Annotated in this window: 103 protein-coding genes (2 of these 103 only partly in view); 50 read left to right on the forward strand and 53 right to left on the reverse strand. The window is 67.5% G+C overall.

Features of this window, described 5'->3' with window-relative positions:
- The 7 genes from pdxA to J0A90_RS14690 form a co-directional block, all read left to right on the forward strand.
- Nucleotides 1–680 carry the 3' portion of a 4-hydroxythreonine-4-phosphate dehydrogenase PdxA gene (gene pdxA / locus J0A90_RS14660; protein WP_207031552.1) on the forward strand. The gene continues 394 nt to the left of window position 1, outside the view, so 680 of the gene's 1,074 nt are visible here — the last part of the coding sequence; its start codon lies beyond the left edge, outside the window; the stop codon is at nt 678–680.
- A gap of 70 nt (nt 681–750) precedes the next feature.
- Nucleotides 751–1,572, forward strand: coding sequence for a 16S rRNA (adenine(1518)-N(6)/adenine(1519)-N(6))-dimethyltransferase RsmA (rsmA, locus tag J0A90_RS14665; protein WP_207031550.1), 822 nt, complete (start codon nt 751–753; stop codon nt 1,570–1,572).
- Nucleotides 1,569–1,952 carry a Co2+/Mg2+ efflux protein ApaG gene (apaG, locus tag J0A90_RS14670; protein WP_207031548.1) on the forward strand — a complete coding sequence of 128 codons (384 nt, stop codon included), beginning with the start codon at nt 1,569–1,571 and terminating at the stop codon, nt 1,950–1,952. The genes rsmA and apaG overlap by 4 nt, the downstream gene beginning before the upstream one ends.
- A 69-nt stretch (nt 1,953–2,021) precedes the next feature.
- Nucleotides 2,022–2,855, forward strand: a complete 834-nt coding sequence (locus tag J0A90_RS14675; protein WP_207031546.1) for a symmetrical bis(5'-nucleosyl)-tetraphosphatase — start codon at nt 2,022–2,024, stop codon at nt 2,853–2,855.
- A 20-nt stretch (nt 2,856–2,875) separates the two neighbouring features.
- Nucleotides 2,876–3,202, forward strand: coding sequence for a thiosulfate sulfurtransferase GlpE (gene glpE, locus J0A90_RS14680; RefSeq protein ID WP_207031543.1), 327 nt, complete (start codon nt 2,876–2,878; stop codon nt 3,200–3,202).
- Nucleotides 3,203–3,210: 8 nt separating this feature from the next.
- Nucleotides 3,211–4,350, forward strand: coding sequence for a polynucleotide adenylyltransferase (locus J0A90_RS14685; protein ID WP_207031533.1), 1,140 nt, complete (start codon nt 3,211–3,213; stop codon nt 4,348–4,350).
- A 38-nt stretch (nt 4,351–4,388) separates the two neighbouring features.
- Entirely contained in the window at nt 4,389–5,012 is a 624-nt protein-coding gene (locus J0A90_RS14690) for a hypothetical protein (protein WP_207031531.1), read from the forward strand.
- 102 nt (nt 5,013–5,114) lie between these two features.
- Here the strand turns inward: J0A90_RS14690 and J0A90_RS14695 are convergent, their stop codons facing one another.
- Nucleotides 5,115–6,461, reverse strand: coding sequence for a gluconate:H+ symporter (locus J0A90_RS14695; protein ID WP_207031529.1), 1,347 nt, complete (start codon nt 6,459–6,461; stop codon nt 5,115–5,117).
- A gap of 411 nt (nt 6,462–6,872) precedes the next feature.
- Here J0A90_RS14695 and J0A90_RS14700 point away from each other — a divergent pair, with 411 nt between their 5' ends.
- Complete coding sequence (locus J0A90_RS14700; protein WP_207031527.1) at nt 6,873–7,418, forward strand: gluconokinase; 546 nt, start codon at nt 6,873–6,875, stop codon at nt 7,416–7,418.
- 21 nt (nt 7,419–7,439) lie between these two features.
- Here J0A90_RS14700 and J0A90_RS14705 read toward each other — a convergent pair whose 3' ends face one another.
- The 8 genes from J0A90_RS14705 to J0A90_RS14740 all read right to left on the reverse strand — a co-directional run bounded on the left by J0A90_RS14705 (nt 7,440) and on the right by J0A90_RS14740 (nt 17,089).
- The gene (locus J0A90_RS14705; protein ID WP_207031525.1) at nt 7,440–8,450 is read right to left on the reverse strand and encodes a LacI family DNA-binding transcriptional regulator; all 1,011 of its coding nucleotides are present in this window, start codon (nt 8,448–8,450) and stop codon (nt 7,440–7,442) included.
- Between the two features lie 173 nt (nt 8,451–8,623).
- Nucleotides 8,624–9,643: a LacI family DNA-binding transcriptional regulator gene (locus J0A90_RS14710; protein WP_207031523.1), complete on the reverse strand. Its 1,020-nt coding sequence runs from the start codon at nt 9,641–9,643 to the stop codon at nt 8,624–8,626.
- Between the two features lie 150 nt (nt 9,644–9,793).
- On the reverse strand, nt 9,794–11,419 hold the full coding sequence (locus J0A90_RS14715) for a glycoside hydrolase family 13 protein (protein WP_233076816.1): 1,626 nt from the start codon (nt 11,417–11,419) through the stop codon (nt 9,794–9,796).
- A gap of 50 nt (nt 11,420–11,469) precedes the next feature.
- Complete coding sequence (locus tag J0A90_RS14720; RefSeq protein ID WP_207031520.1) at nt 11,470–12,765, reverse strand: ABC transporter substrate-binding protein; 1,296 nt, start codon at nt 12,763–12,765, stop codon at nt 11,470–11,472.
- Nucleotides 12,762–13,886 carry an ABC transporter ATP-binding protein gene (locus J0A90_RS14725; protein WP_207031518.1) on the reverse strand — a complete coding sequence of 375 codons (1,125 nt, stop codon included), beginning with the start codon at nt 13,884–13,886 and terminating at the stop codon, nt 12,762–12,764. Before J0A90_RS14725 ends, J0A90_RS14720 begins: the two co-directional genes overlap by 4 nt.
- 72 nt (nt 13,887–13,958) lie before the next feature.
- Complete coding sequence (locus tag J0A90_RS14730) at nt 13,959–14,801, reverse strand: carbohydrate ABC transporter permease (RefSeq protein WP_207031516.1); 843 nt, start codon at nt 14,799–14,801, stop codon at nt 13,959–13,961.
- Complete coding sequence (locus J0A90_RS14735) at nt 14,798–15,784, reverse strand: carbohydrate ABC transporter permease (protein WP_370635800.1); 987 nt, start codon at nt 15,782–15,784, stop codon at nt 14,798–14,800. The genes J0A90_RS14730 and J0A90_RS14735 overlap by 4 nt, the downstream gene beginning before the upstream one ends.
- A gap of 39 nt (nt 15,785–15,823) precedes the next feature.
- Nucleotides 15,824–17,089 (reverse strand): ABC transporter substrate-binding protein, encoded by a 1,266-nt coding sequence (locus J0A90_RS14740; RefSeq protein WP_207031514.1) that lies wholly within the window; start codon nt 17,087–17,089, stop codon nt 15,824–15,826.
- Nucleotides 17,090–17,562: 473 nt separating this feature from the next.
- Between J0A90_RS14740 and J0A90_RS14745 the strand changes: the two genes are divergently transcribed.
- Nucleotides 17,563–19,152 (forward strand): carbohydrate porin, encoded by a 1,590-nt coding sequence (locus tag J0A90_RS14745; protein WP_207031513.1) that lies wholly within the window; start codon nt 17,563–17,565, stop codon nt 19,150–19,152.
- A gap of 140 nt (nt 19,153–19,292) precedes the next feature.
- Here the strand turns inward: J0A90_RS14745 and J0A90_RS14750 are convergent, their stop codons facing one another.
- From J0A90_RS14750 to J0A90_RS14770, 5 genes are all read right to left on the reverse strand, one after another.
- The gene (locus J0A90_RS14750) at nt 19,293–20,219 is read right to left on the reverse strand and encodes a lysine exporter LysO family protein (RefSeq protein WP_207031510.1); all 927 of its coding nucleotides are present in this window, start codon (nt 20,217–20,219) and stop codon (nt 19,293–19,295) included.
- A gap of 90 nt (nt 20,220–20,309) precedes the next feature.
- Nucleotides 20,310–20,993, reverse strand: a complete 684-nt coding sequence (locus J0A90_RS14755; RefSeq protein WP_207031508.1) for a hypothetical protein — start codon at nt 20,991–20,993, stop codon at nt 20,310–20,312.
- Nucleotides 20,994–21,111: 118 nt separating this feature from the next.
- Nucleotides 21,112–22,395, reverse strand: coding sequence for an MFS transporter (locus tag J0A90_RS14760; RefSeq protein WP_207031506.1), 1,284 nt, complete (start codon nt 22,393–22,395; stop codon nt 21,112–21,114).
- Between the two features lie 214 nt (nt 22,396–22,609).
- A complete protein-coding gene (locus J0A90_RS14765) occupies nt 22,610–23,545 on the reverse strand; it encodes a glyoxylate/hydroxypyruvate reductase A (RefSeq protein WP_207031504.1) in 936 nt (311 codons plus the stop codon).
- Between the two features lie 42 nt (nt 23,546–23,587).
- Entirely contained in the window at nt 23,588–24,994 is a 1,407-nt protein-coding gene (locus J0A90_RS14770) for a PLP-dependent aminotransferase family protein (RefSeq protein ID WP_207031502.1), read from the reverse strand.
- A gap of 199 nt (nt 24,995–25,193) precedes the next feature.
- On the opposite strand from J0A90_RS14770, the gene doeA reads away from it, so the two are divergent.
- The 3 genes from doeA (at nt 25,194) to J0A90_RS14785 (ending at nt 28,110) form a co-directional block, all read left to right on the forward strand.
- Nucleotides 25,194–26,393 (forward strand): ectoine hydrolase DoeA, encoded by a 1,200-nt coding sequence (doeA, locus tag J0A90_RS14775; RefSeq protein WP_207031500.1) that lies wholly within the window; start codon nt 25,194–25,196, stop codon nt 26,391–26,393.
- A 167-nt stretch (nt 26,394–26,560) separates the two neighbouring features.
- The gene (doeB, locus tag J0A90_RS14780; RefSeq protein WP_207031490.1) at nt 26,561–27,640 is read left to right on the forward strand and encodes a N(2)-acetyl-L-2,4-diaminobutanoate deacetylase DoeB; all 1,080 of its coding nucleotides are present in this window, start codon (nt 26,561–26,563) and stop codon (nt 27,638–27,640) included.
- Entirely contained in the window at nt 27,637–28,110 is a 474-nt protein-coding gene (locus J0A90_RS14785; protein WP_207031481.1) for an Lrp/AsnC family transcriptional regulator, read from the forward strand. Before doeB ends, J0A90_RS14785 begins: the two co-directional genes overlap by 4 nt.
- A gap of 151 nt (nt 28,111–28,261) precedes the next feature.
- Here J0A90_RS14785 and J0A90_RS14790 read toward each other — a convergent pair whose 3' ends face one another.
- Genes J0A90_RS14790 through J0A90_RS14805 form a run of 4 tightly spaced genes read right to left on the reverse strand, consistent with a single transcriptional unit; the run spans nt 28,262 to nt 32,551 of the window.
- Nucleotides 28,262–29,650 (reverse strand): MFS transporter, encoded by a 1,389-nt coding sequence (locus J0A90_RS14790; RefSeq protein WP_207031479.1) that lies wholly within the window; start codon nt 29,648–29,650, stop codon nt 28,262–28,264.
- Nucleotides 29,651–29,684: 34 nt separating this feature from the next.
- Nucleotides 29,685–30,695, reverse strand: coding sequence for a PDR/VanB family oxidoreductase (locus J0A90_RS14795; RefSeq protein ID WP_207031477.1), 1,011 nt, complete (start codon nt 30,693–30,695; stop codon nt 29,685–29,687).
- A 28-nt stretch (nt 30,696–30,723) separates the two neighbouring features.
- Nucleotides 30,724–31,443 (reverse strand): GntR family transcriptional regulator, encoded by a 720-nt coding sequence (locus J0A90_RS14800; protein ID WP_207031475.1) that lies wholly within the window; start codon nt 31,441–31,443, stop codon nt 30,724–30,726.
- Between the two features lie 13 nt (nt 31,444–31,456).
- Nucleotides 31,457–32,551, reverse strand: coding sequence for an aromatic ring-hydroxylating dioxygenase subunit alpha (locus J0A90_RS14805; protein WP_207031473.1), 1,095 nt, complete (start codon nt 32,549–32,551; stop codon nt 31,457–31,459).
- A gap of 410 nt (nt 32,552–32,961) precedes the next feature.
- Here J0A90_RS14805 and J0A90_RS14810 point away from each other — a divergent pair, with 410 nt between their 5' ends.
- From J0A90_RS14810 to J0A90_RS14835, 6 genes are all read left to right on the forward strand, one after another.
- On the forward strand, nt 32,962–34,425 hold the full coding sequence (locus J0A90_RS14810; RefSeq protein ID WP_035470819.1) for an NAD-dependent succinate-semialdehyde dehydrogenase: 1,464 nt from the start codon (nt 32,962–32,964) through the stop codon (nt 34,423–34,425).
- A gap of 230 nt (nt 34,426–34,655) precedes the next feature.
- Nucleotides 34,656–36,056: an aminotransferase gene (locus J0A90_RS14815; RefSeq protein ID WP_207031471.1), complete on the forward strand. Its 1,401-nt coding sequence runs from the start codon at nt 34,656–34,658 to the stop codon at nt 36,054–36,056.
- Between the two features lie 177 nt (nt 36,057–36,233).
- The gene (gene eutB / locus J0A90_RS14820; RefSeq protein ID WP_207031469.1) at nt 36,234–37,220 is read left to right on the forward strand and encodes a hydroxyectoine utilization dehydratase EutB; all 987 of its coding nucleotides are present in this window, start codon (nt 36,234–36,236) and stop codon (nt 37,218–37,220) included.
- Between the two features lie 58 nt (nt 37,221–37,278).
- Entirely contained in the window at nt 37,279–38,226 is a 948-nt protein-coding gene (locus J0A90_RS14825; protein WP_207031467.1) for a cyclodeaminase, read from the forward strand.
- Complete coding sequence (locus J0A90_RS14830) at nt 38,223–38,813, forward strand: GNAT family N-acetyltransferase (protein ID WP_207031464.1); 591 nt, start codon at nt 38,223–38,225, stop codon at nt 38,811–38,813. The genes J0A90_RS14825 and J0A90_RS14830 overlap by 4 nt, the downstream gene beginning before the upstream one ends.
- Before the next feature lie 127 nt (nt 38,814–38,940).
- Complete coding sequence (locus tag J0A90_RS14835; protein WP_207031462.1) at nt 38,941–40,110, forward strand: iron-containing alcohol dehydrogenase; 1,170 nt, start codon at nt 38,941–38,943, stop codon at nt 40,108–40,110.
- A gap of 28 nt (nt 40,111–40,138) precedes the next feature.
- On the opposite strand, the gene J0A90_RS14840 is transcribed toward J0A90_RS14835, so the two are convergent.
- Nucleotides 40,139–41,263 carry an MFS transporter gene (locus tag J0A90_RS14840; protein WP_233076818.1) on the reverse strand — a complete coding sequence of 375 codons (1,125 nt, stop codon included), beginning with the start codon at nt 41,261–41,263 and terminating at the stop codon, nt 40,139–40,141.
- Between the two features lie 45 nt (nt 41,264–41,308).
- Nucleotides 41,309–42,880 carry a glucose-6-phosphate dehydrogenase gene (gene zwf, locus J0A90_RS14845; protein ID WP_233076819.1) on the reverse strand — a complete coding sequence of 524 codons (1,572 nt, stop codon included), beginning with the start codon at nt 42,878–42,880 and terminating at the stop codon, nt 41,309–41,311.
- A 155-nt stretch (nt 42,881–43,035) separates the two neighbouring features.
- Between zwf (J0A90_RS14845) and J0A90_RS14850 the strand changes: the two genes are divergently transcribed.
- The 5 genes from J0A90_RS14850 (at nt 43,036) to J0A90_RS14870 (ending at nt 49,402) form a co-directional block, all read left to right on the forward strand.
- A complete protein-coding gene (locus J0A90_RS14850; RefSeq protein ID WP_207031458.1) occupies nt 43,036–43,362 on the forward strand; it encodes a YrhK family protein in 327 nt (108 codons plus the stop codon).
- A 161-nt stretch (nt 43,363–43,523) separates the two neighbouring features.
- Nucleotides 43,524–44,915: an amidase gene (locus tag J0A90_RS14855; RefSeq protein WP_233076820.1), complete on the forward strand. Its 1,392-nt coding sequence runs from the start codon at nt 43,524–43,526 to the stop codon at nt 44,913–44,915.
- Nucleotides 44,916–45,183: 268 nt separating this feature from the next.
- Nucleotides 45,184–46,893 carry a thiamine pyrophosphate-dependent enzyme gene (locus J0A90_RS14860; protein WP_207031456.1) on the forward strand — a complete coding sequence of 570 codons (1,710 nt, stop codon included), beginning with the start codon at nt 45,184–45,186 and terminating at the stop codon, nt 46,891–46,893.
- Between the two features lie 96 nt (nt 46,894–46,989).
- Nucleotides 46,990–47,931, forward strand: coding sequence for a DNA/RNA non-specific endonuclease (locus J0A90_RS14865; protein ID WP_207031454.1), 942 nt, complete (start codon nt 46,990–46,992; stop codon nt 47,929–47,931).
- 199 nt (nt 47,932–48,130) lie between these two features.
- Nucleotides 48,131–49,402 (forward strand): PIG-L deacetylase family protein, encoded by a 1,272-nt coding sequence (locus J0A90_RS14870; RefSeq protein WP_207031452.1) that lies wholly within the window; start codon nt 48,131–48,133, stop codon nt 49,400–49,402.
- Between the two features lie 51 nt (nt 49,403–49,453).
- On the opposite strand, the gene J0A90_RS14875 is transcribed toward J0A90_RS14870, so the two are convergent.
- A complete protein-coding gene (locus tag J0A90_RS14875; RefSeq protein ID WP_207031450.1) occupies nt 49,454–50,365 on the reverse strand; it encodes a LysR substrate-binding domain-containing protein in 912 nt (303 codons plus the stop codon).
- A gap of 94 nt (nt 50,366–50,459) precedes the next feature.
- On the opposite strand from J0A90_RS14875, the gene J0A90_RS14880 reads away from it, so the two are divergent.
- The 3 genes from J0A90_RS14880 (at nt 50,460) to J0A90_RS14890 (ending at nt 53,302) form a co-directional block, all read left to right on the forward strand.
- Complete coding sequence (locus J0A90_RS14880) at nt 50,460–51,428, forward strand: DMT family transporter (RefSeq protein ID WP_207031448.1); 969 nt, start codon at nt 50,460–50,462, stop codon at nt 51,426–51,428.
- Nucleotides 51,429–51,518: 90 nt separating this feature from the next.
- Nucleotides 51,519–52,316, forward strand: coding sequence for an MBL fold metallo-hydrolase (locus J0A90_RS14885; protein WP_207031446.1), 798 nt, complete (start codon nt 51,519–51,521; stop codon nt 52,314–52,316).
- An 80-nt stretch (nt 52,317–52,396) separates the two neighbouring features.
- Nucleotides 52,397–53,302 (forward strand): AraC family transcriptional regulator, encoded by a 906-nt coding sequence (locus J0A90_RS14890; protein WP_233076821.1) that lies wholly within the window; start codon nt 52,397–52,399, stop codon nt 53,300–53,302.
- Here J0A90_RS14890 and J0A90_RS14895 read toward each other — a convergent pair.
- The 4 genes from J0A90_RS14895 to fucP form a co-directional block, all read right to left on the reverse strand.
- On the reverse strand, nt 53,220–53,831 hold the full coding sequence (locus J0A90_RS14895; protein ID WP_233076822.1) for a LysE family translocator: 612 nt from the start codon (nt 53,829–53,831) through the stop codon (nt 53,220–53,222). The two genes, J0A90_RS14890 and J0A90_RS14895, sit on opposite strands and share 83 nt — an antisense overlap.
- 79 nt (nt 53,832–53,910) lie before the next feature.
- Nucleotides 53,911–55,092: an HlyD family secretion protein gene (locus J0A90_RS14900; RefSeq protein WP_051895913.1), complete on the reverse strand. Its 1,182-nt coding sequence runs from the start codon at nt 55,090–55,092 to the stop codon at nt 53,911–53,913.
- A gap of 48 nt (nt 55,093–55,140) precedes the next feature.
- Nucleotides 55,141–56,688 carry a DHA2 family efflux MFS transporter permease subunit gene (locus J0A90_RS14905; protein ID WP_035473137.1) on the reverse strand — a complete coding sequence of 516 codons (1,548 nt, stop codon included), beginning with the start codon at nt 56,686–56,688 and terminating at the stop codon, nt 55,141–55,143.
- A 297-nt stretch (nt 56,689–56,985) separates the two neighbouring features.
- On the reverse strand, nt 56,986–58,272 hold the full coding sequence (gene fucP / locus J0A90_RS14910; RefSeq protein ID WP_207031436.1) for an L-fucose:H+ symporter permease: 1,287 nt from the start codon (nt 58,270–58,272) through the stop codon (nt 56,986–56,988).
- A gap of 473 nt (nt 58,273–58,745) precedes the next feature.
- Between fucP and J0A90_RS14915 the strand changes: the two genes are divergently transcribed.
- Nucleotides 58,746–59,471, forward strand: a complete 726-nt coding sequence (locus J0A90_RS14915) for a DUF4396 domain-containing protein (RefSeq protein ID WP_207031434.1) — start codon at nt 58,746–58,748, stop codon at nt 59,469–59,471.
- Nucleotides 59,472–59,561: 90 nt separating this feature from the next.
- On the opposite strand, the gene argC is transcribed toward J0A90_RS14915, so the two are convergent.
- Nucleotides 59,562–60,506, reverse strand: a complete 945-nt coding sequence (gene argC, locus J0A90_RS14920; RefSeq protein WP_207031432.1) for an N-acetyl-gamma-glutamyl-phosphate reductase — start codon at nt 60,504–60,506, stop codon at nt 59,562–59,564.
- A 304-nt stretch (nt 60,507–60,810) separates the two neighbouring features.
- Between argC and J0A90_RS14925 the strand changes: the two genes are divergently transcribed.
- The 3 genes from J0A90_RS14925 (at nt 60,811) to J0A90_RS14935 (ending at nt 63,234) form a co-directional block, all read left to right on the forward strand.
- Nucleotides 60,811–61,692 (forward strand): 3-keto-5-aminohexanoate cleavage protein, encoded by an 882-nt coding sequence (locus J0A90_RS14925; RefSeq protein ID WP_207031431.1) that lies wholly within the window; start codon nt 60,811–60,813, stop codon nt 61,690–61,692.
- Nucleotides 61,693–61,792: 100 nt separating this feature from the next.
- Complete coding sequence (locus J0A90_RS14930) at nt 61,793–62,764, forward strand: L-carnitine dehydrogenase (protein ID WP_207031428.1); 972 nt, start codon at nt 61,793–61,795, stop codon at nt 62,762–62,764.
- Complete coding sequence (locus J0A90_RS14935; RefSeq protein ID WP_035473125.1) at nt 62,764–63,234, forward strand: thioesterase family protein; 471 nt, start codon at nt 62,764–62,766, stop codon at nt 63,232–63,234. Before J0A90_RS14930 ends, J0A90_RS14935 begins: the two co-directional genes overlap by 1 nt.
- Here the strand turns inward: J0A90_RS14935 and J0A90_RS14940 are convergent.
- Nucleotides 63,218–64,231 carry a GlxA family transcriptional regulator gene (locus tag J0A90_RS14940; protein WP_207031426.1) on the reverse strand — a complete coding sequence of 338 codons (1,014 nt, stop codon included), beginning with the start codon at nt 64,229–64,231 and terminating at the stop codon, nt 63,218–63,220. The two genes, J0A90_RS14935 and J0A90_RS14940, sit on opposite strands and share 17 nt — an antisense overlap.
- 176 nt (nt 64,232–64,407) lie before the next feature.
- Between J0A90_RS14940 and J0A90_RS14945 the strand changes: the two genes are divergently transcribed.
- From J0A90_RS14945 to J0A90_RS14975, 7 genes are all read left to right on the forward strand, one after another.
- Nucleotides 64,408–65,103 (forward strand): HAD family hydrolase, encoded by a 696-nt coding sequence (locus J0A90_RS14945; protein ID WP_207031417.1) that lies wholly within the window; start codon nt 64,408–64,410, stop codon nt 65,101–65,103.
- Nucleotides 65,104–65,400: 297 nt separating this feature from the next.
- Nucleotides 65,401–66,105 carry an HAD family phosphatase gene (locus J0A90_RS14950; protein WP_207031415.1) on the forward strand — a complete coding sequence of 235 codons (705 nt, stop codon included), beginning with the start codon at nt 65,401–65,403 and terminating at the stop codon, nt 66,103–66,105.
- A gap of 204 nt (nt 66,106–66,309) precedes the next feature.
- Nucleotides 66,310–67,587, forward strand: coding sequence for an Nramp family divalent metal transporter (locus tag J0A90_RS14955; RefSeq protein WP_233076824.1), 1,278 nt, complete (start codon nt 66,310–66,312; stop codon nt 67,585–67,587).
- Between the two features lie 75 nt (nt 67,588–67,662).
- Nucleotides 67,663–68,091, forward strand: coding sequence for a manganese-binding transcriptional regulator MntR (gene mntR / locus J0A90_RS14960; protein ID WP_035473121.1), 429 nt, complete (start codon nt 67,663–67,665; stop codon nt 68,089–68,091).
- Nucleotides 68,092–68,565: 474 nt separating this feature from the next.
- On the forward strand, nt 68,566–70,053 hold the full coding sequence (locus J0A90_RS14965) for a SulP family inorganic anion transporter (RefSeq protein WP_207031413.1): 1,488 nt from the start codon (nt 68,566–68,568) through the stop codon (nt 70,051–70,053).
- A 105-nt stretch (nt 70,054–70,158) separates the two neighbouring features.
- The gene (locus J0A90_RS14970) at nt 70,159–71,016 is read left to right on the forward strand and encodes a universal stress protein (RefSeq protein ID WP_035473119.1); all 858 of its coding nucleotides are present in this window, start codon (nt 70,159–70,161) and stop codon (nt 71,014–71,016) included.
- Between the two features lie 74 nt (nt 71,017–71,090).
- Nucleotides 71,091–71,447, forward strand: a complete 357-nt coding sequence (locus J0A90_RS14975) for a RidA family protein (protein WP_035473118.1) — start codon at nt 71,091–71,093, stop codon at nt 71,445–71,447.
- A gap of 84 nt (nt 71,448–71,531) precedes the next feature.
- Here the strand turns inward: J0A90_RS14975 and J0A90_RS14980 are convergent, their stop codons facing one another.
- The 18 genes from J0A90_RS14980 to hexR form a co-directional block, all read right to left on the reverse strand.
- Nucleotides 71,532–72,137, reverse strand: a complete 606-nt coding sequence (locus J0A90_RS14980; RefSeq protein WP_207031411.1) for a hypothetical protein — start codon at nt 72,135–72,137, stop codon at nt 71,532–71,534.
- Between the two features lie 124 nt (nt 72,138–72,261).
- Nucleotides 72,262–73,038, reverse strand: a complete 777-nt coding sequence (gene fabG, locus J0A90_RS14985) for a 3-oxoacyl-ACP reductase FabG (protein ID WP_207031409.1) — start codon at nt 73,036–73,038, stop codon at nt 72,262–72,264.
- Nucleotides 73,039–73,128: 90 nt separating this feature from the next.
- Nucleotides 73,129–73,605 (reverse strand): hypothetical protein, encoded by a 477-nt coding sequence (locus tag J0A90_RS14990; protein ID WP_207031401.1) that lies wholly within the window; start codon nt 73,603–73,605, stop codon nt 73,129–73,131.
- 66 nt (nt 73,606–73,671) lie between these two features.
- Nucleotides 73,672–74,856 carry a beta-ketoacyl-ACP synthase gene (locus tag J0A90_RS14995; RefSeq protein ID WP_207031398.1) on the reverse strand — a complete coding sequence of 395 codons (1,185 nt, stop codon included), beginning with the start codon at nt 74,854–74,856 and terminating at the stop codon, nt 73,672–73,674.
- The gene (locus J0A90_RS15000; RefSeq protein WP_207031396.1) at nt 74,853–75,437 is read right to left on the reverse strand and encodes a DUF3261 domain-containing protein; all 585 of its coding nucleotides are present in this window, start codon (nt 75,435–75,437) and stop codon (nt 74,853–74,855) included. Before J0A90_RS15000 ends, J0A90_RS14995 begins: the two co-directional genes overlap by 4 nt.
- Nucleotides 75,434–76,693 (reverse strand): NAD(P)/FAD-dependent oxidoreductase, encoded by a 1,260-nt coding sequence (locus J0A90_RS15005; protein WP_207031395.1) that lies wholly within the window; start codon nt 76,691–76,693, stop codon nt 75,434–75,436. The genes J0A90_RS15000 and J0A90_RS15005 overlap by 4 nt, the downstream gene beginning before the upstream one ends.
- Nucleotides 76,686–79,055 carry an MMPL family transporter gene (locus J0A90_RS15010; protein ID WP_207031393.1) on the reverse strand — a complete coding sequence of 790 codons (2,370 nt, stop codon included), beginning with the start codon at nt 79,053–79,055 and terminating at the stop codon, nt 76,686–76,688. Before J0A90_RS15010 ends, J0A90_RS15005 begins: the two co-directional genes overlap by 8 nt.
- Nucleotides 79,052–79,642 carry an outer membrane lipoprotein carrier protein LolA gene (locus J0A90_RS15015; RefSeq protein WP_233076826.1) on the reverse strand — a complete coding sequence of 197 codons (591 nt, stop codon included), beginning with the start codon at nt 79,640–79,642 and terminating at the stop codon, nt 79,052–79,054. The genes J0A90_RS15010 and J0A90_RS15015 overlap by 4 nt, the downstream gene beginning before the upstream one ends.
- Before the next feature lie 50 nt (nt 79,643–79,692).
- On the reverse strand, nt 79,693–80,700 hold the full coding sequence (locus J0A90_RS15020) for a glycosyl transferase (protein ID WP_233076827.1): 1,008 nt from the start codon (nt 80,698–80,700) through the stop codon (nt 79,693–79,695).
- The gene (locus tag J0A90_RS15025; RefSeq protein WP_207031391.1) at nt 80,697–81,461 is read right to left on the reverse strand and encodes a glycosyltransferase family 2 protein; all 765 of its coding nucleotides are present in this window, start codon (nt 81,459–81,461) and stop codon (nt 80,697–80,699) included. Before J0A90_RS15025 ends, J0A90_RS15020 begins: the two co-directional genes overlap by 4 nt.
- Nucleotides 81,451–83,181 (reverse strand): AMP-binding protein, encoded by a 1,731-nt coding sequence (locus tag J0A90_RS15030; protein ID WP_207031389.1) that lies wholly within the window; start codon nt 83,179–83,181, stop codon nt 81,451–81,453. Before J0A90_RS15030 ends, J0A90_RS15025 begins: the two co-directional genes overlap by 11 nt.
- On the reverse strand, nt 83,168–83,755 hold the full coding sequence (locus J0A90_RS15035) for a hypothetical protein (RefSeq protein WP_233076829.1): 588 nt from the start codon (nt 83,753–83,755) through the stop codon (nt 83,168–83,170). Before J0A90_RS15035 ends, J0A90_RS15030 begins: the two co-directional genes overlap by 14 nt.
- Before the next feature lie 10 nt (nt 83,756–83,765).
- Nucleotides 83,766–84,032: a phosphopantetheine-binding protein gene (locus tag J0A90_RS15040; protein WP_035476021.1), complete on the reverse strand. Its 267-nt coding sequence runs from the start codon at nt 84,030–84,032 to the stop codon at nt 83,766–83,768.
- 174 nt (nt 84,033–84,206) lie between these two features.
- Nucleotides 84,207–84,896 (reverse strand): beta-ketoacyl synthase chain length factor, encoded by a 690-nt coding sequence (locus tag J0A90_RS15045; RefSeq protein ID WP_207031380.1) that lies wholly within the window; start codon nt 84,894–84,896, stop codon nt 84,207–84,209.
- Nucleotides 84,897–85,566: 670 nt separating this feature from the next.
- Nucleotides 85,567–87,063 (reverse strand): ABC transporter permease, encoded by a 1,497-nt coding sequence (locus J0A90_RS15050; RefSeq protein WP_207031378.1) that lies wholly within the window; start codon nt 87,061–87,063, stop codon nt 85,567–85,569.
- Nucleotides 87,060–87,752 (reverse strand): ATP-binding cassette domain-containing protein, encoded by a 693-nt coding sequence (locus tag J0A90_RS15055; RefSeq protein ID WP_207031376.1) that lies wholly within the window; start codon nt 87,750–87,752, stop codon nt 87,060–87,062. The genes J0A90_RS15050 and J0A90_RS15055 overlap by 4 nt, the downstream gene beginning before the upstream one ends.
- Before the next feature lie 6 nt (nt 87,753–87,758).
- Nucleotides 87,759–88,610: a putative selenate ABC transporter substrate-binding protein gene (locus J0A90_RS15060; protein ID WP_035476025.1), complete on the reverse strand. Its 852-nt coding sequence runs from the start codon at nt 88,608–88,610 to the stop codon at nt 87,759–87,761.
- Between the two features lie 139 nt (nt 88,611–88,749).
- Nucleotides 88,750–89,610: a transcriptional regulator HexR gene (gene hexR, locus J0A90_RS15065; protein ID WP_207031366.1), complete on the reverse strand. Its 861-nt coding sequence runs from the start codon at nt 89,608–89,610 to the stop codon at nt 88,750–88,752.
- Between the two features lie 235 nt (nt 89,611–89,845).
- Here hexR and zwf (J0A90_RS15070) point away from each other — a divergent pair, with 235 nt between their 5' ends.
- The 8 genes from zwf (J0A90_RS15070) to J0A90_RS15105 all read left to right on the forward strand — a co-directional run bounded on the left by zwf (J0A90_RS15070) (nt 89,846) and on the right by J0A90_RS15105 (nt 98,154).
- Entirely contained in the window at nt 89,846–91,330 is a 1,485-nt protein-coding gene (gene zwf, locus J0A90_RS15070) for a glucose-6-phosphate dehydrogenase (protein ID WP_207031364.1), read from the forward strand.
- Nucleotides 91,317–91,991, forward strand: a complete 675-nt coding sequence (gene pgl / locus J0A90_RS15075; RefSeq protein ID WP_207031362.1) for a 6-phosphogluconolactonase — start codon at nt 91,317–91,319, stop codon at nt 91,989–91,991. The genes zwf (J0A90_RS15070) and pgl overlap by 14 nt, the downstream gene beginning before the upstream one ends.
- A gap of 72 nt (nt 91,992–92,063) precedes the next feature.
- Complete coding sequence (locus J0A90_RS15080; RefSeq protein WP_207031360.1) at nt 92,064–92,729, forward strand: bifunctional 4-hydroxy-2-oxoglutarate aldolase/2-dehydro-3-deoxy-phosphogluconate aldolase; 666 nt, start codon at nt 92,064–92,066, stop codon at nt 92,727–92,729.
- 91 nt (nt 92,730–92,820) lie between these two features.
- Nucleotides 92,821–93,423: a cupin domain-containing protein gene (locus J0A90_RS15085; RefSeq protein ID WP_207031358.1), complete on the forward strand. Its 603-nt coding sequence runs from the start codon at nt 92,821–92,823 to the stop codon at nt 93,421–93,423.
- 189 nt (nt 93,424–93,612) lie between these two features.
- A complete protein-coding gene (gene hisD / locus J0A90_RS15090; RefSeq protein WP_207031356.1) occupies nt 93,613–94,944 on the forward strand; it encodes a histidinol dehydrogenase in 1,332 nt (443 codons plus the stop codon).
- Nucleotides 94,945–95,019: 75 nt separating this feature from the next.
- Nucleotides 95,020–96,384, forward strand: coding sequence for an APC family permease (locus tag J0A90_RS15095; RefSeq protein WP_207031354.1), 1,365 nt, complete (start codon nt 95,020–95,022; stop codon nt 96,382–96,384).
- On the forward strand, nt 96,381–97,166 hold the full coding sequence (locus tag J0A90_RS15100) for a carbon-nitrogen hydrolase family protein (RefSeq protein ID WP_233076831.1): 786 nt from the start codon (nt 96,381–96,383) through the stop codon (nt 97,164–97,166). Before J0A90_RS15095 ends, J0A90_RS15100 begins: the two co-directional genes overlap by 4 nt.
- Nucleotides 97,167–97,362: 196 nt before the next feature.
- On the forward strand, nt 97,363–98,154 hold the full coding sequence (locus J0A90_RS15105; RefSeq protein ID WP_233076832.1) for a 3-hydroxybutyrate dehydrogenase: 792 nt from the start codon (nt 97,363–97,365) through the stop codon (nt 98,152–98,154).
- A 34-nt stretch (nt 98,155–98,188) separates the two neighbouring features.
- On the opposite strand, the gene J0A90_RS15110 is transcribed toward J0A90_RS15105, so the two are convergent.
- From J0A90_RS15110 to J0A90_RS15120, 3 genes are read right to left on the reverse strand one after another with little or no spacing between them, the layout of a single operon-like run.
- The gene (locus J0A90_RS15110; RefSeq protein WP_207031350.1) at nt 98,189–99,382 is read right to left on the reverse strand and encodes an acetyl-CoA C-acetyltransferase; all 1,194 of its coding nucleotides are present in this window, start codon (nt 99,380–99,382) and stop codon (nt 98,189–98,191) included.
- Nucleotides 99,375–100,022 carry a CoA transferase subunit B gene (locus J0A90_RS15115; RefSeq protein ID WP_207031348.1) on the reverse strand — a complete coding sequence of 216 codons (648 nt, stop codon included), beginning with the start codon at nt 100,020–100,022 and terminating at the stop codon, nt 99,375–99,377. The genes J0A90_RS15110 and J0A90_RS15115 overlap by 8 nt, the downstream gene beginning before the upstream one ends.
- Before the next feature lies 1 nt (nt 100,023).
- The gene (locus J0A90_RS15120) at nt 100,024–100,761 is read right to left on the reverse strand and encodes a CoA transferase subunit A (RefSeq protein ID WP_051896400.1); all 738 of its coding nucleotides are present in this window, start codon (nt 100,759–100,761) and stop codon (nt 100,024–100,026) included.
- A gap of 143 nt (nt 100,762–100,904) precedes the next feature.
- Between J0A90_RS15120 and J0A90_RS15125 the strand changes: the two genes are divergently transcribed.
- The gene (locus tag J0A90_RS15125; protein WP_207031346.1) at nt 100,905–101,801 is read left to right on the forward strand and encodes a LysR family transcriptional regulator; all 897 of its coding nucleotides are present in this window, start codon (nt 100,905–100,907) and stop codon (nt 101,799–101,801) included.
- Here the strand turns inward: J0A90_RS15125 and J0A90_RS15130 are convergent.
- Genes J0A90_RS15130 through edd form a run of 5 tightly spaced genes read right to left on the reverse strand, consistent with a single transcriptional unit; the run spans nt 101,775 to nt 107,392 of the window.
- Nucleotides 101,775–102,743 (reverse strand): carbohydrate kinase, encoded by a 969-nt coding sequence (locus J0A90_RS15130; RefSeq protein ID WP_207031777.1) that lies wholly within the window; start codon nt 102,741–102,743, stop codon nt 101,775–101,777. The two genes, J0A90_RS15125 and J0A90_RS15130, sit on opposite strands and share 27 nt — an antisense overlap.
- Nucleotides 102,744–102,800: 57 nt before the next feature.
- Nucleotides 102,801–103,676, reverse strand: coding sequence for an aldo/keto reductase family oxidoreductase (locus J0A90_RS15135; protein WP_207031344.1), 876 nt, complete (start codon nt 103,674–103,676; stop codon nt 102,801–102,803).
- Complete coding sequence (locus J0A90_RS15140) at nt 103,669–104,577, reverse strand: D-hexose-6-phosphate mutarotase (protein ID WP_207031342.1); 909 nt, start codon at nt 104,575–104,577, stop codon at nt 103,669–103,671. The genes J0A90_RS15135 and J0A90_RS15140 overlap by 8 nt, the downstream gene beginning before the upstream one ends.
- The gene (gene glk / locus J0A90_RS15145) at nt 104,574–105,533 is read right to left on the reverse strand and encodes a glucokinase (protein ID WP_207031340.1); all 960 of its coding nucleotides are present in this window, start codon (nt 105,531–105,533) and stop codon (nt 104,574–104,576) included. Before glk ends, J0A90_RS15140 begins: the two co-directional genes overlap by 4 nt.
- Nucleotides 105,530–107,392, reverse strand: a complete 1,863-nt coding sequence (gene edd, locus J0A90_RS15150) for a phosphogluconate dehydratase (protein ID WP_207031338.1) — start codon at nt 107,390–107,392, stop codon at nt 105,530–105,532. Before edd ends, glk begins: the two co-directional genes overlap by 4 nt.
- 243 nt (nt 107,393–107,635) lie before the next feature.
- Between edd and gap the strand changes: the two genes are divergently transcribed.
- The 4 genes from gap to J0A90_RS15170 form a co-directional block, all read left to right on the forward strand.
- Entirely contained in the window at nt 107,636–108,637 is a 1,002-nt protein-coding gene (gene gap, locus J0A90_RS15155; protein ID WP_207031336.1) for a type I glyceraldehyde-3-phosphate dehydrogenase, read from the forward strand.
- Nucleotides 108,638–109,191: 554 nt separating this feature from the next.
- Nucleotides 109,192–109,500, forward strand: a complete 309-nt coding sequence (locus J0A90_RS15160; RefSeq protein WP_207031328.1) for a hypothetical protein — start codon at nt 109,192–109,194, stop codon at nt 109,498–109,500.
- Between the two features lie 55 nt (nt 109,501–109,555).
- Nucleotides 109,556–110,836, forward strand: a complete 1,281-nt coding sequence (locus J0A90_RS15165; RefSeq protein WP_207031326.1) for a PAS domain-containing protein — start codon at nt 109,556–109,558, stop codon at nt 110,834–110,836.
- Nucleotides 110,837–111,062: 226 nt separating this feature from the next.
- A protein-coding gene (locus J0A90_RS15170; RefSeq protein ID WP_207031317.1) for a dienelactone hydrolase family protein crosses the window boundary here: on the forward strand, nt 111,063–111,821 show its 5' portion. Its footprint extends 48 nt past the window's final position; 759 of the gene's 807 nt are visible here — the first part of the coding sequence; its start codon is at nt 111,063–111,065; its stop codon lies beyond the right edge, outside the window.

Consider the following 111,821-nt stretch of genomic DNA (forward strand, 5'->3'; position numbering starts at 1 on the left):
TCATCGAGGGCGGCCATCCGGGGTTCACCGGGCATACCGAGTATCTGCGCGATGCCTGCGGTGTCGAAGAGGTGGTGATGATGCTCGCCACGACGATCACCTCGACGAGCGCATCGATGACCGCTACCCCGGGCACGCCGCGACCGCTGCGGGTCGCTCTGGCGACCACCCATCTGCCGCTGTCACGGGTTGCCGAAGCGCTCGATGCCGCGAGCCTGGCCCGCGTCACGCGGATTCTCGCCGCCGAGCTGACCCGGCGCTTCGGCATCGCCGCGCCGCGCATCCTGGTCAGCGGGCTCAACCCCCATGCGGGTGAGGATGGCCATCTGGGCCGCGAGGAGCTCGACATCATCATTCCGACCCTCGAGCGGCTGCGCGCCGAGGGGCTCGAGCTGATCGGCCCGCTGCCCGCCGATACGCTGTTCACACCGCGCCATCTGAATGGCGCCGACGCCGTGCTCGCCATGTATCATGACCAGGGGCTGCCGGTACTCAAGTATGCCGGTTTCGGCCAGGCGGCCAATATCACCCTGGGCCTGGGCATCGTGCGTACCTCGGTCGATCACGGGACCGCCCTCGATCTCGCCGGCAGCGGCCAAGCCGATGTCGGCAGTCTCAGGGTGGCGCTGGAAGTGGCCTGCGAGATGGCTACTCGGAACCCAACTGATTCATCTCTCTAACCGAGAGGGTGTTTGCACCGCTGTTGCGCGCAGCTTTGCTGTAAACGGCCTCTGAAGGAATTCGTCGTCAATGGCTAACCCAGCCGATTATCCGCGTGGCGCGCTGCCGCGAGCCCGTAAACGTTTCGGTCAGAACTTTCTGCGCGATGCCGGCGTGATCTCGCGCATCGTGCGTGCCATCGGGCCGCGCCCGGGAGAGCGCCTGGTCGAGATCGGCCCGGGGCAGGGCGCCCTGACCGAGCCGCTGCTCCAGGCCGCCGGCGCGCTCGAAGTGGTCGAACTCGACCGCGACCTGATCCCCGGTCTGCGGGTACAGTTCTTCGCCTACCCGGATTTCGTGATCCACGAGGGCGATGCGCTCAAGTTCGATTTCCCCGCCCTGGCAGCCGCGGATGGCCGGCCGCTGCGGGTGGTCGGCAATCTGCCCTACAACATCTCCACGCCGCTGATCTTTCATCTGCTGGCGGCACGCGGCGCCGTCGCCGATATGCACTTCATGCTGCAAAAGGAGGTGGTAGAGCGTCTCGCCGCCGAGCCCGGTGGGCCCGACTGGGGCCGCCTGTCGGTGATGACCCAGTACCACTGCCAGGTGGAGTCGCTGTTCGTGGTGCCGCCGGCAGCCTTCGTGCCGCGGCCCAAGGTCGATTCCGCCATCGTGCGTCTGACGCCCCACGCCGAGCTGCCCGCCGTGGCGCATGACGAGGCGCGTTTCGCCGAGATCGTGCGCGAGGCCTTCGGCCAGCGGCGCAAGACGCTGCGCAACAATCTCAAGGGGCTGGTCGAGGCCAGTGAACTCGAGGCGCTGGAGATCGACCCCGGCCGCCGGCCGCAGACGCTGACGGTGGCGGAGCTGGTGGCCATCGCCAATCGGGTCACGGAGCGCGAGGCATGAGCGAGCTGGCCACCCAGATTCTGGTCGAGGTCGCGCCCGACTACCGTGCCGACGAGTCGGACCCGGGGCAGTCGCGCTACGTCTTCAGCTACACGGTGACGGTGCACAACCGCTCGACGCGCGAGATTCAACTGCTGTCGCGCTACTGGAAGATCACCCAGGGCAACGGCAAGGTACAGGAGGTGCGCGGCAATGGCGTGGTCGGCAAGCAGCCGGCGATCGCCGCCGGCCACAGCTTCCGCTATACCAGTCGCGCGGTGCTGGCCTCCCCGGTGGGGGTGATGCAGGGCAGCTACGGCTGCAGCGATCTCGCCAGCGGCGGGGCCTTCGAGGTCACCATCGCACCGTTCCGGTTGGCGACCCCCAATCAGGTGCACTGAGCTGCGCCGGGTGCCGGCCCATTCATCCCAGAGGGCTCCCCAGCCTGACCATCGAGAAGGACGACGACCATGGCCATGTATGCCATCGGCGACCTGCAGGGCTGCTACGCTGAGTTCGACGCACTGCTGGCGCGGCTCGACTTTTCGCCCTCCCGCGACCGGCTGTGGCTGGCCGGCGATCTGGTCAACCGTGGCCCCGGCTCGCTCGCCTGCCTGCGTCGGGTGAAGGCGCTGGAGGGCGCAGTGGAGACGGTGCTGGGCAACCACGACCTGCATCTGCTGGCGGTGGCGCGCGGTCATGGCAAGCTCAAGCGCAACGATACCCTGGCCGAGATACTCGACGCGCCGGATCGAGAGGCGCTGATGGCGTGGCTGCGCGCCCAGCCGCTGCTACTCGCCGACCCAGCCCGTAACCGGGTGATGACCCACGCCGGGCTGCTGCCGCAGTGGTCGCTGACCGAGGCTCGCGAGCTGGCGGCGGAGGCCGAGGCGGTGCTCGGCGGCGACGCGGTCGATGACTTTCTCGCCGAGATGTACGGCAACCGCCCGGCGCGCTGGTCGCCGCAGCTGGCGGGTCTGGATCGCTTGCGCAGTATCGTCAACGTCTTTACCCGGATGCGTTTCATCGACGCCGAAGGTACCCTCGACTTCAGCGCCAAGGAGGGGCTAGACAGTGCACCGGCGGGCTTCGCGCCCTGGTTCACCTATCCGCGCCAGCATCCGCGTGAGGAAGCGCTCACCCTGCTGTTCGGCCACTGGGCCGCGCTGGAGGGGCAGACGCCCGGGGCCCGGGTGCGCGCCGAGGCGCTCGACACCGGCTGCGTCTGGGGCGGCACGCTCACGGCGCTGGATCTCGACAGCGGCGAGCGTATCGCCGAACCGTCGCAGCAGCTGCGACGCTGACGCCATCTCAGAGGGGGCACATGCCACATCAATTCGAACATCTCGACGCCGCCACGCTCATCCAGTGGCTGGGCGAAGGACGCAGCCTGACCCTGGTCGATATCCGCGATCCATTGAGCTTCGCCCAGGGGCACATTCCCGGCAGCCGTCATCTGGACAACTCCAGCGCCGCCGAGCTGGTCGAACACACCCCCACCGCACAGCCGCTGGTGGTGGTCTGCTACCACGGTCACTCCAGCCAGCAGGCCGCCGCCTGGCTTGCCGGGCAGGGCTTCAGCGAGGTCTACAGTCTGGATGGTGGCTTCGTCGACTGGGCGCATCGTCATCCTGAACGGGTCAGCCGCTAGGGGGCGCCATGCACGCTGACAGTGATCCCCATCTCGCCGGTCTCGAGGTCTATCTGGTCGGCGGCGCGGTGCGCGATGCGCGCCTGGGCTGGCCGGTCGGCGACCGCGACTGGGTGGTGGTCGGTGCCAGCGTCGAGCAGATGCGCCAGCGCGGCTTCCAGCCGGTGGGGCGCGACTTCCCGGTGTTCCTGCATCCGCAGACCCATGAGGAGTACGCGCTGGCACGCACCGAGCGCAAGCGCGGCCACGGCTATACCGGCTTCGAGGTCCACGCCAGCCCCGAGGTGACACTGGAGGCGGATCTGGCGCGGCGGGATTTCACCATCAACGCCATGGCCGAAGGCGCCGATGGCGAGCTGGTCGACCCCTACGGCGGATGCGCCGATCTCGACGCCAGGGTCCTGCGTCACGTGTCGCCGGCGTTCGTCGAAGACCCCTTGCGAGTGCTGCGCGCGGCACGCTTTCTCGCTCGCTATCGTCACCTGGGGTTCACCATCGCCGGCGAGACCTTGGCACTGATGCGTCAGCTCGTGGCCGGCGGCGAGATCGCGCATCTGGTTGCCGAGCGCGTCTGGACCGAGACCGAGAAGGCCTTGGCCGAGGCCGACCCCGCGGCCTATTTCGAGACCCTGCATGAGTGCGGTGCGCTGACGGTACTGATGCCGCCGCTTGCCGACGCCACCCTGACGACGGCCCTGGCGCGGCTGGACAGCGTGCCGACCGATCTCGACGAGCCGGCGGTGTGGCGCTGGGCGCGACTCGGCGAGCACCTCGAAGCAGGCGCCCAGGGCGCGCTCAACGATGCCGTCAAGGCGCCCAACCGCTACCGTGACGCCATGCGCCAGGCGGCGCTCACCCGCGAGCTGCGCAGCCGCTGTGCCCAGCTCAAGGTCGCAGGGGCCGGTGATATCATGGCCTGGCTCGACGGCATCGACGCCTGGCGCCGGCCGGAGCGCCTCGACCCGTTGCTGGCACTGATCGCCCACGAAGACCCGGCCCTGGCCAAGGACCTCGCCCTGGCCTGGCGGCTGGCCTCTCAGATCCTGCCCCAGGCCCTGCTCGACGAGGGTCTGCGGGGGCCGCAGCTCGGCCAGGAGCTGGCCCGGCGGCGCGAGCAGACCATCCGTGAGGCGCTGGAGACGGCGTAGGTTTTCTCAGTCCGGCCGAAGATTTGTAGGGGACATAGATGGAGATGGAACCGTCCAGTTGGATAGGCGCATTGGGTCTAGTCATATCGATACTGGCGATCAGCGTGAGTTATCGACTCAGTCGTCGGTCCGAGCTGGGTTTGGCGGTCTGGACTCAGGAGTTGCGTGCTTGGTCGGGTGATGTCGTAAAGGCGCTGACTGCGGCTCGTTATGCGCTGACCAATAGCACTGGTACTACGCAAATCGATATTAGCCATGCTCAGAGCCTATCTGCGTTGATCGACATTGGTAGGCTCTATCTCCCGAATCAGGACGTCGATAAGCATGGTATCGAAAAGCCTCCCGCATACCGTGGTGACAGACACTCTGCGCTGGATCCTTTGGTTGCCTCGGTTCGTTTGTTGGAGGCCGAGCTTGAAGACCACGCGGGAGAGGCTCTTGTGCTTTGGGAGTTGCAGCGTGAATTCGTTTCTCGCGTCTCCGAAATTCTCGAGCCGCGCCTTCATAACCGAGCTATAGCGAGATTGTTGCGGCGCGGTTATGTCGATAGAAAGCGGGATCCTTCGGCGGGAGGGCTATTGCCCCAAAAGCGAAAGCGCCCAATGGGGGCGACCGCAGCTCTTTCGATGGCCAGGAAACGGGCGCGTTGCAGCGACTACTGATCTGACCGGTTTGGCTGCTGTTTTCATCCTTGGTTATCAGCATTCATATAAAAACGCCCGCGGCGATCAATCGCCGCGGGCGTTTGACGTGGTGGTTCCGGTCTAGACGAACAGGCCTACGATCAGCGCCATCACCAGACCGGTCAGGCCGATGATGGTCTCCATCACCGTCCAGCTCTTCAGGGTCTGCGCTTCGGTGAGCCCGAAGTAGCGGTTGACCAGCCAGAACCCGGAGTCGTTGACGTGGCTCAGCACGGTGGCCCCCGAGGCGATCGCAATCACGATCAGGCCGAGCACCGGGCCCGACAGGCCCAGGGTCGAGATGACCGGTGCCATCAGGCCGGCGGCGGTGATCATGGCCACGGTGGCGGAGCCCTGGATCACGCGCACCGCGGTGGAGATCAGGAACGCCAGCAGAATCGGCGGCAGCGCGCTCTCGGCCATGATGTCACCCATCACGCCACCGACGCCGGAGTCGATCAGGACCTGCTTGAACACGCCACCGGCGCCGGTGACCAGGATGATGATGCCCGCCGGTTCGAGCGCCTTGGTGGCGACTTCCATCACCTGTTCGCGGGTCATGCCGCGGCGCGTGCCCAGGCAGGTGAAGGCGAGCAGCGTGGCCAGGGTCAGCGCCACGAAGGGGTGGCCGAGGAAGGTCAGCGCGGCCAGGACCGGACTGTCCGCCGGCAGGATCACGCCGGAAACGGTGTTGAGCACGATCAGCGCCAGCGGCAGCAGGATGATCGACAGGATCAGCTTGAAGCTGGGCAGGTCGCGGGTGTCGCCCGGCTCCTTGGGCAGCTCCATGTAGTCGGGGATCTGGGCGTCGATGCGCTTGGCGATCCAGCGCCCGAACAGCGGCCCGGCGATGATCATGGCGGGCAGGCCGCAGATGGCGCCGAACAGGATCACGTAGCCGAGATCGGCGCCGATCAGCTTGGCCACCGCGATCGGGCCCGGTGTCGGCGGAATGAACGAGTGGGTCACCGCCAGCCCGGCGAGCAGCGGAATGCCGTAGTAGAGCAGCGAACGCCCGGTGCGCCGGGTGAGGGCATAGATCAGCGGCACCAGGATGATGAAGGCGACGTCGAGGAAGACCGGAATCGCGACCAGGAAGCCAGTGACCCCCATCGCCCACTGCGAGCGGTTCTCGCCGAACTTGTCGAGCAGCGTGCTGGCCAGGCGATCGACCCCGCCGGAGACCTCCAGCATCTTGCCGAACATCGCGCCCAGACCGACCACGGTGGCGACGAAGCCGAGGGTGCCGCCCATGCCTTTCTCGATGGTGTCGAGCAGCTCTTCGACGCCCATGCCGGTCGCCAGACCCACGACACCGCTGACCACCAGCAGCGCCACGAAGGCGTGCAGGCGCAGACGCATGACCAGGTAAAGAAGGACGATGATGCTCCCCAGCGCGGCGAGGATCAGAGAGGTGGGACTGTCCATGAGGATGAAAAACCCTTTGTGAGCGAAGCACCCACTGTGGCCGATGCGTCACCGAGTGTGGCCGCGGGCGTGGTGCATCCAGCACCCGCCGGGGCGAGATCCCGCGGGACGCTATGCGCCTTTGGTGGCGTTGTGCTTCGGTGTGGAGTTGGCGAGAATGAATGTTACCGGTAACAAGTTGGCGGCAACAATGCGCCTAAAGGTGTAGAGACAAGCTGCTAGGTGAGGGGTACGCCTAGGGTTCGTACGGAAAGTCAGCGAGCGCAGGTAGTTTTCGTACAAAGCCTAACAGCAGCTTTCTCAGCCGCTAGACGACGTGGTCTTACCCGGCGGCGCGCGCCGCCAGTAGAACGATTCATCAGTAGGCCGGTTCATCAGCAGACCGATTCATCAGCGAAAAGAGTCCGAGGCATGAAAACCAATCAGGGACATCGCATCGTCGTCATGGGCGTGTCGAGTTGCGGCAAGACCGAAATCGGGCAGCGCCTGGCGGCGCATCTGGGTGGGCGTTTCCTCGACGGTGACGACTACCACTCCGAGGCGAGCGTGGCCAAGATGTCGCGCGGCGAGCCGCTCACCGACGACGACCGCGCCGGCTGGCTCGCCCGGCTGAGCGAGATCCTGGGCGCGGCGCGGACGGCGGACGAGACCCTGGTGGTGGGCTGCTCGGCGCTCAAGCGCCGCTATCGCGACATTCTGCGCCAGAGCGACCCGGCGCTCACCTTCGTCTATTTGCGCGGCAGCCGCGAGCTGCTGCTCGAGCGCATCCAGTCGCGCAAGGATCACTTCTTCAAGGGCGAGGCGATGCTCGACAGCCAGCTCGCCACGCTGGAAGCGCCGGGCGACGACGAGGCGGTGACGGTGGATATCGATGCCGGCATCGAAACCGTGGTCGCGCGTGCCGCCGAGGCGCTGGCCGAGCGCTACGCCACTCAGGTCGATAGCGCCGCTTCCTGATCGGTTCGAGGACCTGACCGTCTAACCGATACTGCCGCTGCATCGCACCTCGAACCCCAGATCCTCACTGTGCGGCCGGCAGGGCTGGCCGCCGAGGCGCGCCAGCAGGCGTTCGGCGATCACCTCGCCGATGCGTCGGCGCGGGGTCACCACCGTGGCCAGGGTCGGGGTCGTCGCCTCCACGATATCGAGCCCGTTGAATCCGGCCAGGGCGAGCGCCTCGGGCACCGCCAGGCGGCGGCGCTGACATTCGAACAGCGCGCCGGCGGCCAGGTCGTCGTTACAGCAGAATACCGCCTCCAGCGCCGGCCAGCGTTGCAGCATCGACCCCAGCATCTCGCCGCCGAGTCGATAGCTCGACGGCTGCGGTGTGGTCAGACAGTACTCGGTGGACAGGTCGGCAGCGCGCAGCGCGGCTTCCCAGCCGGCCATGCGCAGCTGGGCGCGGTGGTCCATGCGCGCGCCGAGAAAACCGATTCGACGGTAACCGCGGGCGATGAAAGTCTCCGTCAGTGCCCGGCCGGCGGCGGTTTGATCGAGCCCTACGTTGATATCCAGCGGCGTCGGGGTCAGCTCCAGCGTCTCCACCACCGGCACCCCGGCGCGTCGCAGCAGCCGCTCGGCGTGTTCGGTATGGCGGGTTCCCGAGAGCACCAGGCCATCCACCCCATAACCCAGGTAGGTGTCGATCAGGCGCTCCTCCTCGAGGATCGAGTAGCCGGTATGGCCGATCAGCAACTGATAGCCGGCAGCGCGCAGGCCCTCCTCGATGCCGCGCTGGATATCCGAGAACACCGCGTTGGAGAGCGAGGGGATCAGCAGGGCCACGCTGTGGCTGCGGCCGCTGGCCAGCGCGCCGGCGGCGTGGTTGGGGATATAGCCGAGCTCGGCGCTCGCCGCCTCGATGCGCTGGCGCAGCGCCAGCGAGACCCGCTGCGGCTCGCGCAGCGCACGCGAGACGGTGATCTTGGTGACCCCGACCCGGTCGGCGATATCCTGAAGCGTGACGCGTCCCGAAGCTCGGCGCGGCATGACGATCTCCCCAGCACGGCGGCGCCCGACGCGGGTGAGCGATGAGCAACATCGCGCCCCGGGCGGTTCCGGTGATGATGGTTAGCGGTAACTTCGTGGGAGACTAGCATGACGCCGCGGCACTGGCTGTGCGGCCATGGTTGTAGCCGATCGGCTGTGTGAGGCTCCCCGCCTCAGGGTGCGCTATCGCCGATCAGCAGCTCGGTCTCCAGGGTGCGTGAGCGGCGCGGTTCGAGATCCAGCAGCATGGCGGCTGCCAGCCGACCCTTGGCCGCGCTGTCCTGGCGCACCGTGGTCAGCCGGGGTCGCCGCTGCTGACCTTCGGCGATGCCATCGAAGCCGGTGATGCGCAGATCTTCCGGCACCCGCAGCCCGCGCCGCTCGGCCAGATCGATGGCGGTCAGGGCGATACGATCGGAGAGGCAGATGAGCAGGTCCGGACGTGACGCCGCGGGCTGATCGAGCAGCGTCGCGATCACCGGCACGCAGCCGTCGTAGGTGTTCTGGTCGATATTCCACAGCGCCACGCTGTCGGGGTCGATGGCGGCCTCCGTCAGCGCCTTGAAGATTCCGTCCAGGCGCCGCCGGGTGATGGTGAGATCGGCCGACAGCAGCGCATCCAGGCCGATCTGGCCCTCGTGCGACTGGGTCAGACGCAGCCCGACGATGGCGACCCGCCTGGGCGGCTGGCGCAGGGCGTGTCGGGTCAGGGCGAGGCTGGCCGGATAGTTGTCGATGTTGACTGCCGCAATACCCGGCAGATCGATGTCGATGGCCACGGCGGGGCGCCCCGCGATCAGGTCGAGGATGTGCGAGGAGGCGCCGTGCAGGCCATAGACGATGATGCCGTCGGCCATGTCGACGCCGCCGGTGGTCTGCTCCAGGCGTCCGGGCAGCAGCATCAGCGAGTGGCCGTGCTGATCCAGCTGCGCGGCGACACCGGCGATCAGCTCGCTGGCGACGCTGTCGCTCAGGCTGTAGAAGAGATTTTCCGCCAGCAGCATGGCGATGATGCCGGAACGGCCGGTGCGCAGCATGCGCCCGCGGGAGTCGGGGCCGTGGTAGCCGAGTTCTGCAGCGGCGGCGAGAATCTCCTCGCGCCGGGCCTGGGAGAGCTGGTCGGGGCGGTTGAAGGCGTTGGAGACGGTGGCGGTGGAGACGCCGAGACGCGCGGCCACCGTCTTCAACGTCATGCGCTTGGTCGGGCTCACGCTCGCAGGCCGCAGGCGAAGCGCCGCGTCGCGTACGGCTGGCGCCGTGCACAGAGGGCCGTGGCCGGGGACATGCTCGAGTCTCCTCGTCGAGGGGGGATGACGGCCGCGGCGCCGGCCGTCATTCCAGGGTCAGGTCGCGCGCAGCCAGACCGCCGCATTGCCGGCCAGCATCGCGTCGCTCACCGCATCGGGCCGGCTCTGGGCGAGCAGCGGTGCCGCCGGCAGCGCGACCGGGGCGTCACCCAGGTTGAGCACCACTCGAACGTCACCGTTGGTCAGTACCAGCACGTCTTCACGCGGGCTCGGGGCCCACGTCAGGTCGCCCTGGCCAAGGTTATGATCGCGGCGCAGTTTGAGCAACCGCTGATATAGGCTGAGCGTCGAATCCGGCTGGTCGAGCTGACGATCGACGGCGTAATGGGCGTAGTTGTCCGGCTGCGGCAACCAGCGCTCGCCGCTGTCGTTGAAACCGAAGGCCGGCGCCTCGGCGCGCCACGGCAGCGGCACGCGGCAGCCGTCGCGGCCGCCATCCTCGCCGCCGGTGCGGTGGAAGCCTGGGTCCTGGCGGTAGCGGTCGGGCATGCTGGTGTGGTCCGGCAGGCCCAGTTCTTCGCCCTGGTAGAGATAGGCGGAGCCGGGCAGTGCCAGGGTCAGCATGATGATCGCCCGCGCCCGGCGCAGCCCCAGCGCCTCGTCGGGCTGCTCGTCGCCGATACCGATCTTCTGTGGGCGTGCGCCAGGGTTCGACAGTCCCAGACGCGAGGCGTGGCGCACGCCATCGTGGTTGGACATCACCCAGGTGGTGGTGGCGCCGACCTCACCGGTGATGGTCAGCGAGCGGTCGATGATGGTGCGCAGCTCCGAGGCGTCCCAGTGGGCGGTGAGATAGTCGAAGTTGAACGCCTGCTGCATCTCGTCGGGGCGAATGTAGCGCGCCACCCGCTCCGGCTTGAGCCAGGCTTCGGCGACCATCATGCGGTCGTCGCCGTACTCGGCCAGGATGCGATGCCAGCGGCGGTAGATATCGTGGACGCCATCCTGATCCCACATCGGGCCGCGGTTGCCGCCCTCGACCATCACCTGCTCGCCGTCCCAGTCGGGCAGGCCCGGCTGCTTGATCATGCCGTGGGCGACGTCGACGCGGAAACCGTCGACCCCACGGGCGAGCCAGAAGCGCAGCACGCGCTCGAATTCGTCACCCACTTCGGGGTTGGTCCAGTCGAAGTCGGGCTGGGCGCTGTCGAACATGTGCAGATACCACTGGCCGTCGTCGACCCGGGTCCAGGCGGCGCCGCCGAAGATGCTCTGCCAGTTGTTGGGCGGCAGTTCGCCCTGCTCGCCGCGCCCGTCGCGGAAGAGATAGCGCGCGCGAGCCGGGCTGCCCGGCGGGCTGGCCAGCGCCTCCTGGAACCACGCGTGCTCGCTGGAGCTGTGATTGGGCACTAGGTCGACGATCACCCGCATGCCGCGCTCGTGGGCACCGGTCAGCAGGCGGTCGAAGTCTTCGAGCGTGCCGAACAGCGGGTCGACATCACAGTAGTCGGAGACATCGTAGCCGGCATCGGCCTGGGGCGAGCGGTAGAACGGCGACAGCCACAGCGCATCGATGCCCAGCGCGGCGAGATAGTCGAGCCGTTCGGTGACGCCGGCGAGATCGCCCATGCCGTCGCCATTGGCGTCCATGAAGCTGCGCGGATAGATCTGATAGATGACGGCATCGCGCCACCACTGTTGCTGGGTCATGTGCTGGGTCATGCAAGACTCCTCGTCACAAGGTGGATATGGGGTCAGGGCCGGCGTGGCGATCACCACTGCCGCCGCTTGAGTCGGGTCAAGGTCTGGTCGAGGTCGGCGAGTGCCGCCGCCGGCTGGATGCGTCCGGAGAGCACCGCGTGTACGCCGTTGAAGATGGCGTTGGAGACCCGGGCATAGGCCTCACCGGTCACCGCCGAGGGGCGCGCCACCGCGTTCATCAGCACCGGGCGCAGCACGCTCATGGTGGGGTTGGCCGCCACCACCTCGGGGTCGTCGTAGAGCGCGATCCGGGTCGGATTCATGCCGTTGTTCAGGGCGTGACGGCGCTGCACATCGGCGCTGGTCATATAGTGTGCCAGCGAGATCGCCGCCTCCGGCGTGTCGGTGTAGCGCGAGACGGCGAAGTTCCAGCCGCCCAGGGTGCTCACCGAGTCGGCATCGGGGCCGTGGGGCAGCGGCGCGACGCCGATCTTGCCGCGCACCCGGCTGCCCTCACGCTGGGCCAGCGACCAGACGTAGGGCCAGTTGCGCATGAACACCGCATTGCCGCTCTGGAACACCCCGCGGGCCTCCTCCTCGGTGTAGTTGAGTACCCCACGCGGGGCGATGGTTCCGATCCAGCTCGCCGCCTCGGTCAGTGCCGCCGTGGCCCGGGGGTTGTCCAGCGTGATCGTGCCGTCGGCTTCGACGATGCGCCCGCCGCCGTAGCCGGCGATCCACTCCAGCGCATTGCAGGTCAGGCCTTCGTAGGCGCGGCCCTGGAACACGAAACCCCACATCTCGGCAGCGCCGGCGGCGCGCTCGGCCTGCTGAATGCTGGCCGCGGTGTCGGCCATCTCCTGCCAGGTCTCGGGCACCGGGCGCTGGTACTTGTCGAGCAGATCCTGGCGGTAGTAGAGCAGGCCGGCATCGGTGTACCAGGGCAGTGCCACCAGCCGGCCATCGACGGTATTGGCCTCGATCAGCGCCGGGAAGAAAGCCTCGCGCTCGGCCGGCGGCACGGCCTCGCCGAGGTCGAGCAGATGCGGTGCCAAAAGCCCCGGCCAGGCGATATCGACCATCATCACGTCGACATCCTGGGAGTGGCTGTTGAGCAACTGCTGGAACAGCGCCAGCTTCTCGGTGGTGGCGTTGGGGGTGGTCACCACCTTGACGCTGTTGCCGCTCTGCGCCGCCCAGGCGCGCGCCGCGGTGGGGCAGTAGTCGCCGTCGCCGCCGCCGCCGCAGGCGATGGCCACCTCGGCGGCCTGGGCCGTCGAGGTGGCTCCCAGCAGTGCCAGCAGGCCCAGGGCGGCACGCCAGCCGCGCGACTTGTTCACGAAAAGAGAGTGAGTGGGACCTTTCATGAGGCGGCTCCCTGCGGCTCGGAACGGGATTCGCGACGTTCGTGCGGGGGCACCGCGCGCCCGTCGCGGTCGAACAGATGGGCGTGAGTCGGATCGAAATCGAGCGTCACCCGCTGGCCGCGGCGGAACGGGCTGGGCGCCTGGGTGCGGCACACCAGCAGCTCGCCGTCATCGCGCTCCAGGTAGAGGTAGGCTTCGCTGCCGAGGTACTCGACGTTGACGATCTCGAGGCCTTCGCCGCTCTCGCTGGCGGTGGGGATCAGATGCTCCGGGCGCACGCCCAGCGTGGTCTCGCTGGGGCCACCGGCGCTCAGGGCCAGCGGCAGCGTGCGCTGGCCGACGGCGGGAATCTCCACGCGGCAGCCCTGCTCGGCATCGGCCTCGGCGGTGACCTGGATGAAGTTCATCTTGGGCGAGCCGATGAAGCCGGCAACGAAGCGCGACGCCGGGCGCTCGTAGAGCTCCCGCGGGGTACCGATCTGCTCAACGTGGCCGGCGTTGAGCACCACGATACGGTCGGCCAGGGTCATCGCCTCGACCTGATCGTGGGTGACGTAGATCATGGTCGAGCCCAGGCGCTCGTGGAGCCGCGCGATCTCGTTGCGGGTCTGCACCCGCAGCGCTGCGTCGAGGTTGGAGAGCGGCTCGTCGAAGAGCAGGATCTTGGGCTCGCGGGCCATCGCGCGGCCGATCGCCACGCGCTGGCGCTGGCCGCCGGAAAGCGCCTTGGGCAGGCGCTCCAGCAGCTCGTCGAGCTGCAGGATCTTGGCCGTCTGGCGGACCCGCTCGTCCACCGTCTGCTTGTCCTGCTTGGCCAGTTTCAGACCGAAGGCGATGTTGTCGTAGACGCTCATGTGCGGATAGAGCGCATAGGACTGGAACACCATGCCGATGCCGCGCTCAGGCGGCGTCAGATTGTTGACCCGTTGGTCGTCGATCATCAGATCGCCGTGGGTGATCGATTCGAGCCCGGCGATCAGGCGCAGCAGGGTCGACTTGCCGCAGCCCGAGGGGCCGACGAAGACGATGAACTCGCCGTTGTCGATCTGCATCGAGACGTCGTCGATCACCTGGGTGCTGCCGAAGCGCTTGTTGACTCGTTCGAGCGTCAGACCAGCCATAGTTTCTCCTACCCGAAAACGGGGAAAGCGGTAGTGGCGCAAATCAGTAGTCGCGGAAAGCATCACGGGCGTTCAGCCCTTGACGGCACCGGCGGTGAGCCCGGAGACGATCCGCCGCTGGAAGATCACCACCAGCACCACCAGCGGCACGGTGACGATCACCGAGGCGGCCATGATCGGCCCCCACGGCAGCTCGTACTGGCTGCCGCCGGAGATCAGCGCGATCGCCACCGGCACCGTGCGCTGCGAGTCGGTCAGGGTGAAGGTCAGGGCGAACAGGAACTCGTTCCACGCCGCGATGAAGGCCAGCAGGCCGGTGGTGGCCATCGCCGGCCACAACAGCGGCATGAACACCTTGGTCAGCGTGACCCAGGGCGAGGCGCCGTCGACGATCGCAGCCTCCTCGAGTTCGTCGGGGAGCTGGCGCATGAAGGTGGTCAGAATCCACACCGTGAACGGCAGGGTGAAGATGGTGTAGCTGAGGATCAGCCCGCCGGGGGAGTTGTAGAGATCGAGCGTGCGGATCACCTCGAACAGCCCCGACAGCACCGCCACCTGGGGGAACATCGACACCCCCAGCACGATCATCATCACCGTGGTGCGCCCGCGAAAGCGCACCCGGCCCAGCGCCCAGGCCGCGGTCAGACCCAGCAGCAGTGCGATGAGCACCACGCTGATGGCGACCACCACGGAGTTGCGGATCGCGGCCAGGAAGGTCGGCTGCGACAGCACCGTGACATAGTTGGAGAAGTCCAGGCTATCGACCCAGTAGCTCACCTCGAACAGCTGGCTCGACGGCTTCAGCGAGGTCACGATGGCGTAGTAGAAGGGGAAGATGGCATAGAGCACCAGCACCGCCACCAGCAGCCAGAAGCCGGTTCTCAGTGCGATGGCCTTGAGTCTGCGCAGCGTCATGACCCACCTCCCAGCTGGCGGCGTCCGAGATAGAGATAGACCACCGTGACCAGCGCGATGATCATGAACAACAGCGTCGAGGCGGCGCTGCCATAGCCCACGTCCTGGAACTCCACCAGCTGCTGGCGCGCGTAGATCGACATCGTCATGGTCGAGGTGGCGTTGGAGGTCAGCACGTAGATGACGTCGAACACGCGCAGCGCGTCCAGGGCGCGGAAGATCACCGCCACCAGCAGGGCCGGGGTGATCAGCGGCAGGGTGACGCGGAAGAACACCCGGACCGGATGGATACCGTCGACCTTGGCCGCCTCGTAGCAGTCCGAGGGCAGCATCTGCAGCGCCGCGAGGACCAGCAGGGCGACGAACGGGGTCGCCTTCCACACGTCGACCATGATCACCGCCCACATCGACAGGCTGGCATCGGCGGTCCACGACAGCGGCGCGTCGATCAGCCCCAGGGTCATCAGCAGGTGGTTGATGATTCCGAACTGATCGTTGAGCATCCACGCCCAGATCTTGGCCGAGACCACGGTGGGGATCGCCCACGGGATCAGCATCGCCGCGCGTACCAGGGTGCGGCCACGGAAGTGGGCGTTGAGCACCAGCGCCACGATCACCCCCAGCACCGCCTCCAGCGATACCGACACCAGCGCGAAGTAGAGCGTGTTCCACACCGACTGCCACCACAGCGGGTCGGCGAGGATGCCGTACCAGCCGTTGTCATAGACCAGGTAGTTCTCGAGCCCGATGAAGTTGGCGCCTTCGAGGCTCGACAGGCTGGCGTCGGTGACGCTGAACCAGAAAGTGCGCGCCAGCGGCCAGCCGGCGACCAGCGCCAGGCCGACCAGCATCGGGGTCAGGAACAGCCAGGCCGCGCGCACCCGGCGCCGACGGACCCGGGTGCCGCGCTCGCGGCGCGGCCGTACCGGCTGGGTAGTCTCCAGCGTGCCGCCCGGTGTCGGGGCGGCCGGCGTCTGCGCCATCGTGGGTTGCCGATTAGCCATGGATTGCCTCCCGGCCGCTTACCAGCGGCGCCGCTTGATGCGCTCGAGTTCGCTCTGCAGCGACGCCAGACCCTGGGCCGCGTCGACCTTGCCGGAGAGCACTTCATGCACGGTGTTGAAGAAAGCGTTGGAGACCCGCGGATACTTGTCGCCGGTCACCGCCGAGGGGCGCGGAATCGCCGAAGTGAAAGTGGTGTAGAGGGTGCCGAAGAAGGGCACCGCGGCGAGCACTTCCTTGTCCTTGTAGAGCGCCGGCAGCGTCGGGTTATAGGAGCCTTCGATGGCGCGGCGCTTCTGCTCTTCCGGAGAGGTCAGGAAGGCCACCAGGTCGGCGGCCATCTGCGGGTGCTCGCTGTAGCGCGAGACCGCCAGGTTCCAGCCGCCGAGCACCGCCGCACTGTGGCCGTCGGCGCCGCCGGCGGGCAGCGCCACCACGCCGACCTTGTCACGGATGTCGCTCTGCTCGGACTGCACCAGATCCCAGGCGTAGGGCCAGTTGCGCATGAACAGCGCATTGCCGGACTGGAATACCCCGCGCGACTCCTCCTCGGTGTAGTTGAGCACCCCCTGGGGCGAGATATCGCCGATCCAGCTCGCTGCCAGGGTCAGCGCCTTGGCCGCCTGCGGATTGTCGATGGTGATATCGCCGGCATCATTGACGATGGTGCCACCGTCGGGATAGCTGGCGATCCACTCCAGCGCGTCCACCGTCAGCCCCTCATAGGCGCGTCCCTGGAACACGAAGCCCCAGAAATCCTTGTGTCCGGCCTGGCGCTCGCCGGCCTGGACGGTGCGTGCCGCCTCGGTCAGTTGCTCCCAGGTGGTGGGCACCTCAAGGCCGTACTTATCCAGCAGATCCTTGCGGTAGTAGAGCACCCCGGCATCGGTGAACCACGGCATCGCCACCAGTCGGCCATCGACGGTGTTGTTGTCGACGATGGCCTCGAAGAAGTCATCGGTGGTGCCCTTGGGCAGGTATTCGTTGAGGTCGATCAGGTGCGGCGCCAGCATGCCCGGCCACACCACGTCGATCTGGAACACGTCGATATCACCGGAGCGCGCGTTGAGGATCTGCTGATAGAGCGAGAGCCGCTCGGTGGCGGAGTTGGGTGTCGAGACCACCTCGACGCTGTGACCGCTCTGCGCTTCCCAGCGCGCAACCCCCTCCTTGCACAGCGTGAGCTCGGCGCCGACCGCGCCGCAGGAGATGGTGAGATCGGCGGCCTGGACCTGGCCCGCGACGGTCAGGGTGGTCGCCAGCATTAGCAGAGAACGTGTTTTCATCCTGGGCTCCTGGGGAGTGCCGGTTGTTGTTGTGGGCGATCTCGTCGGTGGTCATCGCCGTGCGCCCGAGTGTCGCGGTTGGATGCGGCTCGCCTTGATCTGCGGCAATCCAGACGCGATCTTAATCGTTTAAGTTCGCAGCCAAGTTATGCCACTTGTTTGCGCCGGCTCAACCCGGACTTTGGTTGTAAAGACTTGAGAGATGAAAGGCACGATCGATAGTCGATAACCCTGACGCGAGCGCTTTAGACCTTGGTCACAGCGCCTTTTGTCGATGTTTTCATACGACTCTTAAACGTTTAAGTTCCGCCTTGCGTCACGTCTCGCAAATACCGTCACTCTTGGGCCAGGGCAGGGGACCGGAATCGGGCCCGGGAAAGACGGCGCGGCGCTCCCGCCGAGTCGGCGGACGAGTCGGAGGAGTAGCGCCCGGCGGGCGAGGGGGACGACAACAACCACAACAGGAGCATGTCATGTCCAGATCAGCGGTCGATTCGATCGAACGTTCACGCCGGCGCACGGCGCGCCAGGCAACACCGGGGTTTCGCAAGACCGGACTCGCCATCGGGGTGGCACTGGCCTCATTGGGTGCCGTCTCCGCGGCGCAGGCGCAGTCGAATCCCAGCCTGGAAGCGCGCCTGGCGGCCCTCGAAGCCAGAGTGGCCGCGGCCGAGCAGCGCGCAGCCACCGCCGAACAGCGCGCCAATCTGGCCGAGCAGAAGCTCGATTCACTCGAGGATCAGTCCCTCGACACGCGCCTCGCCGCGGTCGAGAGCCAGGCCGAAAGTCGCAGCGCCGAGGCGGCCAAGAACGCTGACGACGGTCTCTCGCTGAGCGTCTACGCCCGCTCCGGGCTGCTGCTCGGCGACGATGGCAAGAGCGCCCCCGGCGGCCCCTACCTGACTCCGGCGGGCGCCACCGGTGGAGCGGTGGGGCGGCTGGGCAACGAGCCGGACACCTATGTCGAGACCGTGCTCAACTACAACCAGACCTTCGACAACGGTGCCAAGTCGCTCTATCGCATCATGCTGGCGGATGGCACCACTACCAGTAACGACTGGACCGCCGACGAGTCGCAGCTCAACGTGCGTCAGGCGTTCGTCGAGTTCAGCGATCTGCCCAGCTTCACCGGCCCCTTCGAGAACGCCAAGATCTGGGCCGGTAAGCGCTTCGATCGCAACAACTTCGATATCCACTGGCTCGACAGCGATGTCATCTTCCTCGCCGGTACCGGTGCCGGTGTCTACGACGTGGCGGTCAACGACGACTGGAGCACCAACCTCACGCTCTACGGGCGCAGCTTCAGCGAATTCCCGGTGGTCACCAGCGAAGACCCGGACCTGACCGGCAGTACCGATGCCTTGATCCTCTCCACCAACAACTATGTCGGCCCGTTCCAGTGGATGCTCAGTGGTCTCTCCGCCAACGATAACGACGAGCGCGATACCGGCAGCAGCGCCAAGGCGGCCGACCATGGCTTCCATGGCATGCTCGCCTACCACGGTGACAGCTTCTTCGGGGTGAGCGAGGGCAATACCGTCGCCGCGCTGCTCCACGGTGAAGGGCTGGGTGCCGAGGTCAAGGCGCTGGGTTCCGACGGCAATCTGACCGACGACGCCAAGACCACGCGGCTGGCGCTCTACGGCACCACCTATGTGGCGCCGCGCTGGCGCGTGGCCCCGGCGGTGCTGGCTCAGACCAGCGAGGATCGCTACGCCAACGGCGATAGCTACGACTGGGCCACCTTCAACCTGCGTTTCGCCAACGAGCTGACCCAGAACTTCGAGATGCAGTATGAAGCCAGCTATCAGTGGATGGACCTCGATCCCAAGGGCTACAAGGGGCGCAATGCGGTGGAGGGCGGCTACACCCGCTTTACCCTGGCGCCAACCTTCAAGCCCCAGGTGGGCGGCTTCTGGCAGCGCCCGGAGATCCGCGTATTCGCCAGCTACAGCGACTGGGATAGCGAGCTCAACAACTTCGCTGGCGACGATGCCCTGGGCAAGGACAACTTCACCGGCGGGCAGTGGACCTTTGGTACGCAGATGGAGGTGTGGTTCTAGACCGAGAGCCGATCTGGCTCGAGCCCGCCCTCAGCGGCGGGCCGTGTGACCCGACACCCCGCCGGTCGTGATCGGCGGGGTGTCGCGTTTCAGACGTGCTGGGCAGCGCTGGTGGGTGAGAGGTGAAAGGCGGTGCGAGGTCAGCTGAACGAGAGCAGCAGCAGGATCAGCGGCGGTGAGAGCAGCGAGAGCAGAAAGCCGCTGACGATGGCCACCGGCACGCAGGCGATGCCGCCGTGCTTCTGGATCACCGGCAGGGTGAAGTCCATCGCCGTGGCGCCGCTGTAGCCGATCGCCAGCGGCACCGCGCCGCGGATGAACAGCGGCACCAGCAGAAAGGCCAGCAGCTCCCGGGCCAAGTCGTTGAAGAAGGCCGCTCCCCCCAGTACGGGGCCGATCTGGTCGCCGATCAGAATGCCCGACAGCGAGTACCAGCCGAAGCCCGCGGCCAGCGCCATGCCCTGATTCCAGGGCAGCGCCAGCAGCGGTGCGGCGAGCAGCCCGGCGAGCAGCGAACTCACCAGTACCACGCCGGCGATCGCCAGCCCCAGCCGGTTGAGCAGGATCTGACGCAGCCCGAGCCCTGAATTGCGCAGCTGGCAGCCGATCAGGCCGAGCAGGGCGTAGAGGGTCCAGGTGGCCAGGGTCTCGGCCTGGGCCGCCGGATGCCAGCCGAGCAGGCGCATGCCCGCGCCGAGCAGCACACCGCCGGCGACCACGGCGCACAGCAGCACCGAGCCCTTCATTGCCTGCCACTTGCCCAGCGGCGGTGCATCGTCGCCGGCGATGCGCTCGACCCGCGCCAGCGGTCGCCGCGACAGCCACCACAGGGCGAGCAGATTGAGCGGCGAGATCACCAGGAACAGGGTGGTGGCGGTGGCGCCGATGGTCGAGAGCTGGCCCAGCAGGTTCTCCATCCCGCCCAGGCCGATGCCCATCAGCAGCAGGATGACGTAGACCGAGGCGCTCACGCCGCGGTCGATGCCGCGGCGCACGCCGGCGTGTCGGACCGGTATCAGATAGCCGACGATCAGCGGCAATAGTATCCACAGCAAGCCCAGCAGCATGGCGGCCTCAGCAACATGAACAATGAAAACGGGCGCCCTGTTGGGGCGCCCGTTGACGAGTCGAAACTGTAATTCGAGACGCTAAGTCATTCAACTCCCTTCGCGCGGGAAGCTGACATCGAGCAGGCTGAGCTGACTGCGCTGCTCACCGTCGCGCACGTAGCGGCTGGCCAGCAGCAGGCCGGGCACGTCGCGGTCGAAGGTCAGGAACAGATGGCGGCCGCGCTTGTCCGGGTCGGCGTCCCAGGTATCGACGCTGACGCCCGGAAACTTGCCGGCCGGTGTGGTGACTTCCTCTTCACCGGTCACCCGATAGTAGAGCGTCTTGTCGCGTCCCTTGTGATCCTGATAGGTCAACTGACAGGGCGAGACCTGGTCGCTGCGACAGCGCGCTTCGGGGGCCGTGCGCGCGAGCTCGAACAGCGCGGTCTGGCGGTCGGGCAGACGTTTCAGCTGCTTGGCGTTCAGATGGTAGTCATCGCCGATCCCCAGCAGCGAGTAGCCCGAGGTGTAGTCGAGGGCCTGCACGTCATCGCCAGACACCGCGAAGCGCCCACGCTCCTCGCCGTGGGCGATCTTGATGCTGGCCTGCATGGCGCTCTCCCAGGTCTCGCCGTGCCGGCTCAGGCGATGGGTGATGGTGGCATCCGGCCAGCCGCTGATGGCCAGGCGGTAGTGGGCCACGAAGGGCGTCGGTGCGCTTTGCGCCAGCGCCGTGGTCGTGCCCAGCAGCAGTAGGGCGAGTGAGAGTAGCGCCGAGGTGAGGGTGGACATCGTCTTGACTCAGGCTGGAGGCTTGGCTCTGTTGATGCCGGTTTCGGCCAAAGGTTCACCTGTGCCGAGGTCGGGTGCCGCGTTTCTTGTGCACCCGGCCTTGGCAGCCTGCCCCAGATCACGCTATGGGCTTGGCCTCCTCCAGGGCATCGTCCGCTGGGTCCTCCAGCGGCTGGCCCGCCTCGTCCTGGAGCTGATAGGCGTAAGCGCCCTCCAGCCCGGCCTCCTCTTCGGGCTCCTCCTGGGCCTCGGCGATATAGCCGGGATAGAAGGGCGAGAGGATGGCAACGACGATGCCCAGCGCGGCGATCAGCGAGAAGGCGTAGGTGTAGTCGAACAGATCGATCAAGCGCCCGATCACCGGCGAGCCCGCCGCCTGGCCCAGCGCCACGGCCATGAAGGGAAACACCGGGCCGGCCGACAGACGCCCCGGCAGCAGACGGATACCGGTCATCAGATAGAGCCCGGTCAAGCTCATATAGGAGAGCCCGAAGATCAGCGCCGAAAAGAGTGTCAGCCCGGGCTGTGCCGGGTTGGCCGCCAGCAGCAGCATGCTGGCGGCGAGCATCATCAGCATCAGCGCCTGGGTGATCGGCGGATTGTTGCGGTCGGCGAGGTCGGCGACCACGGCGCCGCCCAGCCCCGCCACGCCCACCGCGAACCAGAGCCAGCCGGTGGCGCCTGCCGAGCCGCCGCCGAGGGTGATCACCAGATCGGGGGCGAAGATCCAGTATGCCGACGAGACGAAGCCCATCAAGAACGCGAACAGCGACAGGCGGATCAGACGCGACCACGGCAGCTCACCGAGCGGCGGCGGTGGGGCGGCCTCGGCGGGCGTCAGCCGCGATACCGCGGGCAGGAAGAACCAGGTGGCACACAGGCCGGCGATGGCCAGGGCGGTGAACGAGAGGTAGGCCGTGCGCCAGGCGCCGGTCATGAAAATCACCGTGGGCACGGCAACCATGATGCCGATGCTGGTGCCCGCGTTCATGAACGAGCTGACCCGCGCATGCAGGGTGCGCTTGACCACGGCCTGCATGCCTGTGGTCAGTGCCGGCATCATCAGCCCGGTGCAGATACCGCAGGAGAAGACGCCGATACCCAGGGTGATGGCGCTCGCCGCCTGGCTGATGAGCGCCAACCCGACGACACCGAAGCTGGCCGAGATCATCGCCGCATAGCGCGCGCCCAGGCGGTTGGCGAGTACCGGGGCGAAGCCGGTGGAGAGCAGGAAACTCACCAGCGGCAGCGCGCCGATCACGCCGATCGTGTAGGTGGTGAGGGCCAGGTCGTCGCGGATCTGCGGGACGAAAAGGCCGAAGGCGAAACGCGCCACGCCATAGCTGATGGCAATGAGCACCGCGCCGAACGCCGCGAAGCTGGTGCTGGAGATTGCTCTCATCGCATTCACCTCTCTAGGCGCTCGTGAACGACGCCTGACCTGTAGCCTGACCAATGCTTCGGGGGCGCGGTCGCTCAGCCGCAGCCAGCCCGAGGGGCGCTCACCGCAGTGTGGATGAGACCCGCGCTAGGGTGAAGTGCGCAGGCGTGGCTGGATTCGGCCGCGGCGCGATCGCAGTGTCGGGTGTCGTCGGTGGCTATGTTCATGGCTGTTTTCAATAGCCGGCATCGGGGTCGATGGTCTCGACCGCCTCGCCACGGGATAGCCGGCCCAGGGCCTCGGCGACCTGATCGGCGGCGGCGCCAATCGGCGTGGGGCCGGCCATGTGCGGGGTGATCAGAATGCGCGGGTGGCGCCATAGCGGGCTCTCGGCCGGCAGCGGCTCCTGTGGGAAGGCGTCGAGCAGCGCCCCGCGCAGGTGCGCGTCGTCGTCGGCCTCGCCGCTGCCGAGGGCGTCTAGCAGGGCGGTTTCGTCGATCAAGGTGCCGCGCCCGGGATTGATCAGGCTGGCCCCGGCGGGCAGCTTGGCCAGGGTCTCGCGATCGATCAGGTGACGGGTGGCCGGGGTGTCCGGCAACAGCGTCACCAGCGTCATGACCTGACCGAGCAAGGCATCGAGACCGGCATCGCCATGGTGGCAGGTGATGCCCTCGAGCTGCTTGGGCGAGCGGCTCCAGCCGTGCACGGGATAGCCGTCGGCGGCCAGCATCTGCGCTACGCGGGTACCGATCGCGCCCAGGCCGAGTACGCCGATACCCCACTCGGCCTTGTCGACCACCGGGGCCTCGCGCCAGCTCTGCGTGCGCTGCTGGCGCTGGTAGCGGTCGAAGTCGCGCTGGAAGTGGAGCACGCCGTAGCGCACGTAGTCGCCGATCAGCTCGCCCATACCGGCGTCGCGCAGCTTGACGATGGGAATCTCGCGCGGCAGTGCGGGGTTGTTGAGCAGGGCGTCGACCCCGGCACCAAGATTGACGATACCGCGCAGCCCACGCTGCTCCTCGAACAGCGAGGCCGGCGGCTTCCACGCCACCAGATAGTCGACCTGGGGGTTGCCGTGCTCGGCGCCCAGGTGGAATTGCGCCTCGGGCAGGCGCTGGGCGAGTACGTCGCGCCACTGCGCGGCGTCCTGGTGATAGATCAGTACCTGCATGTTGCCTCCTGGGCGTAGCGCCGGCGCGGGAACGCGCCCGCTTCAGTAGACGATTTCCAGCATCGGCGGCGGTGCTTCGCCGAGCAGCCGGGCGAGCACGTCGAGGGCGTGGGCCAGCCGCCCCAGGTCGCTCTCGGCGCCCAGGCTGAGACGCACGCGCTGCGGCGCCGGCGTCTGCGCGACCAGAAACGGCTGCGCGGTGGTGATCGCCACGCCCTCCTGACGCGCCTGCTGCTTGAGCTCCTCGGCGCGCCACGGCGACGGCAGCGCGATCCAGGCGTGCAGGCTGCTGGGTCGCGCATCGATGGCGTGGCCGGCCAGACGGCGAGCGGTCAGCGATTGGCGCTCGGCGAGCAGTTGGCGCTGTTCATGCGCCAGCGTATCGATCATGCCGTTGGCGAGCCAGTAGTCGGCCAGCTCGAACACCAGCGGTGTCGCCATCCAACTGGTGGCGCGCAGGCGCGGCAGGGTGTGGTGCATCTGCCCGCGGGGCACGCTGAGATAGCCGGCGCGCAGCCCGGGCACGGTGGCCTTGGTCAGGCTGGTGACATGGAAGCTCTGCAGCGGCAGGCGCGCGGTGAGCGGGGTCAGCCCGGGCGGTTCGAGCAGGGCGTGGACGTCGTCCTCGATCAGCCACACGCCGTGGCGCTCGAGCACCCGGGCGACGGCATCGCGCCGCGCGTTCTCCATGGTCGCACCGGTGGGGTTGAGCTGGGTCGGGGTGAGGCACACCGCCCGCGGGCGGTGGCGCACGATGGCCGCTTCCAGCGCCTCGGGCAGCACGCCCTGATGGTCGATGGCGACCCCGCGCAGTTGGAAGCCAAGCGTGCGCGCCAGCGAGATCAGACCGTGGTCGGTGAGCGACTCGGTGAGCACTATGTCGCCGTGCTGGACCACGGTGGCGATCGCCAGCATCAGGCCGTGGGCGGCACCGTTGCAGAGCAGCCGCTCCTCCACCTCGCCGGGCACCCCCAGGCGCTCGCGCAGCCAGGCGTCGGCACGCTCGCGCTGATGGATCAGGCCGGCGATCGGGCGGCAGGCGCCGATCACGTCGGCGTGGGCGGTACGTGCAAGCTCCGCCAGGGCTTCCCGAAAGCGCAGATGGTGGGACGGCAGACACACCGGATGGGCGATCGAGAGATCGATCAGGCTGTCGTCGGCGAGGGTGGCCGGTGCGCGCAGGAACTCGTTTTCGGTATCGCCCTCGGTATCGCGAATCCAGGTGCCGCTGCCGACCCGGGCCTGCACCAGGCCGCTCTTCTCTGCCTGCTCGTAGGCCCGGGATACGGTCTGCACGCTGACCCCGAGGGTCTCCGCCAGCTCGCGGTGGGTGGGCAGTCGGGTACCCGGCGAAATGGCGCCGTGGCGCAGCGCCTCGGCCAGGGCACGGGCGATCGCCAGATACTTCGGCCCCTGGGTCGATAGATAGGGTGTGAGGTCGATTGTCATGATGCAATAAAGCCTTTGACGCCAGGACGCGCGACGATGCTACTATCGCCCTTGATGCATTGACCGCTAATTGTCCTGATTTTTGCGAGAATCGATCATGACAATTTCACATCCGGTCGGCAAGCGGTAGGACAGGCCGGTGCTAGGCGCGCTGGCAGCCTGCGTCCTGATAATTCGGTCCCGTTAGTCGAGTGGCTCCATGTTCCAGGTTTCCCTGCCTTTTTCGCGTGAAGAGTACGCCAGCCGTTTGCACAAGGTGCGCGTGTCGATGGCCAACCGTGGCCTCGATGTGCTGATCGTCAGCGACCCCTCCAATATGGCCTGGCTGACCGGCTACGACGGCTGGTCGTTCTATGTCCATCAGTGCGTGCTGGTGGGGCTGGAAGGCGAGCCGGTGTGGTACGGCCGGCGTCAGGATGCCAACGGTGCTTGGCGCACCTGCTGGATGCACGAGGAGCGGGTACGCTACTACCCGGATTACTACGTGCAGAACCCGGACATGCATCCGATGGAGTATCTGGCCCAGTCGGTACTGCCGGAGTATGGCTGGCATACCGGCAGCATCGGCCTGGAGATGGACAACTACTACTTCTCGGCGCGGGCCTACACCAGCCTGGTCAAGGAGCTGCCCCACGCCCAGTTGAGCGATGCCACGGCGCTGGTCAACTGGTGCCGCGCGATCAAGTCGCCGCAGGAGATCGCCTACATGCGCGTCGCGGCGCGCATCGTCGAGGGCATGCACTCGCGCATCCTGGAGATGATCGAGCCGGGCCTGGCCAAGAGCAAGCTGGTCTCCGAGATCTACCGCGTCGGCACCGAGGGCTGGACCGACCCCAACGGCGTGGTGCATGGCGGCGACTATCCTGCCATCGTGCCGCTGCTGCCCACCGGCAGCGATGCCGCCGCGCCTCACCTGACCTGGGACGACACCCCGTTCCGCCGCGGCGAAGGGACGTTTTTCGAGATCGCCGGCTGCTACAAGCGCTACCACGCGCCGCTGTCGCGTACGGTCTTCCTGGGCACGCCGCCCAAGGAGTTCCTGCGTGGCGAGTCGGCGCTGCTCGAAGGTATCGAGAACGGCCTCGCCGTGGCCAAGCCCGGCAACCGCTGTGCCGATATCGCGCTGGCGCTGGGTGCGGCGATGGACAAGTATGGCTTCGACCGCGGCGGCGCGCGCTGTGGCTACCCCATCGGAATCAGCTATCCGCCGGATTGGGGCGAGCGCACCATGAGCCTGCGCCCCTCGGACGAGACGATCCTCGAGCCGGGGATGACGTTCCACTTCATGCCCGGCATGTGGATGGACGACTGGGGCCTGGAGATCACCGAGAGTATCCTGATCACCGAGCAGGGCGCCGAGCCGCTGTGCGAGTTTCCCCGCCAGCTGTTCGTCAAATAGGCGCGCCAGCCGTTCGCCGACCAGCCGTTTGTCAGACGACCAGCCGTTTGTCAGATAGGTGTCGTGCCGATGCGGTCTGAGGTTCTGTACGAAAGGTCATTTTTCGATGCTGCGTCCGGTGGCCAGGAGCCAAGGGCGCACCATTCGCTTCAGTGAGGAGAGTTCACATGTCCGCATCCCCGCGTCCCAGTCCGATCAGCGCCAGCGTCGACTTCGACGCCCAGGGCGTGCAGCACGGTTTTCTCAAGCTGCCGATCTCGGTGGACGAGTCCGCCTGGGGCGCGGTGATGATCCCGATCACCGTGGTCGCCAACGGCGAAGGGCCGACGGCGCTGCTCACCGGCGGCAACCATGGCGACGAGTACGAGGGCATCACCGCGCTGATGAAGCTCGCCAACAGCCTCGAGGCGGGTGACGTGCGCGGGCGGGTGATCATCGTACCGATGATGAACTTGCCGGCGGCGGAAGCCGGCAAGCGCACCTCGCCGCTGGATGGCGGTAACCTCAACCGCAGCTTTCCCGGCGACCCCGACGGTAGCGTGACCAGCCAGATCGCCGACTACTTCACCCGCGTGCTGGTGCCGATGTGCGACGTCGCGCTCGACCTGCACTCCGGGGGGCGCACCCTGGATATCGTGCCCTTCGCCGCCGCGCATCGCCTCGACGATCTGAACCAGGAGCGCGCCAGCCTGGGCGGCGCGGTGGCCTTCGGCGCGCCCTACGCGATGATGATGTTCGAGCTCGACGCCACCCGGCTCTACGACACTGCGGTGGAGTCCCAGGGCAAGACCTTCGTCACCACCGAACTCGGCGGCGGCGGCACCTCGACCCCGGCCAGCCTGGCCATCAGCGAGCGCGGCGTGCGCAACTTCCTGATCCACTACGGCTTGATCGACGGTGAGCTGGAGACCGCCGACGAGCCGATGATCTACGTCGATATGCCCGATGCCAGCTGCTATGTGCAGAGCGAGCACGCTGGTTTGCTGGAGCTTACGGTGTCGCTGGGGGAGATGGTCAAGCAGGGCGACGTGCTGGCGCGAATCTATGACATGACCCGCACCGGTACCGACCCGGTCGAGTACCGCGCCCAGCGCGATGGCGTGCTGATCGCTCGGCGCTTCCCGGCCAAGGTCGGCATGGGTGACACCATCGCGGTGGTCGCCGAGGTGGTGCAGTCGTTGGAGAGAGATTCGTTCTCGACCCCGAAGCCGGTCGGCGCTTTATCGACCCCGAAGCCGGTCGAATGAGACTCGACCGCTACGATCTCAAGATCCTGGCGATCCTGAGCCGCGACGGGCGCATCACCAAATCGCGCCTGGCGGAGGCGATCAACCTCTCCGTCAGCCCCTGCTGGGAGCGGGTCAAGCGGCTCGAGAAGGCGGGCGTCATTCGTGGCTACAGTGCGCGGATCGACACCGAGGTGCTGGTCAAGCTGACGCCGGTATGGGTCCAGATCGAACTCAAGCAGCACAATGCCGAGAGCTTCGCGCGCTTCGAGCGCCTGGTCGAGGATAGCGACGCCGTGGCCGAGTGCTTCGCCATTGGCGGCGGCATGGATTATCTGGTCAAGATCGAGCTGGAGAGCATCGACGCCTACCAGCGCCTGATTGACGCCTGGCTGGTGTCGGATCTCGGCATCGAACGCTACTTTACCTATATCGTCACCAAGACGGTCAAGCGTCACGGGCCACCGGCACTGCCCAACCCCGAGAGCTGAGGGGCGGGCGTCCTGAGTTTGAATGCCAGCTCCGCCCCTTCTCACCTGTTTGCCAGGTGTGTCGTTCTCATCAGAAGAACCCGGCATATGCCGGGTTTTCTGCGTCTGGGCGTTAGTAAGAACATCCGGGACGACAGCGGCGCGGGTACCCCTAGCCGCTCTGGCTATCCGACGTGAGCCGGGCGTGGGAGGTATTCTCTTCTTGGGCTCGGGGCTGCTCTGTTTGAATCGGCTCGGGGCCGAGCAGCAGCACCGCCACGGCGGCGATCGCGGCCCCCAGGGCCATGACGATCGCCACCGCCTGCAGGTCGAGATCGAGGGTGAACAGCACGCCGACCACGATGGGTGAGAGCGCCGCACCGCCGCGGCCGATGCCGATCGCGAAGCCGGTGCCGGAGGCGCGCTGGGCGGTGGGGAAGCGCTGGGCGAAGAGCGCGTAGAGGCCGACCACACCGGCGTTGGTACAGAAACCGGTCACCGCGACCAGCAGCGAGATGCCGGCCAGCGAGTCGGCACCGTGGCCGAACAGGGTCACCATGATCACCGACAGGCAGAGCGCGGCTATGGTGAGGCGATGGATCGGCAGATGGCGCCCGAGCAGCCCCAGCAAGGCACCGCCCAGGGCGCCGCCGATATTGGCCCAGACCAGTACGCCGGCGGCGTTGGCGGGGTCGAACCCCATGCCGACGACGATCTCCGGCACCCACTTGAGGATGAAATAGAAGGTGGCGATGTGCATGAAGTAGGCCAGCGTCAGCAGCAGGGTGACGCGGATCAAGCCGGGGCCGAACAGCGCCAGTGGCGAGTCGCCGTCGCTTCGGGCCGGCGGTGCCGGTAGCCGCGCCACCGTGGCGTGGCCGAGACGACGCAGTTCGCGGTTGATCTTGTCGAGCGCACCAGCGGGGCGGCGCTGGCACAAGTAGGGTACGGTCTCGCGCAGCAGCCAGGCGGTGAGCGGAATCATCAGCACCGTCATCAGCGCGCCGAAGTAGAACACCGCGCGCCAGTCGAACAGCCGCAGCAGCTGAGCGGCGATGGTGCCGCCGACGATGGCGCCCAGCGGATAGCCGATCGCCATCAGCGAGACGCACAGATTGCGGCTCTTGCGGTTGGCGTACTCGGCGGCGGTGGCGTTGATCGAGGCGAGCATGCCGCCGATGCCGACCCCAGTGAGCACGCGCCAGGCACCCAGCTCCGCCACGCTGTCGGCACGCGCGGCCATCAGCATGCCCAGCGCCATCAGCAGCAGGCAGCCGAGGTTGACCGGACGCCGGCCGACACGATCGGTCACCCCGCCGAGCAGGATCGAGCCCAGGGCCATGCCGATCAGTTCCATGGCCAGCACTACGCCGAGCTCGGCGCGGTTGATCCCCCACTCGGCGACGATACCCGGTGCGGCGAAGCTGATCGCCAGCACGTCGAAGCCATCCAGCGCATTGAGTGCGACCGTGGTCGCCACGGCCAGCACCTGGGCGCGCCCCATCGGAGCATCGTCGAGCAGCTTGCGCGGATCGATGTCAGCGGCGGTGTCCAGTGTCATACCCTTTTCCCTCCTGGGGGTGAAACGGCGCGCGTCAGTCGCGGATACCCTGACGGCGGGTGTCGATCACCACGCGGCCGTGGCCGGCGATGCGCGAGACGCAGGTACACAGCTTGTCGTCAGCGGCGTGCTGGCGGGCGCTGAAGTAGACGTCGCGGTGGTCGATGCTGCCTTCGTGACTGACCACGTCGACCGCACACAGGCCGCACTCGCCGCGCTGGCAGTCGTAGAGTGCCTCGATGTCGTGATCGAGCAGCGACTCCAGCAGTGAGCGATGCGGCGGCACCTCGAAGCTGATCCCCAGATTGCGCACGCTGACCTCGAAGGTCTCCTCCGGGCGCTCGCCACCGTTGGCGAAGGTCTCGTAGCGCAGCGCCCAGGGTGGCCGCGCCTCGGCTTCCCACAGCGCGCGGACATGCCTGCGCAGGCCCGCCGGGCCACACAGATAGGCCTCTCCGGCCGGGTCGAGGGCGGTCACCGCGCGGGCGATCGCCGGCGCTGCGCTGGCCGAATCCGAGTACACCTCCAGCGCCGCGCCCAGTTCAGAGAGCGCCGTGGCGAAGTGATCGCGGGCACTGTCCCGGGAGACATAGATCAGACGCAGGCGCTTGCCGGCGCGCTGGAGTGCCAGCGCCATGCCGTAGAGCGGGGTGATACCGATACCGCCGGCGATCAGCAGGTACTCGGGGCTGGCGAACGACAGCGGGAAGTGGTTGGCCGGTGCCGCGATGGTCAGCGGATCGCCGGGGGCGAGCTGCCACAGGTGCTCGCTGCCACCGCGGCTGTGGGCCAGGCGCTTGACCGCGAAGCGGTAGACGCCGGCGTCGCCGGCCTCCTCGAGCAGCGAGTAGTGGCGGGTCTGGGGGTGGCCATCGAACTCGAGCTGCAGCGGCAGATGGCTCCCCGGGGTATAGGCTGCGGTCGCGCCGCTGTCCGTGCGCACCTCGAACAGGCGCACGTCGCTGCCCAGGTCGTGACAGCGCGCGAGGGTAGCCGACTCCCAGCGGGGCGGGGTGTGGACCGAAGGCAGGCTGCGAGGGTTCATGGGACTCTCCTGGCCGCACGCGGCGGAATCATGGTTGACGGATCAGCGCACCGCCACTGACGGCATTCAGCCCGGCGGGATGGGCGAGGGCGCTGTCCAGGTTGCGCTGGGCGATGCGCGCGTGCTCGCGGGCGATCTGCTCGGCCCGCGCGCCCTCACCGGCGGCGAGGGCGTCGACCAGGCAGCGGTGCTGATCGTTGGCGATGAACAGGATGCGGTGGGCGGAGGCGGAGTGGGCGTAGCTCATGACGAAGGCGCTGGGCGAGGCGAAGGGCAGATTGCCGATGCGCTCCAGCGCCTCGCTCAGCGCCATGCTCTTGGCAAGGGCGAGCAGATGCTGGTGGAATTCGCCGTTGAGCGTGACATAGCGATTCAGCGCCTCTTCGTCGAGCTGCGCCCGGGAGACGATGGTGTCGATGTGCTCGACCAGCCGGTGCAGGGGGGCCAGGCGTGACGCCGGGTGGCGCGCCTCGGCCGCCTGACGCGCGGCGAGCCCTTCCAGGGTGCCGCGGATCTCGATCGTCTGCTTGAGGTAGTCGGGGGAGAAGCCGCGCACCGCATAGCCGCCGCGCTCGGCGGCCTCGACCAGCCCCTCGTGTTCGAGGCGCACCAGGGCCTCGCGCAACGGCGTGCGCGACACCGCCAGACGGGTCGCCAGGGTCGGTTCCCACAGGCGCTCGCCGGCGCTCAGGGTGCCGTCGAGAATCCAGTTGCGCAGGGTCAGCAGCGCTTTCAGCGATTGGCGCATGGTGATCGCGTCCTCAGGCCTGGCGCGCGAAGACGCTGGGCGTCGCCACCCGCTCACCGGCGGGTGGCGTCTCCTCGGCGGCGATCAGGCGATCGATGATGCGCCGCGCCCACATCGCGCCGGCGTCGATGTTGAGGTTGTAGAACGGCGGGCGGTCATGCTTCGAGACCGCGATCTGCTGCGCCTGGAGCACCGCCTTGTCCTGGTCGTAGACCCCCTGGCCGTCGTTGACGTGGGCGTAGTGCAGGTATTCGGTCCAGTTGGGGTCGTCGAGGTGGTGATCGCGCACGAAGTTCCAGAAGTAGTGGCAGCTGGTGGCGGTCTCCGGCGTCAGCGCCGCCAGGAAGTAGCCGGTCACGCCGTGGGAGCGGTCGCCCTGGGGCGCGCCTGTGCCGGCTTCGGCCACGCCGACATCGCCGACGATGGTCGAGGGCGCCTCGAAATGGATGTTGTGCCAGCGATCCACCGGCACGTCGCGGCCCAGCTGGCGGGCCCAGAAGGGTGGGGCATCGCCGTCGAGCATCCAGCGCTGGACGGTGACACTGCGCTCGTCGTGGGTGACGTCGAACGGCGCCCGGGTGATCGAGTCGTGGCCGATGCTGCCGGCGTGGACGAAGGTCTCGTGGGTGAGGTCGAGCAGGTTGTCGATCACCAGCCGGTATTCGCACTGCAGGCTGTAGAAGGTCCCGCCGCGGCCGGCCAGAGCGGGGTCGGCGTTCCAGTGGAAATCGGGGATGGTGGCGGTGTCGGCCCGGGCCGGGTCGCCCATCCACACCCACACCAGGGCGTGGCGCTCGGCCACCGGGAAGCTGCGCACGCAGGCGGCAGGGTTGATCGTCTCCTGCGACGGCATATGGGTGCAGCGGCCATGGGGGTCGAAGGCCAGGCCGTGATAGCCGCACACCACGCTGTCGCCATCCAGGCGGCCCAGCGACAGCGGCAGCAGGCGGTGCCAGCAAGCATCCTGCAGCGCGGCGATCTCGCCGTCGCTGCGGCGATAGAGCACCAGATCGGTTTCGCAGAGGGTGCGCGGCGTGAGCCGGTGCTGTATCTCATGGCCCCAGGCGGCGGCGTACCAGGCGTTCAACGGATAGCCACGGTTGGACATGGGTCATCTCCTCTCGGGTTCACGCCGTGGTGTCGGCGGACGGCTCGCGCGGCGGTCATGACGCGGGTGGCCGGCCCGGAAATCGGGGGTGGATGGCACGGCGTGTATACATGCTTACGCCTGGGCGCTCTTTTTGGCGACGATTTTGTGCGTTTTTTAGCCAAAAGATGTAGACATCAGAGGATGCTGTATACACGTACCCAGGCCGTTGCGGCGCCTGCCCTTTGCGCCGAAAAAACTGCAAGTCAACGCGGCGCTTTCGAAAAAAAGCGCAAGTGCCAGAGCGGCGGGACAAAAAGTTTCTGCGCGCCCTAACCCTTAGGCTGGGAGCACTCGGCAGCGTCAGAGGAAAGCACTTCTCTCTGACGCCGCCTGACCGTTACGCCCTCAGCGCCGCAGGAGGCGACAGCATGAAACTCAACGACCCGCGTCTTTTCCGTCAGTACGCCTATGTCGACGGCAAGTGGACCCATGGCAGCGAGGGTCGCGAGGAGGCGGTGGTCGACCCCGCCACCGGCGAGACCCTGGGCCACTGTGCACTGCTGGAAGCCGCCCAGATCACCGCCACCGTGACCGCCGCCGAGGAGGCGTTCGCCGCCTGGCGGGCGCTCAACGTCAATGTGCGCGCCGAGAAGCTCAACGCCTGGTATCGCCTGCTGCACGAGCACAAGGAGGATCTCGCCTATCTGATGACCCGCGAGCAGGGCAAGCCGCTCAAGGATGCCCGCGGTGAGGTCGACTATGGCGCCAGCTTCATCCAGTGGTTCGCTGAGGAGGCCAAGCGCGCCTACGGCATGACCATCCCCAGCCATATCCCCGATGCGGCCCTGGGTACGATCAAAGAGCCGGTGGGCGTGTCGGCGATGTTCACGCCGTGGAACTTCCCGCTGGCGATGATCACCCGCAAGGCGGGGGCGGCGCTCGCCGCGGGCTGCCCGGTGATCGTCAAGCCGGCCAACGAGACCCCGTACTCGGCGCTGGCGCTGGCCGAACTCGCCGAGCGCGCGGGCATCCCGGCCGGGGTGTTCAACGTGGTCACCGGCGACCCGGCGACGGTCTCCGAGGTGCTGTGCAGCGACAATCGCATCCGCAACATCTCGTTCACCGGCTCGACCCGGGTGGGCAAGCTGCTGATGCGCCAGAGTTCGTCGAGCGTCAAGCGCATGTCGCTGGAGCTGGGCGGCAACGCGCCCTTCATCGTCTGCGACGACATGGACCCGGACGCCGCAGCCAAAGAAGCCGTGGCCGCCAAGTTCCAGACCGCCGGGCAGGATTGCCTGGCCGCCAACCGCATCTTCGTCCAGCGCGGCATCTACGACGCCTTCATCGAGCGCTTCGTCGCGCACATGGAAGCGCTCAGCGTGGGCAACGGGCTCGATGAGTGCGATATCGGCCCGTTGATCCACCGCCGTGCGGTGGAGATGGCTCAGGGTATCGTCGAGGATGGGGTGCGCCGCGGCGCGCGCAAGCTCGGCGGCGAGCGCTCGGCGCCGGGGGCCAACTTCTTCGTCCCCACGCTGCTCGCCGACATCACCCCGGAGATGCGCGTATTCCGCGAGGAGACCTTCTCGCCGGTGGCGGGTATCGGCGTGTTCGACAGCGACGACGAAGTGATCCGGCTGGCCAACGACACCGAGTACGGCCTCGCCGCCTATGTCTACACCCATGACGTGCGACGCATCTGGAAGCTGATGCGCGGGCTGGAGTACGGCATGGTCAGCGTCAACAGCGTCAAGATGACCGGCGCGCCGATCCCCTTCGGCGGCATCAAGCAGTCCGGCCTTGGCCGCGAGGGCGGCGCCCAGGGGCTCGAGGAGTATCTCGACACCAAGTATTACTGTCTGGGTAATATGCCCTCGGCCAGTTCTTCTTGAGCCAGCGTGTAATCGCTGACGGCGCTTCGCCGGCTCGCCGGCGCCCGAGCGCTGTCGCGTGAACGGTGTCGCGCCGTATCATCAGCGTCGCATAGCTTTTTGAGCGTCGCATGGCTTTATTAACGCGGGTATCACACAAGGGTCACGGTGACCGCTGCGCCCGCCGGGAACCACCATCAAACACCATCGACAGTTGCGGTGGTGGTTCCGCTTTGAGTAAGGAAAACCTCATGACCGATACGCGTAGCCTGATCGACAACGATCGCCGCCACGTCTTTCACGCCTCCACCCATCTGCGCGACTACGCCCATGGCGATGCGCCGGGGCGTATCATCACCGGTGGCCAGGGGATTTCCATCGTCGACCGCGACGGGCGTGAGATGATCGACGCCTTTGCCGGGCTCTACTGCGTCAACATCGGCTACGGGCGCAGCGAGATCGCCGAGGCCATCTACGCCCAGGCCAAGGAACTCGCCTACTACCACACCTATGTCGGCCACTCCAACGAGCCGCTGATCGCGCTCTCCGAGCGTATCGCCAAGCTCGCCGGTCACGGCTTGAACAAGGTCTACTACGGGCTCTCCGGCAGCGACGCCAACGAGACCCAGATCAAGCTGGTGCGCTACTACCACAATGTCACCGGCCGGCCGCAGAAGAAGAAGATCATCTCGCGCCAGCGCGGTTACCACGGTTCCAGCATCGCCGCCGGTTCGCTCACCGGGCTGCCCGCCTTCCATCAGCACTTCGACCTGCCGATCGAAGGCGTGCTGCATACCGAGGCCCCGTACTATTACCGCCGGCCCCGGGGCGAGATGAGCGAACGCGAGTTCTCCGCCTACTGCGCCGAGCAGCTGGAGGCGCTGATCCAGCGCGAGGGCCCGGAGACCGTGGGCGCCTTCATCGGCGAGCCGGTACTCGGCACCGGCGGCATCATTCCGCCGCCGGAGGGCTACTGGGAGGCGATTCAGGCGGTGCTCAAGCGCCACGACATCCTGCTGATCAGCGACGAAGTCGTCAGCGGCTTCGGGCGGTTGGGCAGCGATTTCGGCTTCCAGCACTACGGCATCCAGCCGGATCTGGTGACCATCGCCAAGGGGCTGACCAGCGCTTACCAGCCGCTCTCCGGGGTGATCGTCGGCGAACGCGTGTGGAAGGCGCTGGAGGATGGCACCGGTGAGTTCGGCCCGATCGGCCACGGTTGGACCTACTCCGGGCACCCGCTGGGCGCGGCGGCGGCGATGGCCAATCTGGACATCATCGAGCGCGAGAATCTGGTCGGTAACGCCGCCGAGACCGGCGCCTACTTCAACGCCCAGCTGGCCAAGACCTTCGGCGAGCACCCGCTGGTGGGCGACGTGCGCGGCCAGGGGCTGATGGCGGCACTCGAGTTCGCGCCGAAGAAGGGCGCCTATACCCCCTTCGACCCGGCGCTCAAGGTCGGCCCGCGGGTCGCGGCGGCGGCGCTCGAGGAGAACCTGATCGCCCGTGCCATGCCCAACGGCGACATCCTCGGCTTCGCCCCGCCGTTGGTGATCGATCGCGGCCAGGTCGACGAGGTGATCGCCCGTGCCAAGCGTGCCATCGACAAGGTGACCGACGAGCTGACGCGTAGCGGCGATCTGCAGGGGTGAACTAAATAGCCGATCCCAAGCGCTGAGCCGAAGGGGGGAGCTTAAGAGAGAAACCCCGGCGTCGCGGTGGCACACCGCGTCGCGCATTGATACCGACACGCGCCTGCGGCAGGGTGAAGAGATTCAGCCTGCCGCCTTTCCGTTCCGGCGTCCTGCCCTTTCGATTCGGGAGCTTGTATGTCCGACCCCGTCACCCTGCACGATATCTACCTGGCCCGCCAGCGACTCGCCGGGCAGGCGGCGCGCACGCCGCTGATCCTCTCCCAGAGCCTGTCGGCGCGCTTCGACGCTGAGGTCTATCTCAAGCTCGAGACGCTGCAACCGAGCGGCGCATTCAAGCTGCGCGGCGCGCTCAACAAGATCGCCTCGCTGGCGCCGGCTCAGCTCGAGCGCGGCGTCACCACCGCCTCCACCGGCAATCACGGCCGCGCGGTGGCGTGGGCGGCCAGGCGACTCGGCGCGCGGGCGGTGGTCTGTCTCTCCGAGCTGGTGCCAGCCAACAAGGTCGCCGCCATCGAAGCGCTAGGGGCCGAGGCACGGGTGATCGGGCGCTCCCAGGACGACGCCTTCGTCGAGGCGCGGCGTCTGGTCGCCGACGACGGCATGACGCTGATCGAACCCTTCGATGACCCGCTGATCGCGGCCGGCCAGGGCACCATCGGGCTCGAACTGATGGAAGACCTGCCGGCGCTCGACCGCGTGCTGATCGGGCTCTCCGGCGGCGGGCTGCTCGGCGGTATCGGGCGCGCGGTCAAAGGCATCAATCCCCAGGTCCAGGTGACCGGGGTGAGCATGGAACAGGGCGCGGCGATGATCGACAGCCTGGCGGCGGGCGAGCCGGTGGAGGTCGAGGAACAAGCCTCGCTCGCCGACTCGCTCGGGGGCGGGATCGGGCTCGACAACCGCTGCACCTTCGCCCTGGTACGCGAGGTGATGGACGATCACTACCGGGTCTCGGAGCCGGCGATTGCCCGGGCCATGCTGCACTTCTTCGAACAGGAGAAGATGCTGGTCGAGGGGGCTGCCGTGGTGGGGCTCGCCGCGATCGAGGAGCACGCCCTCGACATCCGCGGCCAGAAGGTGGCGCTGATCGTCTCGGGCAACGGCGTGGACGCAGAGACTCTGATGCGGGCGAGGACGCTGATTGACTATCCGCCGCGCTGATACGACTTCCAGTGCACGCTGACGCGAATTCAAATGAATGGACGCAGGAGACACCCCGATGGAGCTTTATAACCGACAGCAGATTCAGGATGTCGTCACGCTGGATCACGCCGCTTTGGAGGCGGTCGAAGCCGGTTTCCGTGCGCTGGGTGAAGGGAACGTCGTCCAGCCGCCGATCCTGTCGATGGCAATTGCGGAATCCAATGGCGAGGTCGACGTCAAGACCGCCCATATCCAGGGCAATGCGCGCTTCGCGATCAAGGTCAGCCCCGGCTTCTTCGACAATCCCAAGCTGGGGCTGCCGAGTCTCAACGGGCTGATGATCGTGTTCTCGGCCAAGACCGGCCTGGTCGAGGCGGTGCTGTTCGACGAGGGCTACCTCACTGACATACGCACCGCGCTGGCCGGCGCCATCGCCGCCAAGCATCTCTCGCGGAGCGACAGCCGGCGCGTCACCGTCCTCGGCGCCGGCGTGCAGGCGGAGCTGCAGGTCGCCGCGCTCCGGCTGGTACGCGACATCGATACGCTCGACGTCTGGGCGCGGGATGCCGAGAAGGCCGGCGCCTATGCGGTGCGCATGCGCGAGCGCTATGGCCTTGCGGTCGAGGTCCACGAGCAGATCGATGCCGCCTGTGCCCGTGCCGATATCATCGTCACCACCACGCCATCACGCGAGCCTTTGCTGTCAGGGGCGCACCTGCCCGATGGCGTGCATGTCACGGCGATGGGCTCTGACAGCCCCGAAAAGCGCGAGCTCGACTCCTCGGTGATGGAGCGCGCCGACGTCTTCGTCGCCGATACCCGGGCCCAGAGCGAGCACAATGGCGAGCTCAAGGTCTATGCCGGCCATCGCCCGCCGTTCACGGTTCACGAGCTGGGCCAGGTGATCGCCGGTGGCCAGTCGCCGCGCCGGGAGGCGAGCGCCATCACCGTCTGCGACCTCACCGGCACCGGGGTGCAGGACACCGCCATCGCCGGCTTTGCGCTGTCGCGGCTGACGTCGTGAGCCGGGCGGGTGCGGTGGTGGTGCGCCGTGCCACTCCAGCCGACGCCGAGGCGATCGCGACCATCCACGTCGACGCCTGGCGGCATAGCTACCGCGGCTTGATCGCCGAGACCACGCTGGCGGGCTTGGATGTCGCCGCGCGTGCCGCGGCCTGGCGCTCGCAGCTCGACGCGGGGGCGGTGGTCTTTGTCGGTACGCATTCGGACATCCGTACAGACACCCAGGCAGACACTCGGGCAGGTGAGCTGCTCGGCTGGGTGAGTGTCGGTCCTTTCCGCCAGAGCGAGAGCGCGCGGCCCGAGGTGCGCTCACTCACCCCCGGCTGGGCCGAGCTTTACGGCTTCTACGTTGCCCCACGGGCGCAGCGCCAGGGCGTTGGCCACGCCCTGTGGCAGGCTGCGCTGGAGTGGTGTCTCGATCAGGGCTATCGCGACCTGGGGCTATGGGTCCTCGCCGACAATGTGCCGGCGATTCGCTTCTACCAGCGCTGCGGCCTGCGCGATCTGGGGCTCGATCAGGATTTCACCATCGACGCACAGCCGCTGGTGGAGACACTGATGGCGCGAACGCTGGCCAGCCCGGTCTGAGCGCGATCATGTCGTCGCCCGAGCGGAGGGGGAGACCGCTGCGCGCTTGCACTTTGGTGGCGGGTCCACGACGGCCCGAGTCGTGGCGTGGCATGCTGGCACCAGGTGTCGACAGGAGGAAAAGGCGATGGTCAGCAATATCCTGATGCCGCGGATTCTGGAAGTGGGTGGCGGCGCGCTCGAGCGTCTCGCCGGGGTGCTCGCCGCACTCGGCGTGCAGCGGCCGCTGGTAGTCACCGATCCGATGATGGTCGAACTCGGCTACGTAGCGCGACTTCACGCGCTGCTCGAGGCCGCCGGGCTCGACTACCGCGTATTCGCGGACACCGTGCCGGAGCCCACCCTGACCTCGATCCTCGACGGTGTGGCGCTGATGCGCGAGGGCACCGCACAGGGCGCGTTCGATGGCGTGATCGCGCTGGGTGGCGGCAGCCCCATCGACTCGGCCAAGGCGATCGGCGTACTGGGTCACTTCGGCGGTGAGATCCGCGACTACCAGTTTCCGCGCGCGGCGTCGCAGCTCGGCCTGCCGCTGGTTGCCATCCCCACCACCGCCGGCACCGGCTCGGAGATGACGCGTTTCACCATCATCACCGACGAGGCTGCCGGCGAAAAGATGCTCTGCCCGGGCATCGGCTTCATGCCGGCGGCCGCGATCGTCGACTTCGAGCTGACGCTCTCGGTGCCGCCGCGGGTCACCGCCGACACCGGTATCGATGCGCTTACCCACGCCATCGAGGCCTACGTCAGCCGCAAGGCCAACCCCTTCTCGGATCACAATGCGCTGGCCGCGATGCGCCTGATCGGCCCCCATCTGCGCCGGGTCTATCACCAGGGCGACGATCGCGCGGCGCGTGAGGCGATGATGCTGGGCTCGAGCCTGGCTGGCCTGGCCTTCTCCAGCGCCTCGGTGGCACTGGTACACGGCATGAGCCGGCCGCTGGGTGCGGCGTTTCACGTGCCCCACGGCATGTCCAACGCCATGCTGCTGCCGGCGATCACGACCTTCTCGCTGGCCGCCGCGCCGGCACGTTACGCCACCTGCGCCCGCGCCATCGGCGTGGCCACCGACAGCGACGATGACGCCCGCGCCGGCGAGCGGCTGCTCGCCGAGCTGGTCGCCCTCAATCAGGAGCTGGCGGTGCCCACGCCGCGGGACTACGGCATCGACCCCGCGCGCTTCGAGGCGCTGCTCGACACCATGGCCGAGCAGGCCCTGGCCTCCGGCTCGCCCGGCAACAACCCGCGGGTGCCGAACCACGCGGAGCTGATCGAACTCTACCGTTCGCTCTGGTAGCCAGCGCGGCAACGGCTGCCGCGCTATTTCAGGTGGTCTCGCAGCGCTCGGCGGCGGGCGGCGCCAACGCGCCGGCGCGCAGGACGATGCACAGCGACAGCACGCCGAGCAGGGCAAAGGCGTAGTGCAGCGTGATCACACTGGCGGCAAAGCCGATCAGCGGTGGCCCCAGCAGCATGCCGCCGTAGCCCAGGGTGGCGACGCTGGCGATGGCGGCGCCGGGGGGCAGCTCGGGGTCGTTGGCCGCGCGTGAGAACGCCAGCGGCATCACCAGGGCATAGCCGATCCCCATCAGGAAGAAGCCGACCAGGACGAGATACAGCTCACCGCAGAGCACCGCCAGAGCCACGCCCAGGGCGGCCGAGAGGCCGGCGAGACGTGTCGCCGTGGTGGTGCCGAGACGCAGGATCAGCCCCGCGCCGATCAGCCGTGTGACCACCATGGCGGTGGAGAAAATGGCGTAACCCAGGGTGCTCTGGGCCGCGCTGGCCGTGGTGGCATCGAGCAGGAAGAGTGCGCTCCAGTCCGCCACCGCGCCTTCGCCGAGGGAGGCGCACAGGGCGACCACGCCGACCCACAGCAGCGCCCCGTGCGGCAGCGGCAGCCGCCGGGGCTTCACCGCGGGCGGTTGGCGGCGCTCGCCGGGCCAGGGTACGGCGGCAACCGCCGCGGTGATCGCGTAGATCAGCCCGCCCGCCAAGAGAAAGTGCCACAGCAGCGGGAGCGCCAGGTGCGTCGCCAGGTAGCCGAGCGCCGCGCCCGCGCCGGCGCCCAGGCTCCATAGGGCATGGAAGGAGGCCATCACCGGTTTGCCGAGGGCGCGCTCGGCCTCGCCGGCCCAGCCGTTCATGGTCACGTCCATGGCGCCCTGAGCGCCCCCGAACAGCACCAGCGCCAGGGCGAGAGACCACACCGTGGGCGCCGCGGCGACCAGGCCCAGCGTTAGGACGCAGGCGATGGCCAGGGCACGGGTGGTGCGCGCCGCGCCGAAATGATCGGCCGCGCGCCCGGCCAGCGGAAACGAGATCAGCGCGCCGACGCCCAGGCCCAGCAGCAGCAGGCCGAGCCCGGCATCATCGAGACCGTGCAGTTCGGTGACGCGCGGAATGCGCGACGCCCAGGTACCGAACAGGCCGCCATTGAGAAAGAACATGGCGGCAACGGCGCTCCAGGTGCGAACAAAACCCGGACGAGGCATTCAGGACTTTTTGGGCGTCGGGGCCACGCCGGGACCGGTGGGGGAGCCGACCTGGTGCCACTGGCGCCCGTCGCGTTCGATCAGCTCGTGTGCGCTCTGCGGGCCATCCTCGCCGGCGGCGTAGTCGCTCAGCTCGGGATTCTCGGCCCAGGCGTCGAGGAACGGCTGCACCGCGCGCCAGCCGTTCTCGATGGTGTCGGCGCGCTGGAACAGCATCTGATCGCCGGTGAGGCAGTCGTAGATCAAGGTCTCATAGCCGGTGACCGCGGGCAGATCGAAGAAGTCCTTGTAGGCGAAGCCCATCTTGACCGTGTCCATCTCGAGCTCCGGCCCGGGGCGCTTGGCCTGGAAGTCGAACCACATCCCCTCGTTGGGCTGGATCTGGATGATCAGCCAGTTGGCCGCCATGCGCTCGACCTCGGTATCGCGGAACTGAGCATAGGGCGCCGGCTTGAAGCAGATCGCGATCTCGGTGTCGCGGGCGCTCATGCGCTTGCCGGTGCGCAGGTAGAAGGGCACACCGATCCAGCGCCAGTTGTCGACCATCACCTTCATCGCCACGTAGGTCTCGGTCTGGCTGTCCGGGGCGACGCCCTCCTCATCGAGATAGCCGGGTACCTCGGTGTCGCCCAGCTTGCCGGCCGCGTAGCGTCCGCGTGCGGAGTTGGCGGCGGCCTCTTGCGGGGTCCAGGGGCGGATCGCTTCGAGCACCTTGGATTTCTCGTTGCGCAGGGCGTCGGCCCCGAACGCCGCCGGCGGCTCGATAGCGACCATCGCCAACAGCTGGAACAGATGATTGGGCACCATGTCGCGCATGGCACCGGTGCGGTCGTAGAAGGCGGCGCGCTTCTCGACGCCGACGGTCTCGGCGGCGGTGATCTGGATATGGTCGATGTAGTGATTGTTCCAGAACGGCTCGAACAGCACATTGGCAAAGCGCGCGACCAGAATATTCTGCACCGTCTCCTTGCCCAGGAAGTGATCGATCCGATAGATCTGGCGCTCCTGCATCACCTCCAGCAGCTGGGCGTTGAGCGTGCGTGCCGACTCGAGATCGTGGCCGAAGGGCTTCTCCACCACTAGCCGTCGGTACTGGCCGTCGCGTTCGCTGAGCAGCCCCGCTTCGCCCAGGCGGGTGGCGATATCGCCGAAAAAGCGCGAGCCGGTGGCGCAGTAGAAGACCGCGTTGGCGCTGGTGCCGGCCTCGATCAGCGTGGCGATCTCGGCGTAGATGTCGCGCTGGGTGAAGTCGCCCTGGCGGTAGTGCAGGCGGCGGGCGAATGCGTTCCAGGTCTCGGGGTCGAGATCGGCCGCGCGCCCCTCGGCGTGGCTGGCGGCGTCCTTGTCGGCGAGAAACGTATGGAGATGCTCGCGGAAGCTCTCATCGTCGTGCTCGGCGAGATCCACCCCCACGATACGCATGGCGTCGTCGAGCAGACCGTCGCGATCGAGATGGTAGAGCGATGGGATCAGCAGGCGTTTCACCAGGTCACCGCTGGCGCCGAAGATGAACAGTGTGGTGTCGTCGGCGACAGGGGGGTCGCCGGATTGGCGCTTTGCGGATGCTGCCATGGAAGTCGTCTCCATTCGGTGCCGGACGCGCCGGCGTTACAATTCACCTACGCTGCTGTCAGCGCCTTGCACCGGTGTGCCACCGGTGCCGCTGCCAGACAGGCGTCACGATCCGCCGCCCGACGACAAGACCAAACTGGCCCGAGGAGAGAGAGATGCCGGACGCCCAGACTCACTATCAGCATAAGAGCAACCCGCAAACTCTGCCGCCATTGACGCTGCATATCGGTCATGAAGAGCTGGTGATCCGCAAGCGCTACGAGGTCGTCAGTATCGTCAACGACATTCTGATCGGCATCTGGTTCGTGATCGGCAGTTTTTTCTTCTTTTACGAAGCGTTGACCTACTACGGCACCTGGCTGTTCCTGATCGGCAGTATCGAGATGTTGATCAGACCGGTGATACGGCTGATGCGCCATGTTCATATCCGACGTCTGCGCGAAATGCCGCAGTTGCCGCCGGAAGCCGCGCACGATTTCTGACGCCGAAAGCGCTGTCCGTGGCAATCGCGAATTGCCGGTTGGCTTCTGACTGCTAGCCTGAAACGTCACAGGATGTCATCGACGCCAGCGGAGAGTTCAGGATGAGCAGCGCGAGTCACGATAGCGATTTGGGCAGCGATTTGGGCAGCGATTTGGGAAATATGGACGCCGGCAGCCTCAAGCGGCTGTTCGCAAGCGGCGAGGCCTCGCCGCTGGAGGCGACCCGGGCGGCGCTGACGCGCATCGAGCGCTTCAACGACGTCGTCAACGCCTATGTACATGTCGATCACGAAGGCGCCGAGGCCGCGGCCAAGGCGTCGGCGCGGCGCTGGGGGCAGGGCAGGCCGCTGAGCGAGATCGATGGGATTCCGGTGTCGATGAAGGACCTGGCCGAGGTCGCCGGCATGCCGGCCCGGGAGGGCTCGCTGACCACTTCCACTGCGCTCTGCGAGCACGACTGCCCGCCGGCGCGCATGCTGCGTGAGGCCGGGGCGGTGATCCTGGGCAAGACCAACACGCCGGAGTTCGGCTGGAAGGCGGTGACCGACAACCGGGTCTTCGGCGCTACCTGCAACCCCTGGGATACCCGGCTGACCCCGGGCGGCTCCTCGGGCGGTGCTGCGGCCGCCGCTGCGCTCAATATGGGCGTACTGCACCAGGGCGGCGATTCCGGGGGCTCGATCCGCATTCCGGCCGCCTTCACCGGGGTGTTCGGCTTCAAACCCACCTATGGCTGGACCCCGCAGTGGCCGCCGGCGACCGAGCCGTCGCTATCGCATATCGGCCCGCTGACGCGCAGCGTCGAGGATGCGGTGCGCATGCTCAACGTGATCGGCCGCTACGATTATCGCGACCCCTATGCCACCCGCGGGCAGCCCGATGACTGGGGCGCCGAGCTGAGTGGCGATCTGCGCGGTCTGCGTATCGCCTACTCGCCGACGCTGGGCTATGCCGAGGTCGACCCGCAGATTGCCGCCCGGGTGCGCGAAGCAGCGCACAACCTCGAAGCGCTGGGGGCCGAGGTCGAGGAGCTCAATCCGGGGTTCGAATCACCGATCGAGATCTTTCAGAAGCTCTGGTTCACCGCCTCGCTGGACTTCTGGAGCCAATGTGACGCGCGCCAGCGCGAACGGCTCGACCCGGGGCTGGCGGCCAACGCCCAGCGGGCCGAGCGCTTCAGCGCACTCGATCTGTTCCAGGCGCTGCGCGAGCGTGCCAGCCTCACCCAGCGCCTGGAGCGCTTCAACCAGCGCTACCACCTGCTGATGACGCCCACGGTGCCGATCGCGCCGTTCGCGGTGAATCACGAAGTCCCACCCGGCAGCGACATGCGCGACTGGGAGGAGTGGGCGCCGTTCTCCTATCCCTTCAACCTGAGCCAGCAGCCAGCGGCCTCGGTGCCATGCGGGTTCACCGAGTCGGGGCTGCCGGTGGGCTTCCAGCTCGCCGGCGGCAAGCATGACGACGCCCGCGTGCTGCGGGCCTGCCACGCCTATCTGCAGGCGCATCCGCCGCGTTTTCCGCGGGTACCGGACCCGGCGATCCAGGCGTGAGGCGTTGACCTCTGGTGGGGTCACTCCCGAGCCCGACGGCTAGCCGTTGCGCGACCAGCGACTACGCTTAGACCGGCAGGTCGGTCTCCGAGCGTGGCCGAATCGCGCGGGGCCCACCATGAGCGGCCCGCGCCGTCGCGTCCTCGATGCTGTCGAACCCGCGAGACCGTGGCATCCGAGAGAAATACACGTCATCACCCGGTGCGCCGGGGGTTACCCCGCGTCATGGCGAAAAGCGTCGCCGACGTCGTTGCGAAGGAGTCATCCCATGAGTCAGAACGTCGCTGAAATCATCGTCGAAACCCTGGCCGAAGCCGGTGCCAAGCGCTGCTACGGCGTGGTCGGGGATACCATCAACCACTTCACCGATGCCATCCGCCGCAGCGAACTGGAGTGGGTACATGTGCGCCATGAAGAGGTCGGTGGCTTCGCCGCCGGCGGCGAGGCCTACATGACCCGTGAACTGACCCTTTGTGCCGGCACCTGCGGCCCTGGCTCGCTGCACTTCGTCAACGGTCTGTTCGAGGCGCACCGCAGCGGCTCCCCGGTGGTGATGATCGCCTCCCAGGTGGCCACCGGGGACAGTGGTGTCGGTTTTCCCCAGGATGTCGATCCCGCGCCGATCTACGCCCAGTACAGCGTCTTCTGCGAGACCGTGGTCAACCCGGATCAGGCGCGCCGCATGGCGGCGCTGGCGGCACAGACGGCGCTGGCCAAGAACGGCGTGGCGGTGCTGGTGGTACACGGCGACCTGTTCACCCAGACGCCGAGCCAGGATCTCCCCTACCGCGCCCATCGCTTCGATCCAGTAATGCGACCCAACGCCGAGGAGCTGGTACCGGCGGTGAAACAGATCAACGCCGGCGGCAAGATCTCGATCTACGCCGGCTTCGGCTGCGAACACGCGCGTTCCGAGGTGCTGGCGCTGGCGGCCAAGCTCAACGCGCCGGTGGCTTGGACCTCGCGGGCCAAGGATTTCATCGAGCCGGACAACCCCTTCGAGGTCGGCATGACCGGCGTCTTCGGCCTGGCCGGCGGCTATCACGCGGTGGCCGAGTGCGACACCCTGATCCTGCTCGGCTGCAGCTTCGCCTGGACCCAGTTCTATCCAGAGAAGGCGACCATCATCCAGGTCGACATCGACCCGCAGCAGATCGGCAAGCGCCACCCGGTCGATATCGGTCTGGTCGGCAGCGTGCGCGATACCTGTGCGGCGTTGGCACAGATCGTCGATGCCCAGAGTGACACCCGCTGGCTGGAAAAATGCCGCGAGCAGTACCACAAGGCGCTGGCCCACGACGAGCCCGAGAGTCAGGACGACGCGCTGATCCACCCCCAGGAACTGACTGTGGCGCTGGATGCCGCCGCCGACGACGACGCCTTCTTCACCGCCGACGGTGGCAGCCCGATGGTGTGGATGTTGCGCCATATCCGCGCCCGCGGCGAGCGGCGCACGCTCTCCAGCCTGGTCCACGGCACCATGGCCAACGCCTACCCCCAGGCGATCGGTATTCAGAAGGCGTTCCCCGAGCGCCAGGTGATCGCGATGTGCGGCGACGGCGGCATGACCATGCTGCTGGGCGACCTGCTCACGCTCAAGCAGGAGCGGGTGCCGGTCAAGGTGCTGGTGTTCAACAACGGCTCGCTCGGCTTCGTCGAGATCGAGCAGAAGGTCGAAGGGCTGCTCGATAGCTATACCGAGCTCGACAACCCCGACTTCGGCAAGATGGCGCAGGCGATGGGGCTGTGGGGTGAGCGGGTCGAACAGCGCCACGAGCTGGAAGGGGCGATCGCCGCCTGGCTGGCCCACGATGGCCCGGCGCTGCTCGACGTCAAGGTCAACCGCATGGAGCTGGTGATGCCGCCCAAGATCGAGCCGGGTCAGGTCGCCTCCACCGCGCTCTACTCGGGCAAGGCTGTACTCAACGGGCGCCTGAGCGACGTGGTCGATCTGGTCAAGAACAACTTCTGGAAGTGAGCGAGAGATTGTAAGCGAGAAGGCATCAACGAGCGCGCGGCTGCGTCAGGTGCCGCGGCCGTGCCCCGAGAGACGAGTCTAAGACGGGAGGCAGCGATGAGCGACGATATCAGACCGAGCCAGCGCGCACGCGACGGGCTGCGCGACATGCGCGCGCTGGTGGCGCCACGCCAGGCCGCGAGGGTCTCGACGGCTGTGACGGCGGCGCGCGAGGATCTCTCCGACCGCCAGGGATTCGCGCAAGATTTTCTGGCTGACTTCGAAGTGGCGCTGCCCACGCCGGTGGGCGAGCGCGCCGAGGACGTCACCCCGGTGCCCGGGCGCGATGACGGGTGTCTCGATTACACCCACTTCTCGCTGGTGATGTCACGCTCGCGGCGGCTGGCGATCTTTACCGCGCTCAATCTCGATGGCCGCCGGCTGGTCTCCGTGCCTCGCGAGAACGACGACTGGCGCTTTGATCCGCGCATCGACCCGGCGCTACAGGCGGGGGAAGATCTTTACGCCCGCAATCCGCTGGATCGTGGTCATCTGGTGCGGCGCACTTCAGCCAACTGGGGCGAACTGGCCGAGCAAGCCAATGCCGACACCTTCCACTTCACCAACTGCACGCCGCAGATGGCGGCGTTCAACCAGCACACCTGGCTGGGGCTGGAGGACTATCTACTCGAGCACGCCCGCGCCGATCGGCAGCGGCTGTGCATCTTCACCGGGCCGGTCTTCCGCGCTGGCGACCGCGACTACCGCGGCGTACGTATCCCCGAAGCCTACTGGAAGGTGATCGCCTTCCGCGACGAGGATGGCCGCCCCTCGGCCACCGCTTACATGATCGATCAGGTCGACGAACTCGACGAGCTGGGGCCGGGCTTCCTGTTCGGACAGTACCGCACCTATCAGCGCAGCATCGCCCGGATCGAGGCGCTGACCCAGCTCGATTTCGGCGAACTCTCCAACTTCGACGGCTTCTCCGTGGAGGAGCGTGCCACCGGCACCCGTATCGAAGCGGAGATCCGCGGTCCCGAAGATATTCGCGTGTGACGCCGAGAGCGGCACGGCGTCGCGATCAGCGCTTGCCCCCGCGTGCGCTTGCCTTACCATGCCCCGAGCGCGCCGACAGGACGCGCGATCATCACGTGGGAGGCAGAGGTCGATGCGGCAATCGAGGGCGGGGCAGGCGATTCCGAGTCAGGCGATTCCGAGTCAGGTGAGTGCGAGTCAGAGTGTGCCGAGTCAGGCAATGACGGGGCCGGGTGCGACGGAGGAGGCCGCGAACGAGCAGCCGATCGCGGCCACCGACTGGCAGCATCATGCTGCCACACTGAGGCTTCCCGCCGACCCGGCGCAGACCCGGCTGATCGAAATATCGCTGGCACTGGCGCCGCGTTCGCGCTGGCGCCGTGGCCTGCCGAGCGTGACGTTGACCGCATCGGGGCAAGCGCCGCTCACCTATTCGCTGGAAGCGCGCCGCCGCGATCAGCGCATCGCCTGGCGGCTGCCGCCGTGTACCACCGAGGTGACGCTGAGCCTGGCGCTCTCCGGCGCCCGGCTGACCGGAGCGCCGCAGGCACGCTGCCATGCGCAGCCGGCGATCGAGGGACCGATCCTGATCGTCGCCCCGCACCCGGATGACGCCGAGATCGCCGCTGGCGGTCTCTATACCGATCATGCCGAGTCGGTGCATCTGGTCACGCTCTCCTGCGGCGAGCAGCTCAAGGGGCTCAAGCGTCAGTACTTGAGCGGGCTCGATGACGATCTCGACAGTGCGGTCCGGCGCAAGGCCGAGTGGCGGCGCTGGAACGTGTTCGCCACGCCGCTGCTGTCGGGCATCCCGCCTGAGCGCTCGACCCTGGTCGGGGTGCCCGATGGGGCCGGGTGGGCGCTGGTGCATGATGGCATCGCTCAGCGTCCAGTCATTGCGCTGAGTGAGGCGCGCCGCTTCAATCATCTCGCGCTGCCGCCGATCCGCGGCGAGCGGCTCGAGCGCGACGACGTGGTCGCGGCGCTGCGACAACTGATCGATACCTTGCAGCCGGTCACGCTGCTGGTGACCGATCCCGAGTTCGATCCGCATCCCGATCACCGTGCCGCTTCGCTGGCCCTTGCCCTGGCGCTCGACGGCAGCCGCCACCGGCCGCGCACGGTACTGCTCTACGCCAACCACTACCGCGATGCCTTCCCCCCGGGGCCGGCGTTTCAGCCGGCTTGGATGCCGCCGGCCGAGATCGCCATCGAGCGCCTGTTTACGCCCGCGCCGACGCCGCTGGCGTGGCCGCTGTCCACCGAAATGCAAAAGCACAAGGCGCTGCTGCTGGATGCCATGAGCGACCTCTCGCCCCGCGCCGGCTGGCCACAGCGGCGCCGACGGGCACGGCGGGCGAACTTCGTGCCCACCTTCGCGCGTGAGCGCGATCCCTACTTCCAGGCCGCGATCCGCTCCACCGAGCTATTCCGCGCGCTGCCCTGCGACGCCTTCGTCGCGGCCTGGCGCGGGCGCAACGACGCCTGCTGATCACTCATGGCCCCGCGCCTGGCGACCCCGTCAAGGCGCGGCGAGTACCGTTCAACCTTCCTGTTGCAGCGCGTCTTCGAGCCAGCCGAGCAGGGCGCGGCTGGCGTAGCGCTGAGTGGATGTCCGGTGCACGTAAATGCCGATCGCGTCGGGCTGGAAAAACCGCTCATCGACCGGGGTGATCAGCTCGCCGGCCGCTATCAGCCGCTGGGTGGTGCGCGCCCAGCCGAGGGCGATGCCGTGTCCGGAGAGCGCTGCCTGCAACAGCAAGGGATAGCTATCGAAGCGTTTGCCGCCGAGCTCGGCCGGTGGTGCCTCGCCCATGGCTTCGAACCAGTCACGCCACCCCATCCACTCCGCCGGCTCCGCCTGGTGGTGCAGCAGTTCGAACGTCGTCAGCGCCGCCGGGGCGAGCGGGGCCTGTTGCGCGGCGGGGTGGGCCGGGCTGCACACCGGGAGGATCGTATCGCTGGCGGTGAACGCCAGCGCATGGCCGCCACTGGGGCGGCCGTGGGTCTGCAGCGCCACGTCGAACGGGTCGCGCTGTTCGCTTAGGGGGCGGGTGGAGGTGATCAGTTTCAGATCTATCTCCGGATGACGCCGATGGAAGTCGGCCAGGCGGGGCATCAGCCAGTAGAACGCCTCGCATAACTGACAGAACAGAATCACCCGATGACCGCGCTCGCCACCGCGAATCGCGTCGGCGTGTCGACCAATCTGCCCCAGGTTCTCGCTGAGTGTGTGGGCCAGCTCGCGGCCCGCAGGGGTCAGGAAGACGCCGCGATTGCGACGCTCGAACAGGGCCACGCCCAGATCCCGCTCGAGCGCGCGAATCTGCCGGCTGATCGCCGCCTGGGTCAGATGGAGCTCTTCGGCCGCGCGGGTGAAGCTCTCCAATCGTGCGGCGGCCTCGAACGGCAGCAGCGCGGCCAGCGGTGGTAGCGATCGGCTCAAGGCATGCATAACCCAGACTCATGGATGGTGACGTATAGATCGCTGTCGGCCGGGGCTGGCGCGGGCGATCCTGCCCGCTCATCCTAAAGATGAGGCCATTGCCATGCCGACCCGACATGAGACGAGTGCGCATAAGGCGGCGCCGCGCGACAGCGTCACTGCCACCATCTCCAACGCCGGCGAGAAAGACAAGCCTGGCCATGGCGTGGCGCTGATCGTCGGCGCGGTGATGCTGCTGTCACTGGCCGATGCACTGGTCAAATCGCTGGGGCATACGCTATCGCTGTGGCAGTTGCTGGTACTGGCACCGCTGGTGTCGCTGCCCCTACTGAGCGTTGGCTGGTGGCGGCAACGGTGGACGCTGCCCCGCGAGGCTCGGGTCTGGCGCTGGATCGGGGTGCGCAGCGCACTGCTGCTGGCGATGTGGATCGCTTTCTATGCGGCGCTGCCATGGATTCCGCTGAGCGTGGCGGCGGTCGGCATCTACGCCACGCCGCTGTTCATCGCCCTGCTCGCCAGGCTCGGCGGTGAGCCTCTGGGTTGGCGGCAGAACGTGGCGCTGCTGCTCGGCTTCGCTGGCGTACTGGTCGTGCTGCGTCCCGGCGGCGCGCTATTCACTCCGGCGATGCTGCTACCCCTGCTGGCGGCGCTTTGCTATGCGCTGGCCATGGTGACGACCCGGCGCCACTGCCGGGCGGTATCGCCGTGGCTGCTGGCCCTGGGGCTCAACCTGGGGTTCTTGCTCGCGGGGTTTGCCGGCTCGCTCGGTGTTATCGCGTTATCCCCCGAGGGCGATGGCTTTCTGCGGCGGGGCTGGCAGCCGCTCGATCTCTCCCACGTATGGCACATCGGGCTCTATGCGCTGCTGATGGTCGCGGTCAATACGTGGGTTGCCCGGGCCTATCAGGTCGCGCCCTCGGCGCTGGTAGGCATCTTCGACTACGCCTATTTGCCGTTCGCCGCCGGTTGGGGCTTGTGGCTCTTCGACGAAGTGCCGGATGCGCCGACCCTGGCCGGCATGGCGGCGATCCTGAGTGCCGGCGGGCTGGCACTGACGCGCCGCACGCGCTGATCGTTATCCAAGCTGGCGAGGGCTTGACCTCAAGCTATGTTGAGGGAGGAGCATGTCGTCATCGCTCATGGAGACGAAGAGGAGGTCGCGATGCATCACCAGGGTTTCTTGTGCGCCACCTGTGGCATTCAGTATCCCGCCAGCGAGACGCCGCCGGCGCACTGTGACATCTGCGAAGACGAGCGCCAGTTCGTGCCGGTGGAGGGGCAGCAGTGGATCACGCCAGGGCGCCTGGCGGCGGGGCACAGCAATACCTTTCGCTATCTCGCCGAGGGGCTGTTGGCGATCACCACCACGCCGCGCTTCGCCATCGGCCAGCGGGCCTTCCTGCTGCGCACGCCGCACGGCAATCTGCTGTGGGACTGCCTCTCGCTGCTCGACGAGGCGACGCGGGACATTCTCGACGGGCTCGGTGGGGTCGACGCCATCGTGCTCTCCCACCCGCACTACTTCAGCACCATGGCCGCCTGGGGCGAGACCTTCGATTGCCCGGTCTACGTGCACGCCGCGGATCGTGACTGGGTCACTCTGCCCAGCGAGCGGCTGCACTTCTGGGAAGGGGAGCAGATCGTGCCGCTGCCGGGGTTGGAGGTGCACTGCCTGGGCGGGCACTTCCCCGGCGCCAGCGTGCTGCACTGGCCGGCGCGCCGCCTGCTGCTGAGTGGTGACACCCTGCTGGTGACCCCGGACCGGATGGCCTCGTTCATGTGGTCCTACCCCAACAACGTGCCGCTGGATGCCACCTGTGTCGCGGCCATGGGTGAGCGTCTCGCCCGGCTCGAGTTCGACAGCCTCTACTCGGCCTTCGCCGGACGCGAGATCCTGCTCGACGCCGACCGCGTGGTCGCAGAGTCGGTGCAGCGTCACTGCCGCGCGCTCACACCCTGAGGTGACCGGGCTCTCGGCCCGGCAGCGAGTCTCGCGGCGGTGTATGCTGGCGCCAGACAGCAGCGAGTGTGGAGATGAGCATGCCTGCCAAGCCGATCCCGGCCGAGCGTGACAGCCGGCGCTTCTGGCGCCATCCGGCGCTCGGCTTCCTCGAGCTGCGCGAGACCCGTGACGGGCGTGAGGTCAGCTATGCCCGCCACAGTCACGACAGCGTCTCGCTGGGGGCGGTCACCGGCGGACGCAGTCTCTACGAATACCAGGTACCGGGAGAGCATTTCACCACGCGGATGGTGTCGCACGGCGACGTGGTGGCGATGAACCCGGGCGAGGTCCACGCCTGCAACCCCTGCGGCGACGCGCCCTGGTCCTACGTCATGTTCTATCTCGACCCAGACTGGCTCGCCACGCTGCAGCGCCGTCACGCCAACGAACTCGCCGGTGGCTTCCGACCACTGGCCTGGCATCATTGGCGCGACCCTGCGCTGCACGCGGCGCTGGTGGCGCTCGCCCGGCGCCTGTTCAGCGCCGCGGCGTCCCCCGCCACCCTGGCGGGCGAGTGCGAACGCCTGTTCGGCGCACTGATGGCGCGGGGCGAACTGTTCCGCCAGCAGACCCCGGCGGACACGCCAGCGCTGGCCGAGGTGGCCGCCTATATCCGTGCTCACTGCAGCGAGGCGCTGACGCTCGAGCATCTGGCCGCGCTGGCAGGGGTCTCACCGGCGCATCTGGTGCGCCGCTTCAAGCGCAGCTACGGCATCACGCCCCACGCCTATCTGACCGACTGCCGGGTGCGTCAGGGGCAGCTCGCGCTCAAGCGCGGCGAGTCGATCGCCGAGGTGGCGCTGGCGTGTCGGTTCGCCGATCAGGCCCACTTCCAGCGCGCCTTCAAGCGGCTGACCGCGATCACGCCGCATCGCTACCGTGCAGTGACATCATTGCCAGCATCAGCGCACTCACCAGTAGTGCCAGTGCCATACCGCGATTGAGCCAGCGCACCCGCTCGGGGCTCGGCAGCCGCCGACGCAGCCCGGCACCCAGCAGCGCCCAGCTGCCCACGCTCAGATAGCAGACGCCGAAGAAGATCAGCGCAAAGGGTACGACCCGCGCCGGGTCGCCGGCGGTATAGGCGGCCATGCCGGCGCTCGAGGCGATCCACGCCTTGGGGTTGAGCCACTGCATCAGCGCACCGCCCATGAAGGAGGACGGGCGTGCTGCGGTGTTCTGCGTCAGCGCACCGTCGCTGCGCGCCAGCCGCCACGCCAGGTAGAGCAGGAAGGCGACGCCGCCCAGGCGGATCGCGTGCATCAGCGCGGCCCACTGGGTCAGCCACTGCAAGCCGGCGCCGATCGCCAGCAGCAGCACGCTGAAGCCGCAGGTGGCACCGCTGACATGGCGCAGTGCCGGTATCAGGCCGCGATTGAGCCCCAGATGGAAGGCGACCAGATTGACCGGGCCGGGCGACAGCGAGGCGGCCAGAGCGAAGGCCGCCATCGACAAGGCAAGGGAGAGGGACACGCTGGGCACTCCTGAGCGAGGGGAATCGCCGGCAGGCTAGCGTGTGGAGGGCGCGTCAGGATTGAACGATCTTGATCTCTCAGCCCGCCGTGCCCGTCTTACTCTGCTCATCCTTCTCGCTCCGCGTGTGGGCGACGTCGATATCCACCTCGACCATCATGCCTGGGCCGATCAGCTCGGTCGGGCCGTCGTCGATATAGATGCGCACCGGCAGGCGCTGGGTGATCTTGGTGAAGTTGCCCGAGGGGTTGGGGTCCGGCAGCAGCGCGAACTGGCTGGTGGCGGCGCGACCGATGATCGCCACGTGTCCGGAGAAATGGCGGTCGGGGAAGGCGTCGACGCTGATCGCCACCGGCTGTCCACGGCGCAGCTCGCCAATGTCGGTCTCCTTGACGTTGGCTTCGACCCATAGCTTCGACGGGTCGTGCATCATCAGGATCGGCTGGCCCGCGCTGACATACTCGCCCTGGTCGATCAGGGTCTTGTTGACGACGCCTGAGATCGGACTCTTGACCTCGAGATCGGCGATGCGCAGGCGCTCCTCGTCGAGCTTGGCCTGGGCTTCGGCCAACTCCTGGCGCGCGATGCGGATCTGCTGGCGCAGGATCGTCGGATTGGGCAGCGGTACCTGCACGCCGTTGAGGAAGCCGACCCGGGCGTTATCGGCCTGGGCCTGATTGACGGCCACCTCCTGCTTGGCCTGTTCGTGCTCGGCGACGGCCGCGCGGTAGCGGTAGTAGTCCTGGTCGCGGCGCTGCTGCGAGATCGAGTGCTTCTCGAGCAGTTTGGCCGAGCGCTGGTAGTCGCGCTGGGCTTGGGTCAGCCTTGCCTGCGACGCCTGCTCTGCCGCCTTGCTGGCATCGAGCTCCTCGCGCGAGATATCCAGACCGCCCTGGTACTGGCGCTGGGCCAGCTCGAGGCGAGCCTGCTGGTAGTCGAGGCGTGCCTGCTGGGTACCGACGCCGGCGGCCAATGCTGCCAGCTTGCGCTGGTCCGGCCGGCTGTAGAGCGTGGCCACGGCAGCGCCGCGCTGCAGGGTATCGCCCTCGGTCAGATGGAAGTCGGTGACCCAGCCATCGAGGCGGCTGCTGACGGTGACCTGATCTGCCATCACCCGTGCGTCCTGCACGCTGACATGGGTCAGGCGATGGGCGATCGCCAACCCCAGCCAGATCAGCCCCAACAGCAGGAGCAGCGCGAGCAGCGCCAGCTTGAGGCGCCGCGACAGGCGAGGGGAGCGAGCGGGGGCATCGGCGGTCATGGTGTCGGATCTTCCTCGGTCTAAGGAGTGGGAAAACTCACGCTGGTCTCAGGCGGGCCGCCGCCAGCGACTCAGTAGCAGCGACGGCACTACCACCGCCAGCAGGCTGGCGATCAGGGTCCAGAAGCCGTCCTGATAGGCCAGGATCGACGCCCACAGCGCCTCGACCCGACCCAGCAGATAGCCGGCCACGGCATGCTGTTGGGGCGCCGCGATGCCTAGCCGGGCGGCGAGGTGGGCGTAGTCGCCGAGCGCTTGCTGCGACAGCGCGTTGCCGGCGTTGACCCCGGCGTTGAGCAACTGGCCGTGCACTGCGGTATGGCGATCGAGCAGGATCACCAGGCCGGCGGTGCCCAGAGCGCCGCCGAGCTGCATCGAGAAATTGATCGCCCCGGAGCCGTGACCCGTGAGCCGCGATGGCAGGCTGGCGATGGCGTTGGAGAGGGTAGGTGGCGGAAAGGCGGCCATACCGACCGAGAGAATCGCCATCGCCAGCGCCAGGTGGGCGAAGGAGGTGTTCCAGTCCATGCCCGCCATCAGCCACACCGAGAGCAGCGCGCAGGCGAGCCCGGGCAGCGTGATCCAGTGCGGCGGATAGCGATCGCTGAGCCACCCCACCAGCGGCACCAGCACGCCCAGCACCAGGGTCGACGGCAGAAAGATCTGGCCGGCGCTGATCGGGCTGTAGTGCAGCACCGACTGCACGAACTGCGGCAGCAGATACATGATGCCGTAGAAGGTGCCGCCGAACAGGCACATCGCCAGGGTGCCGACGACGAACGCCCGGTGAGAGAAGATCGCCAGGTCGAGCAGAGGATGAGGGACGCGCCGCTGCCAGCTCACGAAGGCGATGGCGCAGGCCGCGGCCAGCCCCACCAGACTCGGCACACGCGGGTCGAACCACCCCCAACGCTGGCCGTTGGAGAGCGCCGCGAGTAGCGCGAACACCGCCACGAACAGCAGTACCACGCCGGCCCAGTCGAACGGCGGAGGCGGCCCCTGGTGCTCGCGTCTCGGCAGGAAGACCGCGCCCATGGCGATCGCCGCGAGGCAGATCGGCAGGGTAACGAAGAATACGTAGCGCCAGGTGAAGTGCTCCACCAGCCAGCCGCCGATCACCGTGGCCAGGGTCAGCGGTAGACCCAGACACATGCCGTACATGGCGGTGGCCATGCCGCGCCCCTCGGGCGGGTAGGCGGCGAACAGCGCCTGCATCGCCACCGGACGGATCAGCCCGGTCATGCCGCCCTGGATGATTCTGGCCGCCACCAGCGCCGCCATTCCTTGGCCCAGACCGCCCAGGATCGAGGCGGCGATGAAGGCGACCAGCAGGCCGATGAAGGTGGCGCGCTGACCCACCGCGGTCACCAGCCAGGGGGCGACCAGCAGCGACACCGTGGTCGAGGCCAGAAAGCCGGTCGATAGCCACTGCACCTGGGCGTCACTCATGCCGAAGGCGCCCTTGATGTAGGGGATCGCCACGTTGACGATGGTGATCGACATGCCCAGCGCGACCAGCCCCAGCATCACCGTCAGCGTGACCCACAGCCGGTAGCGTGGGCCATAGCGCGCGAACATCTCCTCGACCTGCGTCATCGCGGGCAGCTCCCTGGTGGTGGGCGACCGCGCGAACGCCGACAGCGGCCGCACCGGAAGCGAGCGGCCGAGCCGAGGACGTGAGGCGGCGAATGACGAAGGCCAGACGCAGTGGACCGAGAGCGGGATACGGCAGGCCGGCGGCGGGGCGGTCGCAACACGAAAAGAAGCCGGCGAATCGATAACCTGTCTACATTTCGCCGGCTAATGGATTGTCCCGGTCTCATGCCCCCCTTTCAAGGCACCCACGACCAACGTCTTAGCTGTGAGGGGGCATGGAGATCGGTGTCGCACGTATCAGGTGCGTGTGGCCGGTTCCGGCTGCGGTGTGATCACCCGAGAGCCACGGAAACCGTAGAAGGCGATGAACAGGTAGCAGATCAACGGCAGCACGAAGGCGTGGTGGATGCCCACGGTGTCGGCGATCGCGCCCTGTGCCACCGGCAAGATGGCGCCGCCGACGATGGCCATGATCAGCAGGCTCGATGCCTTGCTGGTCAGCGGGCCGAGCTTGGCGATGCCCAGCGTGAAGATGGTCGGGAACATGATCGAGTTGAACAGACCGATGGCGACGATACTCCACATGGCGGTATGCCCGGAGGCCAGCATGGTGGTCAGCGTGAGCAGTGCCGCCACGACGGCGAACAGGCCCAGCAGCAGGCTGGGGCGGATCTTCTGCATCAAGGCCGACCCGATGAAGCGGCCTACCATCGCGCCACCCCAGTAGTAGGCGACATAGTTGGCGGCATCGCTCTCGCTCATGTTGCCGATCTCCGGCAGCGAGATGTAGTTGATCAGAAAGCTGCCGATGGATACCTCGGCACCGACGTAGGCGAAGATGCCGATCACACCGAACAGCACGTGAGGATGGCGTAGCGCCTGGGCGGCGGTAACGTTTTCGGTGGGGCTGTCGTCGCGGGCCTGGTCCTTGAAGTTGGGCAGCTTCCAGAGGTAGATCACGATCGCGAGAATGGCGAGCACCGCCGCCAGCAGCAGATAGGGGAGCTGCACACTCTGGGCCTGCTGGACTTTGTAGGCCATCCGCTCGGCGCTGGACATCGCGGCCAGCTCGCTGGCGCCCAACACCGCTGCGCCCAGAATCAGCATGCCGCCGAAGTACGGTGCCAGCGTGGTGCCGAGTGAGTTGAACGCCTGTGCCAGGTTGAGCCGGCTGGAGGCGGACCCTTCCGGGCCCAGCAGGCTGACATAAGGGTTGGCCGCGACCTGCAGCATCGTCACCCCGCTGGCGAGCACGAACAGGGCGCTCAGAAACAGGGGATAGGAGGGGGCTCTGGCGGCGGGGTAGAACATCACCGCGCCCACGGCGGCGATCAGCAGGCCCAGGCTGATGGCGTTCTTGTAGCCGATCCTGGCCAGCACCTTACCCATCGGCAACGACATGATGAAATAGGCGCCGAAGAAGGTGAACTGGATCAGCATGGTCTGGGTGTAGTTGAGCGAGAAGACCGCCTTCAGGTGGGGGATCAGAATGTCGTTGAGACAGGTGATGAACCCCCACATGAAGAAGATCGTCGTGACGACGACCAGCGCGCTGCGATAGTTCGGGCGTTGCATGTCGGACATGAGCGGAATCCTGGTGATGACAAGTCCTGAAATGAGCGTTACCGACTCGACCTCGTCGTGTCAGCGCGGTTGCTGGCGCGAGATGATGCATTAAGCGAGGTGGCTTATAAAGTAGCCGTTCATCATTAGAGTGTTAAGGAACTTGTCGGTATCTATGCGCCGGACCATGGTGGTATTGACGCTCGCCGAGCTGCGCGATCGGTATTTTCGTAATCTTTATTCAATGCTGGTATTCATGACGCCTATACGGGCAAGCGAGCGCATTGAATTACGTCATTCAACGTCTTTTTGCAGTCGCTACTTCGAATGGCTTGCGGCGGGAGTCTTGCCGGCGCCGCGCGCGTCGCTCTCTAACCTCTGTGCAGGATGTCGCTTGTGGGCGACGCCGCGCGTTTCTATACCTAGGGCATGTTGGACGTGATGGCTCGGATGGGGATATCCGGCATCGATGAATCGTAAAGGAGGACAATGCCATGCTGACTCTCTGGTCCTGGGGCTTTCTGCTGCTGGGTATCGCCACTGCGCTCGTGATCGCCGTCGATGTCTCGAGGCGCCCACAGCCGATGTCCATCATGAACGTCACCTGGCCGATCACCGGCCTGTACATGCCGCTCGTCGGCTGGTGGGCCTACGCCAAGATGGGGCGTGCGGCGCCGAAGGGGCACGCGGGCCACCATGGACACGCTGGCCACGATCATCACGCCCATGCGGATCAGCACCAGCATGAACATGGCCACGGCCATCATCACGGCGACAAGCCCAAGTGGCAGAGCGTGTTCGTCTCCGCGACCCACTGCGGCGGCGGCTGCACCCTGGGCGACGTGGTCACCGCGCCGATCGCCACGGCCACCGGCTTTGCCCTGCTCGGCTCGGCGGTGCTGGGGCACTTCGCTCTCGCCTTCGTTGGCGCCTATCTGTTCGGGGTGCTGTTCCAGTATCTGCCGATTCGGGCGATGAGCGATGCCGGTCCGGCACAGGCGCTGAAGGACGCGATCAAGGCCGATACCCTGTCGTTGATCGCTTTCCAGATCGGTATGTACGCCTGGATGCTGATCGCTCTGCACGGCTGGATGGGCAAGCTCGATGCCTTCACCGCGCCGTTCTGGTTCATGATGCAGATCGCCATGCTGATCGGCTTCGCCACCTCCTATCCGGCCAACTGGATACTGATCAATCGCGGGATCAAGCACGGTATGTAAGCCGGCGGCGGGGCCGTTCATCACGGCGCGCGCACGTCTCTGCCCCCGCCGACCCGGTCGGCGGGGAGCTGCTGGCTCATTGGCAGGGCGTCAGACGCTGAGACCGACGCTGTCTTCCAGCCCCAGATGCACGTTCATATTCTGCACCGCCGAGCCGGCGGCACCCTTGCCCAGGTTGTCCAGGCGCGAGACCAGTGTCACCCGCTCGGCGTTGCCGAACACGCCCAGGTCGACCCGGTTGGTGTCGTTGCAGGCCTGGATATCGAAGGCACCGCCGTCGAGCGTGGCCTCGTCGGCGAATGGCAGGATGCGCACGAAGGGCTCGTCGGCATAGTGCGCGCGGTAGGCGTCGAGCAGCTGCTCGGGGTCGATGCCGGGCAGGGCACCGAGCTGTAGCGGCACGCTCACCGATAGCCCCTTGAGGAAGGGGCCGACGATCGGCGAGAACACCGGCGGTGCGGCCAGCCGGCCGTGCAGCTGCATCTCCGGCAGGTGCTTGTGGCCCTGCGCCATGGCGTAGGGGCGCGGTGCCTGCAGGCGGCCGTCATGATCGGCTTCGTAGGCGGCGATCATCTGTTTGCCGCCGCCGCTGTAGCCGGTCAGCGAGAAGGCGGAAAGCGGATAGTCCGGCGGCAGCAGGCCGGCGTCGATCAGCGGCCGCACCAGCAGCACGAAGGCACTGGCGTGGCAGCCGACGTTGGCGATGCGCTTGCTGGCGCGGATCCGCTCGCGCTGGCCGGGGGCCAGTTCGGGCAGGCCATAGACCCAGTCGTCGGCGGTGCGGAAGGCCGTGCTGGCGTCGATCAGGCAGGTGTCCGGATTCTCGACCATCGCCGCGGCTTCGCGCGAGGCGGCGTCGGGCAGGCACAGGAAAGCGACGTCGGCGGCGTTGAGCAGGCGGGCACGCTCGGCCGGGTCCTTGCGCTTGTCGCTATCGATGCGCAGCAGCTCGATGTCGCTGCGCGCCTGGAGATAGTCGAACAGGCGCAGCCCTGTGGTGCCCTCCTGTCCATCGACGTAGACCCTGTGTGCCATGGTGTTTTCCTGTCGTGTCCGAGTCGCGGTGTCAGCCTCCATTGTGCGGTTTTCGCGCCGCCGTGTCATGCCACGTGCGGCGGTGAGTGGCATGCCATGGTGAGGGCTCGGGCGCCCGGCGACGGGGTAGGTGGCGAGAGGTGACGCGTGCGTCGTTTGATGTCGATCTGGCGTCGCCTGGTGTCAACTCCAGACGCAGTGTCATCGCCACAATGGGGCTCTTGTAGGGCCGGCCGCCATGGTTGCGCCCTCGAACACACGTCGCCCGGCCATAGCCTGCCGAGCCACGCCAGGGAGAGCCCGCATGAACCGAGACGTCATTCTGACCTGCGCCGTCACTGGCGCCGGCGATACCGCCGGCAAGCACCCGGACCTGCCCATCACCCCGCGTCAGATCGCCGATAGTGCGCTGGATGCGGCACGCGCCGGCGCCAGCATCGTTCATCTCCATGTGCGCGATCCGCAGACCGGTGGCGTCAGCCACTCGACCGATCACTTCCGCGAGGTGGTCGAGCGCATCCGTGAATCCGACGTCGATGCGGTGATCAACATTACCGCCGGCGGCGGTGGCGATCTCTACCCCGAGATTCGCGATGGTGCCATTCACGGTCGCGCCGGCACCGATCTGCAGACCCCGGCCCAGCGCCACGAACCGGTGGGCGCACTGCTGCCGGAACTTTGCACGCTGGACTGCGGCAGTCTCAACTTCGGCGAGATGATCTATCTCAACAGCGCCGACTGGCTGCGCGAGCACGCGTGGCTGATCCAGCAGGCCGGGGTCAAGCCGGAGCTCGAGTGCTTCGATCTGGGCCATGTCTGGTTCGCCCGCCAGCTGATCGACGAGGGGCTGATCGATGGCGACCCGCTGTTCCAGCTCTGCCTGGGGATTCCGTGGGGCGCCGAGGCCGATACCGAAACCATGCTGGCGATGCGCAACAAGCTGCCGGGAAACGCAATCTGGTCCGCCTTCGGCATCGGTCGCCAGCAGTTCCCGATGGCGGCGCAGTCGATGATCATGGGCGGACACATGCGGGTCGGTCTGGAAGACAATCTCTACCTGAGCAAGGGTGTCTTCGCCACCAACGCCCAACTGGTCGAGCGTGCCGCCACCATCGCCGAGAACCTCGGCGGCAAGGTGCAGACGCCGGCACAGACCCGCGAGTCGCTGGGACTGCGCAAGCCCTGATTCCGCCCGAACTCTCTCCGTTATGCGTGAGCGCGCCTGGGATATCTCCCGAGTGCGCGTTCGCCGTCAATTCTGTTTCGCATCGCCATGGAGTGTCTTGATGAACGCTTCCGAACGTCCCCGCCACGTTGCCGTGATCGGTACCGGCGTCATCGGCAATGGCTGGATCGCCCGGGCGCTGGCGGCCGGTTGCCGGGTCACCGCTTTCGACCCCGATTCCACCGCACCCGAGCGCACTCGCGCTTTCGTTGCGCGGGCCTGGCCGGCGCTGGAGCGGCTGGGGCTTGCCGAGGGCGCCGATCCCGCGGCGCTGACCTTCGTCGACTCCCTCGACGCCGCCGTCGAGGGCGCCGAGCTGATCCAGGAGAACGTGCCCGAGCGGCTGGCGCTCAAGCACGATGTGTTGCGCCAGCTCGACGCCCTGGCCGCGCCGGACGTAGTGATCGGCTCCTCCACCTCCGGGATCAAGCCGAGCGACCTGCAGTCCGCCTGCACCCGCGAGCCCGGCCGCGTGATCGTGGCGCACCCGTTCAATCCGGTCTATCTGCTGCCGCTGGTGGAGCTGGTGGGGGGCGAGCACACCGCGACCGAGGTGATCGAACGCGCCCAGGCGCAGTACGCCGCGCTGGGCATGCGGCCGCTGGTGGTGCGGCGTGAGATCGAAGGTCACGTCGCCGACCGGCTGATGGAAGCGCTGTGGCGGGAAGCGCTGCATCTGGTCAATGACGGTGTCGCTACCACCGAGGAGATCGATGCCGCGGTGATCTACGGCGCCGGCCTGCGCTGGTCGCTGATGGGCACCTTTCTGACCTTCCACCTCGCCGGCGGCGAGGGCGGCATGCGCCACATGCTGCACCAGTTCGGCCCGGCGCTGAAGCTGCCGTGGACCAAGTTGGAAGCCCCCGAGTTGACGGAATCACTGATCGATAAAGTCGCCGATGGCTGCGAGCATCAGGCTGCCGGGCGTAGCGTCGCCGAGCTGGAGACACGCCGCGATGCGTTTCTCACCGAGCTGCTCGCGCTGACCCAAAAATACTGGCCGGAAGCCGAAGGGCTCGAGGGGCGGATCTGATGACGGCTCAGGCGCAGACGCTCTACCAGACTCGAGTGGCGGATGCCTGGGTCGACTATAACGGGCATATGAACGATGCCGAGTACGCGCGGGTCTTTTCGCTGGCGGTGGAGGCGCTGATGGATCGTATCGGTCTCGATGCGGCCGGCCGTGCCAGCCACGCCTACACGCTCTACACCCTCGAGACCCACCTCTGCTACTGCCGCGAGGCGCATCGGGGCGAGCCGCTGCGGGTGGCGCTGAGCCTGCTCGATAGCGATGCCAAGCGGCTGCACGTGTTCTTTACGCTGCATGACGCCGCGGGCAACACCCTGGCGACCAGCGAGCAGATGCTGATGGGCATCGATGTCGCCAGTGGCCGCCCGGCTGGCTTCCCCGAAGCGGTGGCGGCGGCCGTTGCGCTGCTGCCCAGGGCTGGGGAGGAGTGGCCCAGCGCGGCGGGTCGACGGATCGCTATCCGCCGCGGCTGAGATGTGGCGCGGTGGTGGCCTCGGGGCTGTCGGCGCGTGGCTGGCGCGCGGCCCGCGGTGGATGCCCGTAGCGCTGACGGTAGGCACGCGCGAAGCTGGAGGCGGAACCGAAGCCGCAGGCGAGGGCGATGCTGAGGATGTCGCGCTCGGTCTCTTCGAGCAGATGGCGCGCGCGATCCAGGCGCAGGTTCAGATAGTAGTCGCGCGGGCGCTGGCCCAGCTCGGCGTCGAACAGGCGCTGTAACTGGCGCGGCGAGAGCCCGATGCGCGCGGCCAGGGCGGCGATCGCCAGCGGCTGTTCGAGATGGCGCTCCATCAGTGCCACGGCGTCCACCAGCGGGCGGCAGTGGGTGCCCAGGCGGCGGGCCAGGGGCAGCCGCTGGGCCTCCTCCCGCGGGCGCAGACGCGCATGGATCAACTGCTCGGCGGTATCGTCGGCGAGCGCCTGCCCGTGGTCACGGGCGATCAGCTCCAGCGCCAGGTCCATGGCCGCGGCGCCGCCGGCGCAGGTGAAGCAGCGGGCGTCGAGTTCGTAGAGCGACTCGACCGCTTCCAGGGCGGGGAAGCGCTCGCGGAAGGCGGGCAGACTCTCCCAGTGCAGCGTCACCCGATGGCCATCGAGCAGTCCCATCTCGGCGAGCAGCACGGGGCCGGTGTCGATGCCCCCGAGCAGCACGCCTTCGCCGGCGCGGCGATGCAGCCACTGGGAGAAGCGTCGTGTCAGGCCGCGATCGGGCTCGAAACCGGCGCATACCGCCACCCGCGACAGGCTCGGCGCGCTGTTCAGGTCGCAGTCCGTGAGCAGGGTCATGTCGTTGCTGGCGGTAACCGGTCCACCGTCCTCGCTGATCAGGACCCAGCGGTAGAGGGCGCGACCGGCGAGACGATTGGCGATGCGTAGCGGCTCCACGGCGGAGAAGAACGCCAGCATCGAAAAGCGGGGAATCAGCACGAATCCCAGCGTGATGGGCGGTGTCAGGCTTTTCTCCACGGGCATATCTCCACAGCCATGTCTCGACGGACACCAGGGGCGCCTAGTTAGGCGTGACGGCACGAGCGCGAGCCGAGACGAAGTTGCCTGAAGTTAGGGCCGCGCGTGGCGCTTCCAGGTAAAAAGGGTGTGTGCGTTTTTTATTGTCAAGCCACGGGGCGCCACGTTACCAAGGATTCCGCATGGACACACCGCTCTTCGCCTTCTCGCTCCACGATACCCTGGTCGACACTCAGGACCTGACGGCACTGCTGGCGCTGCGCCTGGGCGTGGCCGAGGCCGGCGCATTCACTCGACGCTTTCGCGAGAAGCAGTCCGAGTTCACCTATCGGCGTGGCTTGATGGGTGCCTACGCCGATTTCCATCGCATTCAGCGCGAGGCGTTGGAAGCCGTGGACCGCGAACGCGGCACGCGCCTGGGGGAGGAGAGCAAGCAGGCGCTGCTGGCGCACTGCCGTCGGCTGCGGGCGTTCGCCGATGCCCCCGGCGCGCTGACTCGCCTGCGCGGGCTGGGCGTACGCTGCGTGGCGTTCGCCAACGCCAGCCGTTACGACATCGAACTGCTGCTCGACAATGCCGGCCTTGCGGATTGGTTCGAGGATATCGTCAGCGCCGAGGAGATACGGCGCTTCCAGCCGGATGCCACGCTCTATGCGCACCTGCGCGCGCGTACCCACTCGCGCCCGGAGGCCACCTGGCTGATCTCGGCGGAGCCCGCGGAGATCATCGGCGCGCGCTATGCCGGGCTGCATGCCGCCTGGCTCCAGCGCGACCCCCAGCGCGCGTTCGAATCCTGGGGCGACCCGCCGGATCTGATGGCGCCCGATCTCGATGCCTTGGCGACCCAGTGTGCAGGGTGGTTCGCACGTGAGGGCTAGGCACTGTCCGAAAAGTACTGCGCTCGCCCATGCGGCGTTAAAAATCGGCTGGAACGCCAGCCCGGTCAAAAATGCTCATTTACACCCCGTAAACTGGAGCGCCAGCCCGGTCCGTTTTCGCCGATTTTTGCCTTAGCTGCGCGCCCCGGCCTTGCCTTCGCTCGTCTACTTTTCACGCAGCACCTCGGCTGCGTCAGACCCTGGACGGATGGCGTCGGGCGCCCGCGGGCGTTGGCTTGCGAGTGCGAACGTGTATGCTGAGCGGGCCCTTTTCCGCGACCGCTACGGGAGTTCCGCTTGGCCACTTCATCCGCTTCTCCGGCGCAGCAGCCCAGCGCGCTGGCCATCTTCGATCTCGACGACACGCTGCTCGACGGTGACTGCACCCATCTCTGGCTCGAATGGGTGATCGCCTGCGGCTGGGTCGAGGAGGGCGAGGCGCTGCTGGCGCGCATGCGCGAGCAGGACCTTCAGTATCACGCCGGCACTTTGGACATGACCGAGCACCTGCGCTTCACCCTCGGCCCGCTGATCGGTCGCCAGCGCGACACGGTGCGAGAGCAGGTCGAGGCGTTCGTCCAGCGCGCGGTGGCACCCAGGCTGATGCAGGGCGGGGTCGAACGGCTCCGAGAGCACCGCGAGCAAGGCCATGCGACCCTGGTGATCTCGGCCTCGATGCATCATCTGGTCGAGCCGATCGCGCGTTTCGTCGGCGCCGACGGGGCGCTCGCCACCCTGCCCGAGCTGGATGCCGAGGGGCGCTTCACCGGCGAGCCCACCGGCATCCAGACCTATCAGCAGGGCAAGCTCGACGCCTTCGCCGAGTGGCTCGCGGCCCACGACACCGGCTTCGCCGAGGGCTGGGAAACCTGGGGCTACAGCGACTCCTACAACGACCTGCCGCTGCTCGAGTTCGTCGACCACCCCCACGCCACCCAGCCGGACGCCCGCCTGCGGGCCACCGCCGAAGCGCGCGGGTGGCCGATTCTCGAGTGGCGTTAGGGGGTCGGACAGCGCCTGGGCTCGACGTCGGCATCGCCGTCATTGGCAGACATCTATCACTCTGATTGAGACAACTCATCGCACGGCCCCGTTGCGCTTTCGATAACTCGGGTATATTTTGTCAACCATGGTTTAACTTGATAACCCGGGCGACAAAGCGCCGATGGCGCGGGCTCGCCCGGCCGTCGATGTCCCGAGGTCAGCGTGTTCAACAGTTTGAGTGACGCCCGCGCGGCACGCGCGAACCCGTCGGCGCCGGCACGGCAGCGGTCGCTGGTGATGCGTTTCCTGCCCTTTTTCGGCCCGGCGCTGATCGCCGCGGTCGCCTATATCGATCCCGGTAACTTCGCCACCAACATCGAGGCCGGCTCGCGCTACGGCTACACCTTGCTGTGGGTGGTGCTGTGGGCCAATCTCATGGCGATGCTGATCCAGACCCTGTCGGTGCGCCTGGGGCTGGCCACCGGGCGCAATCTGGCGGAGATGATCCGCGAGCGCTATCCGCGGCCGCTGGTGTGGTTCTACTGGGTTCAGGCCGAGCTGGTGGCGATCGCCACCGATCTGGCCGAGTTCCTCGGCGCGGCGCTGGCGTTCCACCTGCTGTTCGGGCTTTCGATGCTCGAAGGCGCGCTGCTCACCGGCGCGGTCACCTACGCGGCGTTGACCATGCAGCGCTACGGTTTCCGCCTACTCGAGGTGATCATCGGCAGCATGCTGCTGGCGGTGGCAGCGGGATTCATCGCCCAGATCCTGATGGGGCGGCCCGATGCCGGGCCGGCGCTCACCGGCATGCTGGTGCCGCAGTTCCCTGACGGCTATGCGGTCTTCCTGGCCGCGGGGATTCTGGGTGCCACGGTGATGCCCCACGTCATCTATCTGCACTCGTCGCTGTCCCAGCGGCGCATTCCGGCTACCACCGATGACGAGCGCAAGCGTGCGATGCGCTTCTACCGCTGGGACGTGATCATCGGCATGGGCGTGGCCGGGGTCATCAATCTCTCGATGCTGGCGCTGGCGGCGGCGGTGTTCTTCGACAGCGGACGCACCGGCGTGGCCTCGATCGAGCAGAGCTACCAGCTGCTGGCGCCGCTGATGAACCGCGAGCTGGCGAGCACGCTGTTCGGTTTCACCTTGCTGCTGGCGGGGCTGTCGTCATCGATCGTCGGCACCATGGCGGGGCAGGTGGTGATGCAGGGCTTCGTCGGCTTCACCATCCCCATCTGGCTGCGCCGGCTGTTGACCATGCTGCCGGCGATCGCGGTGATCATGCTCGGCCTGCCCGAGCAGCAGGTGCTGGTGGCGAGCCAGGTGGTGCTCAGCTTCGGCATCCCCTTCGCCCTGGTGCCGCTGATCCAGTTCACGGCGCGCCGCGGGGTGATGGGCAATCTGGTCAGCCGGCGCTGGGTCACGCTGCTGGGTTGCGTGGTGGCCGGGGTGATCATCCTGTTGAATGGTTATGTGTTGGCCTTCGAGTTGCTGTAGGCTCTCTACGTGCCGTGAACGGGCGGTGCCGCTGGTGCGTGACCGTTCACCCCATTCGATGTCGATGAGAACACCATGCCAGGAACACCCCGACCACGTTACGCCCGCTTCGAGCGCACCCGTCTCGATCATCAGCAGGAGCTGGTGGAAGATTACGTGGAGGAGATCGCGCAGCTGCATCGGGATCATGGCGAGGCCCGCGCCAGCGATCTGGCGGAGCGTTTCGGCGTCAGCGCCGCAGCGGTATCCAAGGTGATCTCACGACTCAAGCGCGACGGCCTGGCCGAAGCGCGCCCCTATCGTGGGGTCTTCCTGACCGAACAGGGGCGGGCGCTGGCCGAGAAGGTCGAGGCGCGTCACCAGCTGGTGCTGGCCACGCTGCTCGCCCTCGGCGTCCCGGCGCATGTCGCCGAGGCGGATTCCGAGGGGATCGAGCACCACTGCAGCGACGCCACCGTCGAGGCGATGCAGCGCTTTCTGGAGTCGCGCACGGGCTCGCGCTGATGCCCGCGGCTGGGCTGAGGACCACTTTGCTGTTAGACTCGCCGGCGTTGTCGCCCCGCCCGCGGGTCATCGACCCTGCCGATCGCCGTTCATGCGGCGCGGCGGCGCGGCACGCCAGGAAAGGCGAGGCATCTTCTGCTCTTCGCCAGAGACATGGTATCGATAGGCACGCAACGATGACACGCGCCACCGTTCGCATGACGCCACCCTAGCGTCGACTCCCCATCCGCGTGAGCCGCGCTCGCGCTCGACTTGCCGACCCGCCATCCGGCTGGGCCACGCAGGTCCGTTTCCGTTCGTATCACTGATTCTCGTTGTGACCCCAAGCGTTTTGCACCCGACCGTGTAGAACCCAAGCCAAGCCGCGTGCCCTGGGTGGCAGATCGGCCGCCGTGGGCTGGCGCTCGCGCCGTCTGCGCCGGTCGTCGTCGCACTGCTACCGACCCCGCGGCATGACCCTGAGTGGACCCTTCAATGCTCGACACGATAAGACAACACTGGTTTTCCAACGTCCGTGCGGACGTGCTGGCCGGCGCCGTGGTGGCGCTGGCGCTGATTCCGGAGGCGATCGCATTCTCGATCATCGCCGGCGTCGATCCCAAGATCGGCCTCTATGCCTCGTTCTCGATGGCGGTGGTGATCGCCTTCGCCGGCGGCCGCCCGGGCATGATCTCGGCGGCCACCGGTGCCACGGCACTGCTGATGGTGACCCTGGTGCGCGATCACGGGCTGCAGTACCTGCTCGCCGCGACCCTGCTGACCGGGGTGATCCAGATCCTGTTCGGCTATCTCAAGCTCGGCGCGCTGATGCGCTTCGTCTCACGCTCGGTGGTCACCGGCTTCGTCAACGCGCTGGCGATCCTGATCTTCATGGCCCAGCTGCCGGAGCTGACCGGGGTCACCTGGCACGTCTACGCCATGACCGCCGCCGGGCTCGGCATCATCTATCTGTTCCCCTACGTGCCGGTGGTGGGCAAGACGCTGCCGTCGCCGCTGGTCTGCATCGTGGTGCTCACGGCGGTCTACATGTTCAGCGGCATGGATATCCGTACCGTGGGCGACATGGGTCAGTTACCCGACTCGCTGCCGGTGTTCCTGCTGCCGGACGTGCCGCTGAACCTGGAGACATTGTGGATCATTCTGCCCTATTCGCTGGCGATCGCCGTGGTCGGCCTGCTCGAATCGATGATGACCGCGACCATCGTCGACGAGCTGACCGATACGCCCAGTGACAAGAACCGCGAGTGCAAGGGGCAGGGGCTGGCCAACATCGTCACCGGCTTCCTCGGCGGCATGGCCGGCTGCGCGATGATCGGGCAGTCGGTGATCAACGTGAAATCCGGCGGCCGCAACCGCCTCTCGACCCTGGTCGCCGGGGTCTTCCTGCTGATCCTGGTGGTGTTCCTGGGTGACTGGGTCTCGCAGATACCCATGGCCGCACTGGTGGCGGTGATGATCATGGTCTCGATCGGTACCTTCAGCTGGGAGTCGATCCGCGACCTGCGCCGCCATCCGCTGTCGACCAACATCGTCATGGTGGCCACGGTGATCGTGGTGGTGGCGACCCACAACCTGGCCATCGGCGTGCTGGTCGGGGTACTGCTGGCATCGCTGTTCTTCGCCAACAAGGTGGGGCAGATTCTATATATCGGCAGCCGCATGGACGCGGACGGCGAGACCCGCGAATACGAGGTGATCGGTCAGGTGTTCTTCGCCTCCTCGACACGCTTCACCGACAGCTTCGATTTCAAGGAGGCGGTGCCGCGGGTACGCATCGATCTCTCCCGCGCCCACTTCTGGGACATCACCGGGGTCGGCGCGCTGGACAACGTGGTGATCAAGTTCCGCCGCGAGGGTACCGAGGTCGAGGTGATCGGTCTCAACGAGGCCAGCGCCACCCTGGTCGACCGCTTCGCCGTGCATGACAAGCCGGATGCCGTGGAGAAACTCATGGGCCACTGAGCGGTCCCGCAGAATGCAGGCGACGCCAGCGCGTCGCGACGACAACCCCGCCGCCCGGTGGCGTGATAGTCTCGGGTGGCGGGTGCCAGGCAACAGGAGAATGCCATGAGTGAACGTCAGGTTCTCGGCTGTATCGACGACTCCAGCCACGCGCCGGCGGTGTGTGCCGCCGCCGCGTGGGCTGCGGCGCGGATCGGCGCGCCGCTCGAACTGCTGCACGTGCTGAGCCGCGGGCAGAACGGCGCCGAGCGCGACACCAGCGGCCATATCGGCCTGGGCAGCCGCGAGCATCTGCGCGAGCAGTTGACCCGGCTCGACGAGGAGCGTGCCAAGCTCGCCCAGCAGCACGGGCGTGAGCTGCTGGCGGCGGCCAAGGCGCAGGCCGAGGCGTCCGGCGCGCCGGCGGTGGCCACTGCGCTGCGCCACGGCGACCTGCTCGAGGCGCTGAGTGAGCGCGAGGCGCAGACCCGGCTGGTGGTGCTGGGCAAGCGCGGCGAGTCCGTGGCCGAGGCGCGGGATCACCTGGGCAGCAATCTGGAGCGGGTGGTGCGCGCACTGCATACGCCGATCCTGGTCACCCCGCCCGAGTTCCAGGCGCCGCAGCGGCTGCTGCTCGCCTTCGATGGCGGTCAGACTACGCGCAAGGGCGTCGAGATGATCGCCGAGAGCCCGCTGCTCAACGGTCTGGTGTGCCATGTGGTGATGGTCGGCGCCGGGACCGATGACCAGCGTGCCCAGCTCGACTGGGCGCTGACGCGGCTGCGCGAGGGGCAGGTCGAGGCCGAGGGCGAGATTCTCGCCGGCGATGTCGACGAGGTACTGGGCCATTACGCCGAGCGCGAGCGCATCGATCTGATGATCATGGGGGCCTACGGCCACTCGCGTATCCGTCAGTTGCTGGTGGGCAGTACCACCACGGCGATGCTCAGACATTCGCGCAGTGCCACCCTGATACTGCGCTGAGCCCGGCGGCTGCCGCGCCACCCAATCAAGACGCCGCGCCTGTCGCGCGGCGAGTCACAGGAGCGAGAACATCCATGACCATCCAACGCCACGACACTCAGACCCGCATGAGCCGTGCCGTGATCCACAACGGCACCGCCTATCTGTGCGGTCAGGTCAGCGGCCCGGAGGCCCGTGAGGGCGATATCACCGCCCAGACGATCAGCATGCTGTCGCGGGTGGATGCGCTGCTGGCGGAGATCGGCTCCGACCGCGAGCACCTGCTCTCAGCGACGATCTATCTCGCCGATGGCGCGGATTTCGCCGCCATGAATGCGGTGTGGGACGCCTGGGTGCCGGCGGGTCATGCTCCGGCGCGTACCTGCATCACCGCGCCAATGCCGGCGCCCGAGCTGAAGGTCGAGATCACCGTCACCGCGGCGATCAAGTAAGCCGGGTCTTTCCCCGGGGCACGATTCGCGTCCCCCGTTCAGGCAGCGTGAAGACGGGCGGCGAGGGGTGATCCCTGCCCGCCTTCACTCCGCCTCGCGGCTGGGGGCTGGCGGCTGGTGGGCGAGGAAGTGGGTGAGCTTCTCCGGCTGGCTCTCGCCGACCCGACACAGCTGGCTGGCGATCTCGGCGTACTGCATCAGGGTCGGCACCATCAGCCGTTGGCGATGCGGATCCTGCGCCTGCAGAGCGGCCTCTGCATCCAGCCACTCGAACAGCCGCGCCAGGCGGGTGTAGGTGGTATCGCCGCGGCCGGTGTTGCCGCGCAGGGCATCCACCGCCAGACAGCGCATCACGCTGCGCTTGTTGGGGTCGAGACTCTCCTTGTCCAGCAGCGCCTCGGCGTGACGACTGAACTGACTCATCAACTGGGTCAGTTCGGCCGCTTCGAGCTGGCGCTGGACCGCCTGCTGGCTCTCGTGCAGGGCTCGCTGCTGCTGGCTCTGGCCGCGCGCCATCAGCACCAGAGTCAGGCACAGCCAGCCGGCCAGCACCAAACTGAGCAGGAACAGCCCCAGCGGCGCCAGCGCGGCGTGCGGCAGCGGCCAGTGCAGGTCGCTGGCGTACAGGCCCGCGCCGCACAGGGCGAGCATGACGATGACGATCAATGCGATGGAAACGCCGGCTTTCATCTCGACTCTCGACTCCGCGGAATGGGCTCGATGGGCGAGCGGTCGCTGGCCCATCGAAGCGTTATCGGCCGGCGGCCCAGGCGCTTGAACGCTGGCCGCCTGTCTTAGCACTATCTCAGCGCTATCAGCACATGCCGCCGTTGATGGCGATAACCTGCCGGGTGATGTAGCCGGCGTCGCGGGAGCACAGAAAGCTGACCGTGGCCGCCACTTCATGCGGTTCGCCGGGGCGCTGCATCGGCACCAGCTTGCGAATCTCCTCCCGCGACAGCGCCTCGGTCATGCTGGTCTCGATCCAGCCCGGGGCGACGCAGTTGACCGTGATGCGGCGCTTGGCCAGCTCCACCGCGAGCGCCTTGGTGGCGCCGATGATGCCTGCCTTGGCTGCACTATAGTTGACCTGGCCGCGATTGCCGATCAGCCCCGAAAGCGAGGAGAGGGTGACGATACGCCCCGGACGACGGCGCTGGATCATCGGCATCACCAGCGGGCGCAGCACGTTGTAGAAGCCATCCAGATTGGTCTTGAGCACGCTGTCCCAGTCTTCGTCCTCCAGTGCCGGGAAGGGCTTGTCGACGGCGATACCGGCGTTGCACACCACCCCGTAGTAGCAGCCGTGGGCGGCGATATCCGCTTCCAGCAGCGTCTTGACCCGCTCGCGCTGGGTGACATCGAACTGGAGCAGGCGCACCTGGGCGCCGGCGGCGCGGGCATCCGCCGCTACCTCGGCGATATCGTCGCCGTCGCGGCGGCTGTGCAGCACCAGGTCGAAGCCGTCCTGGGCCAGGCGCCGGGCGATCGCAGCGCCGATGCCGCGGTTGGCACCGGTCACCAGGATGGTGTCGGCGCCACGCTCGCCTGTGGGAGAAGCGGTCTCTTGGGGGATACTCGGGCTTTCCATGCGCACTCCAGGCGATAAGGTGTCGAAACAAAAAGAGCGTTTAGACGAAAAAGAGTGTCTAAACGAAAGCGAGTCGGGCCCGGCGGGCGTTCAGGTGGCCGGCGGCTGGCCGGGCAGGGTGAGTCCGGCGGGCCGATAGAGCGTCAGGCTGCCGCTGGCCAGGCTGGCCGAGCCGTCGGCCCAGCGCAGTTCGCCATTGACCTGGGTCACGCCGTTGTCGGCGACGAAGTCGATGCTGATGGCGACATGGATACGCCGGCCGAACGGCCAGTGGGGCTGCACGGCGCGATAGCGGCGGCTACCCAGCAAGAGCCCCGGCGTTGGCGACTCGCCGCGGCGCTGGGCGTGGTAGCCAGCCCAGGCCGCCACGCTCTGGGCGATCCACTCGATGCCGACCCAGGTGGGCAGCCCCTCAGCCTCGGCGAACAGATCGTCGGGTCGGGTTTCGCCCTCGGCAATGGCACCCTCGGCGTCGGCCTCGAGCAGGCGCGTCAGCAGGCACATGCCGCGGGCGTGGGGCACCAGCGGGGCGATGGCGCAGGGCAGATGCGCGGTGGTCGCTGTCACGGGTGACTCTCCGCAGGCGGGCAGTGGGTCGATACGGTACGCGGCAGCGCCCGTCGGCATTGGCACTCAGACATCGTCACGACTCAGCAGCAGGCTGGCGTTGTTGCCGCCGAAGGCGAAGCTGTTGCTCAGCGCATGGCGCGGCGGCGCGTTCGGCGCGGGCGCGTGGCCCACCAGCGGCAGCGGCGGCAGCTCGGGGTCGTAGTCGCCGTCGTAGACGTGCCGTGGCAACCGGCCGTGGGTCAGTGCCAGCCAGCAGAAGGCGGCCTCCAGCGCGCCGGCCGCGCCCAGGGTGTGGCCGGTCAGCGCCTTGGTCGAGCTGCACGCCGGCGGCGGTGCGAAGAGGTCGTTGACCGCGGTGGCCTCCATCTGGTCGTTGAGCGCGGTGCCGGTGCCGTGGAGATTGAGGTAATCGATCGCCTCCGGGGCCAGCCCGGCCATCGTCAGCGCCTGCTGCATGGCTGCCACGGCGCCGCTGCCGTCGGGGCGCGGCGCCGAGATATGGTGGGCATCGGCGCTCTCGCCGACCCCTCTGAGCTGGATGCCGCCGCGCTCCGGGGTGACCACGAACAGTGCCGCGGCCTCGCCCAGATTGATCCCCCGGCGCTGGCGCGAGAACGGCAGGCAGGGTTCGTCGCTGACCGCATCGAGGCTGGCGAAGCCGTTGACGGTGAGCCGGCACAGGCTGTCGGCGCCGCCGGCGATCACCGCATCGCACTGGCCGCTCTTGAGCAGGCGGCGGGCGCTGGCGAGGGCCCGCGCGCTGGAGCTGCAGGCGGTCGACAGCGCATAGCAGGGCCCGCTCAGACCGAGACGCTCGGCGACGAAGCGTGCCGGCGCGCCGAGCTCCTGGCGCGAGTAGGCGAAGTCCGCCGGCAGCGGGCCATCTTGGCCGCTCTCGGCGATGGCCCGTTCGGTCTCGCCGATCCCTGAGGTGCTGGTGCCGATCACCACGCCGATACGCGCGGGATTCACCCGTGCCAGCAGGGGTTCCAGGGCATCCCCCAGCGCGTCCAGCGCCAGCGCCAGCAGGCGGTTGTTGCGGCTGCGCTGGTCACTCTCCCAATCACTGTCATCGGGTAGCGGCCGGGTCACGCGACCCAGCGGCAGCGCCCGCCCGGGGGTGAAGTCGTCGCTGATGGCGAGCTGGCGCTGACCGCTGAACAGCGCCGTGGCGATGGTCTCGAGGTCGCTGCCCAGCGAACACACCACCCCGGGCCGCGACAGGCGGCAGGCGAAGGAAGCGCTCATACGTCACCCTCCTGGTCGAGCGGGGTGATGGTCAGGCGGTAGCCGCCCTGGCGGTCGTCGAGGGTCAGGGTCTGGGGATGCGCGGGATCGGGTCGCGGGGTGATGCTGGCGGCGAGCCGGCCGTGGTAGCGGATATCACGCTGATCATCATGCTCGGTGACCTGCCAGACGCTGCCGTTGAAGGCGCGTTCCAGCGCGGCGCGTGGCCACAGGCTCCACTCCAGGCGCGAGGCGAGCCAGGCCGGCGGGATCGGCAGCGGCGGCTCGCCCGGGGCATCGCCGGCCTCGAAGCGCGCGCCCTGGGCGTCGCGTACCAGGGTGGTGAGGCGCTGGCCGTAGGGGGTCACCAGCACCGCGCGCAGCGCCTCGGGGGTGATGCGGATGAAGGCGATCAGCGTACGCGCTTCGCCCTCATCGGGCGTGAAGGTCAGGCGGCTGGCCAGGGTCTCGGGAGTGACCGCAGCCGCCAGCGGCGGCGAAGGCGAGACCGGTGGCGACAGACTGCAGGCGGAGAGGCCGAGCAGCAGCGCGCCGAGCAACGCCAGCGCGAGTGGGTGACGGCGGCGGAGCGAGCCGTTCATGACGTCTCCTCGGCGCGCTGTGCCGCCTGCATTCGACATAGCGCCGAGAGCGTGTCGAGATGCCGGCGCGAGGCGCTGGCGAAAGGATTGCTGCGATCCCAGGCGTAGCCGGCGAGGATGGCGCTGATGCGCGCACGGATCTCGGGTGGGGCCTGGTCGTGGAAGATGATCGTCTGCAGGCGGGTGTCGTACCAGCCGTCGACGAAGTCGCGGAAGGTGGCGATGCCTTCACGCAGCGGGTGCTCGAACTCGGCGTCCCAGTCCGGCGTGTCGCCGTCGAGCTGACGCGCCACCAGCGGTGCGGCCAGGCTCGCCGAGCGCAGGGCGATGGTGACGCCGGAGGAGAATACCGGGTCGAGAAACTCGCCGGCGTTGCCGAGCAGCGCATAGCCGGGGCCGTGCAGGCGCTCGACATCGGCGGCGTAGCCCTTGAGTTCGCCCACCGCTCGCCGCGGGGTGGCACCGTCGAGCAGGGCGCTGAAGCGCGGCTCCTCGGCGATCAGCGCCTGCCAGCGCGCCTCGGGGGTGTCACCGTAGGCGCTGAGGCTGGCGATATCGCCGACCACGCCAACCGAGGCGCGATGGTCGCGAAACGGAATCAGCCAGTACCAGATCGCAGGGTCCCGCGGGTGGACCCCGATCAGGATCTTCTCGCGGTCGTAGTCGGGGTCGTCGATGGTTTCGTCGACATGGGTGTAAAGCGCCATGCGCGGCTCCAGGCGCGGCTCGCGGGAGAGCCCTTCGAGCCGCGCCAGCACGCGGCCGTAGCCGCTGGCGTCGAGCACGAAGCCGGCGCGTAGCTCGCGCACCTCACCGGTCTCGTCGCGCAGGGTGACGCCGGGGCGCTGCGGGTCGGGGTGGAAGGCATCGACGCTGACCCCGAACTCGAGAGTGGCGCCATGGCCGCGGGCGGCCTCGATCAGGCGCTGATCGAAATCGGCGCGCTCGACCTGGAAGGTGGTGCCCCAGCCGGGCGAGTACTTGTCACGAAAATCGATCGCGGTGGCTTGCCCGTGGCGGGTGAAGGCGGCGCCGTTCTTGGGCTGATAGTCGGCGGTGAGCACCGTCTCCAGCAGCCCGGCCGCTTCGAGGTCGCCCATGCACTGGGGCAGCAGGCTCTCGCCGATGGAGAAGCGCGGAAAGTGCGCGCGCTCGACCACGTGCACGCGGTGGCCGCGCCGCGCCAGCAGGGCCGCGGCGGTGGCGCCGGCCGGGCCGGCGCCGATGACGATGACATCGTGATCGCGCTCACGCATGCGAGTTCTCCTCGGAGTGGGCCTTGGGGGCCGTGGGGGCCTTGGAGGCGCTGGCGGGCTCGCGCGGGCGTACCCAGGGTACCAGCAGCCACACGCTGGCCAGGCCGATCAGACAGGTCAGGCCCAGGTAGTGCAGCGCCGGAGTGGCGCTGAACGCCAGCATGCCGAAGGCCAGCAGGCTGGTCAGGGTCGACAGGGTGATCGCCAGCCAGGCGGAGGGTTGTCTGGCGTACTCCACGTTGAAGATACCGGCATCCAGGCCGATCCCCAACACCAGCAGCAGCCCCAGCTGATTGAAGATATTGAGCGGCACTCCGGTCAGCGCGAACACCGCCAGCACGATCAGGGTGGCGCCGAAGGGCGGTGCCACCACGCGCCAGGCGCGCCCGCGGTAGCGCCAGATCAGGGCCAGCGTCATCAGCGCCATGGCCGCGGCGATCCAGCCGGCGGTGTGGCGGCGCAGCTCACCCAGCAGGCTACCGATGCGCGCCACCCGGTCGACATAGATCGCGCCGGGCTGGGCGTCGGCGATGGCTGCGAGCCGCTCGGCGATGGCGGCGCTGCGGGCCCCGCTCACGACCACGCTGGCGGCGACCTCGCCGGATTCGGTCTGGCCCAGCCACAGCCGCTGCTGGAGCTGACCCAGCGGCGTCGCGAGCCAGTCGGTGAGCGTCAGGCGCGGGGCGTCGTCGAGCCGTGCGCGGGCGGCCTGGGCGAGGTCCGCCGGCAGCCCGGCGCGCTGGATCAAGTTCTCCAACGGGGCGCCGTAGAGGGTGCGCACCCGGGCCAGATTGGCATCCTGCTCGACGGCGCTGGGCACGCTGCGCCCCAGCGACTGATAGTCGATCGTCAGGCCGTCGGCGATGGAGCGGTCGAGGCGCTGATCGAGTGCTGCGAGACGCGTCAGCAGCGCCTGGGTATCGTCTGCGCGGACCAGGAAGTAGCGGCTGCCGGTGTCGCGGTCGAGCAACTGCTGGACCTGGGCTTCGTCGTGCATCAGCTCGGCCGGCGAGGGGTTGAGCAGGGCGAGACTGTCGTCGCTGGTCAGACGCAGCGTGCACAACACGATCAGCCCCAGCGCGAGCCCGAGTGCCAGCCACGGCGGCAGCCGCCGGCGCGGTTGGCACAGTCGCCACCAGCGCTCGGCCAGGCGCGCGGTGAAGGGGTTGGCGTGGAGCTTGAAGCGCGGCAGCCACAGTACCACGGTGAGCCAGGCGCCGATCAGCCCGAAGGCCGCGAAGGCGGCCATCTGGCGCAGCCCCGGCATCGGTGTCAGCGCCTGGGCAACGTAGGCGATCACGCTCGAGATCAGCCCCAGGGTCAGACTCGGCAGCAGCCGCCGCAGGCGGAAGGCGCGGCCGTGGATGGCACGGTCGCACTGCAGATGCAGCACGTAGTCGATGGCGATGCCGATCAGGCTGGCGCCGAAGGCCAGCGTCAGCAGATGCAGGCGCCCGAACAGACCGAGGGTGAGTGCCAGCGCGAACAGCGAGCCGGTCACCAGCGGCACCAGCAGTTGCGCCAGCACCCGCGGCGAGCGGAACACGAAGCCGATGATCAGCAGCACGCCGAGCAGCGAGGCGGCACCGATGGTGGACATCTCGTGACGCGCCTGACGCGCGCCGGCGGCGGCGTGGAACACCAGCCCGGAGCGCAGCAGTTGGGCTTCGGGATGTGCCTGCTGGAAGCGTTCGAGGGTCGCGTGCAGCGCCTGCTGCATGGGCAGCGCGTAGGGCGAGCCGGCGAGACGGCCGATCAGCACGCTGTAGTGCTGGCCCTGGGCATCCAGCGTCAGCAGACCGTCGGCGGCATCGATCGGGCTCTGCGGCTGACGCGCCAGCCACGCATCGAGCAGGCCGAACGGGTCCGCCACCGGATCGGGACGCGCCGCCGGCGAGAACAGCCGGCGCAGTGCCGGGTCGACCAGCGATTCGCCACCGTCGCGATCGATCGCCTGCTGCCAGGCAGGGGGTAGCAGCCGGTAGCGCCAGGGCCCCATCCAGTCGTGCGGGTCGGCATCGGCCAGATCCAGCTCGCGCCAGTCGACCCGCGCCAGCTGCCCATCGTCGACCAGCGTCTCCAGCGCATCACCCAAAGCCTGGGTCGCCGCGACCCGGTCGTCGGCGCGCAACAGGATCAGGAAGCGATCCTCGAAGCCCTCGCCCAGTTGGCGGTCGGCGGCTTCGACCAGAGGCACCTGGCGATCCGCCGGCAGCAGCGCGGTGAGGTCGGTATCCGCCGGCAGGCCGTGGCGCAGCATCCAGCCCAGCCATATCGCGCACAGCGTGAGCACGCCCAGCCAGAGCCACCCCAGCCAGCGCCAGGCGGTGGCCCGCGGCGGGCGTTCGCCAGGGGCGTTCATGGTGCCTCGCCGGTCAGCGGGTGCTGGTCATACAGGCGCACCGCCAAGGTGTCGCCGCCGGGCGTGCGCAGGGTCAGATGATCGATATAGCGCCCGCCATCGAGGGCGATGCTCGAGATCCGCTCGCGCAGCGCCGCGGCCTTGGGCGTCAGTGTCACCTGCCACGCCTCGGCATCGCCGGCGAGGGCGATCTCGAAGCGCGAGGCCAGCGCTTGCCAGTCGCCCTCGAGCAGCTGCAGGAACAGCCGCGCGACCTGCTCGCCGCCGGGCGGGGTGCGGTCGCCACTGCCGTTGACGATCGCCTCCGGGGTCAGCTCGATGCTCTCCTCGACCGGGCGTTCGAGCTGCCAGACCACGCGCTGGCCGCGCACGAAGCTGAAGCGGCCGCTGCTATCCAGGCTCGTGCCGAGATCCGCCAGGCGGCGCTGCTGGGTGAACTTGCCGGCCAGCGAGGGTGTCGCCGCCAGGCGCTGCTGCAGCGAGGCGAGATCGAAGGCGTAGGCGCCGAGCGGCGCGCCCAGACACAGGCAGGCGAGCAGCAGCGAGAGCAGGCGGCGGACGCGGTGGGCGAGGGTTGGCTGGGTCATGGGTGCACTCCTTCGGCAGGCGGTGGCGGGCGCAGAGTTCTTCACTCAGATCAGTCGCGCGGGGCGTCGTCGGTTCGGGCGGTCGAGGCGTCATCCGCGGCGTTCGGCTGGGCGTCGGTACAGTCGAGCCAGAACGGGAAGAAGTTGAACCACTGCAGCGGGGTGTTCGCGCACTGGCGCGTGAGCCAGGCGACGTAGCGCTGCATGGCGTCGCCGATCCAGGCGTCGCGCTGGCGGCGGCCGAGCCGCTGGGTGTCGTCGAAGGTGTCGAACTCGACCCGGTAACCGTCGCGATGGCGGAAGCAGCCGATGGTGTAGATCGGGCAGCGCAGCAGGCTGGCGAGCCAGAACGGTCCCTCGGGGAAGCGCGCCGGGTGACCCAGAAAGGACAGCGTGCGCGCCCGCCCGCTGTCGCTGATCGGCACCCGGTCGGCGGCGATCACCACGAAGCCGCCCTCGGCGATGCGCTGGCCGAGCTGCATCGCCGTCGATGGCGTGATCTCGCTGACCTCGATGATCTCGGGGGGATTCTCGCGATGGGTCGAACGCGCCAGCACGGCGTCGAACTGCTGGGCGTTGCGGGTATGCATCAGCAGGGTGGCGCGGAAATCCTCGCGCATGTCGCTCATCGCGGTACAGATTTCCATGTTGCCGACGTGAGAGACGAACATCACGCCGCCGCGGCCGCTGGAAACGGCATCGAGAAAGCGCTGACGCGCCCCCTCGGCGAATTCGACCCGGGGCGGAATACCGCTCCAGGCGTCGATCTTGTCCATCAGGCTCTGCCCGAAGCTGCGGAAGTGGCGCAGGCTGAGCCAGGTGAGCCGCCGGGGCGGAGCCCCGTGGAGATGGCGCCAGAGCCTGACCAGATAGGTGTGCGAGGCGCGCCGGTGCAGGCCGTGGGCGACATAGAAGTAGGCGATCACCAGGGTCAGCATGAACTGGAACGGCAGCCGGCCGAGGTGGCGGCGAATCCACACCATGGTGCGCACGCCGGCGGCGCTGCCGGACTCGCGAATCCGTGACCAGTGGTTGGGATTGCTGCTGGCGGGGGTCATGAGGGGGCTCCCAGGCGGCGGCGAAGCAGGATGGGCAGACGGATCAGCATGCCCAGCAGCAGGCGCGCGTGCATGCCGGCGAGCAGCAGATTGTCGCGCCACAGGGCGAAGTGGGAGACGCCGTCCAGCGGATAGCGGACTCGCACCGGCAGATTCTCGACCCGCCCGCCCTGCCAGTACCAGCGCACCGGCAGCTCGCTGTCGAACTGCATGCGGTCGCCGCAGGGGTGGCGTGCGACCAGGCGGTTGACCGCCGCGACCGGGTAGAGCTTGACCCCGCACATGGTGTCGCGCAGCGTCAGCGACAGAGTCGCCAGCCATACCAGCCCATGGGTGAGATAGCGCGAATAGAAGCGGTGCTTGGGCACGCTTTCATCGAAGCGCGGATAGCCGATGCGCAGAATCTCGTCGGCGGCGTCGAGACCGGCGACGAAGGGTGGCAGGTCGGCGGCTTCGTGCTGGCCGTCGGCATCCACCTGCAGCGCATGGGTGAGCCCCAGCGCCTCGGCATGGGCGAGCCCGGCGCGTACCGCGGCGCCCTTGCCGCGGTTGTGCGGCAGGCGCACCAGGGTGGTCGCCTCGGCGCGTGCCAGCTCGTCGAGCAGCGCCGCGCACTCGGCGTCGCTGCCGTCATCGACCAGGATGATCGGCAGCCCCAGCGCCTGGAGACGGGCGAAGGTCTCCCCGATCGCGCCGGCGTGGTTGTAGACCGGAATCAGCACGCCGATCCGGGCCGGCGTGGCGTGTGCATCAAGCGACATGGTGGCGCTCCGTGAGCGTGAGGCGGCCGCTGGCGTGCTGACCGCGCGCGCTCTCGCAGGTGATCATCAGGCTCTCGCTCTCCTTGATCCGCCGCCGGGCCAGCGTCAGGCGGAAGCGGTCCCCCGGCAGTAGTGGCTGGGGGAAGCGCAGACGCTCGAGCCCTGTGAAGTCCGCCTCGAGCGCGAACAGGCGCCGCGCCAGTTGCATCGCCCAGTGGACCAGAGTGACGCCCGGTACCACCGGCTGGGCGTCGAAGTGGCCATCGACATAGTGGCAGTGCTCGGGGACCTCCAGGGTCACCTCGATGCCGTCTTCCAGTGCGCGTTCACCCAGCCAGCGCGGCGCGCGGCGGTCGTCGAGGTCGGCGAACAGGCGCTCGCGCAGCGTGGCGGTGAGCTTGCCCTGGGCGTTGGTCGGCCAGGTCTCGACGAAGCGCCAGTAGCGCGGCAGGGCCGGCGTCTCGAAACGCTCCGCCAGCGCGCGGCGCAGGCGCTTGACGGTGGCGCGGTGGCTGGCGTGGTCGTGGGGGAGGTGGTGTGATTCGAGCTCGACGATCGCGCCCAGGCGCAGCTCGCGCCGGTTCAGGGTCACGGTCTGCGCCCGGCGGACGCCCTCGAGCTCGCCCAGCGCGCGATCCATGGCGGTGAGCGAGAGGCGCTTGCCGCCGATCTTGACGATGCGATCGGCGCGTCCGAGCAAGCGAAAGCCGCCGTCCGGCTCGAAGGCGATACGGTCGGCCTGGCGCTGCCAGGTCTGCGGTTCGGCCAGATGCGGCGAGCGCAGCCACAGGCGCTGCTCGCTGTCGCTCTCGATGGCGAGCCCGGGAAAGGCGCGCCAGGTCTCGCCCTGCTGCTGCACGCGCCAGGCGATACCGCCGGTCTCGGAACTGCCGTAGACCTCATGCACCGGGCTGCCCAGCAGCGCCAGGGCGAGGTCGCTGGCCGCACGTGACAGCGGCGCCCCGGAGCTGTAGATGCGCCCTTGAGCGGCGCGCACTGTGAGCCAGTCGAGGGTAGCGGGTAGCCGCGAGAGCGCCGGCGGTGCGCTGACCAGCGCTGCCTGCAACTGAGCCTCGGCGCAGGCGGCGAGCCAGGCGTGCAGGGTCTCCGGGTAAGGGCAGGGGCGGGTGGCGAAGGGCACCCCCTCGGCCAGCGGCCGCAGGATCAGGAACAGCAGCCCGTAGATGTGCTGGTGGCTGACCTGACCGATCACCAGGTCTTCGGTGTAGGGCCATAGCCTGTGCTGGGTGGCGAGTTCGGCATCGAGCTGGGCGAAGCGCTTGTCGAGGCGCTGCGGCTCGCCGGTGGAGCCCGAGGTGTAAAGGGTCACTGCGATCGCCGGCAGCGGCCGGTGCGACCACTCCGGGTCGCGATCGGCTCCGGCGCGCGCGCCGCCGGCCAGGGTGCCCAGCGGCAGGCCCGAGTCGCGCAGCGCGGCCAGGGTGGCGGGCTGGTCATCGGCGGGCAGGATCGCCTGCTCGCCGCGCTCCCAGATCGCTACCAATGCGGCGCTGAACTCCAACGGGTCGGGATCGAACAGTAGCCAATGGCCACTGCCATCGGTATGGCTCGCGAGCAGTGCCTGCCAGGCGCCGATACGCTGACGCCAGGCACCCACGCTGATCCAGCCGGCGGCACTATCGGTAGGCGGGTGCCAGGCGACACACGCGTCAGCGTCACGTTCGCGCCAGGGGCGCGCCTGGAGTTCAAGATGACGCATGCGGCTCCTCGGCGTGGCGTTTCTTGACCCGCTGGCGGATGACCCACTCGCCGGCGAACATCGCCAGCATCAGCGCATAGGCGATACCGCCGTTGTACCAGGTCCACAGGGTCATGTCGGCGTAGAGCGCGGTGGCCAGGGCCAGTGCCCCATTGACGGCGAAGAACACGCACCAGGCCTGGGTCACCCGGCGGGTATAGCGCACCGCATGAGGCGGCAGGTCCGGTTCCTGGCGGCGTGCCAGACGCTCGATCAGCGGTGGTGGGTGGCGCAGGCCGTGGGCAAACAGCATCAGCAGCGCCAGGTTTAGCGCGAACGGCCACAGCCGCAGGCCCAGCTCGGCGCTATTGGTGAACAGCACCAGCGCCAACAGCGGCAGCAGGCCCAAGCCCCAGCGGCGGTGGGCGGCAGGCAGCCGCCACCACGCCAGCGCGGCGAGCGCCAGTAGCAGCGGCCAGGCACCGAGGCGCGGCAGCAGGGCGTGCACCACGAAGGGCCAGGCCAGACCTAGCAGTGCCGCCAGACACCAGAGCAGGCGCTGCGGCCCGGTGCGGCCGCGGGAAGGGGAGATCACGGCCGACGCCTCAGCTGACGCGGCGCGCTTCGACCAGCGCGGCCAGGCTCCTCAGGTTGGCGAAGTGCTGACGTGACGACTCGGCATCCGACTCCAGGGTGATGCCGTAGCGCTTCTGCAGCGCCAGGCCGAGCTCCAGGGCGTCGATCGAATCGAGCCCCAGACCCTCGACGAACAGCGGCTCGTCGGGATCGATATCCGCGGGGGTGACGTCCTCGAGCTCCAGGGTCTCGATGATCATCTCTTTGAGTTCTTGTTCCAGCGCTGTCGTGGTCATGATCTTGCTTTCCTTGTCACCAGTGTCCTTGCCACCATCATCTTCGCGGGGCCGCGCGTGGCACGCGCCCCCGCCCTGCGGCCGGTTCTACGCCGGCCTGTACGCGTCGGGGCGACGCGTGGTACTGCTCATTCGTTCTCAGCTCTCCGCTCTCAACGACAGCGCCGGGCGCCTTCAGGCGTCCGGCGCGAGTGTCCAGGTGCACCCGGCGAGCGGGCAGCTCAGCGGCACGCGCCGCTGCATCAGCCAGTCGATCACATCGAGCGGCTGCAGCGCCTCGCCGGTGGATTCGGGAGTCGCCGCTAGCGTGAGACGTCGCGCCCCCGGCGTGGGCGTGGTGCCCAGTACCATGGCCACCGCCGCCGCTGGCGTATGCGGGGCGAAGTCGGCGAAGCGTGCCGGTACCGGCTGGTCGCCGAACACCACCAGCAGGCGTTCGCTGCCGTCGCTGAGATACCCCAGCGCCTCGGCCATCAGCGCCGCCCACTCCGCGCCGCTGGCGGCCACCGCCTGCTGGCTGCGGCGATTGCCGCTGGCGATCGAGTAGACACCGATGATGGCGTTGTGCACCGACAGGCCGAAACGCGCCGGCGACAACGGCTCACCGGCATCGATGGCGTAGAGCATCTCCAGCGTGCGCTCGCCGTCGCCGTGACGTGAGGCGTGCAGCACATCCAGCTCGGCCGCCGGGTCGAGCGCGATCAGCATATCGCATACGGCGCGGCCGATCAGATTGAGGCGGCGGCGCAGCATCGACGGGATTGCCGTGCCGGCGGGCTTGGCGCTGGTCTCCAGGCGCGCCTCGCCAGCGGCATCGCGGTGCGGGGTCCAGCCTCGCCACTCCTGAACGAATAGCTCCGTCATGCGCGGTATCGACAGTCCTGGTCGTAAAAACGAGCGTGAAAACGAGTGTTACATCCGTGTCACGGATCGACGCATCATAACGGAAAATGCGTCAGGCTCCGTGCAAGGTTTATGCATTTGCGCGGCGTGCGGGGATCAAGCGGGGCGTAAAGCGCCGGGCCTAGGCCCGGCGCGCCCGGGAAGGACGATTCCGCGGGCCTGGCAAGCCTACCCTCAGTCGTCGCGTGCCGACTTGATCTGAGTTAACAAACGGGTGGCGCCGGTCCGGCACGCCGCCAACCGAACGATCCCTTTGTCTCTCCGCCACGGCACCCGCTGCGATGGCCGGCTGCATAGTCAACAGACAACCTTAAATTAGTGTTGTCTGCGATCCGCCAAGCCTACGCATGCCGATGACGCTTGCCAACCCGAGCGTAAAAATGTTGTACAAGGTTTTTACGCGGTGCTACCATCGTCTAGGTAAACTTAGAGATCAGGAAGATCTCATGCGCTGGAAGCGCACACGCCAAGGATGGCGTGCCGCCGCAGGGAAGCGCGGCAAGACGGCAAGTTGCGATGCCGGCGAGTGAAGGGTTCGACCCGATAGGTTCTCTTGGATGCCCGGCTTCTCGCTGGGCATTGTTTTTTTGTGGGGTCGCCGTCGGGAATCACTCCCGTCCTTCGTCCCAGCTCAGCGGCTGCACGGATCGTCGACCGGCACCTCGCGCGGGCGGAAGCGCCGGGCGGCGGCGTCGACCGCGATGTTGAGCCCGGCGGTGATCAGCAGCAGAAAGAGTGCCTGATCGAACATCAGGTATTGGAAGCTGGAGTCGATGTAGAACCCCAAGGTGGCGACGCCGAGCATGCCCAGCAGGGCGGTCTCGCGCAGGATCACTTCGGCGCGGTAGCACAGCAGTGCCAGCAGGTTGGGATAGAGCCGCGGCAGTAGCTCGTAGGCGTAGCGCCCCGAGGCCGGCAGCCCGGGCATGCCGGGAGTGAGGCCATCGGCGTGGCGCGCCACCAGGAAGGCGATCAGCGCGCCGTTGTGCAGCGCCAGTGCCAGCCACGCCGGCAGCATCGATGGCCCCAGCAGAAGCAGGAAGACGAACGCCAGCATCAGCTCCGGGGTCGAGCGCACCATCACCAGTGCCAGGCGGCCCAGCCCGCGGCTGGCGCGGTTGCCGAAATGGCGACTGGCCAGCGGCCACAGCAGCAATGCCAGTACCAGACTTCCCAACATCCCCATCAGCGCCAGCAGCAGGGTGTTGCCGATTGCCGGCAGCAGATCCGGCATGTCGCGTACCCAGGCCAGCAGTCCCGTCAGATCGCCGGCGAGCAGCGGTGCCGGCCACAGATCGTGGCTGACGAAGCGCCACAGCAGCGCACCATCGACCTCGGGCAATGGTCCGAGCCAGTAGAGCCCGGCGATCAGCAGCAGCGGCAGCAGGCGGCGATGCCCCCACCAGTGCAGCGTCGCGATCAGCAGATAGAAGATCCACAGCAGGGCCCCGGCTTCGCCGAAGCGGCCCTCGCGAAAGGCGCTCTCGAGGTAGAAGCCCAGCGTCGGCAGGCCGACGAAGCCGAGCAGTACGCTGGCGCGCATGGCGCACTCGAAGCGGTAGCGGGTGTAGCTCGCCAGGCGCTCCCACACCAGCGGCAGTTCGGCATAGATGAAGCGTGACACGCGGCCGGTGCCGGCGGGCAGTGCAGCCGAGGGCGCGCGCGGGGTCAGCTCGAGGATCTCGGCGTAGACCTTGGCGAAGATCCCGGCATAGGGGATCGCCAGCGCGGCCAGTGCAGTGACCGCCGAGAGCCCGAACACTTGCAGGAACAGCAGCGCCCAGAACAGCTCGTGGATCGCGCGGACAAAGGCGCACAGCGCGCGCAGTGTGCGTGACCGCGGGAAGACCAGTGCCAGCGGAAACCCTAGCAGCGCGCCGAGGAAGGTACCCCACAGCGCCACGCTGACGGTGAGCGCGATGGCGTGGAGCGGGTTCTCCAGGGCCAACCAGTCCGGCCAGGCCAGGCCGCGGGCCATGCGCCAAAGCTCCGCCCAGGGGTCGGCGGCGGTGATCTCGAGGTCGGCCAGCGGCAGCAGCAGCAGACACAGTGCCACCAGCGCCAGCGAGCGCCGGGCGAGGATGAGGCCGGGGCTGTCACCGCGCAGCCAGCCGGGTGCCGCGCTCATGCGGAGGTGGCGGCGCTGATCGAGGCGGCCGCGGCGTCGGGGTAGAGCGCGTCGAGATCGGCCAGAGTGAGCTCACGGCTGGCGGCATCCAGCTGAACCTGGCCGTCGCGCAGCCCGATCACCCGGTCGAAGTGGCTCAGCGCCAGACGGTGCTGATGCAGCGCGATGACGCTGGTGGCGTGCTGGCGCTGGATCCGCTGCAGCAGACGCAGGGCCTGATGCGGGTCGACGCTGGCCAGCGGCTCGTCGCCCAGGAAGACCTCACGCTGCTGATAGAGCGCGCGGGCGATCGCCACGCGCTGACGCTGCCCCCCGGAGAGACGCTCCACCGGACGGCGCAGCAGGCCGTCGAGGCCGAGCTCGGCGCACAGCGCTTCGACCGCCTGCCAGGCGTCGCGATTCGGCCGCAACAGGTTGAGCAGGTTGGCCAGGGCGCCGTGGCGCTCCAGCCGGCCCATGTAGACGTTGTGGTAGACCGAGAGCAGCGGCACCAGGCCGTGGCTCTGCGGGCACCAGGCGGCGTGCGGTTCGAGCCGGGCGCGGATCGCACTCAGCAGAGTCGACTTGCCGGCACCGCTCTGGCCCAGCAGCGCCACCTGCTCGCCGTGTTCCAAGGTCAGCGACAGCCCCGGCAGCACGACCCGGTCGGCGTGCCCCAGGTCGTCACCGTCGAAGCGAAGGAGCGGCACGCGGTCTCAGCGCAGCAGGCCGATCGACTCACCGACCTCTTCGATCGGCGCATAGTCGGCGTTGCTGGCCGGGATGAAGCCGGAGCGCGGGAAGCTCTCGAGCAGGGCGGGGTCGGTCATCTCGAGCAGCGCCTTCTGTACCTTGGCGCTGAAGCCCTCGCCGTAGCGCGCGTCGACGTCGCCGCGCACGGTCCACTGATAGTCGGGGTAGGTGGGCGACTTCCAGATCACTGCGACCTTGTCGGTATCCACACGGCCATCGGCCACCGCTGCCTGCCATACGGTGAAGTTGACCGCGCCGACGTCATAGGTGCCGGACTCGACCAGCGCGATGGTACGCGAGTGGTCGCCGGAGAAGCCGACCCGCGAAAAGACCTTGTCGGGGGCTGCATCGAAGCGCTGGCGGATGAAGTGCTCGGGCATCAGTCGCCCCGAGGTCGAGGTCTTGGCGCCGAAGGTGAAGCTGTGTCCGCGCACCGCCTCGGGCAGCGCCGTCTCGGACGGGGCGATGTCGGCTTGCGTGTTGGCGATGAAGTAGCTGCGGAACTCGGCGTCCTCCTTGCCCTGGGCAATGGCCTGGGAGCCGGGTACCAGGCGGCGCGCCTGAACCCCTGAGAGGCCACCGAACCAGGCCAGCTGTACCTGGTCGTTGCGGAAGGCGGTCACCGCCGCGCCGTAGGAGGTCACCGGCACGTACTCGACCTCGACCCCGAGCTTGTCCGAGAGATAGTCGGCGACCTTGGAGAAGCGCTCGACCAGGCGCGACTGGTCCTCGTCCGGAATCGCGGTGAAGCGGAAAGTATCGGCTTGCGAGACGCTGCCGACCAGCATCAGGACCAGAGCGAACAACCAGCGCATGGCGTTACCTCGAATAGGGGGAGTCGAACAAGACTTGTCATTGGGCAGGCGCGGTCGCGGGTCAATAACCTGCGACCGCGCCTCGGCACTCATGATAAACGCTTTTGCCGCCGACCTTTAAGATATCGCGGCCTGCCCTTCACTCCTTGGCGGGCGGGAACTTGGTCGGGCGCAGGCTCTCCTTGATCTTGCGCAGATGCGGCAGGAAGGACTTGCCGCGGCGCAGCGTGACGCCGGTGGCCAGCACGTCGATCAGCGCCATGTGAATCATGCGCGAGGCCATCGGCATGTAGACCTCGGTGTCCTCGGCCAGGTCGACCGGCAGCAGGTCGGTGCACACCTCGGCCAGCGGCGAGCTCTCGCGGGTAATGCCGATCACCGTGGCGCCGCTCTCGCTGGCGAGCTGGGCCACCTCGACCAGCTCGCGGGTGCGCCCGGTGTAGGAGATCACCACGATGACGTCGCCGGTGTGGGCGGCGGCGGCGATCATGCGCTGGGTCAGCACGTCGTTGTGCGCCGCGACCGGCAGATTGAAGCGGAAGAACTTGTTGTGAGCGTCGAAGGCGGCAGGCGCCGAGGCGCCGAGGGCGAAGAAGTTGATCTGCCGCGCCTGCGAAAGATGATCGACCACGCGTTCGATGCGCTTGGGGTCGACCGTGCGCCGTGCTTCGTCGAGGGCGGCGATGGTCGCACCGATGATCTTGTCGGTGTAGGCGCCGGCGTCGTCGTCGCTCTCCACGCTGCGGCTGACATAGGGGGTGCCGCCGGCCAGACTCTGCGCCAGCTGGATCTTGAAGTCGGGATAACCCTTGGTGTCGAAGTTGCGGCAGAATCGGTTGACGGTCGGTTCGCTCACCGTGGCAGCCTGTGCCAGAGTGGCTATGCTCATGCCAATCGCGGCATCGGGGTCGCGCAGAATCACGTCGGCGACCTTGCGTTCCGATCGGTTCAGCTCGTCGATCCGCGTTCGGATCCGGGCGATGAGATCGTGGTTGGCCATGCTAGCGGTGAGTCTCCTGGCAGCGGGGCGTGCCATCACGGTTTGACACAAACCCTGCATCCTAGCCCGCGGCGCCGGTGGCGCCAAGCGATGCCGGCCGAGCGCGCCACCGCAAGCGGTAAGTGAGTGACCGAATCCGCCGCCTTCGCGCGCACATGATGCGCAAGTCGCGTGTCAACTCAGCCCGGAATGGCGTATTTTATTCGTAAATTAACCACACAAGCGGAGGGAGGCAATGTCTCGAGAGGCAACGCCCAATGTGGATCTGGCGCTGTTCGGGGCGCTGGGTGATCTGGCGCTACGCAAGCTCTACCCGGCGCTCTACCATCTCGACCGGGATGGTCTGCTGGGCGAGCAGACGCGCATCCTCGGCCTGGCCCGACGCGAGCACGACGCCGACAGCTTCCGCGACACGGTGCTGGGCATGCTCAAGAAGCGGGTCAAGCCGAAGGAGCAGGATCAGGCCTGCATCGATCGCTTCCTGGCGCGCCTGGACTACTGCCAGCTAGATTTCGACACCGTCGAGGGCTATGAGCAGATCCGTGACTGGCACGCCCGCAGCGCCGATGACACCTGCCCGCTGACCATCTATCTGGCGGTGCCGGCCAGCATCTACGGCGCCATCTGTGCCAATCTGGAGCGCAGCGGCAGCCTCGACGACACCTCGCGCGTGGTGGTCGAGAAGCCGATCGGCTACGACCTCGCCTCCTCCCACGAGATCAACGACGCCATCGGCTCGGTCTTCCCCGAGTCGCGGATCTACCGCATCGACCACTATCTGGGCAAGGAGACGGTGCAGAACCTCATCGCGCTGCGCTTCGCCAACCCGATGTTTGGCAACCAGTGGAACCAGAGCCAGATCTCCCACGTCGAGATCACCGTGGCCGAACAGGTCGGTATCGAAGGGCGCTGGGGTTACTTCGACAAGGCCGGCCAGCTGCGCGACATGGTCCAGAACCATCTGCTCCAGCTGCTCACCATGCTGGCCATGGACCCGCCGGCCAACCTCGACGCCGACGCCATCCGCGACGAGAAGGTCAAGGTGCTCAAGGCGCTCAAGCCGATCGAGGGCGAGGCGCTCAATCGCCATGTGGTGCGCGGCCAGTACGTCGCCGGTGCCATCAACGGCGAGAACGTGCCCGGCTACCTGGAAGAGGAGGACGCCAACACCTCGAGCACCACCGAGACCTTCGTCGCCATGCGCCTCGAGGTCGCCAACTGGCGCTGGGCCGGCGTGCCGTTCTATCTGCGCACCGGCAAGCGCATGCCGGAGAAGCTCTCGCAGATCGTCATTCACTTCCGTCAGCAGCCGCACTACATCTTCGATCCCGACCAGCGCAATCTCGCCGCCAACAAGCTGGTGATCCGGCTGCAGCCGGAAGAGGGCATCGCGCTGCAGGTGCTGACCAAGGATGGCGGACTCGACAAGGGCATGCGCCTGCGCCCCGGCCCGCTGCACCTCGACTTCAACCACGCCTTCCCCAAGGCGCGTATTCCCGACGCCTACGAGCGTCTGCTGCTGGAAGTGATGAAGGGGCAGCAGTATCTGTTCGTGCGTCGTGACGAGATCGAGTACGCCTGGAAGTGGGTCGACCAGTTGATCGACGGCTGGGAGAAGCGCGATATTCCGCCGCGGCGCTATCCGGCGGGCTCCTGGGGGCCGGTGGCGTCGATCGCCATGATCACCCAGGACGGGCGCTCCTGGTATGAAGACTACTGACAGCGGTCGTGACCGCCTCGGCGCGCAGCTCGCCGAGGCCGCCGCGGCTGCGCTTGCGAGCGATCTCGCCAGCCAGCCGCGGGTGCTGCTGGTGCTCTCCGGTGGCACCACGCCGACGCCGTTCCTGCGCAGCCTTGCCGCGCAGCCGCTCGACTGGTCGCGGGTCGATATCACCCTGACCGATGAGCGTTGGGTCGACGCCGACCACCCGGACAGCAATGCGCGCCTGCTGCGCGAAACGCTGCTGACCGGGCCCGCGGCCGCGGCGACCCTGCATCCGCTGACCAGCGACCACGCCACGCCGGAAGAGGGCGCGGCGAGCGTCGCCGCACGTCTCGATACCCTGCCATGGCCGGCCAGCCTGGTGGTGCTGGGGATGGGCGGTGATGGCCACACCGCGTCGCTGTTTCCCGATAGTCTCGAGCTGGGGCTGGCCCTTTGCAGCGACGAAGCGGCGGTGGCAGTGCGCGCGCCCAGCGCCAGTCATCCCCGTCTTACGCTGAGTGCCGCGCGTCTGCATGCCGCCCGGCGCCACGCGCTGCATATCGTCGGCGACGCCAAGCGTACGGTGCTGGCGCGGGCGCTCGCGGGGGACGACGTGCGCGAACTGCCGATCCGGGCCTTTCTGAGCTGCCCGCTGGCGATCTACTGGGCGCCCTGAACGGGGCGCCGATGCTCGGGGCTCACCGACTACCGGGCACCCGTCACCGATCATTCAACGAGGAACCTTGTCATGTCATCCGCCCCCCATCTCCTGCCGCAGGCGCAGACCGATCGTCTCGATGCCATCTGTCGCGCCACCTCGATCATCCCGGTGCTGGTGATCGAGCGTCTCGACCACGCCGTGCCGCTGGCGCAGGCGCTGGTCGACGGCGGTCTCGACGTGCTCGAGATCACCCTGCGCACCGACTGCGCGGTGGAGGCCATGCAGCGCATCCGTGAAGCCCTGCCGGAAGTCACCCTGGGTGCCGGCACCGTGCTCGGCGTCGAGCAGTACCGCATCTGCGAGGAGCTCGGCGTCGACTTCGTGGTCACCCCGGGCACCACGCCGGCGCTGTTCGAGCACGGCATCGCCAGCGAAGTACCGCTGCTGCCCGGGGTGGCCACGGTCTCCGAGGTGGTCACCGGCTGGGCGCGCGGCTATCGTCGCTTCAAGTTCTTCCCCGCCGAGGCCAATGGCGGCGCCAAGGCGCTCAAGTCGTTCGGCGGGCCGCTGCCCGAGGCGCTGTTCTGCCCCACCGGCGGGGTGACCGTGGACAACGCCGCCGACTATCTGGCGCTGCCCAATGTGATGTGTGTGGGTGGTTCGTGGATGGCGGCCAAGGCGCTGATCGACCAGCAGGACTGGGAAGGGATCACGCGCCTGACCCGCGAAGCGACGCAGCGCTATCCGCGCTGAAGTGGTGCTGTCGTGCTGCGCACTTGCAGGCGTGGCGCGGCGCCCGATCATGATAGAGTTGGGGTTTGACTTGCCTGGAGCCTGAACAAGTATGTCACCCCCTCTGGATGCCGAGTCCGGTATCGACAGCGAGCAGAAGCTCGGCGCTCGGCTCCGCGCGCTGCGTCAATCCCGGAAACTCTCCATCAGGCGGCTCGCCGAACTCAGCGGCGTGACGCATCCTTTCATATCGATGATCGAGCGCGACCTCAGCAGTCCCTCGATCAGTTCTCTCAAACGAATCTTGGATTGCCTGGGCGTCACGCTCAGCGACTTTTTCTCGGCTTCGGAACCCGCGGCCGACAGCGCTCTCAAGCGTCCCGTCTTTTACCGTGCCAGTGACCTGGTCGAACTCGCCGATGGCAAGTTGCTCTCCTACCGCCAGGTGGGCGCTCATCTCCAGGGCGCTGCCATGATGATTCTCCACGAGCGCTACGAGCCAGGCGCCGATACGGGAGCCAGGCCCTATCAGCACGAGGCCGAGGAGGGCGGTATCGTCGTGGAGGGAAGATTGGAGCTCACGGTCGATGGCGACGTCCGGGTGCTCGAGACCGGCGATGCCTACTATTTCGACAGCCGCTTGCCGCATCGCATGCGTAACCCCTTCGATATCGTCTGCGTGGTCGTCAGCGCCGTGAGTCCGCCGACCTTCTGATCCGCATCCCCATTCTTGTGGTCGATCTCCTCGATCGAGCCGGTTGCACCACCGGCTCGATCGATCATCGGGCGTGCCCAATAGTAAGACTTTGGTCTGGGTTTCCTGTGATTGACATGCGTCATGATTGGTAAATATATTTATCGGTAATAATGTTTACCAATTCATCGCATGGTTTAGGAGTCTTGCATGTCGCTGTCTTTCGTCGATGCCAACAAAGTGACCTACCTCAAGCGGGCCGAAGCCGAGCAGGAGAGTGCTGGGGCCGAACTCTCGGCGACCGTGGCCGGCATACTCTCGGATGTCAGGGCGCGAGGGGATGCGGCCCTGACGGACTATTCGAAGCGTTTCGATGCCATCGATATCGATCATTTCGAGGTGAAGCCAGAAGAGAAGATCGCTGCCGTCGAGGCTCTGGATGCCCAGACTCGCCGCGATACGCAGTTTGCCATCGAGCAGGTTCGTCGGTTTGCCCAGGCGCAACTCGACACTCTCAAGCCGCTGGAACTCGAAACGCTGCCGGGGGTACACCTGGGACATCGCCATATCCCGATCTCGACGGTGGGCTGCTACGTTCCGGGTGGGCGCTATCCGCTACTGTCGGCCCCCATCATGTCGTTGGTGCCGGCCACGGTGGCGGGGTGTCGGACCATCGTGGCCTGTCTGCCGCCGGGAGCGCATGAATCGATGGTGGCGATCAGTCATCTGGCTGGTGCCCACCGTATCTTCCGTATCGGTGGTGCACAGGCGATTGCCGCGATGGCATATGGCACCGAAAGCGTTCCCGGCGTCGACAAAATCATGGGGCCGGGCAACGCGTTCGTGAACGAGGCCAAGCGCCAGGTCTTTGGCACGGTCGGTATCGATGCGCTGGCCGGCCCCAGTGAAATTTTCACGATCGCCGACGATAGCGCGAACCCCCGTGTACTGGCTGCCGACCTACTGGCCCAGGCCGAACACGATCCCCGCACCCGGCCGGGCCTGGCGACCACCAGCGAGAGAGTCGCGCGCGAGACGATCGCCGAGGTGGAGAAGCAGTTGCAGAGTCTGTCCTCGCGCGAAATCGCCGGTGAAGCGTGGCGGCGACGTGGCGACGTAGTGGTATGCGAGGACGAGGAGACGCTGATCGCTTTCGCCGACTTCATGGCCACCGAACACCTGCAGATTCAGACCTGTAATGCCCAGGCGCTATTGCCGCGGTTGACCAACTACGGGTCTGCCTTCATCGGTGAAAACGCCAGCGTGGTGTTCTCCGACAAGTGCTGTGGAACCAACCATACCCTGCCGACGATGGCGGCAGCGCGCTACACCGGTGGGCTATGGGTCGGCACCTACCTCAAGACCTGCACGCATCAATGGATAGAGCCAGACGGTATCCAGGCCATCGCGCCGTCCGCCATTCGCCAGAGCCTGACGGAACGCATGGAGGGGCACGCACGTGCTGCGGCGTTGCGTCTCTACCCCGAACGCACCGATGACATTCTGTCCGGAAACCTCGAGGAGGTTGTACGTAACGCCTAACCCGCGCCTGGTTGGCTCGATCGGCCCCAGGCTTTGACACTAACAATAAGCTTGATCGTCACTTCCGGAGGTTCCATGGCGACATCATCACAAGAATTAAGAAAGCTCGAACGCACGCTGACCCTGCCGGCCGTGGTCGTTCTCGGCGTGGCCTGGGTCACGCCACTGATCGCGCTGGCCACTATCGGCATCATCATCGAACTCTCCAACGGTACCGCCCCCACGGCCTATTTGATCACGTTGCTGGCAATGATCTTCACGGCCTGGAGCTACGGTCGCATGGCGTCGGTCCACTACCAGAGCGCCGGCTCGGCTTATACCTATGTCGGCGTGGAGATGGGGCCTCGGTTGGGCTTCCTGACCGGATGGCTGATTCTGCTGGACTACTTTTTCATCCCCCTGGTGGTTTGGCTGATCGGTGCGGCCTATCTGGCCGCGCAGTTTCCCGCCGTTCCGTTGGGCGTCTGGATCGTCGCGTTCATCGTCCCCACCACGGTGCTCAACATAATCGGTATCAAGATCGCGGCGAAGGCCAACTACCTGCTGGTGGCTTTCCAACTGCTAGTCATCGCGATCTTCGTGGCACTGAGCCTTGCGCAATTCGCCGGCCAGGATACTGGCGCGACGCTGCTGTCACCCTTTTTCAACCAGGGCACTACCTTGGCCGCGCTGGCCACGGCGGCGGCGGTCGCGGCCTACTCCTTCATCGGTTTCGATGGCTTGACCCTGTTGACCGAGGAGACCCACGACCCCCGCCGCACCATTCCTCGGGCGATGTTGATCGTGGTGGCATTCTTCGGTGTACTCTTCGTCGGTGTCGCCTGGGTGAGCCAGTTGATTCATCCTGGTGCGGACTTCGCCAATGTTGACTCGGCAGCGTTGGAGCTCGCCCGCCTGGTCGGCGGCCACCTGTTTGCCGCCATCGTGCTGGCCGGGCTCATCGTCGGTCAGTTCGCCTGCGGACTGGCGATCCAGGCCGGGGCATCGCGCCTGCTTTTCACCATGGGACGAGATGGCGTGCTGCCCCGTTCGCTGAGCTATCTGGCACCTCGGTTCAGAACGCCGGTCATTGGCATCGTCTTGATCGGTGCGACCGGACTGGTCGGCCTCTTCATGGACGTGACGACGTCGGCGTCGTTCATCAATTTCGGCGCTTTCAGCGCTTTCGTCATGGTCAATCTCAGCGCCATCGTTCACTACTGGCGCCACCGACCGGGCAGCGGAGCTGGTGCGTTTCTCGGCTGGGTCGTGTTGCCATTGGCCGGTGCCATCGTCAACCTCTACCTACTGCTGAGTCTAGAGGTCGATGCCCGGATCATCGGCAGCATCTGGCTGGCGCTCGGCATCGTCTGGCTGGCGATTCTGACCAGGGGCTTTCGCCGTCCGCCCCCGCGCATGCAGCTGGAAACGGTCGATCGTCCCCAGGAGGACTCCCCATGACGACCACCCGCACTCTCGATATCGCACTGGCACAGTTCACCCCCGTGCCCCATGACGTCGATGCCAACCTGGCGCGGATGATGCGCACGATGGCGTGCTGTCGCGACGCCGATCTGATCGTGTTCCCGGAGCTGTTCCTCGGTGGCTACACCACCCAGCGTCTGTCGTCTCAGGCGATCGACGCCGACAGCGCGCCGTTGATGCAGCTTCGTGCGCACGCGGCGCGATACGATACGGCGATCGTCTTCGGTGCCGCCGAGCGATACCGGGGGGGGGTGGCCAATTCGGCATTCTGTATCGATCGCGCTGGCGCGCTGGCCGGCGTCTACCGCAAGACGCACCTGTTCGGTGACGAGCTCGAAGCATTCGTACCCGGTGACGAATGGGTCGTCGTCTCGCTCGATGGCCATCGCCTGGGGCTGATGATCTGCTTCGATATGGAGTTCCCGGAGATTGCGAGGGCTCTGGCCCAGGCAGAGGCCGAAGCGCTGGTGACCATCTCAGCCAACATGATGCCCTTTGGTCGGGATCATCACCTGTTCGCCTTGGCCCGGGCGGTCGAGAACTCGCGCCCTCATATCTACGTCAATCAGGTCGGTCGTGGAGAAACACTCGAGTTCACCGGCGGTTCGATGGCGATTTCCGTCGATGGCGAGACCTCCGCGTGCGCGGAGATGGCCGAGAGGCTGACGCGAACGACCTTGGAACTGCCGATGAAAAGCCGTGTGCGTCCCGACTATCTGGCGCTCAAGCGTGGTCCGCTCGAGGTGCGGTCCATCTGACTGGGTGTTGGGTCGCTCCTGGCTCGGGGGGGCTATCCGCAGAGCGTGATCGTCGACAATGCCGTGGTACGCTGGCACTGTTCAGCCCGTGACGCTCGATGGGGCGAGCCGGACCACCCCGGTAGCCCGTCCGCCGTGGATAGCCCCGAGCGCCATCCGAGCCGGCCACTAACCTTTCCGTCGAGGAGTGAGTTATATGAGTATGCCGCATGGCATCAGCAAGGGTCCGGGTAGCGACCAGCGTGTCGCGGTGGTCACCGGCAGTTCCAGCGGTATCGGGCGGGCGGTGGTGGAGACCCTGGCCGCCCGCGGCCAGCGCGTGCTGGCGGTGGATTTCAACCCCGAAGGCCGGGCTCTCGCCGAGGCTGCCGGGGCGCGCTTTTTCGAGGCGGACCTGACTGATGGCGCCCAGTGCCGCGGCGCCATCGACGCTGCGGTCGAGGCGTTCGGCGGGGTCGACATCCTGGTCAACAACGCCGGTATCCAGCACGTTGCCGATATCGCCCACTTCCCCGAGGAGAAGTGGCGCCAGATCCTCGATCTGATGCTCACCGCGCCCTTTCTGCTCACCCAAGCGGCGTGGCCCCATATGCAGCGCGGCGGCTGGGGGCGGATCGTCAACGTCGCCTCGATCCACGCCAAGGTGGCCTCGCCGGGCAAGGCGGCCTACGTCAGCGCCAAGCACGGCCTGATCGGTTTGACCCGCACCGCGGCGCTGGAAGGCGGCGAGCACGGTATCACTGCCAATGCCATCTGCCCGGCCTATGTGCGCACGCCGCTGGTGGAGAAGCAGATCGCCGATCAGGCGCGTCTGAACGCCATGGACGAGGCCGAGGTGGTGGAGAAGATCATGCTCGCCGGGGCGGCGGTCAAGCGGCTGATCGAGCCTGCCGAAGTCGCCGAGCTGGTGGCCTATCTGGTCTCCGACGGCGCGGCGGCAGTGACCGGGGCCGACTGGGGGATCGATCTAGGATGGACGGCCCGCTAGGCGCGAGAGCCTCGCGGGCCGCCGTGGGTCGGGATCAGCCGCGCTCGATCGCGGTGGCCACCCCCTGGCCGCCGCCGATGCACAGCGTGGCCAGCCCGTGCGCGACGTCGCGGCGCTGCATCTCGTAGAGCAGGGTGACCAGCACGCGCGCGCCCGAAGCGCCGATCGGGTGGCCCAGCGCAATGGCGCCGCCATTGACGTTGACCTTGTCGGCCGACCAGCCGAGCTCCTTGGCCACTGCCAGGGTTTGCGCGGCGAAGGCCTCGTTGGCCTCGACCAAGTCGAGCTGCGCGAGCGTCCAGCCGGCACGTTGCAGACAGCGCCGGGTCGCCGGTACCGGGCCGATACCCATGGTGGCGGGGTCGACCGCGGCGTTGGCACAGGCGCGGATGGTCGCCAGCACCGGCAGGCCCAGCTCGCGGGCGCGCGCTGCGCTCATGATCAGCAGCGCACTGGCGCCGTCGTTGATCGCCGAGGCGTTGCCGGCGGTGACCGTCCCCTCCTTGCGAAAGGCCGGCTTGAGCTTGGCCAGCGACTCGGCGCTGACGCCCTCACGCGGCTGCTCGTCACGTTCGACGACGATGGCGTCGCCGCGCCGCTGAGGCACTTCGACCGGAGTGATCTCGGCGTCGAAGCGTCCGGCGTCGCGGGCGGCCACCGCACGGCGCTGGGATTCGGCGGCGTAGGCGTCCTGGGCCTGGCGCGAGATCGCGTACTGTTCGGCCAGGTTCTCCGCGGTGATGCCCATGTGGTAGTCATTGAAGGCATCCCACAGGCCGTCCTGGATCAGGCTGTCGATCAGTTCGGCGTGGCCCATGCGCAGGCCGGTGCGCGCCTTGGGCAGCACGTAGGGCGCCAGGCTCATGTTCTCCATGCCGCCGGCGACGACGATCTCGGCATCGCCGCAGCGGATCGCCTGGGCCGCCAGATGCACCGCCTTGAGCCCGGAGCCGCATACCTTGTCGATGGTCATCGCCGGCACGCCGTCGGGCAGACCGGCTTCGATCGCCGCCTGGCGCGCGGTGTTCTGGCCCAGGCCGGCGCGCAGCACGTGGCCCATGATCACTTCGTCGACGCTGGCCGGGTCGATGCCGTCGAGCACCCGGCGGATGACCGTGGCGCCCAGGGTCACGGCGGGGACACTGGAAAGCGCTCCCTGAAAGCTGCCGATGGGGGTGCGTGTAGCGGCGACGATGACCGCATCGCGGTCGTGGTTGGTATCAGGCATGCTGTGTCTCCCGCTGGTCGATCAGTTCGCAGCCGGTGGCCTCGCGAATCTCTTCCAAGGTCACCTCGGGTGCCAGCTCGACCAGCGCCAGGCCCTGGTCGGTGACGTCCATCACGCCGAGATCGGTAATGATACGATCGACCACGCCGACGCCGGTCAGCGGCAGGCTGCACTCATCGAGAATCTTGTGTTCGCCCTTGGCGGTGTGGGTCATCAGCACCACCACGCGCTGAACCCCGGCGACCAGATCCATGGCGCCGCCCATGCCCTTGACCATCTTGCCCGGGATCATCCAGTTGGCCAGGTCCCCCTTGGCCGAGACCTGCATCGCGCCGAGGATCGCCAGATTGATCTTGCCGCCGCGGATCATGGCGAAGGACTCGGCGTTATCGAAGTAGCTCGAGCCGGGCAGGGCAGTGACGGTCTGCTTGCCGGCGTTGATCAGGTCCGGGTCGACGGTCTCCGCGGTGGGGAAGGGGCCGATGCCGAGCAGGCCGTTCTCCGACTGCAGCCACACCTCCATGCCCTCGGGGATATAGTTGGCCACCAGCGTCGGCTGGCCGATCCCCAGATTGACGTAGAAGCCGTCGCGCAGTTCGCCGGCGGCGCGTTGCGCCATCTCTTCCTTGTTCCAGGCCATCTCAGTTGCCCTCCCTCAGGGTGCGTTTCTCGATGCGCTTCTCCGGGTTCGGGTTGTGCACCAGACGATGGACGAAGATGCCCGGCAGGTGGATGTCGTCGGGGTCGAGGGCGCCGGTTTCGACGATCTCTTCGACCTCGGCGACGCATACCCGGCCAGCCATGGCAGCGAGCGGGTTGAAGTTGCGCGCGGTCTTGTTGAAGCGCAGGTTGCCGGCGCGGTCGGCGACCTGGGCCTTGACCAGCGCCACGTCCACCGGCAGGCCGCGCTCCATCACGTAGTGTTCGCCGTCGAACTCACGCACCTCCTTGCCTTCGGCGATCTTGGTGCCGTAGCCGGTGCGGGTGTAGAAGGCGGCGATCCCGGCACCGCCGGCGCGCAGGCGCTCGGCCAGGGTGCCCTGGGGGCAGAACTCGAGTTCCAGTTCGCCGGAGAGGTACTGGCGCTCGAACTCCTTGTTCTCGCCCACGTAGGAAGAGAGCATCTTCTTGATCTGGCGGGATTCGAGCAGCAGTCCCAGGCCGAAGCCGTCGACGCCGGCGTTGTTGCTGGCCACGGTCAGGTCGCGCTTGCCGCTGTCGCGCAGGGCCTGGATCAGCGCTTCGGGAATACCGCACAGGCCGAAGCCGCCGACGGCCAGGGTCATGCCATCCTCGATCAAGCCATCGAGCGCGGCCTGCGCGCTGGGGTAGCACTTGCCGCGTGGGCGGCGCTCTTGCGTTGCGGCGGTTTGGGTCATGGTGGGCCTCGGTGTGAGCGTTGGCGTTGTACTGTGCGGGTCATGACGACCTCGGTGTCTATGACTATGACCGCTCCCCACGCTGTTATTAAATTTATTTTCGCCGATAATTATCAAGGTTTTCTTATTAATGAGGCGTTTTGATGACCGTCAAGCAGCTCCGAGCCTTTCTCGCGGTGGCCCAGACCCTGAGCTTCGCCCAGGCGTGCGAGCGGCTGCATGTGACCCAGTCGGCGCTGAGCCTGGCAGTGAAGTCGCTCGAGTCGCAGCTCGGCGGGGCGCTGTTCTCGCGCACCACGCGCCAGGTGCGGCTGACGCCGGAGGGAGAAACGCTGCTGCCGCTGGCACGGCGGCTGCTGGCGGAGTGGGACGACGTCGAGGACGCCATGCGCCGACGTTTCCACCTGCAGCAGGGGCATCTGGCGATCGCCGCCATGCCGTCGTTCGCCTCCAACCGCCTGCCGCCGCTGATCGCCGCGTTCCGCCAGCGCCATCCGCGCATCGGCGTGACCATCCATGACGTGATCAACGAGCAGGTGGTGGAGATGGTGCTGACCCAGCGGGTCGAGTTCGGGATCGCCTTCGCGCCGCCGGCGCAGCAGGCGTTGGCCTTCACGCCGCTCTATCTCGATCGCTTCGTCGCCGCGGTGCCGCCGGATTCGGCGCTGGCGGCGGCAGGCGAGATTACCTGGGCGGCGCTGCTCGAGTATCCGTTCATCACCCTGCAGCGGCCGTCACAGGTGCGCGTGGTGCTGGAGCGCCAGCTGGCGCAGCACGGCCTGAGCCTGCCGGTAGCGTTCGAGAGCCACCAGCTGGCGACGGTGGGCCAACTGGTGGGCAAGGGGCTGGGCGTGAGCGCGGTGCCGGCGCTGTGTCGCGATCAGATGGAGGCGCTGGGGGTGCGCTGTCTGGCGCTCTCTGCGCCGATCGTCGAGCGGCCGGTCGGCGTCGTCACCCGCGCCGACCAGCAGCTCTCTTCCACCGCGAGCGCCTTTCACGCCCTGGTGGTGGGCTCAGGAGGGGAGGTCGTCGAGGTCTGAGCTGCCCGGCAGCGCGGCGAAAGCGCCGGCACGCATGGCAGTGAAGGCGCCGCAGCGGGCGGCGAAGATGAGTGCCGCTTCCAGTCGGGCTTCATCGGCGAGCCAGTCGCTGAGCGTCTCGCAGGTGACCTCGGCGCGCGACAGCGAAGCCAGCAGGCCACCGATGAAGGCGTCCCCCGCGGCGGTGGTGTCGACCGCCTTGACCTGGGGCGGCGACACCTGCAGCCGGCGCTCGGCGAGATACGCTTCCACCGGGCCGGGGCCGTCGGTGATAACGATCAGGCGCGTGCCGCGGGCCAGTCGGGCGCTGATCCACTCCTCTGCGCTACGTTCGCCGCGCAGTTGGTCGAGCTCCTCCCGCGACAGCTTGATCAGATGCGCGCGTTCGAGCAGCTGTTCGACCAGCGCCACATCGACCCGGCCCTGGGGCCACAGCAGCGGACGCAGGTTGGCGTCGACGCTGATCACGCAGCCGCCACGGCGCGCGATGCTGGCCAGATCCAGCGTGGTGCGGGCGATCTCGGTGTCGGTGAGGCTGTTGCTGCACAGGTGCACCAGCGCCGGCTCGGCAAAGATGCCCGAGGGCAGGTGTTCGCGACGGTAGAGCAGATCCGCCGCCGGCGGGCGATAGAAGTCGAACTGGCGCTCGCCCTCGCGATCGCGGGAGACGAAGGCGAGGGCGGTGCGCGCTGCACGCGTGCGCACCACGTGCTGGGTATCCACACCGTGGGTGTCGAGCGCCTCGACGATGAAGTCGCCGAAGCGGTCGTCGCCGATCATGCCCAGGAACACGCTGGGCAGGCCCTGGCGGGCGCAGGCCACGGCCGCATTGGCGGGCGCACCGCCGGCATAGGGGGTGAAGGTCTCGGGCCCGGTGTCGTCGCCCAGGCGGCTGGAGAGCATATCGACGAGGGCTTCGCCGAAGGCGATGATGGGGGTCATGGTGTTGGGGATCTCCATGGCATGAGGTCCGGGGTGGCCACGCAGCGCCGGCGGTGCTCAGGGCACCCGGTAGCTGCGTGCTTCCTCGAGCAGCGCGAACCAGGTCGGGCGGTCGAGTTCGAGACTACCGTTCGCCAGCAGGCTTTCGATACGCTTTTCGTTCAAGGTGCCGATGACCGGGATCGGCCGCCCCGGCAGGCGCCGCAGCCAAGCCAGTGCGAGCCCGGCGGTGGTCGAGTCGAGACGCTCGGCGAGCTGGGAGAGCGCACTGCCGAGCACGTCTTCGAACACCGAGCCGCCGCCCAGCGGCGACCACGCCATGGGCGCGAGGCCGTCGGCGACGATGGCGTCATAGAAGCCGTCGAACAGCGCATCAGGATGGGCCAGCGACAGCTTCAACTGATGCGCCCCCAGCTGGTGGTGCATCGCCGCCTGCAGGCGCCGCCACTGCTCGGGCAGAAAGTTTGAGACCCCCACCGTACCCACCTTGCCGGCATCGATGGCGGCATCCAGGGCGCGGCCGGTGGCCTCGGCGTCCATCAGTGGATCGGGCCGATGCAGCAGGTAGTGGTCGAGCCGCTCGACCCCGAGACGCTCGAGGGAGCCGTCGATGCTGGCGCTGAGATAGTCCGCCGAGGTGTCGTAGTGCTTGACCCCGAACGGCGACCGGTCGCGCCCGGGCGGCACGATGCCGCCCTTGGTCACGATGCGGATCTGCGCCCTGAGCGCCGGGCGCCGGCGCAGGGCGTCGCCGAAGCGCTGCTCGCACTGCCGGTCGGCGTAGATGTCGGCATGGTCGAACCAGTTGAGCCCCTGATCGACACGCCTTTGCAGCCAGTCGCCGAGGGTGTCGGGGGCGTCGAATTCGGGGCGCTCGTGGAGGCGCATCATGCCCAGGATGAAGGGGACGTCGAACACCGGCGTCTCAGTCATGATCGGGGGCCTTGACGATGGTGGTGGCCAGCAGATGCTGCCCGTCGGGCACCAGCCACACCGGGTCGACCCGGGTGCAGGCGGCCTCGACACAGAGGAAACGCTGGCCGGCGTCGGCGGGGGTGTCTCCCGGCAGGCTTTCGCCCGGATGCCAGACCACGGTGGAGTCGCTGCCCTGCTTGGTGATCAGCAGGCGCCGCTGGCCGTCGTCGAGCACCACCGGGCGGTTGGACTGGTAGATCCGATCCAGCGCCCCGCGTACGCCCAGCTCGCCCTGCTGCTGCTTCTCGGCGAAGCGCTCGAGCTTGTCCAGATAGCGCGCCCCGGCCAGTCCCTCGACGCGGCAGCGGTGGGTGTCGGCGACCGCGAAGTAAGTGTGCAGTGCCCCGGTCAGCTTGACCGGCGTGGTGCCAGTGTGGCGGGTGAACAGCTCGACGCTGAGTCTTTGCGCATTGGCGTGGACCACCGCGTTGGGGGTCAGCTCGTCGTGCAGGCGTTCCTGCGGCGAGAGATGGATCTCGACCCCGTTGCCGGAGAGGTCTTCGTCGACCGCGTCCAGGCGCCACTCGGCGGTGCGTGCCGGGCCATGCATGGGACCCTGGCCATCGGGCGATTCGTCGGCGAACCACGGCCAGCACAGCGGGATACCGCCGCGGATCGCCCCCGGCAGTGCCTGTGGCGTGGGCGTCACCCAGAGCCAACCATCCTGCGGGTCGGGCGCCGGCTGGCCGCCTGCGGCTTCGCGGTCGAAAGGCAAGAAGTGCAGGACCTGCGCGCCCTGCAGCGAGAGCGCGAGCTGGCCCCAGTCGGCATTGATCAGCAGCACGCGGCGGCCCTCCCAGGTCGCCTCGCGCTGGCCGTCGGTCGCCGCGATCAGATCGGCGAGCGTATCGGGAATCATGTCACTTCCTCGTTGTGCAGAGCTTCCGCCGCGCCCAGCAGGCCGGTCCACGGCGCCGTCACCACCCAGGTGGGGATGCCGGCAGTGTAAGCGCTCAAGCGGCCCTTGTCGGCAAAGGCGCGGCGGAAATCGCTGCGCGGCAGCCACTCGATCAGGCGCGGGGTGATGCCGCCGCAGAGATAGACCCCGCCCAGCGCGCCCAGCGTGAGCGCGGCGTCGCCGCACACGCTGCCCAGAATCTTGAGAAAGCGCATCAGCGTCTCGCGCGCGACCCGGTCACCGGCGCGTGCCGCGCCGGTGACCTCGGCGGGGGAGTTGTAGGCAGGGGTGGCGCCCAGCAGCGCGGCGTGGGCGAGATAGAGATCGAGCAGCCCCTGACCGCACAGCAGGCGCTCGATCGAAACCCGGCCGTAGCGGGCACGAAAGAAGTCGAGTATCTGGCGCTCGCGCTCGTCGGTGGGGGCGAAGGTCGCGTGGCCGCCCTCGGTGGTCAGCGGGATCCAGTGGCGCTGGCTCGGCACCAGGCCGGCCATGCCCAGGCCGGTTCCGGGGCCGATCACCAATCGCGGGCGGCGCGGCTCGGCCTCGCCGTCACCCACCGGGGTCAGGTCCTTGGCATCGATATGCGGAATGCCCAGGGCCTGGGCGGTGAAGTCGTTGATGACCTTGAAAGTGCCCAGGCCCAGCGTCTCGGCGGCCTCCTTCTTGGAGAATGCCCAGTCGTTATTGGTCATCTTGACCCAATCTTCGTGCACCGGGCAGGCGAAGGCCAGGCACGCCTCGCGCGGGGCCTCGGCGCCGACCTTCTCGAGGTAGGCCCGAATCGCTTCGACCAGCCCCGCGTAGTGGTTGCAGGGCAGAGTCTCGATCGCCTGCAGCTCGACGCTGCCGGGTGCGACCAGAGCGAAGCGGGCGTTGGTGCCGCCGATATCGCCGACCAAGGCGAGTGTGGTCATGAATGCCCTCCAGGCAGATCGGCGGCGTCGAAGCCGCCGAAGACGGCGGCCCCTTCCTCGGCGCCGCCGACCAGTTGTCTGAAACCGGCGAAGAGTTCGCGGCCCATGCCGTGATGATAATGATCCAGGTCGCAGATTGCAGGTTCGCGACCGGCCCACTCGTCGGCATCGACCAGCGCCCGCAGTTCACCCTTGTCCGGATCGAGTCTGGCCACGTCGCCGTCGCGCAGATAGGCCAGCGGGCCAGCGTCGACCGCCTCCGGGGTGACGTGGATGGCCGCCGGGACCTTGCCCGAGGCGCCCGACATGCGCCCGTCGGTGACCAGTGCGACGCGGTGGCCGCGATCCTGCAGGACACCGAGGAAGGGCGTCAACTGATGCAGCTCGGGCATGCCGTTGGCCCGCGGGCCCTGGAAGCGCACCACCACGATCACGTCGCGATCGAGTTCGCCGCCCTCGAACGCCGCCTTGACCTGGCTCTGGTCGTCGAAGATACGCACCGGCGCCTCGACGTAACGGCTTTCCGGCTTGACCGCCGAGACCTTGATCACGCCGCGGCCGAGATTGCCGTCGAGTACCGCCAGACCGCCGGTGGGGGAGAAGGCCCGGGCCACCGGCCGCACCACCTCTTCGTCGAGGCTCTCGCGGGTGCCCTCGCGCCACACCAGCTGGTCGCCGTCGAGGAACGGCTCCTGGGTGTAGGCGTGCATGTCGGTGCCGAAGGCGCTCTTGACGTCGGCATGCATCAGCCCCGCGCCGAGCAGCTCGCGTACCAGCAGGCTGACCCCGCCGGCGGCATGGAAGTGGTTCACGTCGGCCTGACCGTTGGGGTAGATCCGGGTCAGGCTGGGGATCACCGTCGACAGCTCGGCGAAGTCGTCCCAGGTGATGGTGATGCCGACCGCCGCCGCCATCGCCACCAGGTGCAGGGTGTGGTTGGTCGAGCCGCCGGAGGCGAGCAGGCCGATCATCGCGTTGACGATCGCCTTGGCGGTGATCTGGCGATAGAAGGGGTGGTACTCGCCGCCCTGCTCGCTGTTGCGAATGACCTGCTCGGTGCCGTAGCGGGTGATGGCGTCGCGCAGCGGGGTGCCAGGGTTGACGAAGGACGTGCCCGGCAGGTGCAGCCCCATCATCTCCAGCATCAGCTGGTTGGAGTTGGCGGTGCCGTAGAAGGTGCAGGTACCGGGGCTGTGATAGGACTCCGACTCCGCTTCGAGCAGTGCATCGCGGCCGACCTTGCCTTCGGCGTAGAGCTGGCGGATTCGCGATTTCTCGTTGTTGGGCAGGCCGCTGGGCATGGGGCCGGCGGGGACGAACAGCGCCGGCAGGTGGCCGAAGCGGGCCGCGCCGATGAACAGCCCCGGCACGATCTTGTCGCACACGCCGAGGTAGAGCGCGCCATCGAACATGTTGTGCGACAGCGCCACCGCGGTGGCCATGGCGATCACGTCACGCGAGAAGAGCGACAGCTCCATGCCGGGTTGGCCCTGGGTGACGCCGTCGCACATCGCTGGCACGCCACCGGCGAACTGCGCGGTGCAGCCCATGCCGCGGGCGGCCTGCTTGATCAGCTCGGGGAAGTGTTCGAGCGGCTGGTGCGCCGAAAGCATGTCGTTGTAGGAGGAGACGATGCCGATGTTGGCGCTGTTCATCAGCTTGAGACTGTTCTTGTCGCCGGCACCGCAGGCGGCGAAGCCGTGGGCCAGGTTGCCGCAGGAGAGCTCGCCGCGATGCACGCCACGCCGGTGCTGGCGCGCCATGCGTTCCTCATAGAGACGACGACGGTCGGCGGAACGGTCTTCGATACGTCGAGTCACGCGGTCGATCGTGGAGTTGAGCATCAGGGTCTGCCTCATCGAGCTATCGTGGTTGTTTGGTAAACTTACCAAAAAAAATGCCCGTCGGCCGTGAATGCGCCATTGGTATTAGTCTTTTGGGGTAATATTTTTTCATGGCGCGATGTTCTAGACTGTCAGCAGTCACGGACTATCGTCAGTTCAGGCTTCGAGGCAGCCCCGGGCGCCGCAGCGCCCCGACCTCGTGACCCATCGATCGCCCCGTCCCGTTCGGGGTTTCGCCATCTGAGAGGAGAGAGCACCATGACTTTGCGTGTCGCCATCAACGGATTCGGCCGTATCGGTCGTAACGTACTCCGCGCGCTCTACGAAAACGGCTACCGCGATCGCATTCAGGTCGTCGCCATCAACGACCTGGGCGACCCGGCGCTCAACGCCCATCTGCTGCGTCATGACAGCGTGCATGGCCGCTTCGGTTTCGAGGTGGATCACGACAGCGATACGCTGAGCGTAGACGGTGACAGCATTCGCATCCTCTCCGAGCGCGATCCGGGCCAACTGCCGTGGCAGTCCCTCGACGTCGACCTGGTAATGGAGTGCACCGGGCTTTTCACCAAGCGCGCTGCGGCGGCCAAGCACATCGAAGCCGGCGCCGCCCGCGTGCTGATCTCGGCGCCCAGCCCCGATGCCGACGCCACCATCGTGTTCGGCGTCAACGAGCAGGTGCTCAAGGCCGAGCATCGCGTCGTCTCCAATGCTTCCTGCACCACCAACTGCCTGGCACCGGTGGCCCAGGCGCTACAGGACGCGGTGGGTATCGAGAACGGTCTGATGACCACGGTGCACGCCTACACCAACGATCAGAACCTGTCCGACGTCTACCACTCCGACCCGTACCGTGCGCGCAGCGCCACCCAGTCGATGATTCCGACCAAGACCGGTGCCGCCGCCGCCGTGGGCCTGGTGCTGCCGGAGCTCAACGGCAAGCTGGACGGTCTGGCGGTACGCGTGCCGGTGATCAACGTCTCGCTGGTCGACCTGACCTTCACCGCGGGCCGTGACACCAGCAAGGAGGAGATCAACCAGATCGTCGAGAAGGCCGCCGCCGCTTCGCCGGTGCTGGCGGTCAACGCTCAGCCGCTGGTCTCGATCGACTTCAACCACGACCCCAATTCTTCGACCTTCGATGCCAACCACACCCGCGTCAACGGCCGTCTGGTCAAGGTCATGGCCTGGTACGACAACGAGTGGGGCTTCTCCAACCGCATGCTGGACACTGCGCTGGCGATGCAGGCAACCGCCTGATCTTTCTCCACCGAACTTTCTCCACCGCACGGCGTCGGCGAACCACGCCACGGCTTTGCGCTAGCTCTTCGAGATAGCTCTTCGAGATAGCTCTTCGAGATAGCTCCTCGAGATGGTTCCTCAAGGCAGTTCCCAATGGCGCTCTCAGGAGCGCCATTTTTTTCGCCTGTCGCTCAGCGGGCCGACATTCCGGCAGCCGGCAGGGCGATGTCCGGGGCGATGGCGCTCATCATTTGCTTGCCGCCGCCGATAGGCCCTTCATGTTACCCGCACCAATATGGCGAGCGGCGATCCGACGAGGCTGGCAGTGGGCCTTGGGACTGCTACCATGGCGGCGATCCGTGGGAAGCCCCCTATATCGCGCCTCCTGAGGTCGGTGGTGGGGGCAATATCGATTAAAGTTCTTTTAGCAGATGCCGATAATCTCAAGATAATTGAATTATACTTAGATGTGTGCATGAGACTTGGCCTGACGCGACTCTCTCCTCTAAGGTAAGACGGCTCTAATTTTCTAATTCGTTATCACTCAACGCCGCGCCGAGGTTGGCAGTGCCATGCAACAGACGATCCTCAATGCCCATCGCTTGATTGGCGAGACGCTTCGCGAACCCGGCCGAGAACGGCTCGGGCGTATCGTGGGGGTGGACCAGGCGCGTCGCGTGCCGTTGGTATTCGTACTGTGGCAGGGCCAGCAGGGAATCCAGCGCATCGAGCTGAGCGTCGATGATCTACGCCAGCTGGTCGCCGCCTGCGAGCGGCGTTATGCCGCAGTCAATCTTGCGACCGATGCGTCAGGATCGACGACGGGCGACACCTCTCGGGACACCGAAATCGCACCGCGGCGACGTGCTGGCCTGCGCTGACGACCCGTCTTTACCCACTGCGCCGCCAGTCGCTGCGGCAACATGAGATTGGAGCATGAATCGATCCGATGCCCTGGCCGGTGCGACCGAGCCGAGCGACGAGGCGCAGCAGTGGCTGAGAGCCATACCGGCTGCCGTCTACGTGACCGACCCCGGTTGGTGGCTGGGGGAAGTCCGCTTCGTTGCCGATGCGGTCGCCGACCTGGGTGGGTACCAAGCTGCCGATTATCTCGACCATCCTCAGCGCTGGCTGAGCGCGATCGGTGAAACCGGCCGGCTGCAGGCGCTCGAGCGGCTGCAGGCAGCGCTGGACGCCGGCGAGACGCGGGTGACCCTGATCTACACGCTGAGCCATGTCGATGGCACCTCATGTCGCATCGCCGATACCCTCAACATTCAGCGCGATGCCGAGGGGCAAGTCGTGGCGCTGGTCGGCGTGCTCGAGCGCGTGGCCTCCCCTGGGGCTGGCGACAATGCTTCGCGGGCGCTGCTCGCACATAATCCCGATGTGCTGCTGGCGCTGGATGCCGACCTCGCCTGCCGCGCCGCTTCCGGGGCGTTGGGGGCGGTGCTGGGCGTCAGCGCCGAAGGGCTCGTCGGCCGCTCGCTGTTCGAACTGATGGCGCCCGAGGACGCACCACGGGTGCAGCGGACCCTCGACGAGCAGGCGGTGATCGCGGGAGCGGCGCTGCTCGAGCTGCGTCTGCGCCACCGTGACGGCAGCTACCGCTGGTGTGAGATCCACTTCGCTGCCGACTGCGACGCCGTCTCCAGCGTTTCTCCCGGCTGGGTCGCGGTGGCTCGGGATATCACCGAGCGTCGCCGTCAGGCGCTGCAGTGGGATGCCTATGATGCCACCGACGAACTCACCTCTGCCCTCAATGAACGCGCTTTCCTGGGTCTCCTGCGTCAGGCAGTGGCGATGGGCGACGTCCACGGGCGGCTGTCGTTGATCGTGTTCGAGGTCGACGGCTTCGCCGATATCGTCGACCGCTGGGGGCGCGAGGGGGGCGATCTGGTCCTCGCCTGCATCGGCGAGATGTGTCGCGCCACGCTGCGCGAGCGATTCAGCTTCGGGCGCCTCGACGCGCGCGGCTTCGCGCTGCTGCTGAGCGGCAAGTCGCTACAGGAAACCTCTGCCATCGCCGAGCGGCTGCGGGCGCGGTTCGGTGCCACGCGGGTCGAGTTCCATGGTCACTGGTTGGCGTTCTCGGTTAGTCTGGGTGTGGCCGAGCGTCGTCAGGACGAGCCGTCGGATACCTTCCTGGCGCGTGCCCACAGCGGGCTCGAGCTGGCGATGACCCATGGCGGTAACCGCGTTCAGCAGGCACCCTGAGCGCGGTTTCCGGCGTGAGTCTGGCCGCTCGGAAGCCTTGAGAGCTGCCGAATCGGCTCGGTTGGGCAGCCGGGGAGTGTCGTGGAGTGATGTGAACGGCGTATCGCGACCGCAAGCAGGACAAGACAAGCAGGATAAGAGAAGAACCGGAACACGAAAGAAATCGGGCGCGGCGCGTCATGACGACGCCTGGCGTTGCCGACCCGCAGTCAACGCAAGGAGAACGATGATGGGACGACTGCTGCTGGCCTTGTTCGTCAGCCTGATGAGCCTGCCGCTGTGGGCAGACGAGGTCGTGGGTCCCCATGTACAGGGCGAGACCTTCGAATACACCACCGGGGGTCAGACCTACAAGGGCTACCTGGCCTACAACGCCAGTGACGACCAGCCGCGCCCCGGGGTGCTGCTGGTGCACGAGTGGTGGGGGCTGAACGACTACATCAAGCAGCGCGCCGATCAGCTCGCGGCGCTGGGCTTCGTCGCCCTGGCGGTCGACATGTACGGCGATGGCAAGGTTGCGCAGCATCCCGACGATGCCAAGGCGTTTTCCGCTCAGGTGATGCAGGACTGGCCGGCGGCGCGGGCGCGGCTCGACGCGGCGCTGGCAGCGCTGCGTCAGCACCCGGCGGTGGATGGCGATCACATCGCCGCCATGGGCTACTGCTTCGGCGGCGGTGTGGTGATGAACATGGCGCTGGCCGGCATGCCCATCGACGCCGCGATCAGCTTCCACGGTAGCCCCACACAGGCAGTGAGCCAGCCGCAGCCGTTCGATGGCCTGGTGCGAATCTACAACGGCCAGGACGATCCGCTGGTCGACAAGCAGGCGCTGGCCGATATGGCCGCGACCCTGGAGAAGGACGGCGCCAAGGTGCGCGTGGTGGAGTACCCGGGGGCGACCCACGCCTTTACCAATCCCGATGCCGACGCCCTGGCCAAGAAGTTCGACCTGCCGCTGGGCTACAACGCGGCGGCGGACGCGGCC

Origin of the sequence: Salinicola sp. DM10, assembly GCF_017306975.2 — a bacterium.
Taxonomy (GTDB): domain Bacteria; phylum Pseudomonadota; class Gammaproteobacteria; order Pseudomonadales; family Halomonadaceae; genus Salinicola.

What these genes read in the sequence shown, in the direction of transcription:
- rsmA (WP_207031550.1), top strand. Translation starts at nt 751, where the DNA reads ATGGCTAACCCAGCCGATTATCCGCGTGGCGCGCTGCCGCGAGCCCGT.
- apaG (WP_207031548.1), top strand. Translation starts at nt 1,569, where the DNA reads ATGAGCGAGCTGGCCACCCAGATTCTGGTCGAGGTCGCGCCCGACTAC.
- J0A90_RS14675 (WP_207031546.1), top strand. Translation starts at nt 2,022, where the DNA reads ATGGCCATGTATGCCATCGGCGACCTGCAGGGCTGCTACGCTGAGTTC.
- glpE (WP_207031543.1), top strand. Translation starts at nt 2,876, where the DNA reads ATGCCACATCAATTCGAACATCTCGACGCCGCCACGCTCATCCAGTGG.
- J0A90_RS14685 (WP_207031533.1), top strand. Translation starts at nt 3,211, where the DNA reads ATGCACGCTGACAGTGATCCCCATCTCGCCGGTCTCGAGGTCTATCTG.
- J0A90_RS14690 (WP_207031531.1), top strand. Translation starts at nt 4,389, where the DNA reads ATGGAGATGGAACCGTCCAGTTGGATAGGCGCATTGGGTCTAGTCATA.
- J0A90_RS14695 (WP_207031529.1), bottom strand. Translation starts at nt 6,461, where the DNA reads ATGGACAGTCCCACCTCTCTGATCCTCGCCGCGCTGGGGAGCATCATC.
- J0A90_RS14700 (WP_207031527.1), top strand. Translation starts at nt 6,873, where the DNA reads ATGAAAACCAATCAGGGACATCGCATCGTCGTCATGGGCGTGTCGAGT.
- J0A90_RS14705 (WP_207031525.1), bottom strand. Translation starts at nt 8,450, where the DNA reads ATGCCGCGCCGAGCTTCGGGACGCGTCACGCTTCAGGATATCGCCGAC.
- J0A90_RS14710 (WP_207031523.1), bottom strand. Translation starts at nt 9,643, where the DNA reads ATGACGTTGAAGACGGTGGCCGCGCGTCTCGGCGTCTCCACCGCCACC.
- J0A90_RS14715 (WP_233076816.1), bottom strand. Translation starts at nt 11,419, where the DNA reads ATGACCCAGCACATGACCCAGCAACAGTGGTGGCGCGATGCCGTCATC.
- J0A90_RS14720 (WP_207031520.1), bottom strand. Translation starts at nt 12,765, where the DNA reads ATGAAAGGTCCCACTCACTCTCTTTTCGTGAACAAGTCGCGCGGCTGG.
- J0A90_RS14725 (WP_207031518.1), bottom strand. Translation starts at nt 13,886, where the DNA reads ATGGCTGGTCTGACGCTCGAACGAGTCAACAAGCGCTTCGGCAGCACC.
- J0A90_RS14730 (WP_207031516.1), bottom strand. Translation starts at nt 14,801, where the DNA reads ATGACGCTGCGCAGACTCAAGGCCATCGCACTGAGAACCGGCTTCTGG.
- J0A90_RS14735 (WP_370635800.1), bottom strand. Translation starts at nt 15,784, where the DNA reads ATGGCGCAGACGCCGGCCGCCCCGACACCGGGCGGCACGCTGGAGACT.
- J0A90_RS14740 (WP_207031514.1), bottom strand. Translation starts at nt 17,089, where the DNA reads ATGAAAACACGTTCTCTGCTAATGCTGGCGACCACCCTGACCGTCGCG.
- J0A90_RS14745 (WP_207031513.1), top strand. Translation starts at nt 17,563, where the DNA reads ATGTCCAGATCAGCGGTCGATTCGATCGAACGTTCACGCCGGCGCACG.
- J0A90_RS14750 (WP_207031510.1), bottom strand. Translation starts at nt 20,219, where the DNA reads ATGCTGCTGGGCTTGCTGTGGATACTATTGCCGCTGATCGTCGGCTAT.
- J0A90_RS14755 (WP_207031508.1), bottom strand. Translation starts at nt 20,993, where the DNA reads ATGTCCACCCTCACCTCGGCGCTACTCTCACTCGCCCTACTGCTGCTG.
- J0A90_RS14760 (WP_207031506.1), bottom strand. Translation starts at nt 22,395, where the DNA reads ATGAGAGCAATCTCCAGCACCAGCTTCGCGGCGTTCGGCGCGGTGCTC.
- J0A90_RS14765 (WP_207031504.1), bottom strand. Translation starts at nt 23,545, where the DNA reads ATGCAGGTACTGATCTATCACCAGGACGCCGCGCAGTGGCGCGACGTA.
- J0A90_RS14770 (WP_207031502.1), bottom strand. Translation starts at nt 24,994, where the DNA reads ATGACAATCGACCTCACACCCTATCTATCGACCCAGGGGCCGAAGTAT.
- doeA (WP_207031500.1), top strand. Translation starts at nt 25,194, where the DNA reads ATGTTCCAGGTTTCCCTGCCTTTTTCGCGTGAAGAGTACGCCAGCCGT.
- doeB (WP_207031490.1), top strand. Translation starts at nt 26,561, where the DNA reads ATGTCCGCATCCCCGCGTCCCAGTCCGATCAGCGCCAGCGTCGACTTC.
- J0A90_RS14785 (WP_207031481.1), top strand. Translation starts at nt 27,637, where the DNA reads ATGAGACTCGACCGCTACGATCTCAAGATCCTGGCGATCCTGAGCCGC.
- J0A90_RS14790 (WP_207031479.1), bottom strand. Translation starts at nt 29,650, where the DNA reads ATGACACTGGACACCGCCGCTGACATCGATCCGCGCAAGCTGCTCGAC.
- J0A90_RS14795 (WP_207031477.1), bottom strand. Translation starts at nt 30,695, where the DNA reads ATGAACCCTCGCAGCCTGCCTTCGGTCCACACCCCGCCCCGCTGGGAG.
- J0A90_RS14800 (WP_207031475.1), bottom strand. Translation starts at nt 31,443, where the DNA reads ATGCGCCAATCGCTGAAAGCGCTGCTGACCCTGCGCAACTGGATTCTC.
- J0A90_RS14805 (WP_207031473.1), bottom strand. Translation starts at nt 32,551, where the DNA reads ATGTCCAACCGTGGCTATCCGTTGAACGCCTGGTACGCCGCCGCCTGG.
- J0A90_RS14810 (WP_035470819.1), top strand. Translation starts at nt 32,962, where the DNA reads ATGAAACTCAACGACCCGCGTCTTTTCCGTCAGTACGCCTATGTCGAC.
- J0A90_RS14815 (WP_207031471.1), top strand. Translation starts at nt 34,656, where the DNA reads ATGACCGATACGCGTAGCCTGATCGACAACGATCGCCGCCACGTCTTT.
- eutB (WP_207031469.1), top strand. Translation starts at nt 36,234, where the DNA reads ATGTCCGACCCCGTCACCCTGCACGATATCTACCTGGCCCGCCAGCGA.
- J0A90_RS14825 (WP_207031467.1), top strand. Translation starts at nt 37,279, where the DNA reads ATGGAGCTTTATAACCGACAGCAGATTCAGGATGTCGTCACGCTGGAT.
- J0A90_RS14835 (WP_207031462.1), top strand. Translation starts at nt 38,941, where the DNA reads ATGGTCAGCAATATCCTGATGCCGCGGATTCTGGAAGTGGGTGGCGGC.
- J0A90_RS14840 (WP_233076818.1), bottom strand. Translation starts at nt 41,263, where the DNA reads ATGTTCTTTCTCAATGGCGGCCTGTTCGGTACCTGGGCGTCGCGCATT.
- zwf (WP_233076819.1), bottom strand. Translation starts at nt 42,880, where the DNA reads ATGGCAGCATCCGCAAAGCGCCAATCCGGCGACCCCCCTGTCGCCGAC.
- J0A90_RS14850 (WP_207031458.1), top strand. Translation starts at nt 43,036, where the DNA reads ATGCCGGACGCCCAGACTCACTATCAGCATAAGAGCAACCCGCAAACT.
- J0A90_RS14855 (WP_233076820.1), top strand. Translation starts at nt 43,524, where the DNA reads ATGGACGCCGGCAGCCTCAAGCGGCTGTTCGCAAGCGGCGAGGCCTCG.
- J0A90_RS14860 (WP_207031456.1), top strand. Translation starts at nt 45,184, where the DNA reads ATGAGTCAGAACGTCGCTGAAATCATCGTCGAAACCCTGGCCGAAGCC.
- J0A90_RS14865 (WP_207031454.1), top strand. Translation starts at nt 46,990, where the DNA reads ATGAGCGACGATATCAGACCGAGCCAGCGCGCACGCGACGGGCTGCGC.
- J0A90_RS14870 (WP_207031452.1), top strand. Translation starts at nt 48,131, where the DNA reads ATGACGGGGCCGGGTGCGACGGAGGAGGCCGCGAACGAGCAGCCGATC.
- J0A90_RS14875 (WP_207031450.1), bottom strand. Translation starts at nt 50,365, where the DNA reads ATGCATGCCTTGAGCCGATCGCTACCACCGCTGGCCGCGCTGCTGCCG.
- J0A90_RS14880 (WP_207031448.1), top strand. Translation starts at nt 50,460, where the DNA reads ATGCCGACCCGACATGAGACGAGTGCGCATAAGGCGGCGCCGCGCGAC.
- J0A90_RS14885 (WP_207031446.1), top strand. Translation starts at nt 51,519, where the DNA reads ATGCATCACCAGGGTTTCTTGTGCGCCACCTGTGGCATTCAGTATCCC.
- J0A90_RS14890 (WP_233076821.1), top strand. Translation starts at nt 52,397, where the DNA reads ATGCCTGCCAAGCCGATCCCGGCCGAGCGTGACAGCCGGCGCTTCTGG.
- J0A90_RS14900 (WP_051895913.1), bottom strand. Translation starts at nt 55,092, where the DNA reads ATGACCGCCGATGCCCCCGCTCGCTCCCCTCGCCTGTCGCGGCGCCTC.
- J0A90_RS14905 (WP_035473137.1), bottom strand. Translation starts at nt 56,688, where the DNA reads ATGACGCAGGTCGAGGAGATGTTCGCGCGCTATGGCCCACGCTACCGG.
- fucP (WP_207031436.1), bottom strand. Translation starts at nt 58,272, where the DNA reads ATGTCCGACATGCAACGCCCGAACTATCGCAGCGCGCTGGTCGTCGTC.
- J0A90_RS14915 (WP_207031434.1), top strand. Translation starts at nt 58,746, where the DNA reads ATGCTGACTCTCTGGTCCTGGGGCTTTCTGCTGCTGGGTATCGCCACT.
- argC (WP_207031432.1), bottom strand. Translation starts at nt 60,506, where the DNA reads ATGGCACACAGGGTCTACGTCGATGGACAGGAGGGCACCACAGGGCTG.
- J0A90_RS14925 (WP_207031431.1), top strand. Translation starts at nt 60,811, where the DNA reads ATGAACCGAGACGTCATTCTGACCTGCGCCGTCACTGGCGCCGGCGAT.
- J0A90_RS14930 (WP_207031428.1), top strand. Translation starts at nt 61,793, where the DNA reads ATGAACGCTTCCGAACGTCCCCGCCACGTTGCCGTGATCGGTACCGGC.
- J0A90_RS14935 (WP_035473125.1), top strand. Translation starts at nt 62,764, where the DNA reads ATGACGGCTCAGGCGCAGACGCTCTACCAGACTCGAGTGGCGGATGCC.
- J0A90_RS14940 (WP_207031426.1), bottom strand. Translation starts at nt 64,231, where the DNA reads ATGCCCGTGGAGAAAAGCCTGACACCGCCCATCACGCTGGGATTCGTG.
- J0A90_RS14945 (WP_207031417.1), top strand. Translation starts at nt 64,408, where the DNA reads ATGGACACACCGCTCTTCGCCTTCTCGCTCCACGATACCCTGGTCGAC.
- mntR (WP_035473121.1), top strand. Translation starts at nt 67,663, where the DNA reads ATGCCAGGAACACCCCGACCACGTTACGCCCGCTTCGAGCGCACCCGT.
- J0A90_RS14965 (WP_207031413.1), top strand. Translation starts at nt 68,566, where the DNA reads ATGCTCGACACGATAAGACAACACTGGTTTTCCAACGTCCGTGCGGAC.
- J0A90_RS14970 (WP_035473119.1), top strand. Translation starts at nt 70,159, where the DNA reads ATGAGTGAACGTCAGGTTCTCGGCTGTATCGACGACTCCAGCCACGCG.
- J0A90_RS14975 (WP_035473118.1), top strand. Translation starts at nt 71,091, where the DNA reads ATGACCATCCAACGCCACGACACTCAGACCCGCATGAGCCGTGCCGTG.
- J0A90_RS14980 (WP_207031411.1), bottom strand. Translation starts at nt 72,137, where the DNA reads ATGAAAGCCGGCGTTTCCATCGCATTGATCGTCATCGTCATGCTCGCC.
- fabG (WP_207031409.1), bottom strand. Translation starts at nt 73,038, where the DNA reads ATGGAAAGCCCGAGTATCCCCCAAGAGACCGCTTCTCCCACAGGCGAG.
- J0A90_RS14995 (WP_207031398.1), bottom strand. Translation starts at nt 74,856, where the DNA reads ATGAGCGCTTCCTTCGCCTGCCGCCTGTCGCGGCCCGGGGTGGTGTGT.
- J0A90_RS15000 (WP_207031396.1), bottom strand. Translation starts at nt 75,437, where the DNA reads ATGAACGGCTCGCTCCGCCGCCGTCACCCACTCGCGCTGGCGTTGCTC.
- J0A90_RS15005 (WP_207031395.1), bottom strand. Translation starts at nt 76,693, where the DNA reads ATGCGTGAGCGCGATCACGATGTCATCGTCATCGGCGCCGGCCCGGCC.
- J0A90_RS15010 (WP_207031393.1), bottom strand. Translation starts at nt 79,055, where the DNA reads ATGAACGCCCCTGGCGAACGCCCGCCGCGGGCCACCGCCTGGCGCTGG.
- J0A90_RS15015 (WP_233076826.1), bottom strand. Translation starts at nt 79,642, where the DNA reads ATGACCCAGCCAACCCTCGCCCACCGCGTCCGCCGCCTGCTCTCGCTG.
- J0A90_RS15020 (WP_233076827.1), bottom strand. Translation starts at nt 80,700, where the DNA reads ATGACCCCCGCCAGCAGCAATCCCAACCACTGGTCACGGATTCGCGAG.
- J0A90_RS15025 (WP_207031391.1), bottom strand. Translation starts at nt 81,461, where the DNA reads ATGTCGCTTGATGCACACGCCACGCCGGCCCGGATCGGCGTGCTGATT.
- J0A90_RS15030 (WP_207031389.1), bottom strand. Translation starts at nt 83,181, where the DNA reads ATGCGTCATCTTGAACTCCAGGCGCGCCCCTGGCGCGAACGTGACGCT.
- J0A90_RS15040 (WP_035476021.1), bottom strand. Translation starts at nt 84,032, where the DNA reads ATGACCACGACAGCGCTGGAACAAGAACTCAAAGAGATGATCATCGAG.
- J0A90_RS15045 (WP_207031380.1), bottom strand. Translation starts at nt 84,896, where the DNA reads ATGACGGAGCTATTCGTTCAGGAGTGGCGAGGCTGGACCCCGCACCGC.
- J0A90_RS15050 (WP_207031378.1), bottom strand. Translation starts at nt 87,063, where the DNA reads ATGAGCGCGGCACCCGGCTGGCTGCGCGGTGACAGCCCCGGCCTCATC.
- J0A90_RS15060 (WP_035476025.1), bottom strand. Translation starts at nt 88,610, where the DNA reads ATGCGCTGGTTGTTCGCTCTGGTCCTGATGCTGGTCGGCAGCGTCTCG.
- hexR (WP_207031366.1), bottom strand. Translation starts at nt 89,610, where the DNA reads ATGGCCAACCACGATCTCATCGCCCGGATCCGAACGCGGATCGACGAG.
- zwf (WP_207031364.1), top strand. Translation starts at nt 89,846, where the DNA reads ATGTCTCGAGAGGCAACGCCCAATGTGGATCTGGCGCTGTTCGGGGCG.
- pgl (WP_207031362.1), top strand. Translation starts at nt 91,317, where the DNA reads ATGAAGACTACTGACAGCGGTCGTGACCGCCTCGGCGCGCAGCTCGCC.
- J0A90_RS15080 (WP_207031360.1), top strand. Translation starts at nt 92,064, where the DNA reads ATGTCATCCGCCCCCCATCTCCTGCCGCAGGCGCAGACCGATCGTCTC.
- J0A90_RS15085 (WP_207031358.1), top strand. Translation starts at nt 92,821, where the DNA reads ATGTCACCCCCTCTGGATGCCGAGTCCGGTATCGACAGCGAGCAGAAG.
- hisD (WP_207031356.1), top strand. Translation starts at nt 93,613, where the DNA reads ATGTCGCTGTCTTTCGTCGATGCCAACAAAGTGACCTACCTCAAGCGG.
- J0A90_RS15095 (WP_207031354.1), top strand. Translation starts at nt 95,020, where the DNA reads ATGGCGACATCATCACAAGAATTAAGAAAGCTCGAACGCACGCTGACC.
- J0A90_RS15100 (WP_233076831.1), top strand. Translation starts at nt 96,381, where the DNA reads ATGACGACCACCCGCACTCTCGATATCGCACTGGCACAGTTCACCCCC.
- J0A90_RS15105 (WP_233076832.1), top strand. Translation starts at nt 97,363, where the DNA reads ATGAGTATGCCGCATGGCATCAGCAAGGGTCCGGGTAGCGACCAGCGT.
- J0A90_RS15110 (WP_207031350.1), bottom strand. Translation starts at nt 99,382, where the DNA reads ATGCCTGATACCAACCACGACCGCGATGCGGTCATCGTCGCCGCTACA.
- J0A90_RS15115 (WP_207031348.1), bottom strand. Translation starts at nt 100,022, where the DNA reads ATGGCCTGGAACAAGGAAGAGATGGCGCAACGCGCCGCCGGCGAACTG.
- J0A90_RS15120 (WP_051896400.1), bottom strand. Translation starts at nt 100,761, where the DNA reads ATGACCCAAACCGCCGCAACGCAAGAGCGCCGCCCACGCGGCAAGTGC.
- J0A90_RS15125 (WP_207031346.1), top strand. Translation starts at nt 100,905, where the DNA reads ATGACCGTCAAGCAGCTCCGAGCCTTTCTCGCGGTGGCCCAGACCCTG.
- J0A90_RS15130 (WP_207031777.1), bottom strand. Translation starts at nt 102,743, where the DNA reads ATGACCCCCATCATCGCCTTCGGCGAAGCCCTCGTCGATATGCTCTCC.
- J0A90_RS15135 (WP_207031344.1), bottom strand. Translation starts at nt 103,676, where the DNA reads ATGACTGAGACGCCGGTGTTCGACGTCCCCTTCATCCTGGGCATGATG.
- J0A90_RS15140 (WP_207031342.1), bottom strand. Translation starts at nt 104,577, where the DNA reads ATGATTCCCGATACGCTCGCCGATCTGATCGCGGCGACCGACGGCCAG.
- glk (WP_207031340.1), bottom strand. Translation starts at nt 105,533, where the DNA reads ATGACCACACTCGCCTTGGTCGGCGATATCGGCGGCACCAACGCCCGC.
- edd (WP_207031338.1), bottom strand. Translation starts at nt 107,392, where the DNA reads ATGAGGCAGACCCTGATGCTCAACTCCACGATCGACCGCGTGACTCGA.
- gap (WP_207031336.1), top strand. Translation starts at nt 107,636, where the DNA reads ATGACTTTGCGTGTCGCCATCAACGGATTCGGCCGTATCGGTCGTAAC.
- J0A90_RS15160 (WP_207031328.1), top strand. Translation starts at nt 109,192, where the DNA reads ATGCAACAGACGATCCTCAATGCCCATCGCTTGATTGGCGAGACGCTT.
- J0A90_RS15165 (WP_207031326.1), top strand. Translation starts at nt 109,556, where the DNA reads ATGAATCGATCCGATGCCCTGGCCGGTGCGACCGAGCCGAGCGACGAG.